A 97,169-nucleotide genomic window follows, 5' to 3' on the forward strand; every position below is an offset into this window, starting at 1 on the left:
CGCGCGAGGGCGGATTCGACGACGAGGTCGGCGCCGCGCTGGAAGACGGCGCCGCTCAGCGGCCAGCGCGAGGTGACGTCGGGATTACGAAGGTAGGCGATCTGATTGTCGCGGGGCTCGGCGATAAACATCGCCGCGAGTGCCGCGAGCGGCCGGGCGAGGTCCGCGATCGAGTGCGTCACCGGAGTGAGTGACATGCGGCCTCCTTGCGATGGAAAATGATCTGGCTTCCATCGTGTCTCGCAGCCGGCCCGTTTTAGCAGGACGGAAGGCCCAGGAGCTAGAGACGCGGAGAAATCCAGGACTCCCAGCCCTGGTTCAGAACCAGCCAGGCAAGCAGGCCGTAGCCGATTTGTCCCGGGTGCTTCCCGTCGAACTGTGCGATGTCGGCGTGCCACTGCTCGTGCGCCGAGAGCGGCGCGTAGGTATGAACATAGGGCACGGATCGGCGCTGACATACGTCAGCGTAGGCGGCGGAAAGCTCGGCGATGTCTCCGGGCGCAGTCAGCGGCGGCGGCCCCACCACGAACGCGGGGATGCGATATTCGGTGGCGCCATCAAGAATGTTCGCGAGGTTCAACCGGGAACGGGCGGCCGAAAGCCCGGAGCGAACGTCGCCGATGCCGAGACCAACGATGAGCCGAGTTTCCTCACGGTGGCTGATGCGGCGTTCGGCCTCGGTACGCCAGCCGTGGGCAAGCTGGGTGGTGTCGACAGCGGGAAGCGCGAGGTTGGCGATGAAGGCGGGCTCTGGCAGCTGACTGCGCGCCATGACGCGTCCCACCCATCCGAGATAGCGGGCATCGCCAAGTCCGGCAGCGAGCTCGTCTCCGATGACCACAATGCGCATGTGCGCCCCTTTCTGTCAGTTCCATTGTGCCGCATTGCTCAAACGAAGGAGGACCGGCAGTTGCCTGCCGGTCCTCCGTGCGTTGCCCGTGTGGGCGGTGGCCGCTAGGAGCGGCCGAATGCGGCCGCGAAGAGCTTCTCGGCCTGCGACTGGTGGAGCTTCATCGTGCCCGCCGACGGCGAGGCGGCCGCCGGGCGGGAGATGACGCGCACCGGGCGATCGAGCTGCGGGGCCAGTTGCATCGCAACGTGGTACCACGGGCCCTGGTTCTCCGGCTCGTCCTGAACCCAGACGAGCTCTGCGCCCTCGTACTTAGCCAGTTCTGCCTTGAGCTCCTCGACCGGCAGCGGGTAGAGCTGCTCCATGCGAATGATCGCCGTCGAGGAATCGCCGCGCTTGTCGCGCTGGGCTGCCAGATCGTAGTAGACGCGGCCCGAGCACATGAGCACGCGGTCCACATTGCTCACCTCGCCGACCTCACCGATCACCGGCTGGAAGGACCCCGTCGTGAAATCCTCGACGGCGCTCGCGGCAGCCTTCAGGCGCAGCAGCTGCTTGGGGGAGAACACGATGAGGGGCTTGCGCGGGCGGTTGTAGGCCTGGCGGCGCAGCATGTGGAAGTGGTTTGCCGGCGTTGACGGCTGGACGACGATCATGTTGTCCTCAGCGCACAGCTGCAAGAAGCGCTCGATGCGGCCCGAGGAGTGGTCCGGTCCCTGGCCCTCGTAGCCGTGCGGCAGTAGCAGCACGACGGAGGAGCGCTGGCCCCACTTCTGTTCGGAAGAGGAGACAAACTCATCGACGACGATCTGCGCGCCGTTGACGAAGTCACCGAACTGCGCCTCCCAGAGCACGAGCGCATCGGGACGCTCAACGCTGTAGCCGTACTCGTAGGCCATGACGACGTACTCGGACAGCGAGGAGTCGTAGACCCAGAACTTGCCCTGGTCCTCCGTCAGGTACTGCAGTGGAGTCCACTCCGCGCCCGTGACGTAGTCATGGAAGGTGGCGTGGCGCTGGGTGAAGGTGCCGCGGCGCGAATCCTGGCCGGTGAGACGGACGGGCACGCCTTCGATGAGGAGCGAGCCGAAGGCGAGCAGCTCGCCCATGCCCCAGTCGATGCCGCCGTCCTTCGTCATCTTGTCGCGACGCTCCAGCAGCTTTTGCAGCTTGGGGTGAACGGTAAAGCCCTCCGGCGGACGCAGGTGCGCCTGGCCGATCCGCTCGACCATCGCCTGTGGAATCGCAGTTGACCAGCCGACCATCACGCCGGCATCTTCCTGCTGCGAGCTCGGCAGCTCCAGGCCAGCGACCGAATCCGAGTCCGGGCTCACGACGTCGCCGCCCTCACCCGAATCGAGCGTGCGGTGGCCCGAATCGTCCTTCGTCGAGGCGAAGGCCTCCTCCAGCTTGGCCTTGAAGTCCGCGAGCGCACTTTCGGCCTGCTCGCTGGAGATATCGCCACGACCAATGAGTGCCTCTTGGTAGAGCTGGCGCACGGAGGCCTTGTTCTCGATCAGCGAGTACATGACCGGCTGCGTCATCGAAGGATCATCGCCTTCGTTGTGCCCGCGGCGACGATAGCAGATGAGGTCGATAACGACGTCCTTGTTGAATTCCTGGCGGAAGTCGTAGGCGATCTTCGCGACGCGTGCGACGGCCTCGGGGTCATCGCCGTTGACGTGGAAGACCGGGATCTGCAGGCCCTTGACGATGTCCGTGCAGTACTGCGAGGAGCGCGAGGAGGCCGGCCCCGTCGTGAAGCCAATCTGGTTGTTGACGATGATGTGCATCGTGCCGCCGGTGCGGTAGCCGCGCAGCTGGGACAGGTTCAGCGTTTCCTGCACGACGCCCTGGCCCGCGAAGGCCGCGTCGCCGTGAATGAGGATCGGCAGCACGGAGTAGCCCTTGGTGCCAAGGTCGATCCGGTCCTGCTTGGCGCGCACAATGCCCTCGAGCACGCCGTTGACCGTCTCCAGGTGGGAGGGGTTGGCGGCGAGATACACATTGGTGTGCTCACCGGTGGGGGAGGTGAACGTGCCTTCCGTCCCGAGGTGGTACTTCACGTCGCCGCTGCCCTCAACGGTGCGCGGGTCCATGTTGCCTTCGAACTCGTCGAAGATCTGCCCATAGGACTTGCCCGCGATATTGGCGAGGACGTTGAGGCGGCCGCGGTGCGCCATTCCGATCGCGACGTCATCCAGGCCCTCGCGCGCCGCGGAGGTCAGGACGGTGTCGAGCATCGGGATGAGCGATTCGCCGCCCTCGAGGCTGAAGCGCTTTTGGCCGACGAACTTCGTTTGCAGGAACGTCTCGAAGGCCTCGGCCTCATTGAGCTTGTACAGGATCTGCAGCTGTTCCTCGTTGGAGGCCTTTTGGAAGGGGCGCTCCAGCCGCTCCTGGAACCAGGCGCGCTGGGCCGGATCCTGTAGGTGCATGTACTCGATTCCGACGTTGCGGCAGTAGGCATCGCGCAGCTGCTGCAAAATCTCGCGCAGCGTGAGTGCGTCGGTGCCGGCGAAGCCGCCCGTGGGGAACGTGCGATCCAGATCCCACAGCGTCAGGCCGTGGTTGGTGAAATCGAGATCGTGGAAGCGGCGCTGGCGGCTGGCTAGCGGATCGGTATCCGCCTGCAGGTGACCGCGCGAGCGGAAGGCGTGGATCATCTCCGCGATGCGCGCGGACTTGCTGAGCTCGCGCTTGGTATCAAATTCGACGTCGCGCTGCCAGCGCACGGGGGCGTAGGGCATGCGGAGCGCGCTAAAGACGCGATCGTAGAAGCCGTCCTGGCCGGTGAGCTTGGTTGCCATGACCTTGAGCAGCTCGCCCGAGGCCGCACCCTGGATGATGCGGTGGTCATAGGTGGAGGACAGCGCCAGGATCTTGGAGACACCCATGCGGGCGATCGTCTTGGCGGAGGCGCCCTGGTATTCGGCCGGGTAGTCCATCGCGCCGACGCCGATGATGGCGCCCTGGCCCTTCATCAGGCGCGCGACGGAGAACTGGGTGCCGATCGTGCCGGGGTTCGTCAGCGTGATCGTCGTGCCCATGAAGTCATCGACGGTGAGCTTGGAGTTGCGGGCCTTGCGAACAATATCGTCGTAGGCGGCCCAGAACTGGGCGAAGTCCATCTCATCGGCGGCCTTGATCGAGGGCACGAGGAGCTGGCGCGTGCCATCGGGCTTCGGCATGTCAATCGCGAGCCCCATGTTGACGTGCGCGGGGTGCTTAACCGCGGGCTTGCCGTCGATCTCGTCGTAGGCGGCGTTCAGATCCGGCACCTCGCCGAGCGCCTCGACGAGCGCGAAGCCGATGAGGTGGGTGAAGGAGACCTTGCCGCCACGGGTACGAGCGAGGTGGGAGTTGATGAGCAGCCGGTTTTCGATCAGCAGCTTGGCCGGCACCGACCGCACCGAGGTCGCCGTTGGCAACTCCAGGGACGTCTCCATGTTGGTGACGACGCGGGCGGCGGGGCCACGCAGCCGTTCGACCTGATCCTCGGCCTTGTCCTCCTCGCCTTCCTCGTCGGCGTCGACGAAATTGGCGTAGACGGAGGTGGCCGGCTGGGCCTTGACCGGGGGCAGCCCACGATCGTGGAAATCGGCCGCTTCATTGATCAGCGTGCGCGGATCGATGTGGGAGACGGAGTCCTGATCGCTGCCGCCGTCTGCTGGCTTCGGCGCGGGCTCCGGTTCGGGGGCGGGGGAGGGCTTGCCGCTCTTTTCATCGGCGGGGGCGCTCGTGCCGTCTCGCTTGGCGAAGAACTCACGCCAGGCAGGCTCAACGGATTGCGGATCGGCCTGGTACTTGTCGTACATCTCGTCGATCAGCCATTCATTGGCACCAAAGCTCGACGCAAGATCGTCGGGGTGTTCATCTCTGGACACTTGGGGTTTCGCCCTCTTTCACACAGTGTGGACAACGCCTTTCAACCATAGGCGAAAGAGTGGCGGCATGGGACGAAATACCCAGGGAAAGGAACGCGAATCACGTTCCTGATTTGCCGCGTCATCATCGGGTAAAAACCCCGTCAATCTAATCGCGGTGATATGTCAACTCCTGCTCCGAATTGCGTCAAGTTCCGGTATCGCTTGGACCGGCCGCGCACTGCACGTAAACTGAGCCCATCATGAGCTCCCGAAGTACCAGCCCCAGTCCGTTACGCTCCGCTACCGGGAGGCGATAAATGGACTGGGTGATGATCGCCTTTGGCGTCCTCCTCACGGCCGGAACCGCACTGTTTGTGTCCGCCGAATTCTCCCTCGTCGCGCTCGACCCCTCAACTGTGGAGCGGCGCGCTGCCGCCGGCGATAAGCGGGCGACGACAGTCGCCCAAGAACTCAAACACCTCTCGACGCACTTATCGGGAGCGCAGGTCGGCATTACGCTGACGACGATTCTGTTGGGTTACACGACCCAGGTGGCGCTCGCGAACCTTCTCAGCCCGATCGTCGGGCGCGTCATCGGTGGGGGAGCGGCTACCGGCATTGCGGTGGCGATCGCCTTTGTCTGCGTCAACGCGTTTTCGATGCTGTTTGGCGAGCTCATCCCGAAAAACGCCTCGCTCGCCGACCCGCTGCGCACCGCCGGATTCGTCGCCCCCTTGCAGGGCGTTTTCACCACGATCTTCCGCCCGGTCATTGTCCTGCTGAACAACTCGGCCAACGCGATCCTCGGCTGGTTCCACGTCGAGGCGAGCGAGGAGCTCTCCGGGGCGCGATCGGCCTCCGAGCTTGCCGCGCTCGTGCGTCACAGCGCCGAGGAGGGCACCCTCGATGTGGGGACCGCAAACTTGCTCACCCGCTCCATCGGCATCGGTGCGCTGCAAGCTATCGACGTCATGACCGACCGCGGCCGCGTCCACACACTGGATCGCTCCGACACCGCCGCCGACGTCGTCGCGCTCGCCCGCACGACCGGACATTCCCGCTTTCCCGTCGTCGATGGCTCCATGGACGACGTCCTAGGATTCGTCCACCTCCGGCGCGCCATCGCGGTGCCCTATGAGCGCCGCGGCGAAGTCCCGGTCGTCTCCTCCTCGCTCATGGTCGAGGCGCCCCGAGTGCCCGAAACCATGCCGCTCGCGCCGCTGTTGCTTGACCTGCGCGCCGAAGGCCTGCAAATGGCCGTCGTCGTCGATGAATACGGCGGCTCCTCCGGAATCGTGACGCTGGAAGACGTCGTGGAAGAGATCGTGGGCGACGTCGCCGACGAGCACGACCGGCGCCGCCAGGGCGCACGCTCGCTCAAGGGCGGGGTGTGGATGGTGCCTGGGGTGCTGCGGCCGGACGAACTCGCCGCACAAACCCACCTCACCGTGCCAGATGATGGGCCTTACGAAACGCTCGGCGGCCTCATCATGGATCGGCTCGCGCGCATCCCGGCCGTGGGCGACGAGGTAAGAGTGGGCGACGTGATCCTGGCCGTCGAACGCATGGACGGCCGCCGCGTCGATCGCATCCGCACGTGGAGCGTGAATCCGGAGCCCGACGTCGGCCCCGCCGGCATGCTCACGGAAGGCGGTGAGCGATGAGCGCCACGACCGCCCTCATCATTGGCCTCATCCTGCTGGCCCTCAACGCCTTTTTCGTCGGCGCCGAATTCGCCATCATGTCGGTGCGTCGCTCCCAGATGGAGCCGCTAGTTGAATCCGGCCGCGCCGGTGCCCGCACCGTCATGTGGGCGCTCGAACACGTCACCGACATGCTCGCCACCGCCCAACTCGGCATCACGATCTGCTCGACGGGTATTGGTGCCGTCGCCGAGCCAGCCGTCGCCAAGCTCGTCGAGGGTCCGCTCATGTCGATGGGGCTGCCCGCCCAGGCGAGCCACGTCGTCGGCTTCACGGTCGCCCTGACCATCGTGATCTACCTGCACGTCGTCGTCGGCGAAATGGTGCCCAAGAACCTGGCGATCGCCTCCCCGGAGACGGCCGCCCTGATCTTCGGGCCGCCACTCGTGTGGATCTCCAAGCCCATCCACCCGATCCTCGTCGCCCTCAACGGGATCGCCAACATCGTCCTGAAACTCTTCGGCGTCGAGCCAAAACGCGAAGTCGCGGCGGCCTTCACCGCCGAGGAAGTCGCCTCCATCGTCGAGCGCAGCCAGGCCGAGGGCGTCCTAGAAGATGATCTCGGTCTGCTCTCCGGCGCGATCGAGTTCTCGGAGGAAAACGCCGTCGACGTCATGGTCCCCACCGACGACCTCGTGACGATCACGCGCGGCGCGACCCCGGCCGACGTCGAAGCCGATGTCACCCGCACCGGCTTTTCCCGCTTCCCCGTCCTCGACGATTCGGGGGGCCTCATCGGCTACGTCCACGTCAAGGATGTGCTGTACGCCGAGGGTCACGAGCGTCACCGCCCGATTGCCAGTTGGCGCATCCGCGCGCTCGCCCGCGTGCGGCCCGGCGACCAGGTCGAAGAGGCCCTGCGCACCATGCAGGTCACCGGCGCGCACCTCGCGCGCGTCGACGATGAGGACGGCCAGAGCATCGGGGTCGTCTTCTTGGAAGACATTTTGGAAGAACTCGTTGGCGAAGTGCGCGACGTCATGCAGCGGGAGCCCCACAGGTATGCGGAAGACGGGTGAGTGTGTTCACAGGTGGAACCGGGGCGTAGACCTGCTCGCACATCTGCGTTACCGTTTTGTAACAGCGCCGCCACCTCGGTGTACTATCGAGATGGCTGCGGCCGACATATGCTGACTTACCCTCCTAAGGACGCTTCTTTTATGACCATCTGCGCGCACGACAACGGCACTCAGCCGTTGACCCGACGCCAGATCCGCGAACGCGAGCGCGCTACGCTCGCCAGGATCGCCGGCGCCGTCCCCAGTGACGAAGCGGCAACTGAAACGCTGCCAGCCCTGTCGCGACGCGACCTGCGGGCACAGACCCCAACCACCAAGACCCGCGGCCATCTCGCGCCGCGCCTGGCCATTGCCGCATCCCTTGGCGCGCTCACCATCGCCGCCCCGCTGACCGGAATGGTCGGCCCCTCGGCGGCGCCCCAGGCCCAAGCCCTGCCGGAAGTCACCCCCACCTCCGCGGCCATGGTGCCCGCGGCCTCGCACTTCACCGACGCCGTGACAACGAGCGAAGCTGAAGGCAAGCCCGCCCTGCCGGAATCGCTGCAAAACGATCCCGTCGCCGCCACGCGCGCGACGACCATCTCGGCCTCACGTACCCTGGACCGCACCATCGGTGCCTGCGAGCAGGCCATCGAAGGCGCCTCCGGATTGCGCGCCGCCCTGCAGGAAAAGCAGGAACTGACGGCCGTGATGCCGCTCGTTGACGGCGCCTACCGCCACACCTCCTCCTACGGCACACGCGTGCACCCGATCTTCGGCACGACCTCCAAACACGAGGGCACCGACATGGCCGCGCCCGTCGGCACCCCGATCCACTCCGTCGCCGACGGCGTCGTCAAGCACGCCGGCAACGGCATCGACGGCCGCTCCTCAATGCTCGTCATCATCGAGCACGAAATTAACGGCCAAAAGGTCCAAACGTGGTACGTCCACATGTTTAGAAACGGCGTCTTCGTGAGCGAAGGCCAAAAGGTCAAGGCCGGCGACGTCATCGGCGCGGTGGGCAACTACGGCAACTCGACGGGGCCGCACCTGCACTTTGAGGTCCACGTCGGTTCGGACATGCACACCGTTGACCCGTTGCCCTGGCTGAAAGAGGTAGGGGCAGTTTCGCCGGGCTCCTGCTAGCCTGCGTTACGTGGCCCATCCCTATCTCGACTCACCCCCGCTCATCTTCGCCCATCGCGGCGGCGGGGCAGAGGTACCCGAAAACTCCTGGAGCGCGCTCGCCCATACGCACGCGCTTGGCGTGCGCTACCTCGAGACCGATGCCCACATCACCGCCGACGGCGTCATCGTCCTGATCCACGACCCCACAGTTGATCGCACGCTCAGCGGTAGCGGACTCGTGACGACGATGACGTGGCAGGAACTCAGCACCCTGCGCGATACCGCCGGCGATCCGCCCGTCCGGCTCGACGAAGCGCTCGCCGCCTATCCGGACCTCCATTTCAATATCGACGCGAAATCCGACGCGGTCGCGGGGCCGCTCGCGCGCCTGGCCCGCTACCACAGCGAGCGCATGTGCCTCGCCTCGTTTTCCGATAAGCGCCTCGCCCTCATTCGCAGCATCAACCCGCACGCCGCCGTCTCCATCGGCCAGGAGGCGACCGCGCGCCTCGTCTCGCTCTCGCTCCTCTCGCTTCGGGCCGGCGCGGCCCGCGCGCGCCGCATCCCCGCCATCCGCGAGGCCATCGCTGCCCAGGTTCCCGCGCGGTTTCGCACCATCCCCGTCGTCACCCGCCGGTTTGTTGAGCTCTGCCACGCCATCGATTTGCAGGTCCACGTCTGGACGATCGACGAGGCCGCCGAGATGCGGCGCCTGTTCGCCCTCGGCGTCGACGGCATCGTCACCGACCGCCCCCGCGTCGCGCTCGACGTCGTCGCGGACCTGACATGACGAGCCCGCGCTTCGGGCTGCCGAAGTCGCCGCACGGAGCCTACGCGTGGCTGCTGCTGAGCGCCGTCGCCCTGCTCGCCCTGAATCTGCGCGCGGGCGCAACCTCCATTGGGCCGCTGCTCGCCGAAATCCAAGCCGGGCTCCACCTCTCGGACAGCGGCGCTGGCATCCTCACCGCACTACCAGGTTTCGTCTTCGCGGCCACGGGCCTGTTCGCGGTGGCGGTCTCGACGCGCTTCGGGCTGCACCGCGCCCTCGGCCTCATCATGAGCGCCGTGTTCATCGGCCTGGCCGCACGCCCATTCGTGCCGCTGCCGCTGTTCTTCGCCTTTACAATTCTCTGCCTCGCGGGCATGGCTATGGGCAACGTGCTCGCGCCCGTGTTCGTCAAGCTCCATTTCCCCAACCGCATCGGGGCGATGATGACGCTGTACACGACGTGCCTCGCGATCGGCGCGACGATCCCCACGGCCGTCAGCCAACCCCTCGCGAACCTGCTGCCCGGTGGCTGGCGCAGCGCCCTCGCCTTCTGGGCCATCTTCGCGCTGTGCGCGATGGCGGTGCTGCTTGCCGTGATTGTGCGACGCGACCCGCGCGGCGTGCGAATCAAAGCGCGCGGCAGCTCGCTCATCGGTGCCGTGGCGAGGTCGCCCAAGGCCCGCTGGATTAGCCTGTTCTTCGGCCTGCAGTCGATGAACGCCTACGTCCAATTCGGCTGGGCCGCGCAGATCTATCGCGACGCCGGGCTCGATCCCGTCACCGCCGGATGGATGCTCACGATCATCGCCGGGATGGGCATTCCCGGCGGACTCATTGCCCCCGTCCTGGCCACGCGCCTGACCGACCTGCGCCCCCTCGTACTCTCCCTATCCGCTCTCCTCGCCGTGGGCTACCTCGGGCTGTACTTCCTACCGACGAGCGCGCCCTGGCTGTGGGCCCTCGCCCTCGGCATCTCCGGGTTCTGTTTCCCCCTGACGATCACCCTCATTTCGATTCGCTCCCGACACGTCGACGTCACCGCGGGCCTATCGGCGTTCGCGCAATCAATCGGTTACCTAGCGGCGGGCTTTGGACCCCTCATCATCGGCGTCCTCGTCGATGTGACCGGAGGCTGGCAGGTGCCGCTCATCGTCCTGACCTGTGGGGCGGTCGGACTCGCAATCGCGGGGATCAATGCCTCTGCTCCCGGCGATGTCGACGATGACCTTGGCGCGATTGCCGCGCCGCGATAACTCACAGCCAGCGAGTTTTCTTCTGGCCGCCCTCCGTGGGTAAGATAGAGACCGCGCCGCAGCGCACCGGCCCCGATAGCTCAGCGGATAGAGCGTCTGCCTCCGGAGCAGAAGGTCGCAGGTTCGAGTCCTGTTCGGGGCGCTTTTTCATGTCCGCCGACACGTTGCACCATCGGCATCGAATCCGACAGCGACGACCCCAGCGAAGAAGTGCGCTCCGTCGACAAAGATCAATGAGTTGCCGGAACAAAATGCACAAATGTTCCGATGCCGCTGACTCGCTAGCGAATAGTTGCAATTCTGTTCCATGATGAGTATCACATCCCCGGCCTGGATTCCGCATGAACGCCAGGTTAACGGTGGGTGAACACTTAGTGTGGCGCGATGCACTGAATTGGGCCTTTTGTCACCTCTTTGGGGTTGCTTATGGTCGACGTACCTCACGAGGTTGAAGTAATTCCCCGCAGGTCCAAAAGGAGTGACTACGATGTCGATCCCCGGGTGGCTGAAAGCCCCACCACCAGCGCCGAGGTTGTCGGATGAAGAAGTCCGTCGAACCTATCCTCGATTGCGCACTCAAGTCTTTCTGGGCATTTTCATCGGATACGCGGGTTTCTACCTGATCCGCAACAACATTTCGCTTGTTGCCCCGCTCCTCATGGAAGAAACGGGGATTAACACCATTGGTATCGGTGTCATCTCTAACGCCGTGCTGTTCTCCTATGGGCTGTCGAAGTTCTTCTCCGCCATGATTTCCGACCGGGCGAATGCTCGGTACTTCTTGCCTATCGGACTTGCGCTCTCAGCGTTAGCCAACCTCGCAGTGGCATTCGTGCCATGGATCTCCGGCACCGTCGCCACCTTTGCCACGGTGATGTTCATCAATGGCTGGTTCCAGGGCATGGGATGGCCGCCTAGTGGCCGGTCGCTCGTGTACTGGTTCTCCACCAATGAGCGCGGAATGAAAACGTCAATTTGGAACACCGCGCACAATGTGGGCGGCGCCGGTGTCGCTGGACTCGCGGCATTGGGCCTGGCGTGGACGGGGGAGCAGTGGCAATCAGCGTTTTGGCTGCCTGCCGTTGTCGCTCTCGCGGTGGCCGCGCTTGCTTTCTTCCTGATGCGCGATACCCCGGAATCTGTCGGGCTGCCCCCGATCGAGGAGTACCGGGATGATCCGGCGAAGGTCGAATCTGGCGATGACCCGAACATGAGCGCCAAGGAGATGATCTTCAAGCACGTCCTGACCAGCCGCACGATCGTCATGCTCGCGGTGGCTAACGTGTTCGTCTACGCGCTGCGATACGGCGTCTTGAACTGGATCACGGTCTACCTTGCAGACAAACACAACGCCGAGATCGGATCCGGCTTCATTGGCTTTGCCGCCTTCGAGCTCGCTGGAATTGTTGGCACCATCCTGTGTGGCTGGATGTCAGACCGAGTCTTTGGTGGCTTCCGCTCGGGTGCCGGAATTGCATTCACTGTTGCCACGGCAATTGCCATTGCTGCCTACTGGCTCGTGCCTGTCGGTACTCCGATCTGGATTCTCATCCTGCTGGTGGCGATCATCGGTGGTCTGATCTACGGACCCGTGATGCTTATCGGTTTGCAGGCGATCGACTTGTCGCCCCATAACGTCGCGGGCACCGCAGCAGGGTTTACGGGGCTCTTTGGATACCTCTTGGGCGCCACGTTGGCCTCATCCGGTGTTGGCATCCTCGTGCACAACTTCGGTTGGAACCTCACCTTCATCGTCTTTATCGCCTTCTCCATCCTGACAGTCGTGCTGTTCGGGATCGTTGGACGCGACGAGAAGGAACTGATGGAGGCTCACTCCAAGCGCAGCACGAACCACGAGGCGTAACACGACGAGGTGCCCGGTACGAGGAGTACTGGGCACCTCCTCGTTTCCGAGTTACTCGATGCCGAGCGCGGTCAAAATAATGAGCGCGGCATTCAGCGCGACGATGAGGATCGCGATGACAGTGGATATCCATCGCAGTGCTCGTCCGTCGGCGAACCGTCCCATGATGGAGCGATCCCGGGTGTATTTCATCAGCGGGATGATCGCGAGGGGAATGCCGAAGGATAAGACGACCTGAGAAATCACGAGAGCCCACGTCGGTTCCGCGCCCAGCGCCAAAATGATCAGCGCAGGAAGCAGCGTGATGACCCGACGCGCAAGCAGCGGAATCTTCACGTGAAGCAGGCCCGCCATGATTTCTGCTCCGGCATAAGCGCCGACGGAGGTGGAGGCCAGACCGGAGGCAAGCAGCCCGACCGCAAACACGATTCCGATGGTTGGTCCAAGCGCGCTCGAGATCGCGGCGTGCGCGCCCTCGATCGTGTCCGTACCGTCAACCCCGGCGAGTGCGGAGGCAGCAAGCAGGAGCAGCCCAATATTGACCGCGCCCGCAATGATCAGCGCCCAGCTGACATCGATGCGGGAGGCGCGCAAGAGAACCTCTTTGTCGTGCTCGGACTCCGCGTGCCGGTCCTTTACGAGCGAGGAGTGCAGATAGATCGCGTGTGGCATGACGGTCGCGCCCAGCATGGATGCCGCGACCAGGAGGGAGCCGACACCGTCGAAGCGCGGCACCATTCCGCCGAGAACTCCGGCGGCGCTGGGCGGCGAAAAGACGAGCCCCGCGAGGAATCCCAAGGTCACGATCACAAGCAGCGCAATGACGACCAGTTCGAACGGGCGCTGGCCCTGGCGGTTTTGGATCGAAAGTAGCGCAATCGAAATGACGCCGACGATCACACCGCCCACCACGAGAGGAACGCCGAAAAGCAGATGCAGGGCGATCGCGCCGCCAATCACTTCGGCGAGATCGGTAGCCGCAGCAACAACTTCTGCCTGACCCCAAAACGCCAACCGGCTGCGGCGCTTTAAGCGGCGGCCGAGCAGATGGGGGAGCGACGAGTCGGTCACGATACCGAGCTTCGCGCTTTGGTACTGCACGATGACGGCCATCGCATTTGCCAGCACCAGCACCCACACCAGCAAATAGCCATAGCGAGCGCCGGCCGTGATGTTCGCTGCGACGTTGCCCGGATCGACATACGCCACGGCCGCGACGAAGGCGGGCCCCAGCAACGTAATCATCCGGGCACGGCTAAATCCCGTCACCGCACCGGGAGTGCCAAGCTCGCGGGGATCAGTCGCCTGAGGAGAAGATTTCGGTCGCACGAACACTAGTGTCTCGCTAACCCGTCGCTGCGCGAAATCGCGTGCCACACGCCACAGGAAGACCCGCGCGAAAAGGTGCGTAGAATTGACCCCGTGACTCCTGCAGAACTTTCCGAACTCATCCGTGAAACGCTCCTCGCCGCTATCGCCGATGGCGAGATCGGCCTGGCCGAGGCCGACGTGCCCGAGCATGTCAAGGTCGAGCGACCGCGCCAGCGCGAACACGGTGACTGGGCGACGAACATTGCGATGCAGCTGGCCAAGAAGGCCGGCACGAACCCGCGCGCCTTTGCGCAACTGCTGGCCGACCGCCTGACCAGCGCCGACGGTATTGACGCCGTCGAGGTCGCAGGCCCCGGCTTCATCAACATCCGCCTCGCTGCGGGCGCCGCCGGCGAGCTCGCCCGCGCCATCGTCGAAGCCGGCGAACAGTACGGCCGCTCCGATACCCTCGCGGGCCAGTGCATCAACCTGGAGTACATTTCCGCCAACCCAACGGGCCCGCTGCACATCGGCCACACCCGCTGGGCGGCCGTCGGTGACGCCCTGGTTCGCGTGCTGCGCGCCGCGGGCGCCGAGGTCTCCCCGGAGTACTACATCAACGACGCCGGCAGCCAGATGAACACCTTCGGCGCCTCCGTGCTGGCCCGCGCCAAGGGTGAAGAGATTCCCGAGGGCGGCTACCCCGGCGAATACATCGACGAGCTCGCCGCCAAGGCCCTCGCCGAACGCCCCGATCTCGTCGACCTGCCCGAAAGCGAAGGCATCGCCCTCGCGCGCGACCTCGGTTACAAGCACCAGCTGCAGCAGATCAAGGATACGCTCGCGGACTTCAACGTCACCTTCGATGTCTGGTTCTCCGAAAACGACAACCTGCATAAGACCGGCGCCATCGACTCCGCCATCGACCGACTGCGCGAACAGGGCCACGTCTACGAGCATGACGGCGCGGTCTGGCTGCGCACCACCGATTTCGGCGACGACAAGGACCGCGTCCTGGTCAAGGCCGACGGGTCCAAGACCTACTTCTCGGCCGACTGCGCCTACTACCTGTCCAAGCGCGATCGCGGCTTCCCAGAAAAGATCTACCTCTTCGGCGCCGACCACCACGGCTACGTGGGGCGCATGAAGGCCGTTGCCGCCTGCGCCGGCGACGACATGGACAAGAACATCGAGATCCTCATCGGCCAGTTCATCAACATCTCCGGTGGCCGCATGGGCAAGCGCCTCGGCAACGTCATCAACCTGCACGATCTCATCGAGTGGATCGGCACCGATGCGCTGCGCTACACCCTCGCGCGTTACCCCACCGATACGACGCTGGACCTGAAGGCCGAGGACCTGCAGCAGCAAAACAACGACAACCCCGTCTATTACGTCCAGTACGCGCACGCGCGCACGCGTAATGTCGCGCGCAACGCGGCCGAGCACGGAGTGCGTCGTGAGGACGCCTTTGATGCCTCGCTGCTAACCGACGAGTCCGAAGCCGAACTGCTCGGCATGCTCGCGGAATACCCGCGCGTCGTGACGCTTTCGGCCGAAAACCGCGAAGCGCACCGCATCGCGCGCTACCTTGAGCAGCTCGCCGCGGCCTATCACACCTGGTACGGGCGCTGCCGCGTCACCCCGCGTGGTGACGAGCAGGTCGATGACACGCACCGCACGCGGTTGTGGCTCAACGACGCCGTCACCCAGGTCTTGCGGAACGGACTCGACATCCTCGGTGTGAGCGCGCCCGACAGAATGTAGGCATGAACGCCTGCCCCGAACCGCACGAGCGGCCCGACCTTTGGCCCACGACGACCCGCCGCGGCGCGGACGGCGTCTTGCAGATCGGGGCAGTGCCGCTGTCCTGGGATCGCCTCGGCATCGAGCCGGGCCCCGTCGTCATCGCTGATTCCGCCGCCATCGCGGGGCGGGCCGCCGTCTGGCAGATGGCGATGGACGAAGCCTTCTGGGACGGCTACGGCATGAACGGCGCGCGCGTGTACTACGCCGGCAAGGCGTTGTTGTGCGCCGCGCTCGTCAAGGAGCTCACGGCGATCGGCCTCGGGATCGATACCGCCTCACTCGGCGAACTCACCCTCGCGCTGCGCGCCGGCGCGAACCCCGCCGGCGTGGGATTGCACGGCAACGCTAAGACGGATGCCGAACTCGAGCTCGCCGTCAGCGCCGGCATCGGCCGCATCATCATCGACTCGCTGCCGGAAATCGACCGCATCGCCGCCATCGCACGCGCCCACAACACGAGCGCACCACTCATGGTGCGCGTGACGACGGGCGTGCACGCCGGCGGCCACGACTTCATCGCCACCGCGCACGAGGACCAGAAGTTCGGCCTCTCGCTGGCCACCGGCGTCGCCCGCGCGGCCGCGGAGAAAATCGCCGCCACGCCGGGCGTCCACCTCATCGGCCTGCACTCGCACATCGGCTCCCAAATCATGGACCTCGCCGGCTTCGAAGTCGCCGCGCGCGCTCTGCTCACCCTGCGGCGTGACCTCATCGCGGCGGGTATCAGCGTCGACGAGGTCGATTTGGGCGGCGGCTACGGGGTCGCCTACACCGGCGTCGATGCGCCCGGCCCCAGCCAAAAACTCGTCGCCGACACGTTGGCCGCCGTCGTGCGCACCGCGTGCGCCGAGTTGGATACGCCCGTGCCCGTCGTCTCCATCGAGCCAGGCCGCTCCATCATCGCGCCCACCTGCGTCAGCCTGTACCCCGTCATCGCCACCAAAGACGTAACAACGGAAAGCGGCCAGATTCGGCGCTACATCGCCGTCGACGGGGGCATGTCCGACAATATTCGCCCGGTGCTCTACAACGCCTCCTACAGCGCGACTCTTGCCAACCGGCTGCCGGGCGGCGCAACGGTAAGCTCGCGCATCGTCGGAAAACACTGCGAGTCGGGCGACATCCTCATCCCCGACGCCGAGTTGCCCAGCGATATCACACCCGGCGATATCATCGCCATCCCCGTCACCGGCGCCTACGGCCGCGCGATGGCCTCGAACTACAACATGGCGCTGCGCCCGGGCGTCCTTGCCCTGGCCGACGGCGCCGCGAGCTGGTGGCTGCGCCCCGAAACGCTTGCGGACCTCTTCGCCCTCGATACCCAGCTGAGCGAGACGTGAGACGCGGGCCCCGCTAGGCAGCGAGATTCGTTAACCTGCCTGCCATGGCCCACGTTGACCTCAATATCGCCCTCCTTGGCTGCGGCACCGTCGGAAGCGAAGTCGTGCGACTCCTTGCCGAACAAAGCGACGACTTTGCCGAACGCTGCGGCGCCCGCCTGAACCTCATCGGCATCGCCGTGCGCGACGTGAGCGCGCCGCGCCCCGATCATGTGCCGCGAGAGCTGCTCACTGACGACGCCGAATCGCTGATCGAGCGGGCCGACCTCGTCATCGAGCTCATCGGCGGCCTGGAGCCCGCCCGCACCCTCATCCTTCGCGCCCTAAATTCTGGCGCCTCCGTCGTCACCGGAAATAAGGCGCTGCTCGCTACCCACGGTCCCGAGCTGCACGAGGCGACCGCCCGCGCCGACGTCGATCTGTACTACGAGGCCGCCGTCGCCGGCGCCATCCCCGTCGTCTACGCGCTGCGCGAGTCCCTCGCCGGCGATCAGGTCACCGCGATCTCGGGCATCGTGAACGGGACGACGAATTACATCCTCGACGAGATGACGACGAAGGCGCTGAGCTATGAGGCGGCACTCGCCGACGCCCAGAAATTGGGCTTCGCGGAGGCCGATCCGAGCGCCGACGTCGACGGTTTGGATGCCGCCGCCAAGATCGCGATCATGGCCTCCATCGCCTTCCACTCGCGCGTCGGGATCGACGACGTCGATACGCGCGGCATCCGCGAGATCACCGCCGAGCAGATCGCCGCCGCCACGCGCGAGGGTTATGTGATTAAGCTGCTGGCCACGGCGCGGCGCGCCCCTAATGGCATTACCGTTCAGGTCGCCCCTACGCTCGTGGCGCGCACCCACCCATTGGCCTCGGTGAGCGGCGCCTACAACGCCGTCGTCACCGAGTCCGAGGCCGCCGGCCGGCTCATGTTCTACGGGCAGGGCGCGGGCGGCGCCCCCACCGCCTCCGCCGTGCTCTCCGACGTGGTAGCCGCCGCCGCCAAGCGCGTCTACGGCGGCCACGCCCCGCGCGAACTGCCCTACGCGTCGCTGCCGGTGCTGCCCGCGGCAAGCGCCCGCGGCGTCTTCACGATCGACCTGACCGTCACCGACCAACCGGGCGTCCTCGCCTCCATTGCCGAGCCGTTCGCGCGCCACGGCGTGTCGATCGGCCAGGTCCGCCAGGACGCGGACGGGCCGCGTGCCCGCGTCTCGATCATGACGCACACCGCGCCGCGCGGCGCCCTGGAAGCAATCGCCGACGAATTAGCCGATAACCCGCACGTCATCGCCGTCGGCGCCCTCATGCCGGTGGAAGGATAGGACCATGGCACACCCCTGGCGCGGCATCATCGCCGAATACGCTTCCCGCCTCCCGTTCGATCCGTCGCAGCCGGCCATCACGCTCGGCGAGGGCGGCACCCCGCTATTGGCGGCGCCCGCCCTAAGTGAACTCACCGGAGCCGACATCTACGTCAAGGTTGAGGGCGCCAACCCCACGGGCAGCTTTAAAGACCGCGGCATGACGACGGCGATCTCGCGCGTCGTCGCCGAGGGCGCGCAAGCGGTGGTCTGCGCCTCGACGGGGAACACGTCCGCCTCGGCCGCGGCCTACGCGGTGCGCGCGGGCCTGCGCTGCATCGTCGCGCTGCCCGCCGGCAAGATCGCCGCAGGCAAGCTCGCCCAGGCGATCGTCCACGGCGCCGAACTGCTTCAAGTAGACGGAAATTTCGACGATTGTTTGCGCCTCGTGCGCGAGCTCGCGGACGCCTACCCGATCGCCCTCGTCAACTCGGTGAACCCCTACCGCCTGCAGGGCCAAAAAACCGCGGCCTTCGAAATCGTCGACGCGCTCGGCCGCGCCCCCGATATCCACGCCCTGCCCGTCGGCAACGCGGGCAATATCAGCGCCTACTGGATGGGCTTCAACGAGTACGCCGGGCGCACCACCGCCACGAGTTTTGCCGACGAATCCGCCCGCCAGGGCGCCGTCGTTGATACAGTGCCGGCCATGTGGGGCTTTCAGGCCGACGGCGCCGCGCCCTTCGTCAAGGGCGAGCCAATTGAGGCGCCCGAGACGATCGCTACCGCGATCCGCATCGGCAACCCGGCCTCCTGGGACTACGCGTGCGCCGCGCGTGATGACTCCGGCGGCCTCATCGAGGCTGTCACCGACGCCGAAATTCTGGACGCCCAAGCGCTCCTTGCGCGCGAGGTCGGCGTTTTCGTCGAGCCCGCCTCGGCTGCCTCGGTCGCAGGTGTTATCAAGAAGGCGCGCGAAGGCAAGGTCCCGCGCGGCGCCCTCATCACCTGCACCGTCACCGGCAACGGCCTGAAGGACACCGCTACCGCCTTGGGGGACGCCGAATTGGAGACGACGACGGTGCCCGCACACCTCGCCACCGCCGCGGCCGCACTCGGATTCTAGGACGCACGATGCACCTGAAGTACGACGACGTGGAAGTGTCCGTGCCGGCAACGAGCGCGAACCTCGGGCCGGGCTTTGACTGCCTCGGACTCGCCCTGCAACTGCGCGACACGATCCGCGCCCGCGCCACCACCGGCCCGACGAAGGTCCGCGTGACGGGCGAGGGCGCTGGCGCCATCCCGACGGGGGAGGACCACCTCGTCGTGCGCGCCATCAGGATCGGCCTCGACTTCGCGGGCGCGCCCCAGGTAGGCCTGGAGCTGACCTGCCGGAACTCGATCCCGCACGGCCGCGGCCTCGGCTCCTCAGCCGCCGCCGTCGTCGCGGGCCTGATGATCGCCCGCCACATGGTAGATAACGACGACGCGCTCGGGCTCGACTCGGTCCTGCACCTCGCCAGCGAAATGGAGGGCCACCCCGATAACGCCGCACCGGCGATCCACGGCGGCGCGCGCCTCGCCTGGATGGAGGGCGGCGCGGCGCAATCGGTCGAGCTACCCCTCAGCGAGCAGATTCGCCCTACCGTCATCGTTCCCAGTTTCGAGCTCTCGACCTCCCGTGCCCGCCACCTGCTGCCCGCCTCCGTCCCCTTCGACGACGCGGCCTATACGGTGGCCCGCGCGGCGATGCTCGTCGCGGCCCTGACCAACCCCAGCCTGCTCCTATCCGCCACCGAGGACCGGCTGCACCAGCCTTACCGCCGCGAAGTCTTAGCCGCCTCGATGGACGTCGTCGATCAACTGCGCGCCCGCGGCCTGCCCGCCGTGATCTCCGGCGCCGGCCCCACCGTGCTCGTCCTATCGGAACTCGATCACGTCACGACGGCGGCCCTGCGAGCGCAGCGCTGGCGAGTGTGGTCCACTCCCGTCGATACCCGCGGCGCGATCGCCACGACCGCGTAGCTGTGGCGCGCAGCACTCCTTATCTGTGAGCGAAACGCTATGTGCGCAATTGCGCGCCTTAGTGTTAGGCTGGATGCGTCGCTCGCAGGGATATCCTGCACGGCATTCCCGCGTCTTTCATATCAAAGTCGATTCTGCTTTGATCCAGACGCATCTATGGGGTGAATTCGCCCCGAGGTAGCACCTCATTTCACGAATCCCGGTTATCTTCGTGTCCGGCCGGGGGAAGGAACCACGTGACCGAAAATCCCAACGCAACGGCATCAGAGGCTGCGTCAGCGAAGCCGCGTCCGCTATCGGCCATGCGTCTGTCGGAATTGCAAGATGTCGCCCAGAAGATGGGCATTGATACGGCCAAGAAGCGTCGCAGCGATCTCATTACCGAGATCCGCGCGGCCAAGTCCTCCGGCGGCAAGCGCCAGGACGAGCCCAAGCGCGAGAACGAGCCCAAGCGTGAGGACGAGCCCAAGCGTGAGGACGAGCCCAAGCGCGAGAACAAGCGCCAGGACGAGCCCAAGCGCGAGGACGACGTGCAGATCTCGCTGGAAGCGCTCGAAGAGGCGGCCGCGCGTAAGCGCGAAGGCCGCGCCCAGCACTCCCGTGAGGAGGAGCGCGAGGACAGCGGCGATCGCCGCCAGCGCTCGGGCCGCGACAACCGCCATAACCGCGATGACTCGGGCGATCGCTCCAGCCGCAATCGCCGCCGCCGCGATCGCGGCCGCGATCGTGGCGATAACCGCAACGATCGCAACAACAACAAGCGTCGCAATCGCGACGAGCCGGAGATCCGCGAGGACGACGTGCTGATTCCCGTCGCGGGCATCCTGGACGTCCTTGAGAACTACGCCTTCGTGCGCACCACCGGCTACCTGCCCGGCGAGAACGATGTGTATGTCACCCTCGGCCAGGTCAAGAAGTACGGCCTGCGCCGCGGCGACGCCGTCACCGGAAAAATCCGCGAGCCGCGCGAGGATGATCGTCGCTCCCAGCGCCAGAAGTACAACCCGCTGCTCACCGTTGATACGGTGAACGGCCGCCCGGTCGAACACGCCAAGGATCGCCCGGACTTCGGCAAGCTCACGCCGCTCTACCCCAAGGAAATGCTGCGCCTGGAGACCACCCCCAAGGCGATCACCCCGCGCATCATCGACCTTGTCGCGCCCATCGGCAAGGGCCAGCGCGGCCTCATCGTCGCGCCACCCAAGGCCGGCAAAACGATCGTGATGCAGCAGATCGCTAACTCGATCGCGCACAACAACCCTGAGGTCCACCTCATGGTGGTGCTCGTCGACGAGCGGCCCGAAGAGGTCACAGATATGCAGCGCATGGTCAAGGGCGAGGTCATTGCCTCGACGTTTGACCGCCCCGCCTCCGACCACACCATCGTCGCCGAACTCGCCATCGAGCGCGCCAAGCGCCTCGTGGAACTCGGCAAGGACGTCGTGGTGCTGCTCGATTCACTCACCCGACTCTCGCGCGCCTACAACCTGGCGGCGCCCGCCTCGGGCCGGATCCTGTCCGGCGGTGTGGACGCCTCCGCGCTGTACCCGCCGAAGAAGTTCTTTGGCGCCGCCCGCAACATCGAAGACGGCGGCTCGCTCACCATTCTCGCCTCCGCGCTGGTAGAAACCGGCTCGAAGATGGACGAGGTCATTTTCGAAGAGTTCAAGGGCACCGGCAACTCCGAACTGCGCCTGTCGCGCCACCTGGCCGACAAGCGCATGTTCCCTGCCGTCGATGTCAACGCCTCGGGCACCCGACGCGAAGAACTCCTCGTGCAGGCCGAGGCCCTCAAGGTCATGTGGCGCCTGCGTCGCCTCATCGCGGGACTGGAAAAGGAGCAGGCACTCGAGCTCATGCTCAACAAGCTGCGTGACACCCAGTCCAACGCCGAGTTCCTCATGTCGATTTTGAAGACGACGCCGGCCGGTCGCGACGAAGGTAGCGACTCACACGTCGTCTGACATCTCACACGCCAAACCCCCGCTGCGGGCTAGACCCAGCGGGGGCGGCGTGGAAAGATATCTCTTTGGTTCCGGTTCACCCCGCAAGGGGACCCGGCGTCCTCGAATTCCTTAAGGAGACACCATGAAGCAGGGTATCCACCCCGAATACACCGAAACCGCCGTGACCTGCACGTGCGGCAACGAGTTCACCACCCGATCCACTAGCGGCGGCGATCTGCGCGTCGATGTGTGCTCGGCCTGCCACCCGTTCTACACGGGCAAGCAGAAGATCCTCGACACCGGCGGCCGCGTCGCCCGCTTCGAGAAGCGCTACGGCAAGCGCAAGTAGCTACACTTCCCAGAGGGGACCTGCCCACGCGGCGGGTCCCCTCTGGTCGTATGAACCGCCCTCTACCTAGGACACTCCATGGCCTCCAGCCCCGCAAAACCCGAAGGTTTGGCCCTCGACGATGACGTGTGGGCGCGCCTGAGCGAGGAAGAGCGCCAGCTCACCGCCTCGGCCGCACCCCTCCTTGTTGAGCACCAGGACCTCGAAACCCAGATGGCCGACCCCGCCGTGCTCTCCGACCAGAACAAGGCCCGCAAGGTCGGCAGGCGCTACGCCGAACTCGGACGCGTCAACGCCGCCTACAGCCGGTTCATCGACGCGGTCGGGGACCTGCAGGCCGGCCGCGATCTCGCGGCGGCGGACCCGGATTTCGCCGACGAGATTAGCGCCCTAGAGACCAGCGCGAGCGAGGCCACCGACGTGCTGCGCGACGTGCTGCTGCCCCGCGATCCCGACGACGCTAACGACGTCATTATGGAAATCAAGGCGGGCGAAGGCGGCCAGGAATCCGCGCTGTTCGCCGCGGACCTCGCGCGCATGTACCTGCGCTATGCCGAGCGCAAGGGCTGGAGCGCGAAGATGCTGAACGAGACGTGGTCCGATCTCGGCGGCTACAAGGATGCGACGATCGCGATCCGCGCCTCGGGCAACGTCACGCCCGAAGAAGGCGTGTGGGCGCACCTGAAGTACGAGGGCGGCGTCCACCGCGTGCAGCGCGTCCCCGTAACCGAGTCCCAGGGCCGCATCCACACCTCGGCCGCGGGCGTGCTCGTGCTGCCCGAGCTGGAGGACGAGGGCGAGATCGAGATCGACGAAAATGATCTGCGCATCGATGTCTACCGCTCCTCCGGCCCCGGCGGCCAGTCCGTCAATACGACGGACTCCGCGGTGCGCATCACCCACCTGCCGACGGGTGTCGTCGTCTCGATGCAAAACGAGAAGTCGCAGATCCAAAACCGCGAAGCCGCGATGCGCGTGCTGAAGGCACGCCTCGCCCAGCTCAAGCAGGAAGAGGCCGACGCTGCCGCGGCCGAGGCGCGCAAGTCCCAGGTGCGCACCGTCGACCGTTCCGAGCGCATCCGCACCTATAACTTCCCGGAAAACCGCATCGCCGATCACCGCACCGGCTTCAAGGCCTACAACCTCGATACCGTCCTCGATGGCGAACTCGAGCCGGTGATCGCCTCGGCCATCGCGCTCGATGAGCAGCACCGCCTCGCCCAGGGACTCTAGGCCCGCCGCGCGGCTGCTGCCGGACCTCACCGCACGCCTCGCCGCCGCCGGCCTCACCTCGCCGGCGGCCGAAGCGCGCGCCCTGCTCACCCACGTCGTTGCCGGTGAGATCCTCCTTGCGCCGCCCCTGACCGGCGAGCAAGTCGAGCGCCTGGAGCGCCTCGTTGCGCGCCGCCTGGTCGGCGCCCCGCTGCAGCACGTCCTTGGCGAGATGGCGTTTTGCCACCTCACCCTCGCCTCGGACTCGCGCGCGCTGATCGCCCGCCCGGAAACCGAACTCCTCGCCGAGGCCGCGGTGCGCGAACTTGCGCAGATGCGGGCCGCGGGGGAGCGGCCCTTCCTTGTGGCCGACCTCGGCACCGGCTCCGGCGCGCTCGCCCTCGCAATCGCCACGCGTGTCCCGCGCACCCGCGTCCTCGCCTGCGATATCGACAGCGACGCGCTCGCACTTGCCGCCGTCAATACAGAGAGGTACGCCACCGAGCTGGCGGCCGCCGACTCGCGCGTGGAGCTCATCCACGCCGATTTCACCACGTGGCAGGCCCCCGCGCCGCTGGACCTCCTCGTCGCCAATCCGCCCTACCTGCCCGACGGCGAGTCGCCGCCAGCGGACGTGCGGAAGGATCCGCGCCGCGCGCTGTTCGGCGGGGGAGGAGACGGGATGGAGCTGCCGCGCGCAACGCTCAAGGTAGCCCCACGCCTGCTCGCCCCCGGCGCCCTCGCAATCATTGAGCACCACGACTCGCAAGGTGAGGCGATGCGCCGCGCCGCCCACGCCGCCGGGCTCACGGACGTCCAGACCCACCGTGACCTTGCCGGCCGGGAGCGTTACCTCACGGCCAGGTGCACCGCCGGCGCAGAACGTGGGAAGATCGAGCCGTGATCTACAACTGCTTGGATGACACGGTAGCCGAGGCCGCCCTGGACGCAGCCGCCTATGCGCTCAAGCGCTCCGGCGTCATCGTCCTGCCCACCGACACCGTCTACGGGATCGGCGCCGATGCGTTCGACGCGCGGGCCGTCGCCCTGCTCCTGGGAACCAAGGGGCGCGGCCGCGATATGCCGCCGCCCGTTCTTGTCTCCTCCCCGGCCGTGCTCGACGCGCTCGCCGCCGACGTGCCGCCCGCCGCGCGCGCCCTCGCCGAAAAGTTCTGGCCCGGGCCGCTCACCCTCATCGTGCCGGCGCGCCCGTCGCTCACGTGGGACCTGGGCGAAACCTACGGCACCGTCGCGCTGCGCATGCCCGACGACGAGATTGCCCTCAAGCTGCTGGCCCGCACCGGACCGCTGGCCGTCTCCTCCGCCAATCGCTCGACGCTGCCCCCAGCCACGAGCGCGCAGGAAGCGGAAGAGTATTTCGGCTACACCGTGCCCGTCTACCTCGACGCCGGACCGCGCACCGAGGTGCGGCCCTCCACCATTGTCGATACCTGCCAGAACCCGCCGCGCATCGTGCGCGCCGGGGACCTCTCCCACGCCGAGCTTGGCGCCGTCGTCCCGGAACTGCTCGATATCGAGTCGTGAAAGGCTACCTGCTCCTGCTCGTCCTCGCCGCGGCGGTCACCTATCTCGCCACCCCGCTCGCGCGGCGCCTCGCGATCGCCACCCACGCCTGGACCCCGGTGCGCAGCCGCGATGTGCATGTCATCCCGACCCCGCGCATGGGCGGCGTCGCCATGGTCATCGGCCTCACCGTAGCGCTGCTCATCGGCTCGCAGATGTCCTTCCTCTCTCAAGCGCTCACCGAGGGGAATCGTCTCGCCGGCATCATCGGTTCGGCCTGGCTCGTGTGCCTGCTCGGCATGGCCGACGACATTTGGGACCTGGACTGGATGACCAAACTCGCCGGCCAAATCCTCGTCGGCGGTGTCCTTGCCTACTCCGGCGTCCAACTCGTGACCTTCCCGATTGCGGGCCTCACGATTGGGTCCTCCCGCCTGTCACTCATCACCACCGTTCTCGTCGTCGTCGCCGCCATGAATGCCGTCAACTTTGTCGACGGGCTTGATGGCCTCGCCGCCGGCATGGTGGGCATCGGCGCCACCGCATTTTTTGCCTATTCCTACCAGCTCACACGCACCGTCTCCCCGGAGAACTACGCCTCACTGGCCACCGCCGTCACCTCGGTACTGGTAGGCATGTGCCTGGGCTTCTTGCCGTTTAACTTCCACCCCGCAAAAATCTTCATGGGCGATGCGGGCGCCATGGTGCTCGGGCTCATGGTCGCGGCCGCCACCATCATCGTCACCGGCACGATTGACCCCGCGCGCGTGCCCGCCACCCAGGCCGCGCCCGTCTTTGTTCCGCTGCTGCTTCCGGTCGCCATCATCCTGCTGCCCCTGCTCGACATGGCGCTAGCAGTAGTCCGCCGCCTGCGCGCCGGGCACTCGCCCTTCCACGCCGACCGCATGCACCTGCACCATCGCCTCCTCGACCTCGGGCACTCCCACCGTCGCGCCGTCCTCATCATGTACTTGTGGACCGCCGTCGTAGCGTTTTCCGCCGCCTCGCTTATCATCGCGCCATGGCCGCAGGTGCTGGCCGGAACGATCATCGCAGTTGTCATCGCCCTCGTCCTGACGCGAAACTGGTTACGACGAGCCCCCCAACCAAAGGACCGAACCCCGTGATCGACCCCATCGAAAACCCCGAGGAGTTCAACGAGCGGGTCTACGCCGCCGATCGCGCCACGCGCACGATGTTCAACAAGATCTTGCGCAACCTGCTCATCATGTTGCTCATCGCGACGGTGCTGGCCCTAGGCATTGGCGCCGCTGTCGCGGGAGTGGCGGGCCTGTACGGCGCGCTGCTCGCCCTCGGCCTTGCCGCGCTGTTTGTCCTTACTACCGTCATCGTCATGCGAGCAACGGCCGCCCAACCGGTCTACATCGCCTCGGCCGCAGCCCTAGGTTCCTGGTTCGTCAAGGTCCTTATCGTCTTTGGCGTCCTCCTGCTCATGCGCGATTCGGACTTCTATCATCGGGGCGTCTTTGTCTTTACCCTGATCCCGCTCATCATCGCCTCCTCCGTCATCGAGATGAGGGGCGTCGCCGGGGCCCGCGTCCTGTACGTCGACCCCTCTGTCACCCCCGCCGAGCCGCGCCCCCGCCGCCGCCGCGGCCTGTTCCGTTCGAAGTAGCGGAACGCCGCTGCGTGAAATGGCGCACGTTAAGGCGGCGTTTGGGCCATTAGTCCCGGCGGCTGCGCCAAAGCGCGGCACTATCGTCTTTAGGCCCCGCGCATTTTGCGTTAGGCTCGGTGTGTTCCCACGGCACTGTCTGGCGGGAGCGCCCCTCAGACCATCACGTCCCAGGAGCATGCTTCGTTGTCGCACTTCGTCTCACTGCTGAGCGCAAAGATCACGTCCCCCGTCCTCGCCCTTCCGGCGGCGAGCGGCAGTGACGACGGTTTCCACGCTCCGGGCCTCACCGACTTCTTCCCGCCGGCCATCTTCGGCGAGGGAACGTTCTTCGAGTTCAACCGCGTCATGATGATCCGCGTCATCGCGACGATCGTGCTGTGCGCCCTGTTCATCCTGGGCACGCGCCGGCTCAAGCTCATCCCGTCTCGCGGCCAGTCCGTTTTGGAACTGGCCGTGAGCTTCGTGCGCTCCAACATCGCCGTGGAGGTCCTCGGTGAGAAGAACGGCCGCAAGTGGGCGCCCCTCATCACGTTGATTTTCTTCGCCGTCCTCGCGATGAACATCACCGGCCTTGTACCGGGCTTGAACCTTGCGGGCTCCTCCGTCGTGGGTTTCCCCTTCGTCATGGCGATCATCGCGCTCGTAGCCTTCATCGTCGCCGGCGTGCAGGCCCAGGGCGGCTGGGGCTACCTTAAGACGACGCTGTTTCCGCCGGGCGTGCCGTGGCCGATCTACATCGTACTCACGCCCGTGGAATTCCTCTCGGCCTTCATCCTTCGCCCCGCGACGCTGACCATTCGTTTGCTCGCCAACATGATGAGCGGCCACCTGCTGCTGGCCCTGTGCTTCGCGGCGACGCAGTTCCTGCTCTTCCAGGCCGCCTGGTCGATGAAACCCCTCGGCGTTGGCACCTTTGCCATCTCATTTGCCTTCGTCCTGTTTGAGCTGTTCGTCGCCTCGCTGCAGGCCTACATCTTTGCCCTCCTGACCGCGGTCTACATCAGCCTGTCGGTCGAAGCCCACTAAGTTTCGCGGGCGCGCCTGCGCCTCGATTGTCCGGGCAACAGCCCGAAAACACCACACGGAAAGGTACCCCATCACTATGGAGATCACCGGTAACATCGCAACCATTGGTTACGGTTTGGCCGCCTTCGGCCCCGGCATCGGCCTCGGCATGCTCGTCGCCGGTACGCAGGAAGCCACCGCGCGTCAGCCCGAGGTTGCGGGCCCCCTGCGCATCAACATGTTCATCGGTATGGCGCTCGTTGAGGCCCTCGGCCTGATCGGTCTCGCAGCCGGCTTCGTATTCAACTAAGACGTAGGGACCAAAACCAGTGCATATCTACGCCGCCGGAGTACCAAGCAATGTCTTGATCCCTCCGCTGTACGATATTTTCTGGGCTGCCGTCTGCGTCGGCATCATCGCGATTGTCTTTTGGAAGTCCTTGCCCAAGATCTACGCCATCCTCGATGAGCGTGCCGAAAAGATCGAAGGCGGACTGAAGCACGCGGAGAACGTTCAGGCGGAAGCCGACGAACTGCGTGCGGAGCTGAACCAGCGCCTGGCCGAGGCTCGTAAGGACGCTGCTCGCATTCGCGAAGAGGCCTCCGAGGAGGGGCGCGAGATCGTCGCGGCCGCCCGCAAGGAAGCCCAGAGCGAAGTCGAGCGCATGCACGAGGTCGCCAAGCGTCAGATCGAAGCCGAGCGGCAAGCCGCCCAGATCGCGTTGCGCGCCGACGTTGGCATGCTCGCCACCGAGCTCGCCTCCAAGATCGTCGGTGAATCGCTCACCGACCAGGCCCTACAGTCGCGCGTGATCGATCGATTCCTCGACGATCTCGAGCAGCACAGCCCGGCCCCGGTCAAGGAGTCCTAATGCGAGCTGCCAGCCACGCCGCCCTGAGCGCCGCCGCCGAACGGTTCGAAGGCATCCTTGCCAACCAGGCCAGCCAGGGCATGGATTTCGCGACGGAGCTGTTCTCGATCGTCGACATGCTCGACGAATCGGCGAACCTACGGCGCTCCCTTACCGATCCCGCGCGAGATGGTCAGGACAAAGCTGACCTCGTCACTGCGGTCATCGGGGGCAAGGCATCGGGGGAGGTCACCGACCTGATCTCCGGCATGGTGCGCGCTCGCTGGTCCCACGATAAGGACCTGGCCGACGCACTATCATCGCTTGCCGTCACTTCGACGCTGGCCAGTGCCCAGGCCCAGGATCGGCTGCTGGACGTGGAATCGGAAGTATTCCAACTGTCGCGATTGTTGACCGACAACCGCTCGCTGCGGATGGCGCTCGCGGATCGCGAACTGCCGGCAGATCAGCGCATCGGACTGGTGGAATCGCTCTTTGCCGATCGCCTCAGCCCCGAAACCCTGCTGCTTGTCCGCCGAGTCGCAGCCACCTTGCGCGGACGGACCGTGCCGCAGGCGCTGTCCGAAATCGGCGACCTCGCCGCTGCCCGACGTCAGCGCATCGTCGCGACCGTCACCACGGCGACCCCGCCCACCCAAGAGCAGATCGATCGCCTCGGCGAACTTCTGCAAGCCCAGGTTGGCCAAGCCGTCCACATCAATATCGACGTCGACCCGAACGTGCTGGGAGGCATGCGAGTGCAAGTTGGCACCGACGTGGTTGACGCAACTATCCGGGCGCGCCTCGAAGAGGCCAGGCGCGCGATCAGCGGCTAGCCGGCCTAAGAACGAAACTTACGTGAGGAAAGAATGTCTGAGCTGACGATCCGGCCCGAGGAAATCCGGGCTGCACTTGACAGCTTCGTGAACTCTTACGAGCCCAAGCAGGCCGTGACGGAGGAAGTCGGCCGAGTCACTCTTGCCGCCGATGGCATCGCACAGGTTGAAGGCCTGCCGGGCACGATGGCGAACGAGCTGCTGCGTTTTGAAGACGGCACGCTGGGGCTCGCCATGAACCTGGACGTACGCGCAATTGGCGTCGTCGTCCTGGGCGAGTTCACGGGTATTGAAGAAGGCCAGGAGGTGCGCCGTACCGGGGAGGTCCTTTCCGTGCCCGTCGGCGACGGTTACCTCGGCCGCGTCGTTGACCCGCTTGGCAACCCGATCGATGGGCTGGGCGAGATCACCGACCTGACCGGCCGCCGCGCCCTGGAGCTGCAGGCGCCCGGCGTGATGGCCCGTAAGTCCGTCCACGAGCCGCTGCAGACCGGCCTGAAGGCGATCGACTCGATGATCCCGATCGGCCGCGGTCAGCGTCAGCTCATCATCGGCGACCGCCAGACCGGCAAGACCGCCATCATTTTGGACACGATCCTGAACCAGAAGGCCAACTGGGAAACGGGCGATCCGAACAAGCAGGTGCGCTGCATCTACGTCGCGATCGGCCAGAAGGGCTCGACGATCGCCTCGGTGCGTGGCGCTCTGGAAGAAGCCGGCGCTCTCGATTACACGACGATCGTCGCCTCCCCGGCCTCGGATCCGGCCGGCTTTAAGTACCTCGCGCCCTACACCGGCTCTGCGATCGGTCAGCACTGGATGTACGAGGGCAAGCACGTCCTCGTCATCTTCGATGACCTGTCCAAGCAGGCCGAAGCCTACCGCGCCGTCTCGCTGCTGCTGCGCCGCCCGCCGGGCCGCGAAGCCTACCCGGGCGACGTGTTTTACCTGCACTCCCGCCTCCTGGAGCGTTGCGCCAAGCTCTCCGATGAGCTCGGCGGCGGCTCGATGACCGGCCTGCCCGTCATCGAGACCAAGGCCAACGACGTGTCGGCCTACATCCCGACCAACGTCATCTCCATTACCGACGGTCAGATCTTCTTGCAGTCCGACCTCTTCAACTCCGACCAGCGCCCCGCCGTCGACGTCGGTATCTCCGTCTCGCGCGTGGGTGGCGACGCCCAGGTCAAGGCGATGAAGAAGGTCTCCGGCACGCTGAAGCTCACCCTCGCGCAGTACCGCTCGATGGCGGCCTTCGCGATGTTCGCCTCCGATCTGGATCCGGCCTCGCGCCAGCAGCTCACCCGCGGTGAGCGCCTCATGGAGCTGCTCAAGCAGCCGCAGTACACGCCATACCCAGTCGAAGACCAGGTGGCCTCCATCTGGGCCGGTACCCACGGCTACCTCGACGATGTCGAGGTCTCCGAGGTGCTGCGCTTCGAGCGCGAAATGCTGGACTACCTGCGTCGTCACACGGATGTGTTGACGACGATCGCGGAGACCGGGCTGCTCGAATCCGAGACCGAAGACGCCCTGCGAGGCGCGATCGAGGACTTCCGCACGGGCTTCCTCGCCGGCTCCGGCGAAACCCTGTCGGCGGACGTCGCTGCCGAAGAAGAAGAAGACGAAGCCGAGCACACGCAAGAGCAGATCGTCCGCGGCAAGCGAGGCTGAGCATGGCAGGTTCTCAGCGGGTCTACAAACAGCGAATCAAGTCCACGCAAACCCTGAAAAAGGTGTTTCGTGCGATGGAGCTGATCGCTGCCTCCCGCATTGGTAAGGCGCGCGAGCGCGCCCAAGAGGCAACCCCCTACACGGAGGCCCTCACCAAGGCGGTTTCGGCGGTCACGAACCACACGCACACGGACCATCCGCTCACCAAGGAGCGCCGCGACACGACGCGCGTAGCCGTCCTCGTCATTACCGCTGATCGCGGCATGGCGGGCGCCTACACCGCGAGCGTGCTGCGCGCCACCGAGCGCGTCTTGGAACAGCTCGATGCCGAAGACAAGGACGTTGACCTCTACGTCACCGGCCGTCGCGGCATCGGCTACTTCAAGTTCCGCGGCCGCGAACTCGCCGGCAGCTGGTCGGGCGAGTCGGACGCCCCCTCCTCGGAGATGGCCACCGATATCGCCGATACGCTGCTGGAGAAGTTCTTGGCCTCGCGCGCCGACGGGGGAGTGGGCGAACTGCACGTCGTCTTTACCCGATTCAAGACGATGGTGACGCAAACCGTTGAGGTGCGTCGCATGCTGCCGCTCGAAATCGTAGAAGGCGTAGCAGCGGCAGAAACCGATGCGTTGCCGCTCTACGAGTTTGAGCCCAGCGTCGAAGAAGTCCTTGATGCGCTGCTGCCGCTGTATGTGCGCAGCCGCATCCACAATGCCTTACTGCACGCCGCGGCCTCGGAGCTCGCCTCCCGCCAGCGCGCGATGCACACGGCCACCGACAATGCCGAGGACCTCATCCGCAATTACACGCGGTTGGCCAACTCGGCTCGCCAGGCGGAGATCACGCAAGAGATCTCCGAGATCGTGTCCGGCGCGGACGCGCTGGCGTCCAGCTGAGTTTGCTAGGGGAAAAGGAACACATCATGACCGTAACTGCATCAGAAGCCGACGTGCAGGCCGGCGAAGGCGAGTCCTTCGGCCGCATCGCACGCGTGATCGGCGCGATCGTCGATATCGAGTTCCCGCCGGACGCGCTGCCCGATATGTACAACGCGCTCGAAACCGAGATCGACCTGAGCGCGCAGGGCGAAGGCGAATCCGTCGTCAAGATGACGCTCGAGGTCGCCCAGCACCTCGGCGATAACTTGATCCGCGCCATCGCGCTGAAGCCCACCGATGGCCTGGTGCGCGGCGCCAAGGTGTATGACACCGGCGCGCCGATCACCGTGCCCGTCGGCGATATCACGAAGGGCCACGTCTTTAACGTGACCGGCGACGTGCTGAACCTTCCCGAGGGCGAAACCCTCGAGGTCACCGAGCGCTGGCCGATCCACCGCAAGCCCCCGGCCTTCGACCAACTGGAGTCCAAGACCCAGATGTTCGAAACCGGCATTAAGGTAATCGACCTGCTCACGCCGTATGTGCAGGGCGGCAAGATCGGCCTGTTCGGCGGCGCTGGCGTGGGCAAGACGGTGCTGATTCAGGAAATGATTCAGCGCGTCGCCCAGGACCACGGTGGCGTCTCCGTCTTCGCGGGCGTCGGGGAGCGTACCCGTGAGGGTAACGACCTGATCCACGAAATGGACGACGCTGGCGTCTTCGACAAGACCGCCCTCGTCTTCGGGCAGATGGACGAGCCGCCGGGCACCCGCCTGCGTGTCGCGCTGTCCGCGCTGACGATGGCCGAGTACTTCCGCGACGTGCAGAAGCAGGACGTGTTGCTCTTCATCGACAACATCTTCCGCTTCACGCAGGCCGGCTCCGAAGTATCGACGCTGCTCGGCCGCATGCCGTCGGCCGTGGGATATCAGCCGAACCTCGCCGACGAGATGGGCGCCCTGCAGGAGCGCATTACTTCGACGCGCGGTCACTCGATTACCTCGCTGCAGGCCATTTACGTGCCCGCCGATGACTACACCGACCCGGCCCCGGCCACGACGTTCGCACACCTGGATGCGACGACGGAACTCTCGCGCGAGATCGCCTCGCGCGGCCTGTACCCCGCCGTCGATCCGCTGGCTTCGACTTCGCGCATCCTGGATCCGCGGTATGTCGGCCAGGAGCACTACGACGTCGCCACGCACGTGAAGTCGATCCTGCAGAAGAACAAGGAACTGCAAGACATCATTGCGATCCTCGGCGTCGACGAACTGTCCGAAGAGGACAAGATTACGGTTGCGCGCGCGCGTCGTATCGAGCAGTTCCTCTCGCAGAACACCTACATGGCTGAGAAGTTCACGGGTGTTGAGGGCTCGACGGTGCCGCTCGATGAGACGATCGAAGCGTTCAAGCGCATCGCCGAAGGCAAGTACGACCACGTTGCCGAGCAGGCGTTCTTCAACATCGGTGGTATCGAGGACCTCGAGCGTCGCTGGTCCGAGATCCAGGAGGAGACGAAGTAGTGGCCATGAAGGTCGAGATCGTCTCCACGCATGGTTTGCTGTTTAACGGCGAGGCGGACTCGGTGATCGTGCCGGCCGCCGACGGCGATCTGGGTATCCTGCCCGGACGCCAGCCGGTGCTTGCAAACCTGCGCGAAGGCAGCGTGCGGATCAAGACCGGTGGGCAGACCGAGTCCTTCGACGTCGTCGCGGGTTTCGTCTCCGTCGATGACGATGTGGTGCAGGTCGTCGTTGACAACACGAAGCCAAGCAAGAATGAGCTGAAGAAGGCAACGGAGGCGGCGCAAGCCGACTAACCGTCCAGCACTGAGCCCCGTTCCCCCTGGCTGGGAGCGGGGCTCTTTGCTGCCTATACTGCTGGGGTGCGAATCCTCATTTGTGACTGCTCCGTTGACTATTCCGGCCGCCTGACCGCGCACCTACCTATGGCGTCGCGGGTTGTGATGCTGAAGGCGGATGGCTCGGTGCTGGTGCACTCCGACGGGGGCTCGTATAAGCCGCTGAATTGGATGACCTCGCCGTGCACAGTTGCGGCGCGCGAGGCCGATGAGGCCGAGAGGGAGGCGGGAATCGAGCAGGTGTGGACGGTCAAGAACACGAAGACCGCCGACCAGCTCGTTATCAAAATCGCCGACGTGTTTGACGATATCTCGCACGATCTGGGCGTGGATCCCGGGCTGACGAAAGACGGCGTGGAGGCCCACTTACAGGAGCTCCTTGCGGCGCAAATCGAGCTGCTGGGCCCCGGCCACCGGCTCGTGCGGCGCGAATACCCGACGGCGATCGGGCCCGTCGATATTTTGGCGCGCACCCCCGAGGGCGCCGCAATTGCGATTGAGATTAAGCGGCGCGGGGAGATCGACGGGGTTGAGCAGCTCACGCGCTACCTTGAGCTGCTGAACCGGGACCCACTGTTAGCGCCCGTCACCGGGATCTTCGCGGCGCAGGAGATCAAGCCGCAGGCGCGCACGCTGGCGCGCGATCGCGGTATCGAGTGCCTCACGCTCGATTATGATGCCATGCGGGGGATCGACGACGTCGACAATCGCCTGTTTTAATTTTGGGACGTTCGGCGGAGGTCTGATGTCCGGTTGTGCGACATACTGGGGCCATGGCTGCTTCCATCACGCTGCGCGGACGGGTTGTTGCTCCTGACGAAGTTATTGCTGACGGGATCGTTTCCGTTAGGGGCGATCGCCTCGAGTATGCGGGCCCAGCGGAGGCGGCCCCCGAACAGCTGCGCGAGGGCGCGGAGCAGGTTTCGGGCTACATCATGCCGGGGCTCGTCGACATTCACTGCCACGGCGGCGGGGGCCAGTCCTTCCCCGATGCGTTGAACGCCGAGGACGCCAAGGTGGCGGTGCTCGCTCACCGGCGGGCGGGTACGACATCACTGGTGGCCTCCACCGTGACGGCCGCGCCGCAGACGCTGCGCGAGCGCACCGCCACGTTGCGGGAGCTATGCGAGGCGGGGGACCTGGTCGGCATCCACTGGGAGGGGCCCTTCATCTCCTGTGAGCGCTGCGGTGCGCAGGACCCGGCGCTCATCATCCCGCCCGATCCCGAGCTCACTCGGGAGCTGTGCGAGATCGCCGGCCCGTACGCATTCACGATGACGATCGCGCCGGAAAAGGCGCTCGTGGTGGGTGACGGTGGCGTCGCCGATGTGCTGATCAACGCCGGGGCGCTGCCGAGTTTCGGGCATACCGATGCCGGGCCCGTCGAGACTGAACAAGCCCTGCGCGATGCGGCGGCACGGCTCAAGAATTCCCCTGCGGCGCGCTCGGCGCGGGCCACCGCGACGCACCTGTTTAACGGCATGCGTCCGATCCACCACCGTGACCCGGGGCCGATCACCGCGATGCTCTCGGCCGCGGAGCGTGGGGAGCTCGTCGTCGAACTCATCGCCGATGGCGCACACCTGAGCCCGGAGCTCGTGCGGCACGTTTACGAGCTGCTGGGGCGCGAGGCATGTGTTTTCGTCACGGACGCAATGGCGGCCGCGGGCATGCCCGATGGGCAGTATCGCCTGGGTTCGCAGGACGTCACCGTCGCGGACGGGGTCGCGCGCCTGACCGGCGGCAACTCCATTGCTGGCGGTACCTCGCGCCTCATCGAGCAGGTGCGGCTCATGGCCGGCGCCGGCATCCCCCTGGTGGACTGCGTGTACATGGCCGCGACGGGCCCCGCAGTGGTGCTCGGGCGCGATGACATTGGCGAGCTGGCGGCCGGGGCTCGAGCTGATCTCCTTATTGTGGACGACGAGCTAGCGCCGGTGCGCGTCTACCACGGCGGCGAGCTCGTTTCCTAGCGGGCTATCCTGGAGCCGAGAGGCGAAAGGACATCACCCGCTATGACTTCCATCGAACTTCCCCACTCCTTTGTCTGGGGTGCGGCAACCGCCGCCTACCAAATTGAGGGGGGTGCGGCCGAAGGTGGGCGCACGCCGAGTATCTGGGATACGTTCAGCCACACCCCGGGCAACGTCGCCAATGGCGACACGGGCGACGTCGCCGCCGATCATTACCACCGCTGGGAACACGATCTTGATCTGGCCGCCGAGCTCAAACTGGATGCCTATCGGTTCTCGATTTCTTGGTCGCGCGTCATGCCCGGCGGGCGCGGCGAGCTGAACCCGGAGGGCGTGGCGTTCTATCGTGCGCTGCTGCAGGGGATCCGCTCGCGCGGGATGCTCCCGGTCGTCACGCTCTACCACTGGGACCTGCCGCAGGAATTGCAGGATGCCGGTGGTTGGCCCGAGCGTGAGACGGCCTATGCATTTGCGGACTATGCGCGGGCGATGGCGCGCGAGTTCGGCGATCTGGTCCACACCTGGACGACGCTGAACGAGCCGTGGTGCACTGCCTTCTTGGGGTACGGTTCGGGCGTTCATGCGCCCGGAATCACCGATCCGGCCGCGGCGCTTGCTACCGCTCACCACCTCAACGTGGCGCACGGGTTGGCGGCGCGCGCGATTCGCGAGGAGCTGGGCGATGATGCCCGGGTCTCCATTACCTTAAACATCCACGTCGTCGATCCGGCCGATGAGGAGCGGGCGGCCGATCACGAGGCGGCAGAGAAGGTAGCGCTCGTCGGCAACAAGATCTTTTTGGGGCCACTGTTAGACGGCACGTACCCGCCGGCGCTGCTCAGCCAGACGCGCCACCTTACTGATTGGTCCTTCATCCAACCGGGCGACGTCTCGATCGCGCGGGTGCGGCTGGACGTTCTTGGAGTGAATTACTATTCGACGTCGCGGGTGCGCAAGGGCGATGGCGGAGGGCACGGCGTCGGGCACGGGGGTGGGGTGGGCAGCCCGTGGCCGGGCTGCGAGGACGTCGAGTTCCTTGAACCCGAAGGTGAGCTCACCGCGATGGGGTGGAACATTGAGCCGCGCGGACTCTACGACCTGCTCGTCGCTCTCGATACGGCCTATGAGGGACTGCCGCTTGCGGTGACGGAAAACGGCGCGGCCTTTGACGACGTCGTGGGCGAGGATGGCCGGATCCACGACGAGCGGCGCGTTGCTTACCTGCAGGCGCACCTTGCGGAAGTCTCGGCGGCCGTCGCAGACGGTGCGGATGTGCGCGGTTATTTTGTGTGGTCGCTGCTCGATAATTTTGAATGGGCCTACGGGTATGACAAGCGCTTTGGCATCATCCACGTCGACTATGAGACCCAGCAGCGGCGCCTGAAGGACTCGGCACGGTTCTATGGGGATCTCGTAGCCTCGCATCGCGAAAGCAGCGGGCCCGTCCAGCTCGAGGACGCATGGGTGCAGCGCGGCTGGGCGCGCCCGGCAGCATCCGATAGTGAGACGAAGGATGCGCGGCGGCGCCGGCGGCGGCTGCGCGAGCTGTTCGGACGCCGATAATGGCTCGACGCTCAAGCAAGCGGAACTATCGCGCCGCGCACGTTCCGCTCAATATGGATCGGCTACGTTCGGTGGCGCGGGAAGAGGCCGGACCCGGCGGACGCTACCAGGTCCAGGAGACCAAAGCCGGCGAGAATTCCTACGTCTGCCCGGGCTGCGGGGGCTCGATTGCCGTCGGTACCTGGCACGTCGTCGCCTGGCCCATCGACTCCCTGCTCGATGGAGGGGTGCGTGCTCGCAGGCACTGGCATAGTGGATGTTGGAAAGCCCGTTTTGGGCGCTCACGCACCTTCTAGGGGAGAGAAATCTGCATGAATGGCCTCGGAGTTCAGGAGCAGGGACCACGGCGGGGCGTACCGCTTGTCCTGCTGCACGCTTTCCCGTTCGATCACCGGATGTGGAATGACGTCATTGATGAGCTGTCCGATGTGTGGACGATCGCGATCGATGCGCCCGGTTTCGCCGATTCGGCGTCCCCGCGCATCCTGATGGAACGCGTGGAGCCGGGAGTTTATGGGCTGGAGATGTTCGCGGACTCCGTCGCGACCCTGCTGGCGAAAAGCGGCATCGACAAGGCTGTGATTGCGGGCGTTTCGATGGGCGGGTACACGGCGCTTGCGATAGCGGAGCGGCACCCGGACCTCGTGGCCGGCCTCGCGTTGATTGATACGAAGGCGAGCCCGGATGACCATGTTGCAGCCGAGAACCGCCGCACGATGGCGGATGAAGCGTCACGAGGGATCTCCACGGGCCTTCGCCACATGGCCGGCAAGGTGCTGTCCGATGAAACGGGAGACGAACGACCCGCAATGTACACACAGGTCGTCAAATGGATCGGGCAGGCGCCCTTTGCAGGAATCGCGTGGGCACAGAAATCAATGGCCGACCGCCCTGGCCGACTGCATGTGCTCGAAGGACTTGATGTGCCCGCCGTCGTTATTCGTGGCGAACACGATGATTTGTCTACGCAGTCTGACCACCAGGAAATGGCGGATGCGCTCGGGTGCGAGCTCGTGACGATTGAGCACGCTGGGCACCTCTCACCATTCGAGCAGCCGCAAGAGGTAGCCGGCGCGCTACGGGAGTTGATGGCGCGCGTGAACTAGCGCCGTAACCGGGGATGCCGGATAGGGCGCTGGGCAGCGTCAATCGTGACTGGAGGGATGGCTTCGGGCACGCCGTCGTCGGCCATTCGTATCGTCCAGTGGTGGGGATCGCCAGGTGGATGTTGGCACAGGGCGTGGTGCAAGACGCACAGGGCAGCGAGGTTGTGCGCGGAGGTAGGGCCGCCGTCTTTGAAGGCCCGGATGTGGTGGAGCTCGCAGCGTGCGGGTGGGATATCGCAGTAGGGAAAGACGCAGCCGCCATCGCGGGCTAGGAGGAATGCGCGTAGGGCGCCCTTCGCGAGGCGGCTGGTGCGCCCCTGGTCGTGAGGATTGGTTTGCGGGCCTCGGCTCCGGCTGGCGGGCGTGGCTCCGAGGAGCGTGGCCCATCCGGCTAGGCGGTCGCTGGTAGGGGACATGGGAGTCTCCTAGGGCAATATCGAAAAGCGGCTCGCGGCCGCCACCGTCGCTTGGAGGGTGCGAGGGGCCGCCACCGTGAGGAGGCTGTGAGGGGCCGCCGTGATTTGGGGGCTGTGGTGGTCCGCCGTGGGAGGGCCCGCCGGTGTTGAACGCGCGGTGGAGAGCATCGACGAGTCGGACCCGCAAGGGGCGTGGCTGGGCGCCCGCAGCTTGGAGCGCGCGCCGGATCTTCTCGGCCTCCTTCAGCCATGCGGGCCCGATGGCCTGCCAGTCGGCTTCGTCGAAATGGGCGGCGAGGTCGGTGCCCCATTCGACGCGACCCTGGCGGTGACGGAAATTGATGCCGCGGGCTGCTTTGGACTTACGGCGCTGGATCTGGTCATAGCGCTGAGCCTGCTGTTTCGCCGTCTCGTCGAGGTCATTGATGAGTTCTTGGCAGCGGCGCGAATAGTCATCGGGCTGCGGGTTGGTGGCGGTCTCGATGAGGAGGGATGTGAGGCCCGTGAGCTCAGAATCGGTGACAAAGTAGCGGGCTTTGCGCAGTGTTGCGAGCGCCGTTCGCGCATTGTCGAAGGAGATTTCCTGCTTGCCGGCGGCCGTGAAAACCTCGGGGTACTGGGCGATGTCTCGGGCGCCGAGCACGATATTTTGGGCTTTCTTGGATGGGATGCGGTGCTGTTCGCACACGGCGTCTTGCATCGTCTTGCCCTCGGGACGGGCGGCCTTTTTCTCGTCTGCGGCGGCAATTGCTAGCGGCAGCGCAGCCTCATTGGTGGCACGGATCTTCTCGTGCGCATAGAAGGCGCGCATGTGCTCGGCCTTGGTTTTGACTTTCCAGCCGTCGCGCAAACCTGCAGCATACAGCTGCGAGATTGCTTCCAACGCGTCAATGGGCAGCGGCTCGCCCGGCTTGATGCCGAGCCGACTAAGGAGCGTGGTGCTGTCCATAACGGCAGTAGACCACGCTTGGGCAGGCTACGGCAGGGGGTGTGGATAACTGAGTGCCTCGCGGATGGCTGGGATGCGTTCGCAGTAGGCGGTAAGAAGTGCGTCGGCGGCGTCCACCGAGTCGACGAGGGGGTGGGTGCCAAATGCTCGGGCGGCGAGCTCATAGTCGCCGTGTTTCGTCGCGGAAAGCAGCAGGGCGTCGCATTCCTTAATGGCGAGCATCAGCGCGAGCATGTCGCCGCGGGCGGGTGCGATGGGCCAGGGGTGGGCGCCGCCTGTATCGACGTGGCAGCCGACTTCGATTACGGCGTCGTTGGGGAGGCCCGGGATGACCGGGGCGCCGTCGGGGGTGTCCGTGTTACCGACGTTCAGGATCATCGTGGCGGGTTCGTCGTGAAGGAAGGCGGTCATTGCGTCAAGGGCTACTTCCTGGTAGCCGCCCTGCTCGATTTCGGCGGTTTCGCGCGCGTACCGATCTTCGGGTGCGCGGCCCTCGGCCATGTAGGAGGCATCGCGGGCGGCGCGGGTGCGGTTCCACAGCTCGTACGGGTGCTCCTCGTGGGTGCACAGCTCGTAGAAGTGGTGTTGCTGGGCGGCCAGGAATTGACCCCGGGTTTCGCTGGCGCTGATGGCGGCAAGCGCTTCGCGGTGGCGGTAGTAGTAAAAGAGGTACTCGTTGGGTAGGGCGCCGACGCGCGAGATCCACTGCGTCCCCATGAGCTGAGCTTCTTCGAGCGTGCCGAGTCTGGCCTCATCGCTAAGGAGTTCGGGCAGGCGGTCCGTGCCGTCGACGACGAGGGAGCGCAGCCAGCCGAGATGGTTCAACCCGAGGTAGTCGAAACTGCCCGATGTCGCTGGCGCTAAATCGAGGGCGGCGCGGGCGCGGCGCAGCAGCGCAATCGGGGTGTCGCAGATGCCGACAACTCGAGGGCCGAGGTGCTCGCGCATGGCCTGGGTGATGACGCCGGCGGGGTTGGTGAAGTTGATCGTCCAGGCGTCGGGCGCGACGTCGGCGATGGTGGCGGCGAATTTGCGCGCGACGGGGATGGTCCGCAGCGCGTAGGCCATGCCCGCGACGCCGACCGTTTCCTGGCCGAGGAAGTCGTGCTCAAGGGCGGTCAGTTCGTCGATGACGCGGCCCTCGACGCCGCCGGGACGCACCGCTACAAAAATGACGTCGGCTCCGATGAGCCCCGCGGCGAGGTCATTCGTCGTCGTGAGCTCGAGATCGAGGTGGGGACTGGAGCGCAATTGATCGGTGACGATGGCCCGCATGGCGGCAAGGCGATCGTCGTCGACATCGATCAACGTCAGCCGCGAGAGGCGAAGGGTGCGGTGGGAGGTGGTGAGCGCGTGGACGATGAGGGGGATGCGAAAGCCCCCGCCGCCGATGATGGCTAGGTGCGTCATGCTTCCAGGCTAACGGTAGCCTGGTCGGGTGAAGGCTTCGCCGCACTTTGACGTGCTCCTGACGGGTCCGCTGTTCCTCGACATCGTGTTCACCGGGCTGCCGCATCCGCCGCGCGTGGGCACGGAGGTGTGGGCCGAGGGGATGGGTACGCTGCCGGGCGGGATTGCGAACCTCGCCGTCGCCTGTGCGCGGCTGGGGCTCACCTCGGCGCTCGCGACGAGTTTTGGCGATGATGCGTACGGCCAGTGGTGCGCGAAGATTCTGACCGAGGAACGCATCGACCTGTCGCGCTCGCGGATCACGCCCGGTCTGCACACCAACGTCACCGTCAGTTACGCCTGCGCCGGCGATCGCACGATGATCACGCACGGGCATCCGCTCGGTGTCACGACCGACGAGCTGATTGGTCCGGTGCCGCACACCGCCGCCGTCGCGATGGATCTCACGCCCGAGCGGGCGGGGGAGCTGTGGTGGCGGGTGGCGGCTAATCGCGGGGCGAAGATTTTTGCCGACGTTGGTTGGGACCCGGAGGAGGAGTGGGACCCGGGGCTGCTCGCGCCGCTGTCCTCCTGCTATGCGTTCACGCCCAACGAGGTTGAGGCGATGGCCTATACCGGCACGAGCGAGCCGCTGCTGGCGGCGCGGGCGCTGGCCGAGCGGGTCCCGCTCGCCGTCGTCACGTGTGGTTCCAAGGGGGCGATCGCGGTCGATTCCTCGACGGGCGAGGAGGCGAGTGCGCCGGCGCTCGCGGTGGATGCGATTGACCCGACGGGTGCGGGCGACGTTTTTATCTCGGGGTTGATGGCGGCAAACCTCGCGGGCAGGCCGCTTGGGGAACAGCTCGCCTTTGCGACCTTGGTTTCTTCGCTCGCGGTCCAACAGTTCGGCGGCTCCCTTGCCGCGCCGGGCTGGGGCGACCTCGTGGATTGGAATGCCTGCCGCGAGCGTGGGCAGTTCGGCTCCGAGGTCGCCGAGCGTTACGCTTTCTTGCCCGAACTGTTGCCGAAAACTCAGTGCGCACAGGTCCGCCGGGCCGATGCCACGATTGCGCGGCTGTCCGATGTCGGATCGAACTCGGCCCGGCGGTCCGGGATGCGGTTTACTTCACGTCGTCGTCGACCCAGTCGAAGGTCTTCGTGACCGCCTTCTTCCACAACCGGTAGGTGCGCTCGGCTTCGTCCTCGTCCATCTTCGGGCTCCAGCGGCGATCCTCGGCCCAGTTGTCGATGACATCCTGTTCACCTTCCCAGAATCCGACGGCGATGCCGGCCGCGTAGGCCGCGCCGAGGGCAGTGGTCTCCGCGATCTTGGGACGTACGACGTCGACGCCCAAAATGTCGGCCTGGAACTGCATGAGCAGCTCGTTTTCGATCATGCCGCCGTCGACCTTCAATTCGGTGAGCTCGACGTCGGAGTCCTGCGCCATCGCCTCTTGGACCTCGCGGGTCTGGAATGCCGTGGCTTCCAGTGCCGCCCGCGCGATGTGGCCCTTGTTGACGTAGCGGGTCAGGCCGACGAGCGCGCCGCGCGCATCGGACTTCCAGTAGGGCGCAAACAGGCCCGAGAAGGCCGGCACGAAGTAAGCGCCGCCGTTGTCCTCTACCGTCTTAGCGAGTTCTTCCACTTCGGGAGCGGAGGTGATGATGCCCAGGTTGTCGCGCAGCCACTGGATGAGTGAACCGGTGACGGCGATCGAACCTTCGAGTGCGTAGATGGCGTCGTTGTCGCCAATCTTGTAGCACACGGTGGTGAGGAGGCCGTTTTCGGAGTGCACGATGTCGGTGCCGGTGTTCATGAGCATGAAGTTGCCGGTGCCGTAGGTGTTCTTGGCCATGCCGACTTCGAAACACGCCTGGCCGAAGGTCGCGGCCTGCTGGTCGCCGAGGATGCCCGCGATCGGCACGTCGGTGAGCAGTCCTTGGCGACGGCCCTTGCCGTAGACCTCGGATGAGGACTTGATTTCGGGCAGCATCGACATGGGGATGCCCATGTCGGAGGCAATATTCTCGTCCCAGTCGAGGGTTTTCAGGTCCATCAACATGGTGCGCGAGGCGTTCGTGACGTCGGTGATGTGCACCCCGCCCTCGGTACCGCCCGTCATGTTCCACAGCACCCAGGTGTCCGTGGTGCCAAAGAGCAGATCGCCGGCTTCGGCCTTCTCCTTCGCGCCCTCGACGTTATCGAGGATCCACTTGACCTTGGGGCCAGCGAAGTAGGTAGCAAGCGGCAGGCCGCAGATCTCCTTGTACTTCTCCGCGCCCTCGTCGCCGGCAAGTTCCTTGACGATCTTGTCGGTGCGCGTGTCCTGCCAGACGATGGCGTTGTAGACCGGTTCGCCCGTGTTCTTGTCCCACACGACGGTCGTTTCCCGCTGGTTGGTGATACCGACGGCGGCGATTTCGTCGCGGTTGGTTTGCGCCTTGGACAGGGCAGTGGCGACGGCTTCGCGGACGTTGTCCCAAATTTCTGCCGGGTTGTGCTCGACCCAGCCCGCGCGCGGGAAGATCTGCTCGTGTTCGTATTGGCCGACAGAGACAATCTGGCCGGAGTGGTCAAAGATGATGGCACGCGAAGAGGTGGTGCCTTGGTCGATTGCGAGGACGTATTTCTTTTCCGTCATCGGTTTTCCTTTCACGTCGTTGTGGCGTGGATTCTAGGTTAGAAGACTATGGGCGCGACGAGACCGGCAATGACACCGCCGATCATGGGGCCAACGATCGGCACCCAGGAGTAGCCCCAGTCCGAGTCGCGCTTGCCGGGGATCGGCAAGAGCTGGTGGACGATGCGGGGGCCGAGGTCACGAGCCGGGTTGATTGCGTATCCCGTCGGGCCGCCGAGGGAGGCACCAATGGAAAGCACGAGCAGACCAACGCCGAGTGCGCCAAGCCAGCCGAGATCGACCTTGGCGAGTCCGGAGGCCTCACCCGCAGGAGCAATCGACAAGACGACGAAGACGAGCACGAAGGTGCCGATGATTTCCGAGACGGTATTCCACAGCGGGTTACGGATTTCGGGGGCCGTCGCAAACGTTCCGAGTTTCAGCGATGGATCGCAGTCCTCGTCGTAGTGCTTCTTGTACGTCATCCACGCTAGGACCGCGCCGATCATGGCGCCAAGGACCTGCGCCACCATGTAGATCGCGGTGGCGGCGAAGTTCGTGGGGATGCCGGGGACGTATTCGGAGGCGCCGGAGGCCAGAATCCCGATGGTGACCGCGGGGTTGAGGTGGGCGCCGGACTTGAAGGCGACGAGGACACCGGCAAACACACCGAGTCCCCATCCCCAGTTGATGAGCAGCCAGCCCGTGCCATGCCCCTTGGTTTTGGGGAGCAACGTATTGGCGACGACGCCGACACCCAGCAAGATCAGGGTGGCGGTGCCGAGGAGCTCTGAGAGAAAAATCGTGCCGAGGGTGGTTTCCATACATGGGCCTTTCGGTACGCCCCGGCTGCGGTGCCGGGGCGGTCGGTGCGGGGCAACGCCCCCATCACCTATTTCTTGCTGATGGGAGCGAGCGGCCGCAGTTCGCTGGCATCATTGCGGGCGACGCTGGCTTCGGCGTCCGTCGTGGCAAGTTCGGCGGCATCTTCGGCCGCCATCGCCTGCCGGTAGTTGGACTTCTCGAGTTCAATCTGGTCCTCGTCCCACCCCAGCAAGGGGGCGACGAGGTCGGCGAATTCGTCGAGCGAGCTGACGCCTCGGTCCCGCGTTTCGAAGTTCAGGCGGACCCGGTGGCGGAGGATGTCCTCCAGGTGGAGTGCGCCTTCGTGCGTCACCGCGTAGACGACCTCGGCCTTGAGGTACCTCGGGGCCGAGTCCGTGGGGACGTTGAGCTCCGGATGCTCGTCGATGAGTGCGGTGAGCTCATCGAGGGCGGACCCGTAGCGGTGCAGCAGGTGCTGCGCTCGCGCCTTGTCCCAGCCGTATTCTTCGGCGAGGCGGGGGGCGAGACGTTCATAGGCGTCGAAGCCTTCGGCTCCGATCAGCGGGGTGTGTTCCGTAATGGAGGGGCGGGCCTTGGCCTTGTCGCCGAGGGCGAAATCGACGGCGTCTTCAGCCATGACTCGGTACGTCGTGAGCTTGCCGCCCGCGATTGCGGTGAGGCCGTCGGCGGGACGGGTCACCGTGTGTTCGCGCGAGACCTTCGTCGACTTTGATTCATCCATCGTGCCGGGCTGCAGCAGGGGACGCAGGCCCGCAAACGTGCCGATAATGTCGTCCTCAGTGAGGTTGGAGGCTAGCACGTCGTTGGCGTGATCGAGAACGTATTCGATATCGCGTTTGGTAGCGACGGGGTGCTGGATGTCCTCGTGCCAGGGGGTGTCCGTCGTGCCGATGACCCAGTAGTCGGGCCACGGGATGATGAACAGCACGGACTTTTCGGTGCGCAGGAACAATCCCGTATCGCCCTTGATGCGGTCCTTGGGAACGACGATGTGGATGCCCTTGGAGGCAAGGACTTTCAGGCCGCCGGTGCCGCCGGACATGTCCTGGGTTTCCTGGGTCCACACGCCGGTGGCGGCGATCGTTTCGCGCGCCTTGACCGTGTAATCCTTGCCGGTTTCCAGGTCCTTGATGACGGCGCCAGTGACGCGGCCCGAACCATCGGTCGTCATGGCGGTGACCTGGGCGCGGGAGGCGGCGTGCGCGCCGTACTTGGCGGCGGTGCGCACCAGGGTTAGGACTAGGCGGGCGTCATCGACTCGGGCATCGTAGAACTTGATGGCGCCGATCAGAGCGCCGTCTTTTACGTCGGGAAATTGTTCCAGTGCGCCCTTCTTCGACAGGTGGCGCTGCATCGGCACCGTCTTGTGCCCGCCGGATCCGAGCAGGGCGAGGGCGTCGTACATGCCGACGCCGACAGCAGAGTAGGCGCGTTCAATGACGGGGGTTTTGAGCGGCCAGAGGAAGGGCTGGGCGTGCACGAGGTGCGGGGCGAGGCTGGAAAGGAGGAGGCCCCGCTCCTTGAGGGCTTCGGCAACGAGTTTGAAATCGAGGTTGTACAGGTAGCGCAGGCCGCCGTGCACCAGTTTGGAGGATCGCGAGCTCGTGCCCGCCGACCAGTCCTGGGCTTCGACGATGCCGACCTTGAGCCCGCGGGTTGCGGCGTCAAGTGCGATGCCAGCGCCGGTAACGCCGCCGCCGATCACGAGGATGTCTAGTTCGTCCGCGGCCATGGCATCAAGCGATGCGGTGCGGGTCTCGGCGGTCAAGCGGGAGGAAGACACGGGCTGCTCCATTCGTCGTTGAGTTTCAGTAGTGTCGTTATGTTTCATGGTCCTGGCTTGCTGAAACGGCGGCAACTTCCTGCACATGTGTGCATAGACTTGACGACATGGTGGACAACTGTCGCGAGGATCTTTACCGAGTTGCGCAGATGTATTACGTCCAGGACGAGAAAATGGCGACGATCGCCGGCGAGTTAGGGGTCTCGCGTTCCACCGTCTCGCGGATGCTGAAAACGGCTCGGGAAACCGGGATCGTGCGAATCTCGCTCTCGCCGCTCACCTCGGTGGCCTCGCGCCTATCGCGCCAGCTCGGCGAGGAGTTCGGAGTACGGGCCGACGTGGTGCCGGTGCGGGCATCGCGTCCAGACCATGTGCTGCTCGATGCGGTGGCCAAATTGGCGGCCGAACGCCTCCAAGAGGCCGTCACGCCGGGCACCACGATTGGCGTGGCGTGGGGGACGACGCTATCTGCCGTCGTCAAATTTCTGCAGCCGCAACCTACCGACGATGTCCATATCGTCCAGCTCAATGGGGCTGCGAACTCCTCGACGTCGGGAATCCCGTACGCGGCCTCGATTGTCTCGCAGCTCGCGGCCGCCTTCAGCGCCGATGCGATGTTCTTTCCCGTTCCGGCGTTCTTTGACTATGCCGAAACGCGCGAGGCGATGTGGCGCGAACGCAGCGTGCGGCGCGTGCTTGCGGCGCAGGCGACGTGTGATCTCGCGGTTTTCGGCGTCGGCGCGATCAGTGGGCGGGCGGGCTCGCACGTCTATCGGGCGGGATATTTCGATTCGGATGCCGACCGGTTGTCGATCCTGCGCGAGGGCGTCGTCGGGGATGTGTGCACCGTGTTATTGCGTCGCGATGGCAGCTACCTCGACATCGAGCTGAACAAACGTGCGACGGGCCCGAACCCGGAGCAGCTGCAAATGATCCCGCGTCGGCTGTGCATCGTCGCTGGCGAGGCGAAGGCTGTGCCGGCGCTCGCGGCGTTGCGGGCGAATGCGGCGACCGACCTCGTCATCGACGAGCGAACGGCCCGTCTCGTGCTGTCGTTGGCGCGCGGCACAAACTAGGGGCGCAAGAGGTTGGCGAGGGCGTCGGCCAGGTCCAGACTCTCGCCATCGCGGCCGCCAGCCCCGACGACGAGGGGCGGATCGCTTGGTTGTGGCCGATAACCGCGCATCCGATCGGCGAGATTCAGCCGAGCGGTAAGGACGTAGAAATTGCCGTCGGTATCAATCCCGACGCTACGATCACTCTTGAGGTACCAGCCGGTAAGGCCCGTTCGCGCGCTGCCGCGCCCCGAATAGTCACTTACCCGTAGCGGCTCGGCGGCCCGCCCGGCTTCGCGGGCGCGGGAGAGAAAATCCTGGATCAGCTCGCGGGCGCGCTGGCTCTCGCGTGCCTTGGTCGCGGCGAGGCGGTCCGCGTGGATACGGGCCGCCTCGCGACGTTGTTCGGACCAGGAGGTCATTGCTTCTCGACGGGGGAGAGGACCTGGCGGATCTCGTTTAGGTAGTCCGCGACTTCTTCGCGGCGACGCGTGAGTTCGCCAATCTCGGTGCGCGCGCGGGCAAGATCTTCTTCACCGCGGATTCGGCCGTCTTCGCGCAGCCGCGTCGCTTCGGCTTCGGCGTCCTTAATAATGGCGCTCGCGGCCTCGCGTGCTTCGGCCCGGCGCGAGTCGGCTTCCGTCGTCGCCTCACGAAGGATCTGTTCGGCCTGGTCCATCGCGTCCTTCACGCGCTGGGCGGCTTCTTTGAGCAGCTCATCGATTTCGCGCCGCGCCTCAGTTTCTTCTGAGCGCCACAAAGCGAGCTGTTCGCGATGGGCGGATTCGGCTTCGTGCTGGCGAGTTTCGATCTCGTTAATGGCCTCGGTTCGAATCGCGGCGAGTTCGGCGGTGAGTCGGTCGCGTTCGGCCTGCAGTTCGGTATCGAGCTCGGCGCGCTGGCGGGCAAGGTCGGTGGCGGTCTCTGACTTTAGGGACGCGAGCTCGGCCTCAACGTCGGCGCGCTGTTGGGACAGCTCCTGGCGCACCTGGGCGCGCTCCTGTTCCAGCTTGCGAGTCGTGAGCTTGCGTTCCTGCTCGGCGCGCGCCTGGGCATCGTCAACGGTGGCTTTCGCACTCGCCTGAGCTGAGGCGGTGAGGTCGGCAGCTTCCTGCCTGGCCGCTTGTAGGGCTGCGGCCGCCTCGGAGGATGCCCGCGATTCAAGGGCGTCGGCCTGGGCCCTGGCTCGCGCCAGTCGCGCCTCGGCCTGTTCGGCCGCGGAGCGAACCAACTCCTCGGATTGGGTTTCGGCTTCCGACAGGAGCCGCGCGACGCGCGAACCGAGGCCCGAATATGTGGGCTTCTTACGTTCGGCCAGCTCAGCGCGGGCGGCCGCCAATTCCGATGCCAGCGCCATATTGCGGCGATCGAGTTCTCCCACCTCGGTTCTCACCTCGCTGACCTGTGCCTGTAGATCAGCCAGGTACTGGTCAACGGGCGCCTTGTCGTATCCGCGGCGAACGACCGGGAATACGGGCGGTGTTGGTGAGGTGGTCATGGGTGGCTCCCCTTCTGCCAAGCGACTTCTGTCTTTATGCTACCCGCGGGGCTCACCGACGTGTCATCACGCACGTTGGACAGCAAAATCGCGCATCTTAGGCGACAGTGCGAGACAATATGGTCTACCCTTCTAGGCGTACTTGCCCACGACAAAGGACATCCGAGTGACACGACGCATCGTTCCTATCATCCTGGCGTCGCTGGGAGTGCTGGCCATCATTGCCGGGATTCTCGCCGGAACCATATTCAAAGAATCGGACACCGTCGCCATTGACGTGCCAGCGTCCTCCGAACCGGCTCTGATCGCCGGGCCCGGGGTCCTGCCACAAGTCAACGACACCGTCGAGGTCACAGCGAGCTCAGATGGCGATCCCATTGTCTTGGCGCTGGCTCCCATGGCCGATATCCAGGCGTTCGTGAAGGGTGCCGCATATCGCGAACTCCAGGGGCTAAGCGACTGGGACACGATGTCGATCAAGACTGAGGAGGCCGCGCCCGCTGAGGGTGAGGAGCCAGTGACGCTGCCCAATCCCGCGAGCGTTGACCTCTTTACTGAGGTGCGGACAGCGGAAAACACCCTGACGTGGACGATCGATGACCCGGATCACTCGCTGGGCTTCCTCGCGACAACCGACGGCACAAAACCTGCGCCGGCCCTGACCCTAAAGTGGTCTCGTGATGTCGCTACCCCCTTGATGTGGCCCCTTATCATCGGTGGTCTCGTGGCGCTGGCCCTTGCCGCGGTAGCGGCCCTGTGGGCCCGGAACCGCGTCCGTCGGCTGCGCGCGCCGCGTCCCGATGACGGCGAAACTGAAGTGATCTACCTGCCGCCGCTGACGTCGCAGGAAACCGAAGGTCTGACGCGGCGTGAGATCCGGGAGCGGGAGCGCGAACGCGAACGCGATGCCCTGCAGGCCGCGCGGCGCGAAGGCCGCAAGAACGTTTCCGTTGTCACCTCCCACGAAATCCCCGTCATCGAGGAGCCGCTGCTGGAGCAGAACATCTCGCGGCTTACCGAAACCGCGATGGCTGGCGGCGCCATGGTGATCCCGTTCGCTCCTGGAGCGGACGAGATTCGCGAAAGCGGCACGGAAGAAAACAAATACGCCCCTGAGGGTGCGGCGCAGATCTCGCTGGAAGAAGACTCTGAGCGCGAAGAGAAGGCTGCGGCTACCGCCGGCGCACTCGGCGCCCTTGTCGTTCCCGCAGTATCGGGGCAGAGCGACGAAGAGCCAGCCGCCTCCGCGCTCAGCAGCACGGATGCCGAGGGTCTATGGCCGGAAGCCGATGAAGAGCTGTGGCCGGAATCGGATGACCGCACGTGGCGCGACGAGTGGGATTTCCCCGCGAACGAAGGCGAGGACACACGAGCATGAAATCGATCAAGACCATTGTGAGCCCCGTACTCGCGGGCCTGCTAGCTGTTTCCCTGGCGTCGTGCGCGAGCACGCCCGTGCCAGAGGTGAGCCCCGGCGCCACCTATGACGGTCCGGCGCTGACGGAAGAGCGCTTCACCACGGCGCTGAAGGACGCCGAAAAAATCCTCGCGGAAGGTGATGCGGCCAAGGACGGCGAAAAACTCAGTGCTCGCTTCGCTGGTGACGCCCTCGCGGCCCGCACGGCCGCCTACACACTCGCGACGAAAACCGACGGCGCCAAGGCTCCCACCCCGCTGAGTTTCACGCCGCAGGTGACACTGCCGGCTATCACTGATTCGTTCCCGCGCTACGCCGCTGTCATCACTCAGGTGCCGGAAGGACAAACGAGCCCCGTCCTGCTCACGATGACCCAGGCCGATGCGCGCCAGAACTACCACGTTGACCATTGGGCCAGGCTCTTCCCGGGCGTAACGTTCCCTGACCTGCCGGCCGCGGCGACCGGAACTGAGTTCCTTGCGCCCGATGATTCGAGCCTGAAGCAAACACCAAGCGCGGCCGTCGCCGCCTACGCTAGGGCGATCAATGAGCCGGATAGCGAGGAAGCTAAGTCGCTAGGCAATGACCCGCTGCGCACGCAGATCACCGAAACCGTCACCGCGCTAACGGAGTCATTGGCCGAAGTTGGTGAAGCCAGCTGGAAGGCGGGCTCGCCCACATCCGAGCCGGTCGCCTTCCGTACGGCTGACGGGGGAGCCGTCGTCGTGGGAACAATCCCCACCGTCTTGACGTTGAAAAAGACAGTCGCCCGCTCGACGCTGACCGTCTCGGATGACCTCGCGGCGCTCGCGGGGGAGGATCCGGTTGAGGACCAGTTGAAGGCGAGCTATCAGGTAATGATCGCGCTTTACGTTCCGGCAGCCGATGCCGCCGACGCGGCTACCCGGCCGCTTGGGGGCGAGCAGACGCTGATGAGTGCCAAGCGCGGGGAATAGGAGACAGCGTGTCGCTACCGAATACGTCAGGCATCGTCGATTTGGGGGCGCTCGCGCCCCAGCAGCCCCAGCAGCAGGCCGCAACTGGCGCCACTGTGGGCGAGGGCTGGATTGTCGACGCGGGCGAACAGCACCTGCAGGAGCTCATGGAGCGCTCGCGCACGGTACCGGTGGTGCTGGATCTATGGGCGACGTGGTGCCAGCCGTGCAAGCAGCTGGGACCGATCCTAGAAAAGCTCACCCGCAGCTACGGCGGCCGAATGCAGCTGGCCAAAATTGACGTCGATGCGAACCCGCAGCTCATGCAGGCCTTCCAGGTGCAGTCGGTTCCCACGGTGTTTGTCCTCATTGGGGGACAACCCTTCCAACTGTTCCAAGGCGCCCACCCCGAAAGTCAGCTGCGCGCACTGTTCGACGAGATGTTCTCCATCGCGGCGCAGCAGGGCGTAACGGGCACGCTGCCTCCCGATGCCAGCGCCGGCCAGCCCGATGAGGTGGCGGCGGAGCCGGAGGTACCGCCCCTGCATCAAGAGGGGATCGATGCCATCGACCGCGGCGACTTGGACGCCGCCCACGCGGCCTTTACTAAGGCTCTGAAGGAGGCTCCGGCGGACGCAGAGGCGAAATTGGCGCTCGCGCAGGTGGAGCTCATGCAACGCTGCGGCAAGCTCTCCGACCCGCAGGCCATCATTGCCGCTGCGGGCGATAGCTCGGCTCCCGCCGGCGGTATCGACACCCAGCTGCAGGCAGCCGATATCGAATTCGCCGGCGGCGCGATTGATGACGCCCTCACCCGGCTGCTCAACGTGGTACGCCAAAGTTCTGGAGACGACAAAGAAGCGGCGCGCGTCCGGCTCGTAACATTCTTCGACCTGCTCGCGGGCGATCCTCGCGTGAGTGGCTACCGTCGTCAGCTCGCGGCCGCGTTGTACTAACGAGCCCGGCATGGCCTCGACGTACGAACCGCTGGCGGCCGTGGTGCTATCGCGCTTTTGTGCTCGGGCGATGGGTCTATGCCGACTCCGTGTACGTCTCGGGCGCGCGCCAGCTCGGTGAAGAGTTAGCTCGCGCGGGATTCGACGTGTTCGATGTAAGCCGCGTCGATGGTGATATGTCCGAGGGGGACATCGCCCAGGACGACTAGTCCTTCGCGGGCGCGAGCCACAGGGCTCCGAGGGGCGGAATCCGCAGGCGCACGGAGTGCTCACGGCCATCCCACGGGATATCTTCGGCCGAGACGCGGCCGAGATTGCCTACGCCGGAGCCGCCGTACAGCTCAGAATCGGTGTTGAGCAGTTCGAGCCAGTCCCCGCCTTGCGGTAGGCCGATGCGGTAATTCTCGTGCGGCGAGCCGGCAAAGTTGATGACGCACACCACCACGTCCTCGCCGTCGGAAGAGCGCCGCAGGAAGCTCAACACGTTATGGTCCGCGTCGTCGGCCTGGATCCACTCAAAGCCGCGGTGGGAGAAATCCTCCGAGTACAGCGCCGGGTATTGGACGTACAGTTCGTTCATCGTGCGAACGAGTTCGGCGACACCGGCGTGGGTAGGGTTATCGAGCAGCCACCAATCCAGGGACTGGGCTTCGTTCCATTCGGCGTCTTGGGCGAATTCCTGGCCCATGAACAGCAGCTGCTTGCCTGGGTGGGACCACTGGTAGGCAAGAGCGACGCGGACGCCGGCGAGCTGCTGCCACCAGTCGCCGGGCATCTTGCGCTTCAGGGAGCCCTTGCCGTGTACGACTTCGTCGTGGCTGATGGGAAGGATGAACTGCTCGGAGAACGCATACACGAGCGAGAACGTCAGCATGCCGTGGTGGTAGCGCCGGTTGATCGGGGCCTCGGCGAGGTATCGCAGCGTGTCGTTCATCCAGCCCATGTTCCATTTCAGGCCGAAGCCGAGCCCACCGGCGTCGGTGGGCTCGGTCACGCCCGGCCATGCGGTGGACTCCTCGGCGATCATGACGATGCCGGGGTTGCGCCGGTAGGCGGTGGCGTTGGCTTCCTGCAGGAACTGGATGGCCTCCAGGTTCTCGCGCCCGCCGTAGATATTGGGCTGCCACTGCCCGTCGTTGCGCGAGTAGTCCAGGTAGAGCATGGAAGCCACCGCGTCGACGCGCAGCCCGTCGATGTGGAATTCTTCGAGCCAATACAGGGCGTTGGCGACGAGGAAGTTGCGGACCTCGTTGCGTCCGAAGTTGAAGACGAGCGTGCCCCAGTCGGGGTGTTCGCCGCGCAGCGGGTTCGGATCCTCATACAGCGGCGTGCCATCGAAGCGGGCGAGCGCCCAGGCGTCCTTCGGGAAGTGGGCGGGCACCCAGTCCATGATGACGCCGATGCCGGCCTGGTGGAGCTGGTCGATGAGGTACTTGAAGTCATCGGGCGAGCCGAAGCGCGAGGTGGGTGCGTAATAGCTTGTGACCTGGTAGCCCCAGGAGCCGCCAAAGGGGTGCTCGGCGACGGGCATGAATTCGACATGCGTAAAGCCGAGCGAGGAGACGTATTCGACGAGTTCGTGTGCCAGCGCCCGGTAGGACAGGCCCGCCCGCCAGGACCCCAAATGCACTTCGTAAATCGACATCGGCCCCGTGTGCGGGTCGGATTCGTTGCGCTTGGCCAACCAGTCCTGATCGCCCCACTCGTAGGCGGAATCGACGACGACGGAGGCGGTAGCAGGCGGGATTTGGGTGCCGCGCGCCATCGGGTCGGCCTTTTCGTGCCAGCCGCCGTCGGCGGACCAGATCTCGAACTTGTAGCACTGGCCGGCGCTCGCGCCGGGGATGAACAGTTCCCAGACGCCCGAGGAGCCGAGGGAGCGCATCGCGTGCTGGGTGCCGTCCCAGTTGTTCATATCGCCCTTGACGCGCACCGCGCGCGCCGAGGGGGCCCAGACGGTAAAGGAGACGCCGGAGACGTCGCCGAGGACGGAGGGGAAGTGACGCACGTGTGCGCCAAGGACCCGCCAGAGGTCTTCGTGGCGGCCCGCGGCCAGCAGGTGGCCGTCGAGCTCGCCGAAGGTGGGCCAGAAGCGGTAGGGGTCATCGAGCGTGTGCGTTTCATTGCCGTAGCTCACGCGCACCCGGTAGTCCGGCACGTCGGGCCCGGGTAGGACCGCTACCCAGATGCCGTCGTGTTCATGGCGCGCCGGGTAACTGCCGTCGGCCGTCACGATCTCCACCGCGGAGGCCAGATGGCGCAGTGTGCGGATGGTGATGGCGCCATCGTGTTCGTGGGCGCCCAGGATGGAGTGCGGATCGTGGTGCAGGCCGCGCGCAACCGCGGAAAGGTAGTCGTGCGCGACGGGTGCGGGCTCAGCGTTCATGATGTTAGTTTCCCACCTTTTGTCGGGATCTGTCGCGGTGTTGAACGACGCGGCGGCGGCGAGCAGCTGCGTGATTCCCGCGAGCGGGATCGCGAGCCAGTCGGGCCGGTTCTGGGCCTCGTAGCGGGCCTCGTACAGGGCCTTATCGAGTTCGAGGGCTGCGAGCAGTTCGGGGTAGTCGGAAGGGTCCGGTACGTCGGCTGCGCGGTAGCCGGTGAGGAAGGCCTCGCGCGCGCTTTGCCGCCACTGCTCGGCGGGGGCATCGGCGGAGGCGGCCGCGTAGTCGAAGGAGCGCAGCATGCCGGCGACATCGCGCAGCGGCAAGTCCAGCTCGGAGCGCTCGGCGAGGGGGCGCAGTGGTTCGCCCTCGAAATCGAGCAGCATCCAGCCGCGCTCGGGGGCCTTGAGTACCTGGCCGAGGTGCAGGTCGCCATGGACGCGCTGCAGCCGCGGCCAGGGCCGGGCGGCTGCGGCCGCGAACAGTGCCTCGACCTCATCGGCGTGCGCCGCGAGCTCGGGGACGGCCTGGCAAGCGGCCTCGTACCGCTCGTGCCAGGTGGCCGCGATTTGCTCGCGGATTTCGGGCGTCGCGCTCTTCGTGGGCATGACCTCGCCAAGGACGCGGTGCACGTCCGCGCAGGCGCGGCCGAGAGACTCGGCGGCAAAATCCTGCCCGGTCGCAATCGATTCCAGCGCCTGGCTCCACGCGTCGGTGACGCCCGGCAAAAACTCCTGGGCGACGGCCAGGTGGCCGGTGGCGCGCGGGCCTGGCGAGCCATCGGGCGCAATCGTCTGCCAGCCGCCCGCGAGGTAGCCCTTGGGCTCGGGCACGCTCGAACAGCCCGCGCCACCGAGCGCGCCGGTGACAACGACGTCGGGGTTCTCGCCCGCGGTCACGACCCGGAAGATCTTGACGATGACCCGCTCGTCGTCCTCCAACGTGATGATGAGCGAGGTGTTGGATTGCTCGGCCGAAACGACGCGAGATTCGCGCACGGCAGCGCTCGGCGCGCCGATGAGGGCGGCCATGAGCGCTGGGGCGAAGTCAGGATCGTAGACCGCGTCATACAGGTAGCGCGGCGCGGGGTTGGTCGCGGTCGGATCGTCAAGAACCTCGGCGATGAGCGCGTCCTCAAGGCCCGGCAGCGGGCGGCGCCGAATAGCGATCGGGAGCTGGTAGTGCGTCGTCGTGGGGGAAGCCAGATCGGCAAGGACGATGACGGCGAAATCGACGTCGCTGGTAGAAGCGAGGCGAATATCGGTCTCGGCTAGCGCGAGGCGCGGCGTATGGTCCTTGCCCATGAACCAGCGTCGCCCCGCGACGTAGGCGGTGAACAGGTCCGGGTTCATGACGCCTCCGGCGGGGTGAGGGCCAGCCAGAAAAAGTCGCGGGCGGCCAGGGTCAGGGCGAGCTCGCCCTCTGCGGAGACATCGGGGAAGCGCGCGCCGCCAAAAACGTCGGTGACGACGAAATTGGCGTGCTCGGGCAGGTTGATTGTTGCGGCGCGCGAGGTGTTCGCGAGGTTCGCGATGCACAGAATCGTCTCGTCGGCGTTCGAGCGGGTGTAGGACAGCACCGCTCGGTGGTTGGCGTCCAGCATGGTGAAATCACCGTCGCCGAAGACGGGGTGGGCGCGCCGAATCTCGAGCATGCCGCGCATCCAGTGCAGCAGCGAAGTCGGCGTCGCCAACTGTGCCTCGACGTTGATACCCGAGTAGTGGTGGACGAGCGACTGGATGACGGGCAGGTAGAGCTTGCCCGGGTCCGCGGTGGAAAAGCCCGCGTTGCGGTCCGGCGTCCACTGCATGGGGGTGCGCACCGAGTCGCGGTCGGGCAGCCAAATATTGTCGCCCATCCCGATCTCATCGCCGTAGTACAGGCACGGGGAGCCCGGCAGCGACAAGAGCAGCGCGTTGGCCAGCTCGATCTCCGCGCGCGAATTGCGCAGCAGGGGCGCCAGGCGTCGGCGGATGCCGACGTTCGCGCGCATTCGCGGGTCTTCCGCATACCAGCCGTACATCGCGGCACGCTCTTCCGTCGTCACCATCTCCAAGGTGAGTTCGTCGTGATTGCGCAAGAACGTGCCCCACTGGCCGCCGGCGGGCAGCGCCGGGGTGTCGGCCAGGATCTGGCGGATCGCGCCGGAGCGCTGCTCGCGCAGCGCATAGTAGATGCGCGGCATGACGGGGAAGTGGAAGCACATGTGGCATTCGGGGCGCTCGTCGGTGCCGTAATATTCGACGACGTCCTGGGGCCACTGGTTGGCTTCGGCCAGCAGGATACGGCCTGGGAATTCACGGTCGAGCATCGCGCGCACGTCGGCCAAAAACTCGTGCGTCTTTGGCAGGTTCTCGCAGTTTGTGCCCTCTTCTTCATACAGGTAGGGCACGGCGTCGAGCCGGAAGCCATCAACCCCGGTGGCGGCCCAGAACCGCACGACGTCGAACATCGCCTCGTGCACGGCGGGGTTTTCGAAGTTCAGGTCCGGCTGGTGGGAGAAGAAGCGGTGCCAGAAGTACTGCTTGCGCACCGGGTCGAAGGTCCAGTTCGAGGTTTCGGTGTCGACGAAGATGACTCGAGCGTCGGCGTATTCCGTATTCGTGTCGCGCCAAACGTAGAAATTGCCGTAGGGCCCGTCGGGGTTGGAACGGGAGGCCTGGAACCACGGGTGCTGATCGGAGGTGTGGTTCATGACGAGGTCGATGATGACGCGCAGGCCGCGGGCGTGGGCCTCGTTCATGAACTCCTCGAAGTCGGCCATCGAACCGTAGGTGGTGTCGATGTTCGTGTAATCGGAGACGTCGTAGCCGCCGTCGGCCATGGGGGAGGGATAAAACGGCGGGATCCACAGGCAGTCGACGCCGAGCCACTGCAGGTAGTCGAGGCGGTCGATCAGCCCGCGAATATCGCCGACGCCGTCGCCGTCGGAATCCGCGAAACCGCGCAGCAACACCTCGTAGAACACGGCGGTGCGGAACCACTCGGGATCATCGCTTAGGCCCGGCCTATGCACGTCCCCAAAGGCGTGCGCGACGTGGGAGGAGCGGCGGGCGGTGGTTTCGGGATGCAGGGAGTGCCTCAACGTGGTGTCACCTTCACAATGTGGGCGCACTGGGTGCGCGGGTCGAGCCGGACGAAGGGGACCGGCCCCCAGACAAAGTCCTGTCCTGACATTTCATCATGAACCTCGAGTAATGGTGAATCGAGCCCGAGCGCGGCCATATCGAGGTGGATGAGCGACTCGCGCGCATTGTGGGGATCTAGATTGACGACGACGATCACCACGTCGTCGCGGCCATCGGGCGTGAAGCGGGCCGGCATGCGCTTGGAAAAACACAGCGTCTGCTCATCGGTCGTCGGGTGGATCGTGATGTCGTGCAGCTGCTGCAGGGCGGGGTGGGCGCGGCGAATCCGGTTGAGCATCGTGATGAGGGTGGTCATCCCCTCGGCCTCGGGAGCGCCCCAGTTGCGCGGCTTAAATTCGTATTTCTCGTTATCGATCTGTTCCTCGAAGCCGGGCCGGGGCGTCGACTCAATAAATTCGTAACCGGAGTAGATGCCCCACGTGGGGGCGCCGGTGGCGGCGAGCACGGCTCGGATTGCAAAGGCCGCGGCGCCGCCCTCGGTCATGTAGGGGGTGAGGATGTCGTGGGTGGTGGGCCAGAAGCTCGGGCGGAACATCGCCGAGGTTTCGCGCGCGACCTCGGTGAAATACTCGGCGAGCTCCTCCTTGGTGTGGCGCCAGGTGAAATAGGTATAGGACTGGTGGAACCCGATCGCCCCGAGGGTACGCATCATGGCCGGGCGGGTGAAGGCCTCGGCAAGGAAAACGACCTCGGGGTGTACCTCGTGGAAGTGCGCGAGCAGGCGCTGCCAGAAGTTCAGGGGTTTCGTGTGCGGGTTGTCGACGCGAAAGAGCGTGACGCCGTGGTCGATCCAGACCTGGAGCATGTCGCGGATCGCGACGTAGATGCCCTCGGGATCGTTATCGAAGTTCAGGGGGTAGATGTCCTGGTATTTCTTCGGCGGATTCTCGGCGTAGGCGATCGAGCCGTCGGCGCGCTTGGTAAACCACTCGGGATGTTCGCTCACCCAGGGGTGGTCCGGGGAGCACTGCAGCGCGATATCGAGCGCCACCTCGAGGTTGAGTTCGCGGGCGCGGGCGACGAAGGCGTCAAACTCGTCGAAGGTGCCAAGCTCAGCGTGGATCGCGTCGTGGCCGCCGTCGGTGGCGCCAATGCCATAGGGCGAGCCCGGGTCCCCATCCTTGGCGACGAGGGTGTTGTTGCGGCCCTTGCGGTTGGTGGTGCCGATGGGGTGGATGGGGGTGAGGTAGATGACGTCGAAGCCCATATCGGCGACGGCGGGCAGGCGCTTCGCGGCCGTCTCGAACGTGCCGGAGACCCAGTGCCCGAGCTTTTCGTCGAAGTAGGCGCCCTCGGAGCGCGGGAACATTTCATACCAGGCGCCGCACATCGCGAGCTTGCGGTGGACGACGAGCGGGTAGGTGGCAGAGGGGGAGACGAAATCGCGCAGCGGATGCGCGGCAAAAACTTCGGTGACTTCGGGCGAGGTGGCTGCCTGGAGCGCGCCGGCCGGATCGGAGGCATCGCGCAGCACGGCGACGGCGCGCCCGAGGGTTTCGATCGCCTCGGACGGCAGCGCACGGTTCGCGGCCCGCTCGAAGAGGATCGCGCCCTCGGCGCACATGAGCTCGGCGTCGATGCCGGCGCCGATTTTGATGCTGGCGTCGTGCACCCACGTCGCGTACGGGTCGGAGAACCCTTCGACGAAGAAGCTCCAGTCGCCCGGTTCATCGGGCTGCAGCCAGCCCTCGTAGCGGTCTAGGCCCTTTTCGACCTCCCGCATCGCGGTTCGGGAGTGTTCGCTGCCGTCGGGCCGCAGCAACACAGCGGTAGCTCCGTAGGCATCGTGGCCGTCGCGAAACACCGTCGCCGAAATGGGGAATGGTTCACCGACCGCTGCCTTGGCGGGCCAGCGCCCGCCCTCCACGACCGGTTGGACTTCGGTGACCGGGATGCGCCCGATGATTTGGTAGGGCGCCGGTTCGGGTTTGGGATCCGGGGCCGGGTCGCGATCGACGTGCCCGACGGGGACCTCGGGTGCGGCGGCGCGGTGGGGTTCGACGGGGACGGCTGACTGACGCGACTTCTTCTTGCTCACACCTCCACGGTAGCGAGACCTCGCACCCAATGCAGCGGGTGTGGACCATGCGAGTAGATTTGGTCCTTGAGTCTTGTGCGCGCCGCGCGGCCCGGCCAATTCATCGTGGGCGCATTCGTCGCGACGATCCTGCTGGGAACGCTGCTGTTGATGCTGCCGGTGGCCCGCACGGGGGCGCCCGGCTGGCCCACCGGCGTCGAGCCGCCCGTCCTCGGGCCGGCAATCGGGCGGGGCGCGCCGCTGTCCGTCGCGCTGTTTACCGCGACGAGCGCGACGAGCGTGACGGGGCTGATCGTCGTGGATACCGCAACATACTGGAGCGGTTTTGGCCAGGCGGTCCTGTTAGTGCTCATGCAGATCGGTGGGCTTGGCACCATGACGATCGCGGCGCTCGTCGCCATCGTTATCGCGCGCCGGCTGGGCCTGCATCAGCGCAGCCTGACCGCCGCCGCGACGGGCGAGCTCCACCTGGGCGATGTGCGCCTCGTGATCGTGCGCATCGCGACGCTTGCCGTCCTTGCGCAGGCCGTCGGTACGGCGCTCATGGCCCTGCGGTTCCTTGTCCTCGGCCAGGATCCCGGCACGGCCGTTTTCCATGCGCTGTTCTTGGCGATTTCCGCGTTCAACAATGCGGGCTTTGCGCCCTACACTGATTCGCTCATCGGTTACGGGGCGGATGCCGCGATCATCCTGCCCGTCTCCGCGCTCATCATCCTCGGCGGGCTCGGCTTTCCCGTCCTGATCGAATTGCGTCGCCGGTTTCGCATGCCGCGACGCTACTCGCTCAATACCCGGCTCGTGCTCGTGGGCACGGCGCTGCTGCTGGCCGGGGGCTGGCTCGCGATGGCCGTCTTAGAATGGCGCAATCCCGACACGCTCGGCGGACGACCGCTCGGCACCAAACTCCTGCTGTCCTGGTTCGCCTCCGTCTCGCCGCGCACGGCCGGATTCAACTCCGTGGACATCGCCGGCCAGTACGACGTGACGTGGCTCGTGACCGACCTGCTCATGTTCGTCGGGGGCGGCCCGGCCGGAACCGCGGGCGGGATCAAAGTAACGACGGCGCTCGTCATCGCCTACATCGTCGTCACCGAAATCAGGGGCGAGCGGGCCGTCAACGCGCTCGGGCGGCGCCTGTCACGCTCGGTGCATCGCCAGGCGCTGACCGTCGCGGCGCTCTCGGCGCTCGCGGTCCTCATCGTGACGATGGGGCTCATGATCCTGACGCCCGCGGACCTGGATCGCTCCCTGTTTGAGGCCGTCAGTGCGTTTGCGACCGTCGGGCTATCCACGGGGATTACGGCAGAGCTGCCGGGCGCCGCGCAAGGACTAATCATCGTGCTAATGTTTATCGGCCGACTCGGGCCGGTGACCGTCGCGGCGGCGCTCGCGCTTTCGCGTCGGACAAAACTCTACGAGTACCCCAAGGATCGGCCGCTCATCGGCTAGAAGGTGGTGTTGCGTGTTTCCTTCGATTTCTCGCCGCGTCCCGACGGGCTCCTCCGTCGTCGTCATCGGGTTGGGGCGTTTCGGCTCGGCGATGGCCGAAGAGCTGGAAAAGACCGGCACCGAGGTGCTCGCGATCGATGCCAGTGCGGAGGTCGTCCAACAGTATTCGCCGCTGCTCACCCACGTCGTGCGTGCCGACGGCACGAGCGAGGAGGCGCTGCGCCAGCTCTCGGTGCCGGAGTTCACCACCGCCGTCGTCGCCATCGGCGGTAATCTCGCCGCCTCGATTCTTACCGCCTCGGTGCTGCTGAAGATTGGTGGCATCGAGGTGTGGGCGAAGGCCTCCAGCCCGGAGCAGGGCAGGATCTTGGAGCAGATGGGCATCCGGCACGTCTTTTATCCCGAGTCCGATATGGGGCGGCGCGCCGCCCACGTCGTGGCGCAGTCATTCCTGGATTACATCGAGCTCGGCTACGGGTTCGCGCTCGTCTCGACGCGGGCGCCGAAGGACCTGGTGGGGCGGGAGCTCGGGGAGACCAACTTGCGGCGCACCGCTGGTATTACGGTGATCGCCGTGCGCGATGAAGATGGCTCCTGGGTGACCGCGCATGCTGGCACATTCATTCATGACGGCGATACTGTCCTGCTCGTCGGACCCGCTGCCGCCCTTGCCAGGCTGCGCGCTGGGGCGTAAATGGGATCGGGCTTCCGGTGGTTCTTCATCGGGCGGACCGCGAGTTTTATCGGCTCGGCGGCTTCGCCCGTCGCGCTATCGTTCGCGGTCTTGCAGCTGACGGGCGGGGATGCGCAGGCGATGGCTTACGTCCTGGCCGCAAATTCGCTGCCGCTCATCATCGTCACGTTCCTCGGCGGCGTCCTCGGTGATCGGTTTTCTCGAACGCGGCTGTTGCTGACGACGCATTGTGGTTCGGCCGCGGTGTTGCTCGCGATCGCCGCCGTCTTGGCGTTCGCGCCGCACCAGGTGTGGCTGCTCGTCGTCCTGAGTTTCCTTGCCGGCTGTCTCTCGGCGGTGACGCGCCCGGCACTGACCGGCATCGTGCCGCAGCTCGTCGCCCGAGAGCAATTGCAGCGGGCGAATTCCTCCCTCGCGATGACGAAGTCGCTGACGCGGATGTTTGGGCCGCCGCTCGGTGGAGTCATCGTGGCGCTCTTCGGGGGATACTGGGCCGTCGCGCTCGATGGCGTGATGATGCTGGCGGCAGCGCTGTGCTTCACGCGGATCCGGCTGAGCAATGAAACGCTCGCGCCCGCATCCTCCGTCATCGCCTCACTGCGTGAAGGGTTTCGTGAGTTTGCCGCGCGGCGCTGGGTGTGGACCGTCACGCTCGCCTTTGCCGTCATGAACTTCTTTTACGCCGCGATCATCCTGGTCATGGGTCCCGTCATCGCTGAGGAGAGCTTTGGGGCGCCCGGCTGGGGGCTCGTCCTGGGAGCCAGCGCGGCGGGGGTGCTCGTGGGTTCCTGGGCGATGTACTACGCGCGAATCCGCCACCTGCTCGCCTTCGGGATGTCGGCTGCGTGTCTGCTCGCGGCGCCCATGATGGGGTTGGGCCTTGACGTGCCGATCGCGGTGCTCGTGGGCCTCGGCTTCGTATCAGGCCTCGGCTCCGGCGTCATGGGCATCGCGTGGGATACCTCGATGCAGCAGCATATTGCGGGCGAGGTTCTTTCCCGGGTCAGCTCCTATGACGTGATCGGGTCGTTCATCGCGATCCCGATCGCGCAACTCCTTGCCGTTCCCATCGCTAGCGCCATCGGGGCCCGCACGTTTGCGATCCTCGCGGGGATCATCACCGTTGTTGCGATGCTCGCGCCGCTCCTCGTGCGCGAGGTGCGTGCCCTCAGGGTCGCGCCACGCACGCTGTGAGCGGCGCGGGCGCGATCAGTAGACCATTTTCATGGCTTCGCGCACTTCCGCGAGAGTGTGATCAGCGACCTCGTTTGCGCGTTCGTTTCCGGCCTTCAGGACGTCAAGGAGGTAGGCCTCGTCGTTCATGAGCTCCAGGCGGCGCGCACGGATCGGTGCCAGGTGATCGTTGACCGCGGCCGTGACCTCGGCCTTCAGCGCGCCACCGCCGCCGTCGCCGATCCGCTCGGCGATCGCCTCGGGGGCTTCGCCCGAACACAGGGAGGCGATGAGGAGGAGGTTCGCGACCTCGGGGCGGCCCACCGGGTCATAGGTGATGTGGCGGTCGGAATCGGTGACCGCTTTTCTTAGGATCTTCGCGGTGGTATCGGCGTCCATTCCGAGCTCGATCGTGTTGCCGCGCGACTTGCTCATCTTCGTCCCGTCGGTGCCAAGGACGGCCTGGGCCTCCGATAGCAGGGCTTCGGGGCGACGGAAGACGGGACGCTTCTTATCGACGCGGCCGTAGCGCTTGTCGAAGCGCTGGGCAATGACGCGGGCCTGCTCCAGGTGGGGGACCTGGTCCTTGCCTACGGGCACGATATTGGCCTTGCAGAACAGGATGTCGGCCGCCTGGTGCACGGGGTAGGTCAGCAGCAGGCCGCTCATCGCGCGCCCACCCGTCGCCTCGAGTTCGGCCTTCACCGTCGGGTTGCGGTGCAGCTCGGACTCGGTGACAAGCGAGAGGAAGGGGAGCATGAGCTGGTTGAGCGCCGGGACCGCCGAGTGGTTAAAGATGGTGGAGCGCTCCGGGTCGATGCCGGCGGCAAGGTAATCCGCGAGCAAGCCAATGACGCGCTCGCGAATGGGGCCGACGCCGTCGCGGTCGGTGATGACCTGGTAGTCCGCCACGAGCAGCCACGTCTCGACGCCCTTATCCTGCAAGATGACGCGGTTTTTCAGCGTACCGAGGTAGTGGCCGAGGTGGAGGGCGCCCGTCGGGCGGTCGCCCGTCAGGACGCGGAAACGGGAGGCGTCCTTGTCGATCTCGGCCTCGATCTCAAGGGAGCGGGCACGGGTGCGGGCGAGGGAGGCCTCCGAGGTCGTCGCGGCGAGGTCGGCGTCCGTGGCGGTGGTCATGGTGTCCTTTCCGACAGGTAGATCTGCATGGACAGGGGCTCGAGGCTCACCTGATCGGTGGCGTTATACAGGGCGTGCTCATCGGTCGTCGGGCGTGACCAGGATGAATCCCATTTCAGTCGCCACCCGAGGACGCGCGTGGCGCCGCCACCGTTTTCTATCGTACGTCCCGCCGCGAGGCTCACCGTGACATCGCTCAGGGAGCCATTAAAGACGACGAGCGCATCGCGTCCCGTACCCTTGCCCGAGCGCAGCATTTGCAGGGCGCGGTTATACGGGTCGTGCCATTGGGCGGCCTGGCGGGGCGTCGCATCGGCCGAGAACCAGGCGAGGTCCGGCACGCTGTCACCGCGCGCGGGCCGGCCCGAGGCGAACCGGATGGGCCGAAGCGCCGGATTCTCCCGGCGCAGTCGCAGCAGGTAGGCGGTGGTTTCCGCGAGATCGTACTGCCAGTCGGCCAGCTCCCAGTTCAGCCAGGAGATCTCGTTGTCCTGGCAGTAGGCGTTGTTATTGCCCTGCTGGCTGCGGCCGAACTCATCGCCGGCGGTGATCATCGGGACACCGGCCGAGACGACGAGGGTGCCGAGCATGTTGCGGATCGACTGCTGGCGGGCGGGGATGATTGCGGCGGCGATATCGTCGTCGGCCTGGAAACCTTCCATGCCGTGATTCCACGACAGGTTCTTATTCGTCCCGTCGCGGTTATCTTCGCCGTTGGCCTCGTTGTGTTTGTGGTTATAGGACACGAGGTCGGCCATCGTGAAGCCGTCGTGGGCGGTGATGAAGTTGATCGAGCCGAGGGGGCCGCGGCCGCCGGGGACCTCGCCGGAGGAGAACAGGTCCGCCGAGCCGGAGATGCGGTTACCGAAATCGGTCAGGGCGCTTGGCGCATGACCGTGGGCCTGGCGGGCCGCGTCGGCGAGCCAGTAGGTGCGCATCGTGTCGCGGTAGCGGTCGTTCCAATCGGCAAGCGGGGAGGGGAACTGGCCGGTGCGCCAGCCGTGCGGTCCCATGTCCCACGGCTCGGTGATGAGCTTGGTATCGCGCAAGACGGGATCCGTGGCGAGCGCGGACAGGAATGGGTGGTGGTCGGTGAAGTGCTCGCGGTGGCGGCCGAGCGTGACGGCGAGGTCGAAGCGGAAACCGTCGACGCCGATGTCCTGGACCCAGTAGCGCAGCGAGTCCAAGGCGAGCTGGACGACGCGCGTGCGGCGGAAGTCCAGTGTGTTGCCACAGCCGGTGTAATCCAGGCAGGTGCCGTCGGGATTGTGCAGGTAGTAGCCGGCGGCATCGAGCCCGCGCATCGACAGGCTCATGCCCTCATAGCCGGCCTCGCACGTGTGGTTATAGACGACGTCGAGAATCACTTCGATGCCTGCCTGGTGCAGCAGCTCGACCATGCCGGTGACTTCCTCGACGACGGCCTGCGCGCCGCGGCGCTGGGCATGCTCCGTGGCATAGGAGGGTTCGGGCGCGAAAAAGCCGAGGGTGTTATAGCCCCAGTAGTTCGTCAGGCCCTTGTCCGCGAGGAAGGGCTCGGGCATCATCGCGTGGATGGGCAGCAGCTCCAGCGACGTGATGCCAAGGCGCTTGAGGTGGGCGATGAATGCCGGATGGGCGAGGCCCGCGTAGGTGCCGCGCAGGTGCTCGGGCACATCGGGATGCAGTTGGGTCAGGCCCTTGACGTGGCCTTCGTAGATTACGGTTTGGCGCCACGGCACCCGCGGCCGCGAATGCGCCGCCGAGAACTGGGTGTCGATGACGACGCCACGGCGCGCATAGCCGATCGTGTCCTTCGGGCTGGGGGTTAGCGGCAGCAGGGGAGTCCCATCCTCGCCGCGCACATGATCGTAGAGCGCGTCATCGAGCGTGACGGCGCCGCACACGGCACGGGCATAGGGATCGAGCAACAGGCGGTCGGGATTGAAGCGCTGGGCGGTTGCCACATCCCAGCGCCCGTGGGCGCGAAACCCGTAGGCGGTGCCGGGCAGGATGCCCGGGACGTGGCCGTGCCACACGCCGTGCACGGGGCCCTCCAGCAGCCAGGGTTCTTCAATTTCCTGGTCGCCGTCGTGCCGAAAGAAGCACACCTCGATCCCCGTGGCGCGGGGAGCATACACGGCGACGTCGACGCCACCGGCGACGCGGTGCACGCCGAGGCGGCCACGGTCGGAGGCGGGCTGATTGACGCGCTTTACTGACGCGCGAAGCGGAAGTGACACGCTGCCATTATCCCCCTCGGTAGGTGACATATCGCCATGCGCGCCGTCGTAGGGACTGTGAGAATGGTCCGCTTTAAAAACGGACATTGGCCGCCCCTTGGCGCGCGTGGCACAGTAGAAGGCATGAAGGTAGTTGTACTTGTCAAACACGTTCCCGACGTGCAGTCGGAGCGACGAATTGACGATGGCCTGCTCGTGCGCGGCGAAGACGATGTGCTCAACGAGGTCGACGAAAACGCCGTCGAGGCCGCCGTCGTGCTCGTCGAAGAGGCCGGCGGCGAAGTGATCGCCGTGACGATGGGACCCGAGGATGCTGTCGACGCGGTGCGTCGGGCCCTGCAGATGGGCGCCGATTCCGGCCTGCACGTCTGCGATGAGGAGCTCGCGGGCACCGATGCGCTCGGCACCGCACGGGTGCTCGCCGCCGCCGTGCGCCGCATCGGCGATGTCGATTTGGTGCTGGCCGGAATGTCCGCGGCCGATGGCGACATGGGCGTCGTGCCCGCAGCCCTCGCCGCCGACCTCAACTGGCCGGTCCTTTCCGTCGCCGCCGAGCTCTCGGTAGCCGACGGCGCTGCCACGATCACGCGCACCGTCGATCGGACCGATGAGACGCTGCGCGCCCAGTTGCCCGCCGTCGTCTCCGTGACCGACCAGGTCAACGAACCGCGCATTCCCGCCTTCAAGGCGATGATGGCCGCGCGCAAGAAGCAGGTGGAAGAAATTGACCTCGCCGAGCTCGGACTCGCGGACGCCGTCGAGGCCGATTCCGGCGCACTGCTCGGCCGACAGGGGGCCGGCACCGCGGTACGCGAGGCCGCCGAGAAGCCCGCCCGCGAAGCCGGCACCGTCATCACGGATACCGGGGACGCCGGACAACAGCTCGCCCACTACCTGGCCAAGGTGATGAAATGACCACGCTCATTGTGCTGCGCACCCCCGATCTTCCGCTTGCCACCGAGCTCGCCGCCGCCGCGGCCCCCCTCGGTGAGGTTGCGGCGCTCGACCTGACCGGCGAGCTCGCGGCCGATGCGCTGCCCGTTGCTACTGTGTTCCGTCCCACCGGGGCGGGCGATTTCACGACGGCGCCGGGCGCGGCCGCCGCGATCGCAGCGGCCACCCGAGCTGAGGCTTCGATCGATCTCGTGCTCATTGACGCGTCGTTCGCCGGTAAGGAGATCGCGGGCTACGCGGCCTCCGTGCTGGATTCGGCCGTCGTGACCGATGCGGCCAACCTGCGCCTAGAGGGCGACCAGATTCTTGCCGATCGCACCGTCCTTGCCGGGACGTGGACGACGACGTGCGCGCTCACGCGCGGCGTCGGCGTCATCGCGCTCGCCCCAGGCAGCCTCGATCAGGCCGTCGACCTGCCCGCTGCCGGCAACGCCACCCTCGTGGACCTGGACGTCGAGCTGCCGCCGGCCGCGGCCGCCACCGAAGTGGTCTCCCGCACCCCACAGGACTTCGGCGACGGCATGCCGCTGGAGGGCGCCGATATCGTCGTCGTCGCGGGACGCGGCGTCGAGGGAGATTTCACCCTCGTGCGCGAACTCGCCGACCAGCTCGGGGCTGCCGTTGGCGCCACCCGCGTTGCCACCGACGAGGGGTGGATCGAACACACCGCGCAGATCGGCCAGACCGGCGTCGTCATCCGCCCGCGCATTTATCTTGGGCTGGGCGTCTCCGGCGCGATCCACCACACCGTCGGGATGCAAAACAGCGAGATCATCATCGCCGTCAATACCGATTCGGAGGCGCCGATTTTCGAGATCGCGGACTTCGGAATCGTCGGCGACCTCAACGACGTCGTGCCGCAGCTCATCGCGGCCCTGAAGGGTTAATTAGCGCAGTGCGCGCCTACCTCGATCACGCGGCGACCAGCCGAATTCGGCCGGTCGCCGCCGAGGCCTACGCCCGGGAGCTGACCCGCACGGGCAATCCGTCCTCGCTGCACACCGCGGGGAGGGCCGCTCGGGCGCGGCTGGAAGAAGCCCGCGAGCGCATCGCCGAACTCCTTGGCGCCCGCAGCAGCGAAGTCGTCTTCACTTCGGGCGGATCCGAGGCCGACGCCATCGCGATCAGCGGGATTCCCGAGGCACTCATCGAGCGTGGCCAGCGCGCGGACACGGTGATCTCCGCGATCGAGCACGACGCGATCCGACTGAGCGCCCGGCGCGCCGCCAAGCTGCACGACTACCGGCTGCACGAGATCGGGACCGATGCGGCGGGCCGGCTCGACCTCGCCGAATTGGATGAGGCGTTAACAAGCGGCGTCGGCCTCGTCTCGGTCATGTGGGCCAACAACGAGACCGGCGTCATCCAGCCCCTATCCGAGGTTATCGAGCGGGCCCACGCCGCCGGGGCCCTCGTGCATTCCGACGCCGTCCAGGCCGTCGGGCGCGTCCCCGTGAACTTTCACGACTCCGGTCTCGCGGCACTCAGCCTCACCGGCCACAAGATCGGCGCCCCCGTCGGCACCGGCGTCCTGCTTGCCCGCACCGATACGCCCATCCACGACATTCGCCCCGGCGGCGGCCAAGAACGCGGCATCCGCTCCGGCACCCTCGACGTGGCCGGCGCGTGCGCCCTCGCGGCCGCGCTCGACGCCGCGATCGAGGACCTCGAATCCCAGCGCGAGCGGCTCACTGCCTACACCGAGCGGCTGCGCGCAGCCCTCAGCACGCTGCCCGGAGTCCGCCTCACCGGTGAGGGCAGCGAGCAGCTGCCCGGCTTCACGCACCTCATCGTGACGGACGCGAACCCCGAGGCGCTCCTGCTGCTCGCCGATATGGCCGGCATCGCCACCGCCTCCTCCTCGGCCTGCCACGCCGGCGTCCAGTCCTTATCCCACGTCGTGCGCGCGCTCGGCTACCGCGATGAGGATCGAATCGCGCCGCTGCGCCTCTCGCTCGGCTGGGACACCACCGAGGACGAGGTCGCCCACGCGATCACCGAACTGCCGGGCGTCATCGCCCAGGCCCGAGCCGCCGGAGGTGGCGCATGAAGGTCCTTGCCGCACTGTCCGGGGGAGTGGACTCCGCCGTCGCCGCCGCCCGCGCCGTCGATGCTGGCCATGACGTCGTCGGCGTCCACATGGCCCTCAGCAAGTCGCGCGCCCAGCACCGCACGGGCTCGCGCGGCTGCTGTTCCATCGAGGACGCCTCCGATGCGCAACGAGCCGCCGCCCACCTCGGCATTCCCTACTACGTGTGGGACCTGTCGGACGAGTTTGAGGACTTCGTGGTCGCCGATTTCCTCGCCGAATACGAGGCCGGACGCACCCCCAATCCGTGCGTGCGCTGCAACGAGCACATCAAGTTCGCGGCGCTCGCGGACCGCGGCAGCGCCCTCGGTTTTGATGCCGTCGCGACCGGGCACTACGCCCAGCTGATTCCCGGGCTCACCCCCACGCCCGAATTGCACCGCGCCGTCGACCGCTTCAAGGACCAGTCCTACGTCCTTGCCGTCATGGGCCAGGAGCGCCTGACGCATTCGCTGTTCCCCCTCGGCGATGTCGCAAGCAAGGACGAGGTCCGTGCCGAGGCTGAGGCCCGCGGACTGCGCGTGTCCGCCAAGCCGGACTCCTACGACATATGCTTCGTCGCCGACGGCGATACCTCCGGCTTCCTGCGCCGCCGCCTCGGCTCGCGCCCGGGCGCCATCCTCGATGCGAGCGGCAAGGAGATCGGCGAGCATCGCGGTGCCTACGCCTACACTGTTGGCCAGCGCCGCGGCCTCGGCCTGACCGTGCCCGCCGCCGACGGCCGGCCGCGCTACGTCCTGGAAGTCAACACCGCCGCGAATACCGTTACTGTGGGGCCGAAGGAAGCCCTATCGGTTAGCGCGATCACCGGCCGCGATATCGTCTGGCTCGCACCCGATGACGACGGCGAATCCGGCGATATTACGATCCAGGTGCGGGCCCACGGCCGCGACATCCCCGCCACGATCTCCCGCGAGGGAGATACCCTGAGCGTCGAGCTCGGTGAGCAGTTGCGTGGGATCGCGCCTGGCCAGTCCCTCGTCGTCTACCGCGGCACGCGCGTCCTTGGCCAAGCCACGATCAGCGGCGCCAGGCGAGTGGAATGAGTACCCTGCCGATGCCGCTCGTGCGGGCAATGATCGATCTTGATACGCCCGCCCGCATGGCCGATCACCTACTACCCACGCTCGCGGCCGATCCGACCACACTCGCAATAGCCGTCTCGCGTCGCGGCCTGCTGGAAAGCCCGCTGATCGCGCCGCTGGCGGGCCGCCTCCCACTTGCCTACCTCGGGCGCTACGACGGCGCCGCACTCGTCCTCACCGACTCCACTAGCGCTGATCAGGGGCTGCGCGAGATTGGGCTCGAACTATCCGCGGCCGACGCCGCGTACGCCGCCGTTGCCGTCGCGCTGCGCCAGTGGCAAGCCGACTCCCACTGTGTCGCGTGCGGCGCACCGGCAGCCCTCATCCAATCCGGCTGGGTCTTTCGCTGCACCGACTGTGGCGCCGAACGCTACCCGCGCACCGACCCCTGCATCATCGTCGCCGTCACCGACGACGCCGACCGCCTCCTGCTCGCCCGCGCCGCGCACTTCGCCTACCCTCGGGCCTCCGTCCTCGCAGGCTACGTTGAGCCCGGCGAATCGCTCGAAGCCGCGGTCGCCCGCGAAGTTTTCGAAGAAGCCGGTGTCCACGTGCACGATGTGACCTACCGCGGCTCCCAGCCCTGGCCGTTCCCACGCTCCCTCATGTGCGCCTTCACCGCCCGCACCTCTGGCACGCCCGAGCCCGTCATCGACGGCGAGGAAATCGTGGAAGCCGCGTTCCTCAGCCGCGAGGACGTCGCCGCCCGCATCGCCGCCGGAACCCTGCAACTTCCCTCAGGCATCTCGGTGGCATGGAGCCTCGTTTCCGACTGGCTCGAATCACCTGCCTAGCGCGAATCGAGTCCGTGGGGGATTGGTCGCGAGTTTCAAGCTCGCTCCTGTGCGCATCGCCCAATGTCAGTACCCACCTGAGACAATGGCAGCGATGTCCCTCCTCGACGCTCTCGACCCAGATCAACGCCAGGTAGCCGAACACCTGCGCGGGCCCCTGTGCGTGCTCGCCGGTGCCGGCACCGGTAAGACCCGCGCCATCACCTACCGCATCGCTCACGGCGTGAGGACCGGCGTTTACCAACCCACATCAGTCCTTGCCGTGACCTTCACCGCTCGCGCCGCGGGCGAGATGCGCTCGCGGCTGCGCGAACTCGGCGTCGTCGGCGTCCAGGCCCGCACCTTCCATGCCGCGGCGCTGCGCCAACTCGGCTACTTCTGGCCCAAAGTCGTGGGTGGCCCCCTGCCGAAGGTAGAAGAAAAGACTCTTGGCCTCGTCGCCGAGGCCGCAGGCCGCCTCGGAATCGAAACCGACCGCGCGCTGCTGTTCGATCTGAACGCCGAGATCAAGTGGGCCAAGGTGCAGATGATTGCGCCCGACGATTACCCGCAGCGCGCCACTGCCGCCGGACGAGCCGGTATCGCCGATGTGGATCCGACGACGATCGCCTCCCTCATGAATGCCTACGAGGATGCCAAATCCGAGCGCGGCGTCATCGATTTTGAAGATATCTTGCTGATCCTCGTGGGCCTGCTCGTCGAGAAACCCGAGATCGCGGAAGAAGTGCGTCGTCAGTACCGCTACTTCGTCGTCGACGAATACCAAGACGTCTCCCCGCTGCAGCAGCGCCTGCTTGAGCTCTGGCTGGGGGAACGCGATGATCTGTGCGTCGTCGGCGATGTCTCTCAGACGATCTACTCCTTCGCCGGCGCATCTCCCGGCTTCCTTACCGGCTTTTCCCGTACGTTTCCAGGCGCCGCGAAGATTCAGCTCGTGCGCGATTACCGCTCGACTCCACAGGTCGTCGATATCGCTAACCGACTGCTGCGCACTAAGACGGGCCGCCTGCCCGAAGGCGCCGTCTACCTGCAGGCCCAACGGCCGTCCTCGGTGCCGGTGCATTTCACTGGCTACGATGACGACGCCGCCGAAGCCGAGGCGATCGCCCGAGCCATCACCGAATTGAATGACACGGGTGTGGCGCTGTCTGAGATCGCGATTCTCTATCGCACCAACGCTCAGTCCCAAGCCTTCGAAACAGCGCTCGCCACCGCCGGCATCGGCTACCAGATCCGCGGCGGTGAGCGGTTCTTTGCCCGCGCCGATATTCGGCGCGCACTCGTCATGTTGCGCGGCGCCATGAATACGAGCGAGGAAGCGGACATGCCACGCGCGGTGCGCGCAATCCTGTCCAACCTCGGGTGGTCGAATGCCGCACCCGAGCAGGCCGGCGCCATGCGCGAACGCTGGGACGCGCTGAACGCCCTCGTCGTCCTCGCTGACGATATGCACGCCACTCGCGGCGCCTCGCTCGCCGATTTCGTCGAGGAACTGCACGACCGCGCCGCCAACCAGCACGCCCCCGCCGTCGAGGGCGTCACCCTCGCCTCCATCCACTCCTCCAAGGGCCTGGAGTGGGACGCGGTCTTCCTCGCGGGTCTTTCCGAGGGCCTCATGCCGATCTCGATGGCCAACACGCCCGAAGCCATCGAAGAAGAAAAACGCCTTCTGTACGTAGGAGTCACCCGCGCGCGCGAGCACCTTCGTTTGTCGTACTCCTCCTCGCGCACCGGAGGGCGCTCCTCACGTAACGTCTCGCGCTTCCTTACCGGTATCTGGCCGGAGGCCGAGAAAAGCACCTCGAAAACCTCGCGGCGCAAGAAGGCCGCCATCGATCCCCTTGCGGAACTCGATGATGACGCGCAAGCGCTCTTCGAATTACTGCGTGCCTGGCGCGCCGAGACCGCGAAGGAGATCTCCAAGCCCGCCTTCACGATCCTGCACGACGCGACCCTCATCGCAATCGCACAAGCTCAACCACGAACGCTGCGCCAACTCGCGCTATTGCGCGGAATCGGGGCTACCAAACTCGACCGCTACGGGGGCGAAATCCTCGCCCTCATTGCGGATAACTAGCCACGAGGCGATACTCCCCTAGCTTTTCCATCACATGCCTGATAGTGTGCAGCGCATGGCTTGTGACAGTACTCACATTCGACCTCCCTATCCGGGCTACTTCGACCACGTCGGCGCGCAGCTCGAAAAAGACCGACAACGCGCAAGACCCCCCGAATCCGAGTTTGACGGCGCGCGCGCCGAACTCCGGGCCGAGCTTGCCACCATCGTCGAGGAACTCGCCCCGCAGCTCATCGCGCTTGCCAAGGATCTGCACGACCACCCCGAAACTGCCTTTGACGAGCACCGCTCCGTCGCCGCCCTCGTGAGCTTGCTGAACGAGCACGGCATCGACGCTAAAGCCGATGTCTTCGGGGTTGAAACCGCTGCGGTCGCGGACCTGCCCGGAGATGCACCGGACGCGAGCAGTCGCCGAGTAGCGATCCTGTCGGAGTATGACGCCCTACCCGGAATCGGGCACGCCTGCGGCCACAACGTCATCGCCGCTAGCGGAGTGGGGGCCTTCCTGGCCCTCGCACAACTGCGGCAGCGCCACCCCGAGGCCATCCCCGGCCGGGTGCGCTGGCTCGGCACCCCCGCCGAGGAAGGCCACACCGGCAAGGAGTACATGGCGCGCGGCGGCGCCTTTGAGGGGCTCGACGCCGCGATCATGATCCACCCCTACGGTTACGACGTCACCGACCAGGTCTGGCTCGGGCGTCGCACCCTGAACGTCACCTTCCACGGCCAGCCCGCCCACGCCTCGGCCCAACCCTTCATGGGCGTCAACGCGCTCGACGCCGCGAGCATCGCCTACCAGGGCATCGGGCTCCTACGCCAACAAATGCTGCCCGTGGACCGCGTCCACACGATGATGTCCGAAGGTGGCGACCGCGCCTCCATCATCGTGGAGCGTGCACAGCTGAAGATGTATGTCCGCTCCAAGTACCCTGACACGCTGCGAGACCTTTCCCAGCGCGTAGAAAACGTCTGCCGCGGCGCCGCCCTCATGACCGGCTGCCGCGTAGACATCGACTGGGACGAACACCCACCCTCGCTGCCCGTGCGCAGCAACAAAGAACTTGAAGCACGCTTTGCCGCCGCGATGGTCGATCGCGGCCGGCGCATCCTGCCCGGGGGCGTGCTTCCCGAGACCATCGCTGCCTCGACCGATTTCGGCAACGTTTCCTACCGCGTCCCGGGCATCCACCCCCTCGTCAAAATCTCCGACGAGTCCGTCGCGCTCCACACCGCGGAGTTCGCGCAAGCAGCAGCCTCCCCAGCCGCCGAAACCGCTATCAGCGATGCCAGCTTCGCGCTCGCCGCAACCGCGCTCGATTTCCTGTCCGACGACGAGCTTGCCCAAGCCGTCGCCGAAGAATTCGAGGCCGCCGGCGGAGCCGTAGACGTCCCCTCATACTTCGATGCGAAGGACCCCTCATGACCGCACCAGCACAACCCAAGCAGCGCCAATCGGTCTTCGACCGCTTCCTCGCCACCGTCGAGCGGCTCGGCAATAAGCTGCCCGAACCCTTCACCCTCTTCCTCGGCCTCTTCCTCATCACCGGCGTCCTGTCGACGATCTTCGCCTTCATGAACCTGCGCGTTCAGGTACCGGGCGCCGAAGAAGAAACGGTGATCCGCGGCCTCTTTACCGGCGAAGGCCTCAGCTGGCTCACGACGACGATGGGGGAGAACTACATAGGCTTCCCGCCGCTTGTCACCGTTCTGCCGATTCTCCTGGCCGTCGGCGTCGCAGAAAAGACCGGCTTCCTTGCCGTCTCCGTTCGCAAGATATTTGGTGGTGCCCCCAAGTGGCTGCTGCCCTATGTCGTCGGGTTCGTCGGCGTGGTCGGCTCCATCATGGCCGACTCCGCCTTCGTCGTCATTCCGCCCCTTGCGGCGCTCGTCTTCAAGGCTGTTGGGCGCCACCCGGTTGCGGGCCTCATCGGCGGTTTCGCTGCCGCCGGCGCTGGCTACTCCACCTCCGTCGTCCCCACCTCGCTCGACGCCCTGTTTGCTGGCATTACGACGAAGGTCATGGAGGCGCTGCCAAACTTCGAGTTCGCGCCCGTTAACCCGGTCTCGAACTACTACTTCAACATCGTCTCCTCGATCGTTCTGGCAATCATTGCTGGCTTCATCATCGACAAGGTCGTGGAGCCCCGGATCAATCGGCTGGGGATCTCGCGCGACTACATCATTCCGGTCAAGGACAAGGCCGGCGCCGAGGAACCCGCGAGTTCCAAGCGCACCGGTGAGGCCCACGCCGACCCGGTCCGTCGTGACAAGCACCCCGAACTACACGAAGGCGAAGAGGTCAGCCTCGAGATCAGTGACGCGGAGCGCTCCGGCCTGCGTGCGGCCCTCATTGCGGGCGGCATCCTCACCGCCGTAATCCTCATCTCGGTGCTCATTCCCGCCTCGCCGTGGCGTAACGAGGAGGGCGGCTTCCTGCCCGCCTCCCCGCTGCTCAAGTCGATCGTTTTCATCGTCTTTGCCTATTTCATGCTCATGGGAGTCGTCTACGGCAAGGTCGTGGGAGTCATCAAGTCGATGTCCGACCTCGTCGGATTTATGATGCAGGCACTCAAAGACGTCCTCGGCTTCTTGGTCCTGGCCTTTATCCTGGGCCAGTTCATCGCCCTGTTTAACTGGACCGGTATTGGCCAGTTGACCGCGGTCAAGGGAGCGGAGTTCCTCGAGAACATCGGCCTGACAGGGTTCCCGGCGATCCTCGCGTTTATCGTTCTCGCCTCGATCCTGAACCTGCTGATCATCTCCGGGTCCTCGATGTGGACTCTCATGGCGGCCGTCTTTGTTCCGATGTTTGCCCTGCTCGGCTATGAACCGGCCTTCGTCCAGGCAGCCTTCCGGGTGGGTGACTCGGCCACTCAGATCATCACGCCATTGAACCCGTACATGATCGTCCTGCTGGCGATGATGCGTCGCTACGAGCCCGAGGTAGGTTTCGGTTCCGTCATGGCGCGCATGCTGCCCTTCGTCGTCCCATTCTGGGTGGCGTGGGCCTCCCTGCTCGCGGTCTGGTTCTTCCTGGATCTGCCGCTTGGTCCGGGCAACGGAATCATGCTGCCGAACTAGCGAAAAAAATTCGCCCGGTAAATAACTGGACATCGAAATTTTGGGCGGCTTAGAGTAAGACTCGTCCATGGCTATCGCCACCACGATGGTCACTCACGTCAAGGAAGGAGGGAATGCCGACATGTTCAATCTGATCATCTCTAATGCGCTGACCTCCGTAGGGATCCGCTTCCGGTAGATCACGCGCTGCAGGTCACCACCTGCTCGCTTACCGAAAGCCCTATGGGGTCTGAGTATTTTGCCTACCCCTTTAACCAGTCCTTTGGCGCGCTGCGCCTCCTTGATGTTGTGTGAAAGTGACCCTCGACGTGATGATCAGCGAAATCAGTTATTTACCGGGTGCATTCTCGGAGAGCGTATCGACGGCCCCGATTGAGCCGCCATGCACTCAGTCACCAGAACTCTTCTTCGCCGAGCAGATGCCCCAATTGCGTGCCGCGCAGCAGGTGTGTGAGCAGTGTCCGCTGCGCGCACTGTGCCTGTCGGAGGCGCTCGAGCGTGGCGAGCCGTGGGGCGTGTGGGGCGGAAAGATCCTCGTGGACGGCGTCATCGTCGAACACAAACGTGGCCGCGGCCGTCCTCGAAAGGACGAGCGGGCAACCGCCTAGTCCATGAGCGGAGCCGGGTGCCGACACGGACAGCCCGGATGAAACCGCCACGACCGTACCCCCGCGCGCAGCGTCGTCGTATCCAAGACGACCGCGCGTGGGGGTATTTCTGTTGTGCCGTAGCCGAACGCCGCGATCGTCTGGACCGCGAGGGCCGCTGCAAGCGATGTCAAGGCCGGGCTCAGTGGTGGCACGGGCTTGGTTCGCAACTGGCTCGCCAAGATCGGGCGTGCCTCATCAATGGTGGTTCGGTGCGCTTCCTGACACATCGGACAGGGAGTCACACCGGGGATCACGACGGGGGAGATCTCAACCGAGTAGTCGCCAATACTCACGGCGACGAACGGCTGATCTTCGCGCATGAGCGGTGCGATCCGAGCGGGATCCGCGACGTACGCGCTCGTGAGGAGCGCGATCTGCCGTGCAACGGGCGGTCCAGGGCGCACCCGGCAAGCCGCCTCATATCGGACCTCGGCCAGTTGCTGAGCAGAGCACACGGGCGAGGGCACCGAATCGAGCGTGATCGGGACGCCTCCGTCGAGGAGCATGTCGATGATGGCGGCCGTTAACGGGTGAGCGTCGAGGGCCAGCACGCCGTACGGGGCGCGTTTGGGGCGCGTGCGCATATGCTCCGTCGCGGTCAGCCCCTGAACGATGGCCTCGAATTGTTCGATGTCCTCCGCTGTCAGGGACTTCGCCGGCGCAGCGCCGGTTTCGGCCCACTGCTCAATTGCGCTCACGACGCGCGGTGCCACATCGGTGACGACGTAGGGTTCTTTGAGCCCGTCAGCATCACCGATTTGTAGGTCGGTCAAAGAGCGCCACATGAGGACGGAACATTTCGGTTTTTTCACCCCTCCAGTACAACCCCGGCAGGCCGGAAGCGGTAGGGGTCAGCAAAACCTGTGGATAACGCGCTAGTTGCCTTCGCCGCGTTTCTCGTCATCGTCGTGGGCGCTGGCCTCATCGTGATAGGGCAGCGTGCCATCGAGCAAGGCCGCGAGCCCGGCATCGATATCGGATTCCGACGTCGATTCTGCTTCCCGGCGAGCCAAGAACGTCTCGGGTTCATCAAGATCCGCCGGTGTGGGCATGACATCGGGATGTCGCCACAGTTCGTCGCGGGCGGCCGCTCCGCGCTCTCGTTCCACGGTGGAAAACAGCTTCGCGGCATCGCGGAGCCGTGCTGGACGCAGCTCCAGGCCAACGAGCGTGGCAAAGACATGCTCGGCGGGTCCGCCCGTCGCGCGGCGTCGCCGCAGCATCTCCTGCAGCGCCGAGGTATTGGGCAGGTGAGCACGCGTTGCCTGCTCAGTCACGACATCGACCCAGCCCTCGACGACCGCGAGCGCGGTCTCCAGCCGCTCCAAGGCTGCCTTTTGCTCCTCGGTGGAATGCAGGGCGAAGACACCAGAGCTCATCGCTTCGCGAATCTGCTCCGGGTTCGTGGGATCGACCGACTGGATGGCGCTGGTCATCGCGTCCATGTCGATTTCGATGCCCTCGGCATAGGTACGCAAGATGGCGCGCACGTGGGAGGCCAGCCACGGCACATTCGAATACAACCGGCCGGCGGCAGCCTCTCGTACGGCCAGGAACTGAACAACCTCGTCGAAGGGGACATCAAGGTCCTCAGCGAAGGCCTCAATATTGACCGGAATGAGGCCGAGCCGCGGCTCCGGAGTGAGGGGCAGACCAATATCGCAGTAGCCAAAAACCTCACTGCCGAGCGTTCCAATGGCTTGCCCAAGCTGAGCGCCAAAGATTGCCGAGGACATTTTCGTCATCATCCCGGTCGCGATCCCACCGAAATTCTCATCGCCGCTGAGCCCAGGAATATTCAACCCTTCGGGAAGCTGGGCATCGCCAATCTGGGCGCTCAGCGTTTCGATCAGGGCATCGACCATGTGGGTGGCGACGGGCGTCGCGACATCAATCAGCGTTTCGCGAGTGTTTTCCACCCACTGGGCGCGCGAGAGAACATCGCGCGAGCCCCGGCAGGGCGAGAAATCGGTTACGGAGTCGAGCCAGAGGTCAGCGACCTGCAGCGCCTGGCGATACTGCGCCTCCTGGTCCGCCATGACGGACGGGTCGCCCTTACCGCGAGCGACCTGCCGAGCGACATCGCGAGCCATGTCCTCGTTGATCGGGGTGTCGCCGCCCGAGGCCATCATCGCGTGCATCTGATTGACCATGAGCTGCAGCTGATGCGGGTCCATCGGAATCCCGGCGGCCTGGCCCATGGCGCTCGGATCCAAACCCGCTTCACGCATCGCGCGGATTGCGTCTTCGGCTCCCTGCTCGCCTAGAAAAGAGCGCAAAAACTCCATCCAGTTCTCACCGTTAGCTCCCGAGTTTTCCGGGGTCATATCCTCGCTCATGGCAGCTCCTTAGGTCGTAGCTTCCAGGATAGAGCGCCAGGCACTGGCTTCGCGCCCCGCACCTCTCACAGCGAAATCGGGCAAGTGGTCGACGTTTGCAATCACGGCCCCGCGGTGGTGCGATGGTGACATGCCACTGATGAAGCGGGCCACGTCGAAGCGGCCACTGGTAGCGAGCCTGGGCGCGTTCTTCGGGATGCCCGATCCCGCGCGCGCCACGAACGAGGCCGCACGCGTCAGCGCTGTGCTGCAACGGCGCTCATTCCTGGCGGGTATGGCGACCGTTTTGCTGTTGACCTTCAGCGCCATCGCTCCCTTGCCGTACGTGATTGAGCATCCCGGCCCGACGGTCGATGTGCTCGGGGACTACCGCGGCCAAAAGCTCATCACCGTGCCCGATGAACAGCAGGTCGGTGGCCCGCTGCGAATGACGACAGTCTCCGTCTCAGGCCTCCCTGGCGACTCCATCCTCGCGATGCCGCTAACCTTTGGAGTCTTTAACTCCAAACTTGGCGTCATGCCGCGCGAGTTGCTCTTCCCCGAGGGCCAAACCGCTGAGGAGAACCGCGAAATCTCCGCAGCTCAGATGAACTCCTCCCAGGAAAACGCCTCCATCGCGGCGCTCGAGTCCATGGGACGCAAAGTTCCCGTCAACCTCGAAGTAGCAGGCTTCGCCGAAGGCTCCAGCGCGGCCGTACAGGCCAAGGTGGGGGATATCGTGAAAACCGTTGCGGCCCCGGGTCACGAGGTCTTGGACGCCAGCTCGTACCGCGACGTCATTGGTCTCATGGCCACGATCGCCCCCGGCACTAACGTCAAGGTCACGGTGGAGCGAGACGGCAAACCCGTCGACCTTGCCATCACAACGATGGATCCGCCGGTCAATCCCGACGGTACGCCGCAGCGAGAAGGCTCGCTGTTAGGCCTGGCGCTGTACGCCCACCCCAAGGAGAAGCTCGACATCGACTTTGGGGTCGGCGACCGCATCGGCGGACCCTCGGCGGGTCTCATGTTTGCGCTCGGAATCATCGACATGATGACGCCCGGGCCGCTCACCGGGGACGCATCGGTCGCGGGCACGGGCACGATCTCGCTCGACGGCGCGGTCGGCCCCATCGGCGGTATCCGGCAGAAAATGTGGGGCGCTAAGCGCGACGGCGCGAGCTTCTTCCTCATTCCCGAGGCGAACTGCGCCGAGACTATCGGGCACGTGCCAGATGGCTTGCAGGGCATCAAGGTTCAGCGCCTGGACGACGCGCTCGCCGCGGTCAAGTCGATCGCGGCGGGGGATACCTCCAAGCTCGCGACGTGTGAGGCCCCGAGCTAGTCGAACGTCGCGAGCAGAGCCTCGGCCAGCCCCGGAACAAGGTTCTCGCCGCCCATGACGTCCGCTTCGTGGTGGCGCATCCGCAGCACGGACCACGTCTCGCCGCTGCGCAACACGCCCACGACCATGCGAACGTCCTCGCGCTGTGGGTGATTGAGGTAGGCGCTCGCGTCCGCTTCCGGGCCGAGTCCCGCCTCCGCTTCGGGTGGTAACACGATGCGCTCGACGACGATGGCCGCGCCCGCCACCGCTTCCGGCCACGCAATGCGCGCGAGGAGATCCTCGAGCTCGTCAACCTCCGGCAGCTGATCCTGCTCCACGCTCGTCAAGTGCTCGGGATCGCCCTCCGCCTCGACCTTAATCGAGCCCGGCAACTCGGCAGCAAATTGCTCGTCACTGGCCAGGGCCTCGGCGGTGCGGATGAGCGCGAAGAGATGCACGGGACCATCCCACGGCAGCTTCGCCACGTGGTCGTCGATATCGGAAACCGCGCGGGCGAGGGCCCATTGGCGCGGCGTACGGTCGGCGGGAGGTGTCGTCATGGTCCTATTGTCACTCATTTCGTCACGACGACCTGCCCCTTAGCCCCGCGCTCGGCCTCCACCATGATGTGGTTGACGAAGGTGTAGGTGCCGGCCTCGGGGAACACGAGCTCGACGAACCCGCCCTCGGCGGCCATGAGTCCGAGCGCCTGGGAGCCGCCCGAGAGCTCGTTACCCGGCTGCAGGAGGTAGGCGCCCTCCTTAAAGACCGTGTCGAATTGGCCGCCGACGATGTGGAAGGACAGCGGCACCGCCACGCCGGCGTCGAGCACCCAGAATCGTACCCGTTGCCCGACCGTGACCTGCAGCGGATGCGCCACGTACTGGTTGGGATAGCCATTGAAATGGGTCGTATCGTGCTGGCCGCTCGCGATCTTGGCGGCGTCGGCGATCTGCCCGTCGGGCCCGTAGTAGGACTCGCCCTGCACGAGCACGAAGGAGTGGTCGACGGCGGGCAGGTCCGGAGGTTCGATGACGACGGCGCCATACATGCCGTTCGCGATATGCAGGCTCATCGGTGCCGTCGAGCAGTGATACATCCAGATTCCGGAGCGCGTCGCGGTAAACGTGTAGACGAGTGACTCGCCGGGCTCGATGGTGCGCATCGGTTCATCGGGGGCGAGCGCGCCCGCGTGGAAATCGATCGAATGGCCCATCGTGCCCTTGTTCACCAGCGTGATGACGAAGGTATCGCCCACCCGCCCGTGCAGCGTGGGGCCTGGCATTTGAGCGTTAAACAGCCAGATGTTCTGTGTTAGCCCGGGAGCGACTTCGATGGTCTCCTCGGTGACGTCGAAGGTGAGGTTGTGCGTGACGGGCCCGGAGGCGGGCGGCAGCGGCGCGAGCACCGGGTCGCGATAGCGGGTCGGATCCATCTCGCCGGCGAGGTCGAAGTCCGCCCTCGGTGCCGGCGCGTGCGCCGAATGATCATGCTCGGGGCTCGGCGCCGTATCGGCCGAACCGGCAACCTTAATGTGGAAGACCATGCCCATCTGGCGGTGGCCCGCGATCGAGCACCAGCCCTCGATGTCCTCGGTGATCACGCCTGCGTCCAGGGTCGCGGTCGCACCGGGGGAGATGCGCTCGGTTGCCGCGCCGCTCGGCAAGACGAGGTCGTGCGCCTGGTCGTCGGAGTTTTCCAGGTTGATCACGAGGCGATTGCCAGCGGGAACCTCGACGAGGTCGGGCACGAAACGCATGGCCTTGATGTCGATCGTCACCTCGGTCGTCTCGCCCGTCGTCGCGACGGCCGCCGCGGCGGGGGAGGTCGCCTGCTGTGCGGTACGCAACCCCGCGCCGGCAGGGTCGGCCGCCGCCGCTGCCACGACGATGAGGCTCGTCGCCATAAGCGCGGCGAGCGTCGGCTTCAGCGCCCCGGGTTTCGGTGCCCGCGTGCCATCGCGGCGAATCTCCGGTGGCGGTGCCGCCTCAGCCTGGGCGGGCGTGACGGGCAGCAGAGCACTGATGAGGCAATAGACGGTGGCGAGTGCTGCCGCCAGGGCAGTCACCGACGCCGCGACGATGACGAGCGAGACACTGCCCAGCACGTAGATCGCGAGCGCGAGATTGAGCAGGGCGACGCGCCACACACCGCCGGCATTCGCCCGCACATTGCGCACCCGCACCGCGGTGGGGCCGCCGCCGGCGACGACGGGCAGGAGATAGCCGAGCGCGCCAAGGACAATCTGCGCGACGCCGCCGGCCAAGATCGGCAGCACGAAGCGACCGAGGCTGGAGAGCACGACGATTGCCTCGCCCGCGATGAGGGAGAGGCCAAAAACGACGAGACTTGCGAGTAGCCACACCGCTCCGGCCGCTACCGATAGGGCCGGAAAGGTCGTATCCAGTTGGGGTTGGGTATCCCTGGCAAGCGGCACGAGGATCGCGAGCGCCACCGCGACGAACGCTAGAACCCCGAGCCCGACCAGCAGCCCGCTGGGAAGGCCGGTCCCGGCGATCAGGGGGATAGCGAGCGCTCCACCAGCCGCGCCCACGACGGTGATCGCGAGCCACGGCAGGTATCGGCGCGCGGCGCGTTCGGCGCTCTCGGGCAGCCGCGTGCGAAGAATGGTCGGCCACAGCGTCAGCAGCGTGCCGATGATCGGCAGGCCGATCCACCCGAGCACGTTAAACGACAGGTGCGCGCCGCGCAGCGCCGCGGACATGCTGGCCGATAGATCGGGCAGCGAGAGCGCGAAACCCGCAATAATTCCGGGCACGAAGAGCGCTGCCGCCATGACGTAGGCGCGCACCGCGAAGGTGAAGCGGGCCGGCAAGGCGCTCGCGAGTTGCCGTCCCAAGCGCACGGCGTGAGCGAGGACCGCAAGCGACAGGATGCCTGCGCCGATCCCCGTCAGCGCCGTGTGGCCGGCCACCATGCCGGCGCCCGTGGCGATGATCCCGACGTTGAGTGCGGCTAGCACGAGGGCTTCGCCGCGGCGGCTGCGCGGCGGGCGCGAGCGCAGGATCGAGGTCGTGAAGTGATTCGTCCAAATAAACAGCGCGTTCGTGGCCACCCCGAGCGTGAAGGTGTGGACCATGAGCCACGTCGCCTCGGGGACGAATCGGTGTGCCGTGACGGCGGCCGCGGCAACGAGCATCCATACGATGACGACGGCGCCCACGCTCTGGTGCCAGGCGGCGCGAGAGATCGGACTCATGGGGTGGATCCTTCAACGGTGGGGCGAGCAGTTGAGGCTCGCAGTGAGGTTGCCACCGAGGTGGCCACGAACGTCAGGACGGCGACGACGGTGATGATCCCGCCTAGCTGCCAGGCCTGGCCCGCGCCGCGAATATCGGCGACGATCCGCACCGCGAGTCCGATGTTGAGCGCAATGGTGGCGGCCCACGCGAGCGGGCGGTAGGGCAGCGGCCGCTTGAGCACGGCGGGCAAAATAATGGGCGCGTGCGCGATGATCATCGAGATCGTGAAGCCGAGCGTGATCGAGTGGATGACCGTGTCATATACGCGCGAGGTCGCAAGCGAACCGCCGAGCAGCCACGCCATCGAGCCGATCGCAAGCCAGGCGGTTGCCGCAAGCATGTTCGCCGCCGCAAACCGCGGCAGGCCGGCGCCGGCAATGGTGCGACGCGAGACGTCGAAGATCGCGAGCCAGCCGGCAAGGGCGAGCAAGACGAGCGCCACGACCTCCGCGGGCACGCCCGCGAGCGTCCCCATCGCCGCGACAAGGAGCGCCGCCGACAGCACGTAGGCGGCCCGTTCGGCGCCCTGCGATAGCGAAATGCGCGCGAGTTCCACCCGCTCGCCAACGATCGTTAAGACCAGGAAGGCAGCCAGCCACGGCGCGACGGCCCAGGTCTGGGCCCCAACAGCCCACAGCACGACGGCCGCCAGCCCACCAAGCGCGCCAAGGAGCTGGATCGCGAGCGCGATCGACAGTCCGCGGCGGGCAAGGCGCAGGTAGACGACGACGAGCCCCGCCATACCAACGATCTGCAGCAGCTGGCCGACCAGCGGATTGCTCGCCAGCAGCGCCAGGCCGCCCGCCCCGAGTGCGAGCGGCGCGATGATGAGGGCGCGCGAGCGAAGCGCGACGACGCGCTCCAAGCAGATGAGAGTTCCGATGAACCCCATCACCATGATCTGGCCGTGCCGCGCGGCCGGCGCATCGGAGGCGACGGGCGCCCATGCCGCCACCAGGTTCAGCGCCCAGTTGAGCCCCACGAGCAGGCAGGCGCCTCCGGTAAGTAGGATGGGCCAGCGCCACGACGTCGGGAGCTGCGGAGTATTAGTCACGGAATTAACCGTACTAAACTCACTCCCGTTCGGACACCTCCACGAGGCAGGAACGCGGTGTGGCAAAGGGCACGAGTCGCGCCGCGGCATTCTCGCCCGAGGCCGCAACAATGGTGTCGATCATGCCGCGGTGGATCGAACACAGCCCGGGCGGCACGTCGGTGCCGGCGGACAGCAGCGGACACTGTCGCAGCTCAAGGGAGCGCCCCGGTTCGGCAACCTCCGGCGCAAATCCCATCTCCACCATGAGCTGCCGGATCGCCGCCAGTGATCCCTCGGACAGGTCCGCACCCTCGGCCTGCATGATGTCCTGGCCCCAGCGCATGCCCCAGTCGTAGGCGATGGCATCAGCCTGATCCGGATCCAGCGTGCGCAGCGCCGCCACGATCAGGCCCACCAGGTGCTGCGCGGGCCCCTCGATGGATGAGGAGCGCGCGCGGTAGACCTTCTTCGGCCGCCCCCGCCCGCCGACGGCCTCCGTGTCAAAGTCGACGAGCCCCAGTTCCTCAAGCCGGGCCAGGTGCTCGCGCACGGTATTGGGGTGGGCAGCGAGCGCCTGCGCTATCTCGGCGATCGACAGCGGGTGGGGGTGCGCAAGGATCTCGTCGAAAAGCCGCCGCTGCTGTTTGGTCAGCGAGCCGATCGCCGCAAGCGTCTGAGCGGTAGGGCGCGGTCCGCGCTGCGAAATGGCCATGTCTCGACCCCTGTTCCTGCGACGAAAATAATCCGGAGACAACCGGAGATTTTATCACGGCCGCGTCCGCTGCGGGAGGAACGAAGGTGACCACCGCCCAGCGTGACCTATAGGCTAGATGGAGACGAAACCCCATAGATGGAGTGATTGTGAACTCGGACGATTCGAAGCGACCGGAAGACGAGGACGGCCGCCCCGACGACGAGAAAGCCGGCGGTGAGGGCGGCAAAGCGCAAAGCGGTGACCCGTTTTTCGGTCCCGGCGGACTTTTCGGCGCGGTCTTCGGCGCCCCCGACGGTGATTCCAAGGGCCCAGACCGGCCCGTAGGCCCCTTCGGCATGTTCGGCATGGGCGGCCCCACCGATCCACGCCGCCCGGGCGGGCCTTCCGGCCCCGCGGGCCCCGGCGGAGGCAGCGGTGGTAGCGGTGGCGGCGGTGGACGCGGCCCCGCAGGCTCGCCCTTTGGCCGCCCCGGCCGTCCCTCGGGCCCGGGCAAATCGCTCTTCAGTGGCGGCAAACCCAGCCCGCTGCTCATCACGCTGCTAATCCTTGGCGCCATCGGCTTCACGCTGTGGGCCGCGGCAGGTTTTTATACCGACATCCTGTGGTTCAACCAGATCGGATTCTCCTCCGTCTTTTGGACGACGTGGATCGCCCGCGCCGTCATGTTCCTCATCGGCTTCGTCCTGACGGCGCTCGTGCTGTTCTTCACGATGCAGTGGGCTTATCGTTCGCGCCCCAAGGCCGATTCCGGCGCCTCGGCGCAGTCGATGGAACGCTACCGCCAAGCGATCGACCCGATGCGCAAATTCCTGTTCGTCGTCGTACCCCTCATCATGGGCCTGTTCACGGGCTCCTCGCTCGCCGCGCAGTGGCAGACGTTCCTGCTGTGGTGGAACCGCGCGCCGTTTAACTCCAAGGACCCGATCTTCGGGATGGACAACTCCTTCTTTGTCTTCTCCCTGCCCTTCATCCGCTCGATCGTTTCCTTCCTGCTGATGCTCGCGATCTTCTCGACGATCGCGGGCCTCGTCGTCAGCTACATTTACGGCGGCGTCAAGACCCAGCCGAAGTTCCATATGGACAAGTCGGCCCGCATCCACGCCTCCCTCGCCGGCGCCTTCGTCGTGCTCCTGATCGGCGTGAACTACTGGCTCGACCGCTACTCGCTGCTGCTGAAGCAAAACCCGCGCTTCCTCGGGGCGGGCTACACCGACGTGCACGCGGTCCTGCCCGCCAAGGCGATCCTGGCCGCGATCGCGCTCGTCGTCGTCGTGCTGTTCGTCATCACCGCCTACCGTGGCTCGTGGAAGCTGCCGGCCGTGGGCGTTGCGCTCATGGTGGTCTCCGCGCTCGTCCTCGGGATGGGCTATCCCTACCTCGTCGAGAAGTTCCGCGTGACCCCGAACGCGCAGGAAATCGAATCGACCTATATCCAAAACAACATCGACGCGACCCTGAACGCCTACGGCTTGCAGGACGTCGATACCCAGACCTACGCCGCCAAGACGACGGCTGAGGCTGGCCAGCTGCGGGAGGACTCCGAGTCGACGGCCTCGATCCGGTTGCTCGATCCGAACGTCGTCTCGCCGACGTTTAGGCAGCTGCAGCAAAACCGGCAGTACTACAACTTCCCGCCGCAGCTCAGCGTCGACCGCTACGAGATCGACGGCGTCAAGCATGACACCGTCATCGGTGTGCGCGAACTGCAGCAAGATGGCCTCGACGCCTCCCAGCGCACCTGGGTGAACGACCACACCGTCTACACCCACGGCTTCGGCGTCGTCGCAGCCAAGGGCAATACGACGGCCTCCGATGGTCGCCCCTCCTTCATGCAGCAGGGCATCCCCTCCACGGGCGTGCTCGGCGATTACGAGCCGCGCGTCTATTTCGGGGAATCCTCCCCGCTGTACTCCATCGTCGGAGCCCCCGAAGGTACCGAGCCGTGGGAGCTCGACTACCCCGACGACAACGCCCCCAACGGCCAGGTCAACACGACCTACCAGGGCGACGGCGGCCCCTCGATCGGCAACCTGTGGAACAAGCTGCTGTTCGCCATCAAGTTCGGCTCGTGGGACATCCTGTTCTCCGAGCGCGTCACGAGCGAATCGCAGATCCTCTACGACCGGGCACCGCGCGAACGCGTCGCCAAGGTCGCGCCCTACCTGACGCTGGATGGCCGCTCCTACCCGGCCGTCGTGGATCGCGACGACAACCCGGAAACGCCGAAGGAACTGGTCTGGATCGTCGACGGGTACACGACCTCCAACAACTTCCCCTACTCGGCGCGCGCCCAGCTCGAGCAGGCCGTGGAGGACTCGCTCACCCAGGGCCAGCAGATCATCGCGACGAGCTCGCAGATCAACTACATCCGCAACTCCGTCAAGGCCGTCGTCAACGCCTACGACGGATCCGTCACCCTGTACGCGTGGGATGAAGACGACCCCGTGCTCAAGGCCTGGATGGCCGTCTACCCCGACACCGTCAAGCCGAAGAGCGAGATCAGCGGCGACCTCATGAGCCACCTGCGCTACCCGGAGGACCTGTTCAAGGTCCAACGCGAACTGCTGACGAAGTACCACGTGACGGACGCGCGCTCGTTCTACTCCGGCGGTGACTTCTGGAAGTCGCCGGATGACCCGACGCAGTCCAACGCTCGCATCTCCCAGCCGCCGTACTACCTCACCTTGAAGATGCCGGGACAGGACGAGGCGACGTTCTCGCTGACCTCCTCCTTCACCCCGGGCGGTCAAACCGACCGCGAGGTACTCACCGGCTTCCTCGCCGTCGACGCCGAACCCGGCTCAACAGCGGGCGAGGTGCGCGAAGGCTACGGCAAGCTCCGGCTGCTGGAGCTGCCGCGTGACCTCACAGTGCCCGGCCCCGGCCAGGTGCAAAACATGTTCAATGCCGCGCCGCGCATCTCCCAGGAACTCAACCTGCTGGCACAAAATGCCTCCCAGGTGATCCGCGGCAACCTGCTCACGCTACCCGTCGGCGATGGCCTGCTCTACGTCCAGCCGATCTACGTCCAATCGGCGCAGGGCACGAAGTTCCCGCTGCTGCACCGCATCACCGTCGCCTTCGGAGACGAGATCGGCTACGCCGCGACGCTCGATGAAGCCCTCGACCAGGTCTTCGGCGGCGATTCGGGAGCCAAGGCCGGCGACGCGGGAGTCGACCCGGGCGACCGGGAGGCCCCGGGCGATGAGGGCGAGACGAAGGGCGCTCGCGAGAAACTCGCCGAGGCCCTGAACCGCGCCCGCGAAGCCATGCAGGAATCGACGACGGCCATGCAGGCCGGCGACTGGGAGGCCTACGGCGCCGCCCAGAACAAGCTCCAAAAGGCGCTCGAGGACGCGGTCGCCGCGGAGCAAGAAGACACCGGCGCAGCGCCGGCCCCGGAGGCGACGGATACCCCGGCGCCTGAGGAGACCGGCGGGGAGTAACGGTCGATAAAAGGCCCGGCACCAGGTGGTGTCGGGCCTTTTGTCGCATTCGGGGCCGCATCGCGCATCCTACGATGAAAGGGTGACACAGCTAGCTCAGCCCCACGCCGAGATTCCGGACCCCCACGGCGATGATGCCCCGCGACGACAGGGCCGTCGTCACCCCACCGTGCGCCAGGTCCACCACGACCTGAACGACAAGCCCTTCATCGTCATCTGGGAGGTTACCCGCGCCTGCCAGCTCGTCTGCCAGCACTGCCGGGCCGAAGCCCAAAAGACCGCCGCACCCGGCCAGCTGACGACGGAACAGGGCAAGGACCTCCTGCGCCAGCTCGCAGCCTACGACAAGCCGCGCCCGCTCGTCGTCTTCACTGGCGGCGACTGTTTCGAGCGCGAGGACCTCGTCGAACTCACCGAATACGGCTGCTCGCTCGGGCTCGCCGTTTCCATCTCGCCGTCTGTCACGCCACTGTTCACCCGCGAGCGCCTCGAACGTCTCAAAGCCGCCGGTGCGCGCGCCATGAGCGTCTCCCTTGACGGGGCAACCGCCGAAACCCACGACGCATTTCGCGGCTTTGCCGGCACCTTCGACAAGACGCTTGAGGCCGCCCGCATGATCACCGACGTCGGATTCCGCCTCCAGATCAACACGACGTTTACCAAGAAAACCATCCTGGAAGCACCCCAGATGCTGAAAAACGCCATCGAGATGGGGGCCTTCATGTGGTACCTCTTCCTCCTGGTCCCCACGGGCCGCGGCGCCCAGCTCGATGCCCTCAGCCCCGACGAACGAGAAGACGTCATGCACTGGCTGCACGACGTCTCCGACCGGATCGCCATTAAGACGACGGAAGCCCCGCAATACCGCCGCGTCGCCCTGCAGCGCGAAGCCGCCGAAGCCGCCGGCACCCCGCACGCCGAGCTCGCCCAGCCCGCCGAGCGCGGCGAGCTCTACCACTGGCTGAGCCGCGAAACCACGAAACTGCTGGGGGAGCGCGCGCCGAAACCGCGCGTACCGCGCCCGCCACTAGCCATTAACTCCGGCTCCGGCTTCGCCTTCGTCTCCCACCTGGGAGACGTCTATCCCTCCGGCTTCCTGCCTATCGTCGTCGGCAACGTCAAAGACCGCCCCTTCGCCGAGCTTTACCGCGACACCACGGTGATGCAAGAACTGCGCACCCCCGCAATGTTCGGTGGCGCCTGCGGGATCTGCGAGTTCAACCACGTGTGCGGCGGCTCGCGCTCGACGGCCTACGCCTTAACGGGCGACTACCTCGCGGAGGACCCCACGTGCAGCTATCAGCCCGACGCAGCCCGCTAGGACCTGTGAGCGGGAACACCGACCCAGGGTTTGAAAAGTTCACGGTCGCGTCATAAGGTGGAAACCACGACGCGGGGTGGAGCAGTTCGGTAGCTCGCCGGGCTCATAACCCGGAGGTCGTAGGTTCAAATCCTGCCCCCGCTACCACGTCGCTAAGGCCCGGAGCCACTTGGTTCCGGGCCTTTCGCTTACCCCGGCGCGTAGTCTGCGTGCCGCGGATATAGATAGCGACGTGAATTCTCCTGAATCGTCTGCTCGCAAGCAGAGCCCCAAGACCATCAAGCGCGTCATGCTCTACACCGGCCTCGCGCTGTTGGTCATGAGCGTGATCCTGCTGCTCGTCACGAAGTCGCCGGCAGCTTGGTCAACCGTCGCGGCCGGCCTGGTCATGGCAATCCTCGGTTTGACCCTCAAGGACTCGGCGTTCGAGAAAACGTCCTGACAACACTCGATCACGAGAATTCCACCACCTGGACGTGATCGAGCTCGCCGCCACGCGCGACGTAGATTCGTCCAACACGCGCACAATAAGCGCGCCGGCGGCGGGAGGTGGCGAGGTGAGCCGAGCCGAGGTCAGCATCCGCGACATCACGCGCTGCCCATTTTCTTTTGCCGACGTCGTGCAGTGCTACGCCGCGTCCTGGCGCTCCTCGCACGGATTCTTCCCACCCGAACGCGTCGCCGCCTTCACCGGCGATGCAGCAGCATCGATCCTCACCGACCTGCTCGCCAAGGGCGGACGAATCTGGGTCGCCGACGTGGATTCCATGCCCGCGGGAATTGTCGCGCTTATCGGCGAGGAAATCTCCAAACTCTATGTGCACCCCGACGCCCAAAACCTCGGCATCGGCTCCAAGCTCCTGGCCTACGCCAGCGCCCACTGCCACACCCCACGCCTGCACGTCCTATCCATCAACCTCGGCGCGCAGCGCCTGTACTTCCGCCACGGCTTCCGCTTCACCGGCAATCGTCGCCCCTTTTTCGAGCGCATTATGGAACTCGAAATGATCGGACCCGCGCACAGTGGGAAGGTTCCCCTCGCGACGATCGGCGACTAAGCTCATCGTCATGAGGGGCAGGCGCATCGGCTACGCGGTCATCGCCGCTGCCCTCGCCGCAACAATCATCGGCGTAAGCCTCGTCTTCCTCATCCCGCGCCTTAGCCCCGCCGCCACGCGATTTTCCGACGCCGATTTCGGTATCGAGCGCACCACCTCGGCGGCCGACGCTGATCACGACGGCATCGAGGACTACTGGGACTTCTGGCTGGGCGCGCAGGCGGAGGCCGAACGCCATCCCCGCTATGACGGTGCCTACCTCACGAGCAACGGCGGCAGACCGGACCCCGCCACGGGCGTGTGCACCGACCTCATCTGGCGTGCCTTTCGCGACGCAGGCTATGACCTACCCGCGATGATCAACGCCGATATCGCCGCCCATCCCGCCGACTACCCGCGCGTTGCCGGCGCGCCGGATCCCCTCATCGATTTTCGCCGCGTGCCCAACCTGCATGTCTTTCTCACCAAGTACGCGCTGTCCCTCCCGACGGCGATCGACGGCGCCGAGTTCGACCCGGCCGACTGGCAGGCAGGCGACATTGTCACGCTCGGGCCCGGTGGCGATCGCCTCACCCACACGGGAATCCTCGGCCCGGATCGTGACACACAGGGTTTGCCTTGGATGGCCCATAACGGGGGTCAGCGAGAGCTCTACGACGACGACCTGCGAGCCTGGCGGATCGTCGGACATTTCCGATTCGACGCCGCCCGCGTGCCAGATGCCGTCCTGCGGCTCTGGCCCCACTAGCCGCACGCACCAACTCACGCGCGCACCTACCCGCACTCGCACGCGCCCGCGCACCCCCGCGCTCACACCCGCGCCCGCGCGCACCCACGCCCGCGCCCGCGCGCGCGAGGCTCAAAGCCAGCCGGACTCCCGAGCAATGTGCGCGGCCTCGGAACGCGTGCGAGCCTTCGTCTTGGTCATAGCCGAGGAGACGTGATTGCGAACTGTGCCCGTCGACAGGTGCAGCGCCGCAGCAATATCCTCGATCGTCGCGCCATCGAGCGCCGCCCGCAGTACGTCGGTTTCGCGCTCGGTCAGCGGCGAGGTGCCGCGCGTCATCGAATCGACCGCGAGCTGCGGGTCGACCACTCGCTCACCTTCCGCCACCTGCCGAATCGCCGCAGCAAGCCGCTCCACTGGCGTGTCCTTGACGATGAAGCCGAGCGCCCCGGCGGCGAGCGCCCGCTGCACATAGCCCGGCCGCCCAAACGTCGTCACAATCAGCGAAGCCGTGTCCGGAAACTCCGCTGTAATGCGCCGCGCGGTGCCAATCCCATCGAGCTCGGGCATTTCCACATCGAGCAACGCCACGTCCACGGACGTCCCACCGCGCGACAAGTGCGCGAGCAGGTCGAGTGCTTCTGCCCCCGATGCTGCCTGCCCGACGACGGAGATATCGTCTTCCAGATTCAGTAGCGCCGCGAGCGCGCCCCGCACCATGGCCTGATCGTCGACGACGATGATCGAAATCATGCGTCTACCTCCCTCTCAGCGTGCTCAGCTTGCTCAGCGTGCTCCTGGCCCGCGGCCGCGCCACGCAATTCGACGCGCCAGCCGCAGCCATCATCGCGCGGGCCGTAGGTGACACGCCCAAATTCTCCGACGCGCTCCGCAAGCCCCGTAAGCCCGCTGCCGGCACCGCCCGCCCCAGCCCCTGCACCCAGCCCGTCGTCACTCACCGTGACACTGGATTCGCTAATGTGCACCCACACGGTGCGTGCGCCCCGGGCGTGATGCACGACGTTCGCGCAGCCCTCCCGAATCACGTAGGGCGCAAACCGCCCAACCACGGAGGCGGGATCAATATCGTCCAGCTCCACATCGCTGGTCACAGCCAGCGTGATTCCCGCAGCGGTGAGCAGCGCACGCGCCTGATCGAGCTCCTCATCGAGCCGCGCCTGCCGGGTCGTCGCGACGACGGCACGCACATCGGTGAGCGCCTGGCGCGCAAGGCCCGCCACATCGGCCGCCTCGCTGCGGGCCGCAGCAACCCGCTCGTCACCCACCTGCCCGGAGCCGAGCAACCGCGTCATGAGCTCGGCCTTGACGGAGATCGCGGTGAGTCGTTGCCCCAACACGTCATGCAGGTCGCTTGCCAGTTGCAGCCGCTGCCGCTCCCGCGCCAGCGCGTGTGAGCGCTCGCGTGAGACCCATCCCTCGCGGTCGCGAACGATAGAAATCCGAACGAAGAGCATCACGAAGACGTTCACCGCGATGATCGCGTAGCCGGGCCACACGATCGGGCTCGGCGCCGTGATGCCCTCCGCGACCGCGATCAGCCCCACGGCCCCAATGAAGGGCGCGATGAGCCACCCGGGCAGGAGCAGGATGAACGGAATCAGGTAGGTGAGCATGAAGACCATCGTCGAATCGGCCAACGCCCACAGCCCCACCTGGATGAGTGCCAACACTCCCGCGACAACGAGCACCACCACCGGCACCTTCGGTGAGATCGGGACCTGTTCTGCCAGGAGCCACACGACGCAGTACGTGAGGATGAACCCGGCGAGCAGCGCCGCGATCGCATAGGAGCGCCAGCTGCCATCCCACCCTCGGATGAGGGCAATGATCGGAAAGAGCACGAAGATGAGGTAGGGGGCCGCCCATCCCAGCGCGGCAAGGCGTACCGTGCCCACGCGCTCAACTAGCCAGCGCCATGCTCCGCTTACCATCGTCCTGCCCGCTCCATGTCCTCGTGCATCGGTGTGCTCCTCAGCCTATGCCCCACGCGCCAGCCCACGCCTGCCCGCACCCGCTCGTGCCGGCCCGCCCGCCCGAGCCCGCGTGCCCGCTAGGACCGTTCGGTTCGCCGCGACGCGCCCCACACCGCAAGCGCCACAAACACCGCAGAGTAGATCGCCGCATTGATGGCGACGCCAGCAGTGATCGCCTCTCCGGTAACGAAGGACATCGGCAACCGCGCCAGACCGTACAGCGGTGTAAACGGCGCAAGCTGCTGCATGATCGGCGCCATCTGCTCAAGCGGCAGGAAGATCCCGGAGATGAACGCCGACAGTGTGATGATGCCCGACGTCGCCGCATAAGCCGCGTCCGAGCGCAACCAGAACGCCGCCGCAAGTCCGATGCACGACGCGACGAGTGAGACTCCCAGCGATGCCGCCGCCGTCGCGAGCCATACCCACCACTCGAGTCGCGCGCCCGTCGCCCAGCCGACGGCATACGTCACCGCGATGATCGCCAGCGCCAGCGCAATCCCCGCCAGCACCTTCGAGATCGCGTAACGCCCGGCCCCTAGCGGCGTGAGAGCGATCTGTCGCAGCCAGCCCTGCTGCCGTTCCATCGCGACGGTCACCCCGAGCGCCGCCAGCGCATTGATCGCGCCAAAAAACGCCATCTGCACCATGATGAGCCCGCTGAAGGTCCCGCGCCCCAGCGCCACGTTCGAGTAGTCCTTCCCGACGCCGAACATGAGGTACATCATCACCGGCAGCGCCAGCGAGAACGCCAGCATGAACGGATTAAAAAGCGCCGAGCGCAGGTTGAACTGCGCGGCCGAGAACACCCCAGCCCCGGCTCGCGACCGGCGCGATGCCAGCACGGAGGCATGCCCAGCATTTCCCGTTGTAGTCGTCTCACTCACAGCATTCATGTCGTAACCAGCTTTCCTGTCGTAGTTGCGGTGCGCCTAGGCGCTCTTAGCCGTGGTCAACAGCGCGAAGGAGTCATCGAGCGTTGAATTCTTCAGCTCGACGGCCCGCGCCGCCTCGTGGGAAAGGACGACTATCGCCGCCTTTCGCAGATCCGCCCCCGTGATGGTGAGCTGCCCGCGCGCATAGTCGATCGCATCCGATTGCCCGAGCACCGCCGCGAGTTCGGCTCGCAGCCCGGGCCAGTCCTCGGCATCAAGTGCTGCCGTCAGGTGCTGGGACGCCGCCAGCGCCCGCACTTCCGAGGTCTGCCCATCCGCGACGACGCGCCCCTCGTGCATGACGATCGTGCGCGGCGCAAACAGCTCCGCCTCGTTCAGGTGGTGGGTGGCAAACACGATGGTGCGCCCGGTATCGGCCTCAGTGCGCATCAGCTCCCAGAACTCGCGCCGCGCCCCCGGGTCCATGCCGGCCGTGGGCTCATCCAGGATGAGAAGTTCGGGATCCCCGACGAGCGCGATCGCCAGTCGGACTCGCTGCAATTCGCCGCCCGAAAGCTGCCGGACGTAACGTCCCAGCAGGTCCTCGATGCGAGTGCGCTTGGCGAGCGCGGGAACCGTATCGGCGACGCCGGCGATGCGAGCCAGCATCGTGAGGATGCGCCCGACGCGGTCGTCGCGCAGCAACGAACCGGACTGCAGCATGACGCCGACGAGGTTGCGGTTGATCGCCTCGGCCGGTGGCGCCCCAAAGAGCGCAGCCGTGCCCTCATCGGGCCGCGTGAGGCCAAGCGCCATGTCGAGCGACGTCGTCTTGCCCGAGCCGTTCGGCCCGAGCAGCGCGACGATCTCGCCGCGGCCAATCTCGACGTCGATGCCGCGCACGGCATGGGTCGTTCCAAAGGACTTGTGTACCCCGCGAAGGGTGAGCGCTGTTTCTGCCATATCTCCATGCTGGCCCCGTGCTCCTTTCAACCCACATGACGGGCGTCCGAACCTCGCCATGACGTATGTCAGGGGTGGCCGTCGTTCTCCACACCCCGCCTCCGAGTGCCTCCCCTTCCTACGTTTTCGGGGGTCGTCGATTTTTGGGGTTGTGGCATCTGGTTTCCTTCTGGTAGTCGCCTGCAGGACCGGCAGCAGGCACAGATCATCCACTCACGGATTGGTTGGAGGGAGGCGCATCATGGAACTGAAGTCACTGTTCGAGGCGGCTGGTCTTGATGTGCCCGCCCGTCATCCTGCTGCTGGTAGCGCTCCGGTCGTTTCGGAGGGCTTGTTGAATCTGGGGATCGGGATCCTTGCCGCGGCGGTGGAGAATGGTGTTGATCTGCCTGAGGCGCTGCATAAGTTGATTGCGGCCCGCAACATCGAACGCGCCTACAACGCCGTCACCACCTTACGGACGCAGATTATTGCTGCAGCCGACCGGGCTGGTGCGGCCGAGATCGATGGCTTATCCATGGCAGACGTCATCGCTGAAGAACGCCGGATACCGAAGAATGCTGCCACGAGCGAGATCCGTACCGCCCGTTCTCAGGCTGAGTTCCCGAACGTGTTGAAAGCCGCCGCAGCATCCCG

General features: G+C 65.9%; 83 protein-coding genes, 2 tRNA genes and 1 pseudogene (1 of these 86 cut by a window edge). 59 read left to right on the forward strand and 27 right to left on the reverse strand.

The features are described 5' to 3' along the window. From BLU67_RS00815 to BLU67_RS00825, 3 genes are all read right to left on the reverse strand, one after another. Positions 1-197: the 5' portion of a molecular chaperone TorD family protein gene (locus BLU67_RS00815; protein ID WP_092561027.1), read on the reverse strand. Its footprint begins 373 nt before the window's first position; 197 of the gene's 570 nt are visible here — the first part of the coding sequence; its start codon is at positions 195-197; its stop codon lies off the left edge, out of view. An 83-nt stretch (positions 198-280) separates the two neighbouring features. After that, positions 281-850, reverse strand: coding sequence for a GDSL-type esterase/lipase family protein (locus BLU67_RS00820; protein ID WP_092561029.1), 570 nt, complete (start codon positions 848-850; stop codon positions 281-283). Between the two features lie 104 nt (positions 851-954). Beyond that, entirely contained in the window at positions 955-4,737 is a 3,783-nt protein-coding gene (locus BLU67_RS00825; protein WP_092561031.1) for a multifunctional oxoglutarate decarboxylase/oxoglutarate dehydrogenase thiamine pyrophosphate-binding subunit/dihydrolipoyllysine-residue succinyltransferase subunit, read from the reverse strand. 299 nt (positions 4,738-5,036) lie between these two features. On the opposite strand from BLU67_RS00825, the gene BLU67_RS00830 reads away from it, so the two are divergent. The 7 genes from BLU67_RS00830 to BLU67_RS00860 all read left to right on the forward strand — a co-directional run bounded on the left by BLU67_RS00830 (position 5,037) and on the right by BLU67_RS00860 (position 12,437). Further along, positions 5,037-6,383, forward strand: coding sequence for a hemolysin family protein (locus BLU67_RS00830; RefSeq protein ID WP_092561033.1), 1,347 nt, complete (start codon positions 5,037-5,039; stop codon positions 6,381-6,383). After that, entirely contained in the window at positions 6,380-7,441 is a 1,062-nt protein-coding gene (locus tag BLU67_RS00835; protein ID WP_092561035.1) for a hemolysin family protein, read from the forward strand. Before BLU67_RS00830 ends, BLU67_RS00835 begins: the two co-directional genes overlap by 4 nt. Before the next feature lie 141 nt (positions 7,442-7,582). Beyond that, positions 7,583-8,569, forward strand: coding sequence for a M23 family metallopeptidase (locus BLU67_RS00840; RefSeq protein ID WP_143027294.1), 987 nt, complete (start codon positions 7,583-7,585; stop codon positions 8,567-8,569). A gap of 10 nt (positions 8,570-8,579) precedes the next feature. Next, positions 8,580-9,341 (forward strand): glycerophosphodiester phosphodiesterase family protein, encoded by a 762-nt coding sequence (locus BLU67_RS00845; protein ID WP_092561039.1) that lies wholly within the window; start codon positions 8,580-8,582, stop codon positions 9,339-9,341. Further along, complete coding sequence (locus BLU67_RS00850) at positions 9,338-10,573, forward strand: CynX/NimT family MFS transporter (RefSeq protein ID WP_092561041.1); 1,236 nt, start codon at positions 9,338-9,340, stop codon at positions 10,571-10,573. The genes BLU67_RS00845 and BLU67_RS00850 overlap by 4 nt, the downstream gene beginning before the upstream one ends. A 69-nt stretch (positions 10,574-10,642) precedes the next feature. Continuing rightward, a tRNA-Arg gene (locus BLU67_RS00855) sits at positions 10,643-10,715 on the forward strand. A gap of 426 nt (positions 10,716-11,141) precedes the next feature. Continuing rightward, positions 11,142-12,437, forward strand: a complete 1,296-nt coding sequence (locus BLU67_RS00860) for an MFS transporter (protein ID WP_410002411.1) — start codon at positions 11,142-11,144, stop codon at positions 12,435-12,437. Positions 12,438-12,488: 51 nt separating this feature from the next. Here BLU67_RS00860 and BLU67_RS00865 read toward each other — a convergent pair whose 3' ends face one another. Next, positions 12,489-13,682 carry an Nramp family divalent metal transporter gene (locus BLU67_RS00865; RefSeq protein ID WP_222842309.1) on the reverse strand — a complete coding sequence of 398 codons (1,194 nt, stop codon included), beginning with the start codon at positions 13,680-13,682 and terminating at the stop codon, positions 12,489-12,491. Positions 13,683-13,859: 177 nt separating this feature from the next. Here BLU67_RS00865 and argS point away from each other — a divergent pair, with 177 nt between their 5' ends. The 25 genes from argS (at position 13,860) to BLU67_RS00990 (ending at position 38,643) form a co-directional block, all read left to right on the forward strand. Next, positions 13,860-15,515, forward strand: a complete 1,656-nt coding sequence (gene argS / locus BLU67_RS00870) for an arginine--tRNA ligase (protein ID WP_092561045.1) — start codon at positions 13,860-13,862, stop codon at positions 15,513-15,515. 2 nt (positions 15,516-15,517) lie between these two features. Next, the gene (lysA, locus tag BLU67_RS00875; RefSeq protein WP_092561047.1) at positions 15,518-16,897 is read left to right on the forward strand and encodes a diaminopimelate decarboxylase; all 1,380 of its coding nucleotides are present in this window, start codon (positions 15,518-15,520) and stop codon (positions 16,895-16,897) included. Positions 16,898-16,941: 44 nt separating this feature from the next. Beyond that, complete coding sequence (locus tag BLU67_RS00880) at positions 16,942-18,219, forward strand: homoserine dehydrogenase (RefSeq protein WP_092561050.1); 1,278 nt, start codon at positions 16,942-16,944, stop codon at positions 18,217-18,219. 4 nt (positions 18,220-18,223) lie between these two features. Further along, entirely contained in the window at positions 18,224-19,324 is a 1,101-nt protein-coding gene (gene thrC / locus BLU67_RS00885) for a threonine synthase (RefSeq protein ID WP_092561052.1), read from the forward strand. An 8-nt stretch (positions 19,325-19,332) separates the two neighbouring features. Then, complete coding sequence (gene thrB / locus BLU67_RS00890; protein WP_092561054.1) at positions 19,333-20,226, forward strand: homoserine kinase; 894 nt, start codon at positions 19,333-19,335, stop codon at positions 20,224-20,226. Positions 20,227-20,528: 302 nt separating this feature from the next. Continuing rightward, entirely contained in the window at positions 20,529-22,190 is a 1,662-nt protein-coding gene (rho, locus tag BLU67_RS00895) for a transcription termination factor Rho (RefSeq protein ID WP_092561191.1), read from the forward strand. Between the two features lie 124 nt (positions 22,191-22,314). Then, positions 22,315-22,521: a 50S ribosomal protein L31 gene (gene rpmE, locus BLU67_RS00900; RefSeq protein ID WP_092561055.1), complete on the forward strand. Its 207-nt coding sequence runs from the start codon at positions 22,315-22,317 to the stop codon at positions 22,519-22,521. Positions 22,522-22,599: 78 nt separating this feature from the next. Beyond that, positions 22,600-23,754: a peptide chain release factor 1 gene (prfA, locus tag BLU67_RS00905; protein ID WP_092561056.1), complete on the forward strand. Its 1,155-nt coding sequence runs from the start codon at positions 22,600-22,602 to the stop codon at positions 23,752-23,754. After that, a complete protein-coding gene (locus tag BLU67_RS00910; protein ID WP_092561058.1) occupies positions 23,723-24,637 on the forward strand; it encodes a N5-glutamine methyltransferase family protein in 915 nt (304 codons plus the stop codon). Before prfA ends, BLU67_RS00910 begins: the two co-directional genes overlap by 32 nt. Continuing rightward, positions 24,634-25,278 carry an L-threonylcarbamoyladenylate synthase gene (locus BLU67_RS00915; protein WP_092561060.1) on the forward strand — a complete coding sequence of 215 codons (645 nt, stop codon included), beginning with the start codon at positions 24,634-24,636 and terminating at the stop codon, positions 25,276-25,278. The genes BLU67_RS00910 and BLU67_RS00915 overlap by 4 nt, the downstream gene beginning before the upstream one ends. Further along, a complete protein-coding gene (locus tag BLU67_RS00920) occupies positions 25,275-26,384 on the forward strand; it encodes an MraY family glycosyltransferase (RefSeq protein ID WP_092561062.1) in 1,110 nt (369 codons plus the stop codon). Before BLU67_RS00915 ends, BLU67_RS00920 begins: the two co-directional genes overlap by 4 nt. Further along, complete coding sequence (locus tag BLU67_RS00925; protein ID WP_092561064.1) at positions 26,381-26,893, forward strand: Cg1360 family ATP-synthase-associated protein; 513 nt, start codon at positions 26,381-26,383, stop codon at positions 26,891-26,893. Before BLU67_RS00920 ends, BLU67_RS00925 begins: the two co-directional genes overlap by 4 nt. 186 nt (positions 26,894-27,079) lie before the next feature. Continuing rightward, on the forward strand, positions 27,080-27,922 hold the full coding sequence (gene atpB, locus BLU67_RS00930) for a F0F1 ATP synthase subunit A (RefSeq protein WP_222842310.1): 843 nt from the start codon (positions 27,080-27,082) through the stop codon (positions 27,920-27,922). An 82-nt stretch (positions 27,923-28,004) separates the two neighbouring features. Continuing rightward, a complete protein-coding gene (gene atpE / locus BLU67_RS00935; RefSeq protein ID WP_092561195.1) occupies positions 28,005-28,211 on the forward strand; it encodes an ATP synthase F0 subunit C in 207 nt (68 codons plus the stop codon). A gap of 19 nt (positions 28,212-28,230) precedes the next feature. Continuing rightward, the gene (locus tag BLU67_RS00940; protein WP_092561066.1) at positions 28,231-28,773 is read left to right on the forward strand and encodes a F0F1 ATP synthase subunit B; all 543 of its coding nucleotides are present in this window, start codon (positions 28,231-28,233) and stop codon (positions 28,771-28,773) included. Next, positions 28,773-29,588, forward strand: a complete 816-nt coding sequence (locus tag BLU67_RS00945) for a F0F1 ATP synthase subunit delta (RefSeq protein WP_092561068.1) — start codon at positions 28,773-28,775, stop codon at positions 29,586-29,588. Before BLU67_RS00940 ends, BLU67_RS00945 begins: the two co-directional genes overlap by 1 nt. 33 nt (positions 29,589-29,621) lie before the next feature. Further along, positions 29,622-31,262, forward strand: coding sequence for a F0F1 ATP synthase subunit alpha (gene atpA, locus BLU67_RS00950; RefSeq protein WP_092561070.1), 1,641 nt, complete (start codon positions 29,622-29,624; stop codon positions 31,260-31,262). Between the two features lie 2 nt (positions 31,263-31,264). Then, positions 31,265-32,158, forward strand: a complete 894-nt coding sequence (locus tag BLU67_RS00955) for a F0F1 ATP synthase subunit gamma (RefSeq protein WP_092561072.1) — start codon at positions 31,265-31,267, stop codon at positions 32,156-32,158. A 26-nt stretch (positions 32,159-32,184) separates the two neighbouring features. Then, positions 32,185-33,663 (forward strand): F0F1 ATP synthase subunit beta, encoded by a 1,479-nt coding sequence (gene atpD / locus BLU67_RS00960; protein ID WP_092561074.1) that lies wholly within the window; start codon positions 32,185-32,187, stop codon positions 33,661-33,663. Positions 33,664-33,668: 5 nt separating this feature from the next. Continuing rightward, positions 33,669-33,959 carry an ATP synthase F1 subunit epsilon gene (atpC, locus tag BLU67_RS00965; RefSeq protein ID WP_092561197.1) on the forward strand — a complete coding sequence of 97 codons (291 nt, stop codon included), beginning with the start codon at positions 33,669-33,671 and terminating at the stop codon, positions 33,957-33,959. 66 nt (positions 33,960-34,025) lie between these two features. Next, entirely contained in the window at positions 34,026-34,721 is a 696-nt protein-coding gene (gene nucS / locus BLU67_RS00970; protein ID WP_092561076.1) for an endonuclease NucS, read from the forward strand. Positions 34,722-34,774: 53 nt separating this feature from the next. Further along, positions 34,775-35,974: an N-acetylglucosamine-6-phosphate deacetylase gene (locus BLU67_RS00975; RefSeq protein ID WP_092561078.1), complete on the forward strand. Its 1,200-nt coding sequence runs from the start codon at positions 34,775-34,777 to the stop codon at positions 35,972-35,974. A gap of 42 nt (positions 35,975-36,016) precedes the next feature. Further along, positions 36,017-37,537 carry a GH1 family beta-glucosidase gene (locus BLU67_RS00980; protein ID WP_092561080.1) on the forward strand — a complete coding sequence of 507 codons (1,521 nt, stop codon included), beginning with the start codon at positions 36,017-36,019 and terminating at the stop codon, positions 37,535-37,537. After that, positions 37,537-37,833 carry a hypothetical protein gene (locus BLU67_RS00985; protein ID WP_092561082.1) on the forward strand — a complete coding sequence of 99 codons (297 nt, stop codon included), beginning with the start codon at positions 37,537-37,539 and terminating at the stop codon, positions 37,831-37,833. The genes BLU67_RS00980 and BLU67_RS00985 overlap by 1 nt, the downstream gene beginning before the upstream one ends. Before the next feature lie 15 nt (positions 37,834-37,848). Then, a complete protein-coding gene (locus BLU67_RS00990; protein WP_092561084.1) occupies positions 37,849-38,643 on the forward strand; it encodes an alpha/beta fold hydrolase in 795 nt (264 codons plus the stop codon). Here the strand turns inward: BLU67_RS00990 and BLU67_RS12005 are convergent. Continuing rightward, on the reverse strand, positions 38,640-39,059 hold the full coding sequence (locus BLU67_RS12005) for an HNH endonuclease signature motif containing protein (protein ID WP_143027295.1): 420 nt from the start codon (positions 39,057-39,059) through the stop codon (positions 38,640-38,642). The genes BLU67_RS00990 and BLU67_RS12005 overlap by 4 nt on opposite strands. 100 nt (positions 39,060-39,159) lie before the next feature. On the opposite strand from BLU67_RS12005, the gene BLU67_RS01000 reads away from it, so the two are divergent. Then, positions 39,160-39,813: a hypothetical protein gene (locus BLU67_RS01000; protein WP_092561088.1), complete on the forward strand. Its 654-nt coding sequence runs from the start codon at positions 39,160-39,162 to the stop codon at positions 39,811-39,813. A 222-nt stretch (positions 39,814-40,035) separates the two neighbouring features. Here BLU67_RS01000 and BLU67_RS01005 read toward each other — a convergent pair whose 3' ends face one another. Further along, entirely contained in the window at positions 40,036-41,418 is a 1,383-nt protein-coding gene (locus BLU67_RS01005; protein ID WP_092561090.1) for a family 4 glycosyl hydrolase, read from the reverse strand. A gap of 28 nt (positions 41,419-41,446) precedes the next feature. On the opposite strand from BLU67_RS01005, the gene BLU67_RS01010 reads away from it, so the two are divergent. Next, positions 41,447-42,559 (forward strand): carbohydrate kinase family protein, encoded by a 1,113-nt coding sequence (locus tag BLU67_RS01010; protein WP_092561092.1) that lies wholly within the window; start codon positions 41,447-41,449, stop codon positions 42,557-42,559. Here BLU67_RS01010 and glpK read toward each other — a convergent pair. The 3 genes from glpK to BLU67_RS01025 form a co-directional block, all read right to left on the reverse strand. After that, positions 42,519-44,039 (reverse strand): glycerol kinase GlpK, encoded by a 1,521-nt coding sequence (gene glpK / locus BLU67_RS01015; protein WP_092561094.1) that lies wholly within the window; start codon positions 44,037-44,039, stop codon positions 42,519-42,521. The genes BLU67_RS01010 and glpK overlap by 41 nt on opposite strands. Positions 44,040-44,077: 38 nt before the next feature. Continuing rightward, positions 44,078-44,842 carry an MIP/aquaporin family protein gene (locus BLU67_RS01020; protein WP_092561096.1) on the reverse strand — a complete coding sequence of 255 codons (765 nt, stop codon included), beginning with the start codon at positions 44,840-44,842 and terminating at the stop codon, positions 44,078-44,080. 68 nt (positions 44,843-44,910) lie between these two features. Continuing rightward, the gene (locus tag BLU67_RS01025; protein WP_092561098.1) at positions 44,911-46,659 is read right to left on the reverse strand and encodes a glycerol-3-phosphate dehydrogenase/oxidase; all 1,749 of its coding nucleotides are present in this window, start codon (positions 46,657-46,659) and stop codon (positions 44,911-44,913) included. A gap of 95 nt (positions 46,660-46,754) precedes the next feature. On the opposite strand from BLU67_RS01025, the gene BLU67_RS01030 reads away from it, so the two are divergent. Further along, positions 46,755-47,723 (forward strand): sugar-binding transcriptional regulator, encoded by a 969-nt coding sequence (locus BLU67_RS01030; protein ID WP_176780642.1) that lies wholly within the window; start codon positions 46,755-46,757, stop codon positions 47,721-47,723. On the opposite strand, the gene BLU67_RS01035 is transcribed toward BLU67_RS01030, so the two are convergent. Next, positions 47,720-48,124 (reverse strand): hypothetical protein, encoded by a 405-nt coding sequence (locus tag BLU67_RS01035; RefSeq protein ID WP_092561100.1) that lies wholly within the window; start codon positions 48,122-48,124, stop codon positions 47,720-47,722. The two genes, BLU67_RS01030 and BLU67_RS01035, sit on opposite strands and share 4 nt — an antisense overlap. Next, entirely contained in the window at positions 48,121-49,200 is a 1,080-nt protein-coding gene (locus BLU67_RS01040) for a coiled-coil domain-containing protein (protein ID WP_092561102.1), read from the reverse strand. The genes BLU67_RS01035 and BLU67_RS01040 overlap by 4 nt, the downstream gene beginning before the upstream one ends. A 166-nt stretch (positions 49,201-49,366) precedes the next feature. Here BLU67_RS01040 and BLU67_RS01045 point away from each other — a divergent pair, with 166 nt between their 5' ends. Genes BLU67_RS01045 through BLU67_RS12205 form a run of 4 tightly spaced genes read left to right on the forward strand, consistent with a single transcriptional unit; the run spans position 49,367 to position 52,717 of the window. Next, the gene (locus BLU67_RS01045; protein ID WP_092561104.1) at positions 49,367-50,578 is read left to right on the forward strand and encodes a hypothetical protein; all 1,212 of its coding nucleotides are present in this window, start codon (positions 49,367-49,369) and stop codon (positions 50,576-50,578) included. Continuing rightward, complete coding sequence (locus tag BLU67_RS01050) at positions 50,575-51,573, forward strand: DUF8094 domain-containing protein (protein WP_092561106.1); 999 nt, start codon at positions 50,575-50,577, stop codon at positions 51,571-51,573. Before BLU67_RS01045 ends, BLU67_RS01050 begins: the two co-directional genes overlap by 4 nt. A gap of 8 nt (positions 51,574-51,581) precedes the next feature. Continuing rightward, positions 51,582-52,508, forward strand: coding sequence for a tetratricopeptide repeat protein (locus tag BLU67_RS01055; RefSeq protein WP_092561108.1), 927 nt, complete (start codon positions 51,582-51,584; stop codon positions 52,506-52,508). A 59-nt stretch (positions 52,509-52,567) separates the two neighbouring features. Further along, positions 52,568-52,717, forward strand: a complete 150-nt coding sequence (locus BLU67_RS12205) for a hypothetical protein (RefSeq protein WP_176780643.1) — start codon at positions 52,568-52,570, stop codon at positions 52,715-52,717. Here the strand turns inward: BLU67_RS12205 and glgB are convergent. The 4 genes and pseudogenes from glgB to BLU67_RS01070 form a co-directional block, all read right to left on the reverse strand. After that, the gene (gene glgB, locus BLU67_RS12490; RefSeq protein ID WP_261976989.1) at positions 52,714-54,894 is read right to left on the reverse strand and encodes a 1,4-alpha-glucan branching protein GlgB; all 2,181 of its coding nucleotides are present in this window, start codon (positions 54,892-54,894) and stop codon (positions 52,714-52,716) included. The genes BLU67_RS12205 and glgB overlap by 4 nt on opposite strands. A gap of 1,110 nt (positions 54,895-56,004) precedes the next feature. Then, a pseudogene (locus tag BLU67_RS12495) lies at positions 56,005-56,244 on the reverse strand (maltokinase N-terminal cap-like domain-containing protein); the annotation flags it as partial. Continuing rightward, on the reverse strand, positions 56,241-57,908 hold the full coding sequence (gene treS, locus BLU67_RS01065) for a maltose alpha-D-glucosyltransferase (protein ID WP_261976990.1): 1,668 nt from the start codon (positions 57,906-57,908) through the stop codon (positions 56,241-56,243). The pseudogene BLU67_RS12495 and the gene treS, both read right to left, overlap by 4 nt. Positions 57,909-57,973: 65 nt before the next feature. Beyond that, positions 57,974-60,079 (reverse strand): alpha-1,4-glucan--maltose-1-phosphate maltosyltransferase, encoded by a 2,106-nt coding sequence (locus BLU67_RS01070; RefSeq protein WP_092561114.1) that lies wholly within the window; start codon positions 60,077-60,079, stop codon positions 57,974-57,976. A gap of 75 nt (positions 60,080-60,154) precedes the next feature. On the opposite strand from BLU67_RS01070, the gene BLU67_RS01075 reads away from it, so the two are divergent. The 3 genes from BLU67_RS01075 to BLU67_RS01085 are packed head-to-tail and all read left to right on the forward strand — an operon-like array spanning position 60,155 to position 63,416. Beyond that, entirely contained in the window at positions 60,155-61,528 is a 1,374-nt protein-coding gene (locus BLU67_RS01075; protein WP_315971768.1) for a TrkH family potassium uptake protein, read from the forward strand. A gap of 13 nt (positions 61,529-61,541) precedes the next feature. Further along, positions 61,542-62,222, forward strand: a complete 681-nt coding sequence (locus BLU67_RS01080) for a potassium channel family protein (protein WP_261976983.1) — start codon at positions 61,542-61,544, stop codon at positions 62,220-62,222. After that, complete coding sequence (locus BLU67_RS01085) at positions 62,223-63,416, forward strand: MFS transporter (protein ID WP_092561116.1); 1,194 nt, start codon at positions 62,223-62,225, stop codon at positions 63,414-63,416. Positions 63,417-63,431: 15 nt separating this feature from the next. On the opposite strand, the gene trpS is transcribed toward BLU67_RS01085, so the two are convergent. Both trpS and glgX read right to left on the reverse strand, forming a co-directional pair. Continuing rightward, positions 63,432-64,535 (reverse strand): tryptophan--tRNA ligase, encoded by a 1,104-nt coding sequence (gene trpS / locus BLU67_RS01090; RefSeq protein WP_092561118.1) that lies wholly within the window; start codon positions 64,533-64,535, stop codon positions 63,432-63,434. Then, positions 64,532-66,787 (reverse strand): glycogen debranching protein GlgX, encoded by a 2,256-nt coding sequence (gene glgX, locus BLU67_RS01095; RefSeq protein WP_092561205.1) that lies wholly within the window; start codon positions 66,785-66,787, stop codon positions 64,532-64,534. The genes trpS and glgX overlap by 4 nt, the downstream gene beginning before the upstream one ends. Positions 66,788-66,880: 93 nt before the next feature. Between glgX and BLU67_RS01100 the strand changes: the two genes are divergently transcribed. The 9 genes from BLU67_RS01100 (at position 66,881) to BLU67_RS01140 (ending at position 77,445) form a co-directional block, all read left to right on the forward strand. Then, entirely contained in the window at positions 66,881-67,672 is a 792-nt protein-coding gene (locus BLU67_RS01100; RefSeq protein ID WP_092561120.1) for an electron transfer flavoprotein subunit beta/FixA family protein, read from the forward strand. Next, positions 67,669-68,598 (forward strand): electron transfer flavoprotein subunit alpha/FixB family protein, encoded by a 930-nt coding sequence (locus BLU67_RS01105; protein WP_092561122.1) that lies wholly within the window; start codon positions 67,669-67,671, stop codon positions 68,596-68,598. Before BLU67_RS01100 ends, BLU67_RS01105 begins: the two co-directional genes overlap by 4 nt. 8 nt (positions 68,599-68,606) lie before the next feature. Then, complete coding sequence (locus BLU67_RS01110; protein ID WP_176780644.1) at positions 68,607-69,761, forward strand: cysteine desulfurase family protein; 1,155 nt, start codon at positions 68,607-68,609, stop codon at positions 69,759-69,761. After that, entirely contained in the window at positions 69,758-70,846 is a 1,089-nt protein-coding gene (gene mnmA, locus BLU67_RS01115) for a tRNA 2-thiouridine(34) synthase MnmA (protein ID WP_092561126.1), read from the forward strand. The genes BLU67_RS01110 and mnmA overlap by 4 nt, the downstream gene beginning before the upstream one ends. Further along, a complete protein-coding gene (nudC, locus tag BLU67_RS01120) occupies positions 70,843-71,679 on the forward strand; it encodes an NAD(+) diphosphatase (protein WP_092561128.1) in 837 nt (278 codons plus the stop codon). The genes mnmA and nudC overlap by 4 nt, the downstream gene beginning before the upstream one ends. 94 nt (positions 71,680-71,773) lie before the next feature. Continuing rightward, a complete protein-coding gene (locus BLU67_RS01125; RefSeq protein WP_261976985.1) occupies positions 71,774-73,756 on the forward strand; it encodes an ATP-dependent helicase in 1,983 nt (660 codons plus the stop codon). Between the two features lie 55 nt (positions 73,757-73,811). Next, entirely contained in the window at positions 73,812-75,179 is a 1,368-nt protein-coding gene (locus BLU67_RS01130) for a M20 family metallopeptidase (RefSeq protein WP_092561132.1), read from the forward strand. Further along, positions 75,176-76,837 (forward strand): AbgT family transporter, encoded by a 1,662-nt coding sequence (locus tag BLU67_RS01135; protein WP_092561134.1) that lies wholly within the window; start codon positions 75,176-75,178, stop codon positions 76,835-76,837. The genes BLU67_RS01130 and BLU67_RS01135 overlap by 4 nt, the downstream gene beginning before the upstream one ends. A gap of 311 nt (positions 76,838-77,148) precedes the next feature. After that, the gene (locus tag BLU67_RS01140) at positions 77,149-77,445 is read left to right on the forward strand and encodes a WhiB family transcriptional regulator (protein WP_092561207.1); all 297 of its coding nucleotides are present in this window, start codon (positions 77,149-77,151) and stop codon (positions 77,443-77,445) included. Here the strand turns inward: BLU67_RS01140 and BLU67_RS01145 are convergent. Beyond that, the gene (locus BLU67_RS01145; protein ID WP_143027296.1) at positions 77,442-78,260 is read right to left on the reverse strand and encodes a hypothetical protein; all 819 of its coding nucleotides are present in this window, start codon (positions 78,258-78,260) and stop codon (positions 77,442-77,444) included. The two genes, BLU67_RS01140 and BLU67_RS01145, sit on opposite strands and share 4 nt — an antisense overlap. A gap of 102 nt (positions 78,261-78,362) precedes the next feature. Further along, on the reverse strand, positions 78,363-79,826 hold the full coding sequence (locus BLU67_RS01150) for a zinc-dependent metalloprotease (protein ID WP_222842311.1): 1,464 nt from the start codon (positions 79,824-79,826) through the stop codon (positions 78,363-78,365). 130 nt (positions 79,827-79,956) lie between these two features. Between BLU67_RS01150 and BLU67_RS01155 the strand changes: the two genes are divergently transcribed. Continuing rightward, on the forward strand, positions 79,957-81,153 hold the full coding sequence (locus BLU67_RS01155) for a YlbL family protein (protein ID WP_092561138.1): 1,197 nt from the start codon (positions 79,957-79,959) through the stop codon (positions 81,151-81,153). Here the strand turns inward: BLU67_RS01155 and BLU67_RS01160 are convergent. From BLU67_RS01160 to BLU67_RS01175, 4 genes are read right to left on the reverse strand one after another with little or no spacing between them, the layout of a single operon-like run. Further along, positions 81,150-81,695, reverse strand: a complete 546-nt coding sequence (locus BLU67_RS01160) for a PPA1309 family protein (protein WP_261976986.1) — start codon at positions 81,693-81,695, stop codon at positions 81,150-81,152. The genes BLU67_RS01155 and BLU67_RS01160 overlap by 4 nt on opposite strands. A gap of 14 nt (positions 81,696-81,709) precedes the next feature. After that, positions 81,710-84,355 (reverse strand): multicopper oxidase domain-containing protein, encoded by a 2,646-nt coding sequence (locus tag BLU67_RS01165; RefSeq protein ID WP_092561142.1) that lies wholly within the window; start codon positions 84,353-84,355, stop codon positions 81,710-81,712. Next, on the reverse strand, positions 84,352-85,452 hold the full coding sequence (locus tag BLU67_RS01170; RefSeq protein ID WP_143027297.1) for a hypothetical protein: 1,101 nt from the start codon (positions 85,450-85,452) through the stop codon (positions 84,352-84,354). Before BLU67_RS01170 ends, BLU67_RS01165 begins: the two co-directional genes overlap by 4 nt. Positions 85,453-85,471: 19 nt before the next feature. Next, positions 85,472-86,146: a helix-turn-helix transcriptional regulator gene (locus BLU67_RS01175; RefSeq protein WP_092561146.1), complete on the reverse strand. Its 675-nt coding sequence runs from the start codon at positions 86,144-86,146 to the stop codon at positions 85,472-85,474. A 149-nt stretch (positions 86,147-86,295) separates the two neighbouring features. On the opposite strand from BLU67_RS01175, the gene BLU67_RS01180 reads away from it, so the two are divergent. The 6 genes from BLU67_RS01180 to BLU67_RS01205 all read left to right on the forward strand — a co-directional run bounded on the left by BLU67_RS01180 (position 86,296) and on the right by BLU67_RS01205 (position 92,722). After that, on the forward strand, positions 86,296-89,595 hold the full coding sequence (locus BLU67_RS01180) for a UPF0182 family membrane protein (RefSeq protein WP_261976987.1): 3,300 nt from the start codon (positions 86,296-86,298) through the stop codon (positions 89,593-89,595). Between the two features lie 82 nt (positions 89,596-89,677). Further along, on the forward strand, positions 89,678-90,916 hold the full coding sequence (locus BLU67_RS01185; RefSeq protein ID WP_092561148.1) for a TIGR04053 family radical SAM/SPASM domain-containing protein: 1,239 nt from the start codon (positions 89,678-89,680) through the stop codon (positions 90,914-90,916). 70 nt (positions 90,917-90,986) lie between these two features. Further along, positions 90,987-91,063: transfer RNA gene (locus tag BLU67_RS01190), tRNA-Met, on the forward strand. An 85-nt stretch (positions 91,064-91,148) separates the two neighbouring features. After that, a complete protein-coding gene (locus BLU67_RS01195) occupies positions 91,149-91,358 on the forward strand; it encodes a hypothetical protein (RefSeq protein ID WP_092561150.1) in 210 nt (69 codons plus the stop codon). Between the two features lie 34 nt (positions 91,359-91,392). Continuing rightward, positions 91,393-91,974 carry a GNAT family N-acetyltransferase gene (locus BLU67_RS01200; RefSeq protein WP_176780645.1) on the forward strand — a complete coding sequence of 194 codons (582 nt, stop codon included), beginning with the start codon at positions 91,393-91,395 and terminating at the stop codon, positions 91,972-91,974. Between the two features lie 10 nt (positions 91,975-91,984). Then, positions 91,985-92,722, forward strand: coding sequence for a DUF1287 domain-containing protein (locus BLU67_RS01205; protein ID WP_092561154.1), 738 nt, complete (start codon positions 91,985-91,987; stop codon positions 92,720-92,722). Positions 92,723-92,833: 111 nt separating this feature from the next. Here BLU67_RS01205 and BLU67_RS01210 read toward each other — a convergent pair whose 3' ends face one another. The 4 genes from BLU67_RS01210 to BLU67_RS01225 all read right to left on the reverse strand — a co-directional run bounded on the left by BLU67_RS01210 (position 92,834) and on the right by BLU67_RS01225 (position 96,533). Next, positions 92,834-93,454, reverse strand: coding sequence for a response regulator transcription factor (locus tag BLU67_RS01210; protein ID WP_092561156.1), 621 nt, complete (start codon positions 93,452-93,454; stop codon positions 92,834-92,836). Further along, complete coding sequence (locus tag BLU67_RS01215) at positions 93,451-94,617, reverse strand: sensor histidine kinase (RefSeq protein ID WP_176780646.1); 1,167 nt, start codon at positions 94,615-94,617, stop codon at positions 93,451-93,453. Before BLU67_RS01215 ends, BLU67_RS01210 begins: the two co-directional genes overlap by 4 nt. Positions 94,618-94,772: 155 nt before the next feature. After that, the gene (locus BLU67_RS01220) at positions 94,773-95,540 is read right to left on the reverse strand and encodes an ABC transporter permease (protein ID WP_176780647.1); all 768 of its coding nucleotides are present in this window, start codon (positions 95,538-95,540) and stop codon (positions 94,773-94,775) included. 87 nt (positions 95,541-95,627) lie between these two features. After that, entirely contained in the window at positions 95,628-96,533 is a 906-nt protein-coding gene (locus tag BLU67_RS01225) for an ABC transporter ATP-binding protein (RefSeq protein WP_176780648.1), read from the reverse strand. A 241-nt stretch (positions 96,534-96,774) separates the two neighbouring features. On the opposite strand from BLU67_RS01225, the gene BLU67_RS01230 reads away from it, so the two are divergent. Next, on the forward strand, positions 96,775-97,169 hold a 395-nt coding region (locus BLU67_RS01230), incomplete at its 3' end, for a hypothetical protein (protein ID WP_143027298.1).

Source organism: Bowdeniella nasicola, from assembly GCF_900107735.1.
GTDB lineage: Bacteria > Actinomycetota > Actinomycetes > Actinomycetales > Actinomycetaceae > Bowdeniella > Bowdeniella massiliensis.

What these genes read in the sequence shown, in the direction of transcription:
- BLU67_RS00820 (WP_092561029.1), bottom strand. Translation starts at nt 850, where the DNA reads ATGCGCATTGTGGTCATCGGAGACGAGCTCGCTGCCGGACTTGGCGAT.
- BLU67_RS00830 (WP_092561033.1), top strand. Translation starts at nt 5,037, where the DNA reads ATGGACTGGGTGATGATCGCCTTTGGCGTCCTCCTCACGGCCGGAACC.
- BLU67_RS00835 (WP_092561035.1), top strand. Translation starts at nt 6,380, where the DNA reads ATGAGCGCCACGACCGCCCTCATCATTGGCCTCATCCTGCTGGCCCTC.
- BLU67_RS00840 (WP_143027294.1), top strand. Translation starts at nt 7,583, where the DNA reads ATGACCATCTGCGCGCACGACAACGGCACTCAGCCGTTGACCCGACGC.
- BLU67_RS00850 (WP_092561041.1), top strand. Translation starts at nt 9,338, where the DNA reads ATGACGAGCCCGCGCTTCGGGCTGCCGAAGTCGCCGCACGGAGCCTAC.
- BLU67_RS00865 (WP_222842309.1), bottom strand. Translation starts at nt 13,682, where the DNA reads ATGATTACGTTGCTGGGGCCCGCCTTCGTCGCGGCCGTGGCGTATGTC.
- lysA (WP_092561047.1), top strand. Translation starts at nt 15,518, where the DNA reads ATGAACGCCTGCCCCGAACCGCACGAGCGGCCCGACCTTTGGCCCACG.
- BLU67_RS00880 (WP_092561050.1), top strand. Translation starts at nt 16,942, where the DNA reads ATGGCCCACGTTGACCTCAATATCGCCCTCCTTGGCTGCGGCACCGTC.
- thrC (WP_092561052.1), top strand. Translation starts at nt 18,224, where the DNA reads ATGGCACACCCCTGGCGCGGCATCATCGCCGAATACGCTTCCCGCCTC.
- thrB (WP_092561054.1), top strand. Translation starts at nt 19,333, where the DNA reads ATGCACCTGAAGTACGACGACGTGGAAGTGTCCGTGCCGGCAACGAGC.
- rho (WP_092561191.1), top strand. Translation starts at nt 20,529, where the DNA reads ATGCGTCTGTCGGAATTGCAAGATGTCGCCCAGAAGATGGGCATTGAT.
- rpmE (WP_092561055.1), top strand. Translation starts at nt 22,315, where the DNA reads ATGAAGCAGGGTATCCACCCCGAATACACCGAAACCGCCGTGACCTGC.
- prfA (WP_092561056.1), top strand. Translation starts at nt 22,600, where the DNA reads ATGGCCTCCAGCCCCGCAAAACCCGAAGGTTTGGCCCTCGACGATGAC.
- BLU67_RS00910 (WP_092561058.1), top strand. Translation starts at nt 23,723, where the DNA reads ATGAGCAGCACCGCCTCGCCCAGGGACTCTAGGCCCGCCGCGCGGCTG.
- BLU67_RS00945 (WP_092561068.1), top strand. Translation starts at nt 28,773, where the DNA reads ATGCGAGCTGCCAGCCACGCCGCCCTGAGCGCCGCCGCCGAACGGTTC.
- atpA (WP_092561070.1), top strand. Translation starts at nt 29,622, where the DNA reads ATGTCTGAGCTGACGATCCGGCCCGAGGAAATCCGGGCTGCACTTGAC.
- BLU67_RS00955 (WP_092561072.1), top strand. Translation starts at nt 31,265, where the DNA reads ATGGCAGGTTCTCAGCGGGTCTACAAACAGCGAATCAAGTCCACGCAA.
- atpD (WP_092561074.1), top strand. Translation starts at nt 32,185, where the DNA reads ATGACCGTAACTGCATCAGAAGCCGACGTGCAGGCCGGCGAAGGCGAG.
- atpC (WP_092561197.1), top strand. Translation starts at nt 33,669, where the DNA reads ATGAAGGTCGAGATCGTCTCCACGCATGGTTTGCTGTTTAACGGCGAG.
- BLU67_RS00975 (WP_092561078.1), top strand. Translation starts at nt 34,775, where the DNA reads ATGGCTGCTTCCATCACGCTGCGCGGACGGGTTGTTGCTCCTGACGAA.
- BLU67_RS00980 (WP_092561080.1), top strand. Translation starts at nt 36,017, where the DNA reads ATGACTTCCATCGAACTTCCCCACTCCTTTGTCTGGGGTGCGGCAACC.
- BLU67_RS00985 (WP_092561082.1), top strand. Translation starts at nt 37,537, where the DNA reads ATGGCTCGACGCTCAAGCAAGCGGAACTATCGCGCCGCGCACGTTCCG.
- BLU67_RS00990 (WP_092561084.1), top strand. Translation starts at nt 37,849, where the DNA reads ATGAATGGCCTCGGAGTTCAGGAGCAGGGACCACGGCGGGGCGTACCG.
- BLU67_RS12005 (WP_143027295.1), bottom strand. Translation starts at nt 39,059, where the DNA reads ATGTCCCCTACCAGCGACCGCCTAGCCGGATGGGCCACGCTCCTCGGA.
- BLU67_RS01005 (WP_092561090.1), bottom strand. Translation starts at nt 41,418, where the DNA reads ATGACGCACCTAGCCATCATCGGCGGCGGGGGCTTTCGCATCCCCCTC.
- glpK (WP_092561094.1), bottom strand. Translation starts at nt 44,039, where the DNA reads ATGACGGAAAAGAAATACGTCCTCGCAATCGACCAAGGCACCACCTCT.
- BLU67_RS01020 (WP_092561096.1), bottom strand. Translation starts at nt 44,842, where the DNA reads ATGGAAACCACCCTCGGCACGATTTTTCTCTCAGAGCTCCTCGGCACC.
- BLU67_RS01025 (WP_092561098.1), bottom strand. Translation starts at nt 46,659, where the DNA reads ATGGAGCAGCCCGTGTCTTCCTCCCGCTTGACCGCCGAGACCCGCACC.
- BLU67_RS01030 (WP_176780642.1), top strand. Translation starts at nt 46,755, where the DNA reads ATGGTGGACAACTGTCGCGAGGATCTTTACCGAGTTGCGCAGATGTAT.
- BLU67_RS01035 (WP_092561100.1), bottom strand. Translation starts at nt 48,124, where the DNA reads ATGACCTCCTGGTCCGAACAACGTCGCGAGGCGGCCCGTATCCACGCG.
- BLU67_RS01040 (WP_092561102.1), bottom strand. Translation starts at nt 49,200, where the DNA reads ATGACCACCTCACCAACACCGCCCGTATTCCCGGTCGTTCGCCGCGGA.
- BLU67_RS01050 (WP_092561106.1), top strand. Translation starts at nt 50,575, where the DNA reads ATGAAATCGATCAAGACCATTGTGAGCCCCGTACTCGCGGGCCTGCTA.
- glgB (WP_261976989.1), bottom strand. Translation starts at nt 54,894, where the DNA reads ATGAACGCTGAGCCCGCACCCGTCGCGCACGACTACCTTTCCGCGGTT.
- BLU67_RS01085 (WP_092561116.1), top strand. Translation starts at nt 62,223, where the DNA reads ATGGGATCGGGCTTCCGGTGGTTCTTCATCGGGCGGACCGCGAGTTTT.
- trpS (WP_092561118.1), bottom strand. Translation starts at nt 64,535, where the DNA reads ATGACCACCGCCACGGACGCCGACCTCGCCGCGACGACCTCGGAGGCC.
- glgX (WP_092561205.1), bottom strand. Translation starts at nt 66,787, where the DNA reads ATGTCACCTACCGAGGGGGATAATGGCAGCGTGTCACTTCCGCTTCGC.
- BLU67_RS01100 (WP_092561120.1), top strand. Translation starts at nt 66,881, where the DNA reads ATGAAGGTAGTTGTACTTGTCAAACACGTTCCCGACGTGCAGTCGGAG.
- BLU67_RS01105 (WP_092561122.1), top strand. Translation starts at nt 67,669, where the DNA reads ATGACCACGCTCATTGTGCTGCGCACCCCCGATCTTCCGCTTGCCACC.
- mnmA (WP_092561126.1), top strand. Translation starts at nt 69,758, where the DNA reads ATGAAGGTCCTTGCCGCACTGTCCGGGGGAGTGGACTCCGCCGTCGCC.
- nudC (WP_092561128.1), top strand. Translation starts at nt 70,843, where the DNA reads ATGAGTACCCTGCCGATGCCGCTCGTGCGGGCAATGATCGATCTTGAT.
- BLU67_RS01125 (WP_261976985.1), top strand. Translation starts at nt 71,774, where the DNA reads ATGTCCCTCCTCGACGCTCTCGACCCAGATCAACGCCAGGTAGCCGAA.
- BLU67_RS01130 (WP_092561132.1), top strand. Translation starts at nt 73,812, where the DNA reads ATGGCTTGTGACAGTACTCACATTCGACCTCCCTATCCGGGCTACTTC.
- BLU67_RS01135 (WP_092561134.1), top strand. Translation starts at nt 75,176, where the DNA reads ATGACCGCACCAGCACAACCCAAGCAGCGCCAATCGGTCTTCGACCGC.
- BLU67_RS01140 (WP_092561207.1), top strand. Translation starts at nt 77,149, where the DNA reads ATGATCAGCGAAATCAGTTATTTACCGGGTGCATTCTCGGAGAGCGTA.
- BLU67_RS01150 (WP_222842311.1), bottom strand. Translation starts at nt 79,826, where the DNA reads ATGAGCGAGGATATGACCCCGGAAAACTCGGGAGCTAACGGTGAGAAC.
- BLU67_RS01155 (WP_092561138.1), top strand. Translation starts at nt 79,957, where the DNA reads ATGCCACTGATGAAGCGGGCCACGTCGAAGCGGCCACTGGTAGCGAGC.
- BLU67_RS01160 (WP_261976986.1), bottom strand. Translation starts at nt 81,695, where the DNA reads ATGACGACACCTCCCGCCGACCGTACGCCGCGCCAATGGGCCCTCGCC.
- BLU67_RS01165 (WP_092561142.1), bottom strand. Translation starts at nt 84,355, where the DNA reads ATGAGTCCGATCTCTCGCGCCGCCTGGCACCAGAGCGTGGGCGCCGTC.
- BLU67_RS01175 (WP_092561146.1), bottom strand. Translation starts at nt 86,146, where the DNA reads ATGGCCATTTCGCAGCGCGGACCGCGCCCTACCGCTCAGACGCTTGCG.
- BLU67_RS01205 (WP_092561154.1), top strand. Translation starts at nt 91,985, where the DNA reads ATGAGGGGCAGGCGCATCGGCTACGCGGTCATCGCCGCTGCCCTCGCC.
- BLU67_RS01210 (WP_092561156.1), bottom strand. Translation starts at nt 93,454, where the DNA reads ATGATTTCGATCATCGTCGTCGACGATCAGGCCATGGTGCGGGGCGCG.
- BLU67_RS01225 (WP_176780648.1), bottom strand. Translation starts at nt 96,533, where the DNA reads ATGGCAGAAACAGCGCTCACCCTTCGCGGGGTACACAAGTCCTTTGGA.